Raw genomic sequence first — 112,372 nt, 5'->3', positions numbered from 1 at the left:
GGTCATCGACCAACCGTGGCTGGCGGTCAGCGACTGGCCGGTCAGCGCGTTGGTCGGAAAAGCGGCAAAGAACAGCGCGACTTCGGCAATGTCCTCGACCGTGGTGAATTCGCCGTCAACGGTCTGGCCGAGCATGACTTTCTTGACCACGTCCTCTTCGCTGATCCCCAATTCCTTCGCCTGTTCGGGAATCTGCTTGTCCACCAGCGGCGTGCGGACAAAACCGGGGCAGATGACATTGCTGCGCACGCCTTTGGCTCCGCCTTCCTTGGCAATCACGCGCGACAGCCCGAGCAATCCGTGCTTGGCCGTGACATAGGCGCTTTTCAGCGGGGAGGCTTCCTTCGAATGGACCGACCCCATGAACAGGATCGTGCCGCTGCCTTGCGCATACATGTGCGGCAGGACCGCCTTGCTGGTCAGAAATGCACCGTCGAGATGGATCGCGAGCATCTTTTTCCAGTCGGAAAAGGCAAATGATTCAACCGGGTTGACGATCTGAATCCCCGCATTGGATACCAGAATGTCGACCGTGCCCCAGGTTTCGACCACTTTGGCGACGCCGGTGTTGACGTCATCCTCGCTGCTGACATCCATCGCCACGGCGATCGCCGCGCCGGGATGGTCGGCATTGATCGCCGCCGCTGCCGCCTCGGCCGCGTCAAGCCGCAAGTCGGCGATCGCGACGCGCCCTCCGGCAGCCGCAAAGCGGCGGGCAATGCCAAAGCCGATGCCGCTGGCTGCCCCGGTGATGAGCGAAACCTTGTTGTCGAGAGTCATGGGGAGGGCTCCGTTTGGTTGGATGCGAATCATTCGAGATCGAGCGTGACAATACCATGGCCCGGCGGCACGCGGCGGCGCCAGCGCGGACTTGCCAGCGAACTGATGACGTCATCCTTGCCGGATTGCCAATGACCGGTCAGCGTCGTGTGCGAGAATTCGTAGTCCTTGCCCTGCGATTCATAGTCTTCGGGGCGATTGATGAGATGCATGATGGTCACCGGGCCGCCGCTGCGCCGCGTGATCAACGCGCGATAGTCGGGATCGTCCTTGACGCTGTCGGGCAGCTTTTCCAGCAGGTGGGCGACCGCTGCTTCCAATTCCGCGATATGCGTGTGGACATCGGTGTTGAGCCGGGTGCGGCTGGAAAAGCGGATGTCCTTTTCGCGCTGCGCCGCTTCGGCCAGGGTGCGCGGCATCATCCCGCGCGCGCTGAACAAGTCGACCTGAAATACCAGCAGCGGATGCTTGCCCCGTTCGTCGAGGACATATTGCAGCGGGGTGTTCGAGACGATGCCGCCGTCCCAATAAGGCTCGCCATCGATCATCACCGGGGCAAATCCGGGCGGCAGCGCGCCGCTGGCCATGATATGATCGGGCCCGATACGGCGGTCGCGATTATCGAAATAGACAAAATTGCCGCTCAGCACGTTGACCGCGCCAACGCTGAACCGCATCGGCCCGTCGTTGAGCAAGTCGAAATCGACAAGTTCGAGCAGCGTTTCGCGCAAAGGCGTGGTGTCGTAAAGGCTGATCGCTTGCGCAGAACCGGGCAGCGCCATCCACGGCATCTGCCAGCGCGGCGTGAAAAAGCCGGGCACCCCGGTCATCGCGACCGTCGCCGCCGCCGCCTCGTTGAACAGCTTTCGCCCCCAGCCGTCCTCGAACGGCGCCGCAAAGGGCACCCGGCCCGACGCATTCTCCCAGAACGCGCGCAGCGCCGACACCCGCCGTTCGGGCGGATTGCCCGCGATCAGCGCCGCATTGACGGCGCCGATCGAAATGCCCGCGACCCAGTCGGGGCAGAAATCGGCGGCTGCCAGTGCCTCGAACACGCCGCCCTGATAGGCGCCGAGCGCGCCGCCGCCCTGTAGCACGAGCACGCAGGATTCGCCGTGGTTGGTCTTGGTCATGTGGCTGAATGGTTCCTGTTTCATGGCGCGTGCTGCACTGCGAAGGATGAACGGGTGATGACGGCAATCAGATCATGTGGCAGATCATGTGGCAGATCATGTGGCCGGACCATGCGGCGCAATATCGCCTGCGCCTCTTTCTGCACCTTTGCATTTCCGCGCGCATCGCCCTACATGCCGTCGAACCATGGCGCGTCCCACTCCACCCGAATTCGACAAAAAGAAGATCGTCGCCGAAAACCGGCGCGCGCGCTTCGAGTATTTCATCGACGATGTCTATGAGGCGGGGATCGCGCTGACCGGGACCGAGGTCAAGTCGCTGCGCTTTGGCCAGGGTTCGATCGCGGAAAGCTATGCCGAAGTCAAAAACGGCGAAGTCTGGCTGATCAATTCCAACATTCCCGAATTCAGCCATGGCAACCGGTACAACCACGAACCCAAGCGGGTGCGCAAACTCTTGCTCAAAGAGCGCGAGATCAGCCGTTTTCACGGCGCGGTCGAGCGCAAGGGCATGACGCTCGTGCCGTTGTCGGTCTATTTCAACGGGCGCGGCCGGGCCAAAGTCGAACTGGCGCTCGCGCGCGGCAAAAACGCCGCCGACAAACGCGCCACGACCAAAGAACGCGAATGGCAGCGCGACAAGGCGCGCATCATGCGCGAACATAGCTGAATCGGGCATAGCTGAATCGGGCACAACTGACGCGGGTTACAGCTGAATTGGGTCACAGGCGTTTCATCAGGAAAAAGCGCCGCTGACCAACGGGATGGTCGGGCAATGTGCCAAACAGGGTGAAGCCCAGCCGTTCATAGAACCCGCGCGCCTGGAATTCGTACGTATCGAGCCAGATCCCGGCGCAGCCCGCCTCGCGCGCGATCGCTTCGGCCCGTTGCATCAGCGCGCGGCCCAGTCCTTGTCCGCGCGCGGCTTCGGGTACGGCAAGCAATTCGACGAACAGCCAGTCATAGCCGATCCGGCCCCATAGCCCGCCACCACATGACCCGCTTTCGCGCGTTCCGTCTTCGGCGGCGATCAGGATCGCGACCGGGCGGATACGCGGATCGCCGGCTTGCGCGATGTTATAGGCGCGCAAGGGGGCCAATACGGCTTCCCGGTCGGCGGGCGAGGGATCGTCGGGAATGGTCAGGCGAAAGGTCATGCCTTTCGCCCTAACGCCTTTTTGCCCGGAAGTCAGCTTTGGCCCGGGGGTCGGATTTGTCCGGTCAGCCCGTCATTCCGCGCGTCATCGTGCTGGAAATCAGGCGGGCGAGCAGTCCGCGCAAAGTCGGATAGTTCGCTTTGGCATACGTCGAATCCTGGCCCATTGCGCCTGCGATGCGGCGGTGCGCCTCGGTCAGCGAATGATAGGGCAGGCTCGGCAACAAGTGATGCAGCGCATGAAAGCGCAGGCCCACCGGCGCCCACAGCCGGGGCAGGATGCCATAAGGCACATTCGTGCTGTCCAGGAACTGCGCGGTTACGGTCAGCGGCTCGCCTTCGTTTTCCCAGCGATGCGCGACCAGCGTGCGCGCCTGATTGAGCAAGGCCACCCCGGCGATGATCGCCATATAGACGAGCAGCGCATGGAGCGGCAGCAGCCCGGTCACCGCCGTGGCGATGATCGTCATGGCCACCAGCGACGCGCCGAGCTCTTCCCAGAACCATTGCCGTGCAAATTCGCCTTCGGGCGGACGGCGGCGATAAGAGGGGTTCATCTGAAGCCCGGAAAGCCGCTCCATCACCACCCGGCGCAATGGCGGGATGATCATCGACAGCGGCCCCAGCACGCCAAACCGCAGGATCAGCCCGACCGGCATGAACACGGCAACGAGGAAAAAGAACGGCAGGCTCCACGGCTTCATCAGCGCCAGCGGCAAGTATTCGGGATCTTCGGCGGTGCCGTATTTGGTGCGCGTGTGATGCTGGGTATGGATGCCTTCGTACATGAACGAGGGCAGCATCGTCGGCACCCCGATCACCAGATTCCACACGAAGCGAAATCCGGGGAGCAGCGCGTGATTGAGATGGGTAATCTCGTGAATGAACAAGGTCGCGCGATAGAGCGCCAAAATGGCCAGCACGCCAAAGGCCAGCGCCACCCACGGCGAATGCGCCAGGATCGCGCCCGTCAGCGAGCCATAGCCGACTGCCGCCGAGCCGAGAAAATCGGGCCAATAGATCCACGCGCGCGGCTTTTGCAGATCGCGGGTCAATTCGGCGGCCGTGCGCAACAGTTCACGATCGTCCGCCATGCCGGACAGCGTGATGCGCGCGCCTTTGCGGGGCGTTTCGTCGTGATTTGACGAGGGGGCGAGGATGGGCGCTGGCTGCACTTTGGGGGGAACTCCGGATCAGGACTGCATCAGCAGGCGACTGACACTTTGCCGCAAAAACGGCAAGCGTGCAGCAGCCCGCAAGGTCACATGGCGTGCGGCGCGCGCTGCCGGGCTTTCCGCAGTATAGAGCCCGACAATCATCGCGGTCGCGTCGTAAAGCGGCCGGCATTGCAGCCGGTGCGCGGTTTCATAGCGCCGGAGTAGCAAGGGCGAGGCAATGTCGCGCCGCTTTGCCGCCGCTGCGGCAATCAGATCGGCCAGCCGTGTCGCGCCGGCGAGGCCCAGATTGAAGCCATGCGCCGTTACCGGATGCATCCCCACCGCCGCATCGCCTATCAGCGCGGCGCCATCGGCGGCAAAGTGATGCGACCAGGTCGTCGCCAAGGGGTAGACATGCGCCCGGTCGAGCACGCGCATCGCGCCAAGCCGACCGGAAAAGCGCCGGGTCAATTCCGCACCGAGCGCATCGGCATCGAGCGCGGCCAGCCGGTCGATCTCGGCACACGGCAGAGTCAGAACCGCCGACGAACGCCGCCCGCTGAGCGGCAACATCGCGATCGTCTGGCCATGGTCGAACCATTCGGTGGCGATCCCGTCATGATCGGCTTCGTGCATCACGCGGCATACCATCATCGATTTGCCGATACGGTTGATCCGCGCCGCAATCCCCAGTTGATCGCGAATGGCCGAAAAGCGCGAATCCGCTGCGACCAGCAGCCGCGCGGTCAACACGCGCCCGTCATCGAGAGTCACTGACGCGCCTGCGCGATTGGCCCGCGCGCCGGTCACGCCGACGCCGGTCATCAGGTCTAGCCCGTCCTGTCCCTCTGTCGCCGCAAACAGTGCGCGGCGTATCGCGTGATTGGGGACCATCGTGCCCAATGGACCGGCCCCCGCCTTGCTGCCCGCGGTATCGAACGACAGGGCAAAGGGCGATCCGCCATTGAAGACATGCGCCGCGCGCAAGGGGGCAATTTCGTCGGCGTGCAGCGCGTCCCACGCGCCCAGCTTGCGCAACGTGGCGACCGAATGGTGCGTCAGCGCGATTTCGCGCCCGTCGTCCGCCGGATCGGCCAATGCCGCGCGCGGGCTGCGTTCCACCACCGCGAGGCGCAGGCCCGAGCCCGCTAGTGCGCGCGCAAAGCCAAGCCCGGCAGGCCCGCCGCCGACCACGATCACGTCATAGGCTGTCATGCACATTGTCCAGTCCGGTGTTCTGCGTCAGACCCTTAAGGCCATTCGCCCTAAATCCCATTCACGGCAACAAAATGGCAGGCCTTCATTTTTCCATGCCCGCAACACCGCTGGGCCGGTCGCGACGATGGCGGGATAGGCGCCGCAACCGCAGGGCAAAATGATATTCGTCAAAACTGCGGGCGGCCGGCCGCGCCCCCGCCGTGATCGCGCGCGCGGCACGCTTCATCTTTGAACTATACCTTTGCCCATGGATTGGCCTAACCGGTTGTTCTGATGCTCGACCGATTCCTCGCCTGGGCCCATGGCCGCATGCCGACCCGTGAACGCCTGGCGCGCCATCGCCTGGTCGCGCCGCTGGCTGCGCGGCCGGAATTGTGGCGGTTTACCCGCCGCACGGTCCCGCGCGGGGTGGCGGTCGGGCTGTTCGTCGGAATTTTCCTGATGGTGCCGGGGTTGCAGGTGATCGGCGCCGCGCTGCTGTGCCTGCCGTTTCGCGCCAATGTGCCGATTGCGGCGCTCACCACATTCGTGTCGATCCCGCCGACCGTGGTTTTCGTGTTCCTTCCGGCGGCGGCCTCGATCGGCAATCGCTTTGGCTATCATGCCGACATCGCCGCGATAACCGCGATGGCGGAACGCGGCGCCTCCGGGGCGGAATGGCTCGCCTGGATCGGCAGCGATGCGGCCCCCGCGCTGGCGCTCGGCCTGACACTGCTGGCGGTGGCGGCGGCGATCATGGGCCATGTCGTCGCATCGCGGATCTGGCGCTGGCGCGTCATGGCGCGTCGGCGCCAACGGCTGCGGCCCCGGATCGACGCATGAGCGCACTCCCTGCAGAAGCACCGGCGGCACGGTCCTGGCGCGACGTGGCGTTGGTCGGCCTGGCGCTGGCGCTCAGCATCGCGGCGGTCGATGTGCTTGCCGGAAGCGTGGTGATTGCCGCGGTCTATGGCGGCGGAGTCGTGGTTCTCGGCCTTGTCCTGCGCGCGGCTCTCGCGCTGCGGCCTGCGCCGGTCGCGACCGACTTTTCCGCGCCCGACTGGTCGGTCACCCATGCCGCGATCGAACACCCGGCGCAGGCCGTGGCGATCACCGACCGCGCCGGGCGACTGGTCTGCGCCAACACGCGCTTTGCCGAATGGTTCGGCACGGTCGCGCCGCCGCGCCTGCCGCTGGCCGCCGCCGACCCGGCACGCGCCGAGGAAGCCGCCCGCGCCGCATGGCGCGACGGCCAGGCGCATGTCGGCGAAGTCACCGCCGCCAGCGGCACGTTTACCCTGTCGGTCGATCGCGCCGGGCGGGGGGAGGATCATCTGATCTGGCGTCTCGTTCCGGTCGTCCGGCACGATCCGGTGTCCGAAGCGATCGCTGCCATCGCCGGAAAGCCCGGCCGGGCGCTGGGCCGCGAAAGCATCCAGGCTGCCGTGGTCGCCCCCGACGGGCGCATGCTCGCCGCCAACGAGGCCTTTGTCCTGCGCGCGACAGGCTCTCAATCCGGCGACATCATCGGCAGCGATTTCGTCAGCCATTTCGAATCCGACGCCCAGCAGGACATCTATTTCACGCAGGAACGCGGGCGCGGCATGCCGGTGCGCTTTCTCCACGTTCCGATTGCCGATCCCGACGCGGGCGAGCCCGACGACCCGAGCCTTGTCCCCTCGCTGTTTCTGGTTGTCGACAGCCATGCGGGCGTCGGCGATGCCCGCGCCGGGCTGCCGCAGATCGAGGCCTTGCTCGCGCGCCTGCCGCTCGGGCTGGCCATGGTCGATCGCGACGGGCGCTTCCTGTTTGCCAATTCGGCCTTTCTGCGCGTCGCCGGGCATGACGGGACTGTCCCTCCGCCCTATCCGTCGGATCTCGTCATCCGCGAAGACAAAGGCGCGCTGTCCGACGCCATTCGCCGCCATACCCAGGGGGCAACGACATCGGGCGATGTCGCGGTGCGCCTGCGCGCCACGCCTGACGAGCCGGTTTTGCTGGGCCTTGCCGCGGTGCGCGGCCTTGGCGAATGCGCGGTCCTGCTCAGCCTCAAGGATTCGAGCGAGGAAACCCGGCTCAAACACCAGATCGCGCAAGGCTCGAAAATGCAGGCGATCGGTCAGCTTGCCGGCGGCGTGGCACACGATTTCAACAACGTGCTGACCGCGATCATCGGCTATTGCGACCTGATCCTGCTGCGCCATACCCCCGGCGACAGCGACTATGACGATATTCAGCAGATCAAGGCCAATTCCAATCGCGCGGCCAGCCTGACGCGCCAATTGCTCGCCTTTTCGCGCCAGCAGACGCTTCGCCCGCAAGTGTTGCAATTGCCCGACGTGGTGGCCGAAGTCTCGACTCTGCTCAAACGCCTGATCGGCGAACGCATCACGCTCGAAGTGACGCACGATCGCGGCCTCGGCGCGGTGCGTGCCGACCCGGTGCAGCTCGAACAGGTGCTGCTCAATCTCGCGGTCAACGCCCGCGATGCGATGGCGGACAACAAGGCGGCAGACAATCGGGCCCCCGGCGTGCTGAAGCTGATCACCCGCCGGATCACCGCCGAAATGGTCCGCGCGATGAAGACCGACATCCTGCCGATCGGCGATTATACCGCGCTGGTCGTCGAAGATAACGGCCACGGCATCCGCCCCGGCCAGATCGACAAGATCTTCGAGCCCTTTTTCACCACCAAGGATCGCGGCAAGGGGACCGGGCTCGGCCTGTCGACCGTCTATGGCATTGTTAAACAGTCGGGCGGGTTCATCTTCGCCGAAAGCGACTATGGCAAATGGACTCGCTTCACGATCTATTTCCCCGTCCATATCCCCGACCCGGCGGATCAGGCCGAAGCCCCGCGCGAACGGCAGATCGAAACGCGCCGCCGCCAGTGGACCGCCGGGGGCCGCGTCCTGCTGGTCGAGGACGAAGACACCGTGCGCGCCGTCGCAGAGCGTGCGCTGGTGCGTCAGGGCTATGAAGTGACCACCGCCAGCGACGGCGAAGAGGGCCTCGAAACGCTCGTGCGGACCTATGACGAAGGGGGCAAGTTCGATCTCGTCGTCTCCGACGTGGTCATGCCGACAATGGATGGACCGGCGATGGCCCGCGAAATCCGCGCACGCCGACCCGAACTGCCGTTCCTGTTCATGTCGGGCTATGCCGAGGAAACGCTGCGCCGCGAAATCGATATTCCCAACATGCATTTCCTGCCCAAGCCGTTTTCGGTGCAGCAGATCGTCAGCGCGGTCGAAGACGTCTTGCGCGGCGAAACATGATCGTCCGCGACAAACCCGGCCTGATCGAAGTCCTGTTTGCCCTGCGCGGCACGATGCTGCCCCGTATCGTCGGGCGGCTGGTGGTGATCGCGGCGGTCGGCGGGGCCGCCGTGTTTGCCGCCGATCTGCATCCGGGGATCTTTGCGCGGATCGGCGCCATCCCGTTCACGCTGATCGGCCTTGCGCTGTCGATCTTCATGAGCTTTCGCAACAACGCCTGCTATGACCGTTGGTGGGAAGGGCGAAAGTTGTGGGGCGCGCTGATCATCGCGGCGCGTTCGCTGGCGCGCCAGTCGCAAGTTTTCGATGATGAAACGCGTGCGGTTCTGCTCTCGGGTGTTGCCGCTTTCGCCGCGGGCCTCGCCGCGCGCCTGCGCGGGGGCGATGAAGCGGCAGCGATTGCCGCGCGGCTGCCGGACGGGCTCGTCGGTGATGGCCCAAACCCGACCGACGCCGTGCTGTCGGCGATGGGGCGCACGATCCAGCGCGCGCTGCGCGCGGGGCGGATCGATCCGCTGGTCTGGGCGCGGCTGGAGGATCAGCTTGTCGCGCTCAGTCAGGTTCAGGCCGGCTGTGAACGGATCGCGGCAACGCCCGTGCCGTTCGCCTATTCGCTGCTGCTGCACCGGACGGCGCATGTCTTTTGCCTGACGCTGCCGATGGCGCTGGCGGGGACGATGGGCTGGTGGGCGCTCGTCCCGTCACTGCTTGTCGGCTATACGTTTTTCGGGCTCGATGCGCTGGGCGATCAGCTTGAAGAACCCTTTGGTCTGGAACCCAATGACTTGCCGCTCGATGCCATGGTACGCATGATCGAGCGCGAAATGCTCGGCGCTGCGGGGGTGACGCTGTTGCCGCCGCTTTTGGCTCCGGTGGGCGGTGTTCTGCTTTGACCGGCACCGATTCGCGGCATCGCTGGATCGCGACCGCACGTTGACGCAGAAAATTTTCGGAACGCCGATGCGGGCAGGGGGCTGCGCGGCATAGCGCGCAGGCTGGTTCCGCGCTTTTCCCGACGTGAATTTGCTTTTGCTGCTAAGTGCTTGCGATCATTTGTCGCGAATTTGGCGAAAAATTAGTGTTCCCCTCTTGTTCCAATAGAACGAAATGGGTACAAAGGCGCTGTTGACGGTCCCTGTCGGCCATCTCTAGCAAAGGGGAGTGCAAAGCCATGGCGGCGCAGCTCAAGCTTATTCAGGAAGGCAAAGACAAGCAGATGGATCGTCAAAAAGCGCTCGACGCAGCGCTCGCGCAGATCGACCGGGCATTCGGCAAGGGCTCGGTGATGAAGCTCGGGCAGAAAGAGACGATGCAGATAGAGGCGGTCTCCACCGGCTCGCTCGGGCTCGACATCGCGCTCGGCGTTGGTGGCTTGCCACGCGGTCGCATCATCGAAATCTATGGGCCCGAAAGCTCGGGCAAGACCACGCTCGCGCTGCATTGCATTGCCGAGGCGCAAAAGATCGGCGGCACCGCCGCATTCGTCGACGCCGAACACGCGCTCGACCCGGCCTATGCCAAGAAACTGGGTGTCGACATCGACAATCTGATCGTCTCGCAGCCCGATACGGGCGAGCAGGCGCTGGAAATCGTCGACACGCTGGTCCGGTCCAACGCGATCGACGTGCTGGTGGTCGACTCGGTCGCCGCGCTCGTCCCCCGCGCCGAAATCGAAGGCGAAATGGGCGACAGCCACGTCGGCCTGCAGGCCCGCCTGATGAGCCAGGCGCTGCGCAAGCTGACCGGATCGATCAGCCGGTCGCGCTGCACGGTGATTTTCATCAACCAGGTGCGCATGAAGATCGGCGTGATGTACGGCAATCCGGAAACGACCACCGGCGGCAACGCGCTGAAATTCTATGCCTCGGTGCGTCTCGACATCCGTCGCACGGGTCAGATCAAGGACCGTGACGAAATCGTCGGCAACGCCACCCGCGTCAAAGTGGTCAAGAACAAGGTCGCCCCGCCGTTCAAGCAGGTCGAATTCGACATCATGTATGGCGAAGGCATTTCCAAGATCGGCGAAATTCTCGATCTGGGCGTCAAGGCCGGCATCGTCGAAAAGTCGGGCGCCTGGTTCAGCTATGATTCCACGCGCATCGGTCAGGGTCGTGAAAACGCCAAGACCTTCCTGCGCAACAACCCCGAAATGGCCAACCGTCTCGAAGCTGCCATCCGCAGCCGCACCGAGGTCGTGGCCGAAGGCATGATGGCCGGCCCGGACGCGGACGACGAATCATGACCTTCAGGTGAGCGCCCCTTCGCCCCGTGCCCCCACGGAGCGAAGGACCAGGCACGGGCAGCAGGTTCCCCCCGACCCGCCACCCAATCCCCTCGCCGACCCAAAACCGGCGCGTTCCCCGGTAGGAACGCGCCGGTTTTCCTTTGCCTGCATGGATCGTGCGGCGAATAGCAGCACGGATGGGCAGGCTGCTTTGTTGGCGCATGCGGTCAATGCCTGATCATAGTGCGCTGAGTTTCGGGGGCGTGGCCGCTTCTTTTTGCTATAGCGGCTCGGATGTCCGATGAAACGAATTCCACCAGTCTGCTGAGAACGAAGCGCTATGGCGCCTTCTGGTGTGGCAGCCTGCTCTCCAACATCGGGTCGTGGATGCAGTCGGTGGCCGAGCCGTGGCTGGTCATCACGACGAGTGGGTCTTCGTTTTTGCTGGGGCTCGATGCTTTCGCGATCAATGCGCCGTTCTGGATCCTGACTCTGCTGGGCGGGGCGCTGGCGGATCGGGCGGACAAGGGCAAAGTCATCTTTCTGTTTCAGGGCATTCAGATGCTGTGCCCGGCGTTGATCTTCGCGCTTTTGGCGGCGGGCTGGATCAATGTGTGGATCATCATCGCGCTGTCGCTGGTCGTCGGAATCACCGATGCGCTGTCGATGCCGGCCTTTTCCTCGCTGATCCCCTCGATCGTTTCGAAGAAGGAGCAGCGGCAGGCGATCGCGCTCAATTCCGCGCAGTTCAATCTGTCGCGGGTGCTCGGCCCGGCGATCGCGGGGGTGGTGATGGTTCGCTATGGCGCGTTGTGGTGCTTTGGCGCCAATGCCGCGTCCTATGTGCCGTTTTTTGCGACGATCTACTGGGTTTTGCCCTGGTCGAAAATGGCGCGCGAACGCAAGAAGATCGCCGCACCCACGACGCCGCCCATCCAGATCATCCGGCAGATCCTGCGCGATGGCTCCATTCGCTGGCATGTGATTTCGGTGCTGGTGACGTCGCTCTTTTGCGGCCCGATCATTACTTTCACGCCGGTTGTCGTGCGGTCGGTGTTTCACGGCGGGGCGGGGGATTTCGGCACGTTGATGGCGGCGTTCGGCATTGGCGGGCTGGCCGGGCCGGTGTTTATCATGGTCACCGCCAAAACGCTCAAATCGCGCTGGTTGTCGTTGATTTCTCCGCTGTTTTTCGGCCTGTTCGTCATGGCCGTGCCGTTGATTGCCAATGCCCATCAATTCCTGCTGGTGCTGGTGGCATGCGGTTTTCTTATGACGGTCGCCAACACGTCGGCCAACACGTTTCTGCAAGTGTCGATCGACGATGCCAATCGCGGCCAGATGACGAGCATCTATATGCTGGCCATGCGTGGCGGGCTGTCGATCGGAAATCTGCTTTGCGGGATGCTGACCGGCGCGATGGGGATCGGGACGACGTTTTTGCTGATCGGCGGCATCGCCGTCGCGTTGCAAGGCTTCATTCTGGCAAAATGCCTGCGGATCGATCCGATCGGGCCGGTGCAGGCGTAAGCCGCGATCATCGCTTGTCATTGGGGGCGATATATGACCAAGGGGTCGTGACAAGCGCTTGGTTGTTGCCAATCGGGCCAGCGGCGCAGCTGAATTTCAGCAGACAGGATTCCCCCATGCCCAATATCCGTACCGCCAACAAGAACCACAAGCGCATCATCGCGGCTGATATTGCGCGCCGCAAGCTGGCCGAAAAGACGCTGGCCGAGGCGGCCAAGCCCGCGAAGGTTGCGCTCTGATTTTGACTGTATCCGTACAGGAGGCCGATCAGACTGCGGCCGGCGAGCGCTACGAATATATCGACGCTGCATTCATCCCCGGCGGGGGGAAATTGCATCTGATCCGTCAGGGCGATTTCTACTCGATCCAGTTTGCCGATGACGAATTGATGGGCAGCCATGTCCGCCATTCCGAACAGGCGCTGGCCACGCTGACCTGCGAACGGCTGGGGCGTGGCGATGGCCGGGTGTTGATCGGCGGGCTGGGCATGGGCTTTACGCTCGGCGCGGCGCTGGCGGCCTGGGGGCCGGAGGCGGAAATCGTCGTTGCGGAACTGGTGCCCGAAGTGGTCACCTGGGCGCGCGGGCCTTTGGCGCACATCTTTGGCGATTCGCTGACCGATCCGCGCGTGGCGCTGGAAGTGGCCGATGTGCACGATGTGATCGTGCGCGCGCCGGGCAGCTTTGACGCGATTTTGCTCGATGTCGATAACGGGCCCGACGGGTTGGTACAGCTGGCCAACGAGCGGCTCTATTGCGATTGGGGTCTGCGCGCGAGCTATGCGGCCTTGCGCGCGGGCGGTGTGCTGGCGATCTGGTCGGCCTATAGCGATGCCGATTTCGTGCTGCGGCTTGAACGTGCGGGATTCGCGGTTGAAGAAATCACGATTGCGGCCGAAGAATACAACGACAACGTCAACCATACCATCTGGCTGGCCGCAAAACCCGCCTGAATGGTCGAAAGCAGCATTCAGCCCACCATGTCCGCGCCAAACGACCGTCTGACCGAGCTGGGCTGGACACCGTTTTTCAGCGCGCAAGTCTCGACCGGAGCCGACGCGGGGCTTTGCCCGGTGCGCGTCATGGCGGTGCATCGCGGCAAGATTGCGGTGGCCGGAGCTGCGGGCGATCGGTTGATCTCGCCGCATATCGCCGATGCGCCCGACGAGGAATCGCATGCGACGGTCGGCGACTGGCTGTTGATCGATGAGGCGACATCGCAGATCGCGCGCATCCTGCATCGCGCCAATGTGTTCAAGCGGCGCACGCCCGGCAATGTCCGCAAGACGCAGTTGATCGCCGCGAATGTCGATACGCTGTTTATCGTCGCCTCGTGCAATCAGGATTTCAATCTTGCCCGGCTCGAACGCTATCTGGTGCTGGCGCGCGAAGTCGGCGTGACGCCGGTGATCGTGCTGACCAAAGTGGACAAGACCGACACCGCCGAGACGTATGCCGAGGCGGCGCGCGGGTTGCAGCCGGGCCTGCACGTCGAAACCGTCAATGCCAAGGATGCGCAAAGCGTCGCCCGCCTTGCCGCATGGTGCGGCCCGGGCAAGACCGTCGCCTTGCTGGGATCATCGGGCGTCGGCAAGTCGACGCTGATCAAGACGCTGACCGGATTGGCCGCAATCGCGACGCAGGCGGTTCGCGAAGCCGACGGCAAAGGGCGGCACACGACCACCGTGCGCGAAATGCACCGGCTTGCCCAGGGCGGATGGCTGATGGACACCCCCGGCATGCGCGAACTGCATCTGTCGGATGCCGACGAGGGGCTGGCCGACGTGTTCGACGACATCGTCATGCTGGCGCAGCAATGCCGCTTTTCCAATTGCGGGCATGGCGCCGAGCCGGGGTGCGCCGTGCAGGCCGGTCTGGCCGATGGGACGCTTGATCCCGTGCGATTTGCGCGCTGGCAGAAATTGACGGCGGAAGAGGCGGCCAACGCGGCGCGGGGCAAGCGGCGAAGTCGCACTTGACGCTGTGATGCAACCGGGCTCTGCTGCGTTTGACAAAGGCGCGAGAGGATAGCCGGATCATGGGAATCGTCGTCCACCATCTGAACAACAGCCGATCGCAGCGGGTGCTGTGGCTGCTCGAAGAATTGGGCGTGCCCTATGAAATCCGGCATTATAGCCGCGATGCGGTCACCAATCTGGCCCCGCCCGAATTGAAGGCGGTACATCCGCTGGGCAAATCGCCGCTGCTCGAAATCGATGGCCGGGTGATCGAGGAATCGGGCGCGATCGTGCAGGTCTTGTGCGAGCGTTATGGCAAGGGCGCCTGGTTGCCGGCACCGGGCAGCGACGATGCGCTGCGCCATCTGGAGCTGATGCATTTTGCCGAAGGCTCGGCGATGACGCCGATCCTGCTGAACCTTTACGTCGGGCGGCTCGGCGAGGGTGGAGCGCCGCTCAAGCCGCGGATCGATGAACAGCTTGCGGCGCATTTCGGCTATCTCGAAGCGATCCTGCGGCCTTCGGGCCATTTCGTCGGCGACGACTGGACCGGGGCCGATGTCATGCTCAGCTTTCCGGCGGAAATCGCGGTGATGCAGGGCGGGGCGGACGCCTGGCCGAAGCTGGCCGCATTTGTCGAGAGCATTCATGCCCGCCCGGCGTGGCAGCGCGCGCGGGCCAAGGGCGGGGCCTATTTCGGATCATGACAACGGGCAGCGAATGGCAGGCGCGCGTCGGGCGCGCATGGGCGGATGAATGGCGGCGGACGGATCGCAGCTTCGCCGGGCTGACGCCGCATCTGTTGTCGGCGATTGCAGACGAGCCGGGCGAGCGCGTGCTCGATCTGGGGTGCGGGGCGGGCGAGCTGTCGCTGGCCGTCGCGGCGATGCGGCCCGGGGCGCGGGTCGTCGGTGTCGATGTATCGGGCGATCTGATCGCGGCGGCGCGGGCGCGTTCGGTCGGCGGGGCGGTGTTTCATCATGCCGATGCGGGGGCATTCGTCGATCCCGATGGGCAGCCCGATTTGCTGGTCAGCCGCCATGGCGTGATGTTCTTTGCCGATCCGCCCGCCGTGTTTCGCCATCTTGCCGCGATGGCCGCGCCGGCTGCGCGCATGGTGTTCAGCTGTTTCCGATCCCCTCGGGAAAACCTCTGGGCGCGGGTCTTTGCGGACCTGTTTCCGGCGCTTGAGCCCGAGCCGGTGATTCGCTTTCCCGCAGGGCCGTTTGCCTTTGCCGATCCGGCGCACGTCGAATGCTGCCTGTCGGGGTGGCGCGATGCGACTTTTACGCCGGTCGATTTCCAGTATGTTGCCGGGGGCGGGGACGATCCGGTGGCTGATGCGATCGGGTTCTTTTCGCGTATCGGACCGGTGGCGGCGCGATTGGCGGCGCTCGATAATCCGGCGCGCGCCGCCATGCAGGCGGCGATGGCGGGGGTGCTCGAACGGCATCTGCAGGGCGGCGTGGTGGCCTTTCCGGCGGCGGCGTGGATCGTTCGTGCAACTTCCGATCGCTCTGATCGCTGAAACCCGCTTGTTTGGGCGCGAATGCTCGCCTAATCGCAACTCCCATGACTTCGACGAACGAAATCCGCCGGTCCTTTCTCGACTATTTCGGCTCGCATGGGCACGAAGTGGTGCCTTCGGCGCCGCTTGTCCCTTATAACGACCCGACGCTGATGTTCACCAATGCGGGCATGGTCCCGTTCAAGAACGTCTTTACGGGTCTGGAAACGCGCGACACGCCGCGCGCGACGTCGTCGCAGAAATGCGTCCGAGCCGGGGGCAAGCACAACGATCTCGACAATGTCGGCTATACCGCGCGGCATCATACCTTCTTTGAAATGCTCGGGAATTTCTCGTTTGGCGACTATTTCAAGGAACAGGCGATCACCCATGCCTGGACCTTGCTGACGCGCGAATGGGGCCTGCCCAAGGACAAGCTGCTCGTCACAGTCTATCACACCGACGACGAAGCCTTTGGCCTGTGGCAAAAGATTGCGGGCCTGTCCGAAGACCGCATCATCCGCATCGCCACCAAGGACAATTTCTGGGCAATGGGCGATGACGGCCCATGCGGCCCGTGCTCGGAAATTTTCTATGACCATGGTCCCGACATCTGGGGCGGCCCTCCGGGATCGCCGGAGGAAGACGGCGACCGCTTCATCGAGATCTGGAATCTCGTGTTCATGCAGTTTGAACAGACTGCGGGCGAAATCACGGGCAATCTGCCGCATCCGAGCATCGATACCGGCATGGGGCTCGAACGCATCGCGGCGGTGATGCAGGGGCAGCACGACAATTATGACATCGACACGTTCCGTGCGCTGATTGCGGCGAGCGAAGCGCTGACCGGGGTCAAGGCCGAAGGCGCGCATCGCGCCAGCCATCGCGTCATTGCCGACCATCTGCGTTCGTCGAGCTTCCTTCTGGCCGATGGCGTGCTGCCGTCGAACGAAGGGCGCGGCTATGTCCTGCGCCGCATCATGCGCCGCGCCATGCGCCATGCACACTTGCTCGGCGCGAAAGAGCCGCTGATTCACCGCCTGGTCCCGGCGCTGATCACTGAGATGGGCGCCGCATACCCCGAATTGGGGCGCGCGCGCGCGCTGATCGAGGAAGTGCTTGAGCGCGAGGAAACCCGCTTTCGCCAGACTCTGGCCAACGGGCTCAAGCTGCTCGACGAAGCGACGCTGGGGCTGGGCGAGGGCGCCGCATTGCCCGGTGAAACGGCGTTCAAGCTCTATGACACGTTCGGCTTTCCCTATGACCTGACCGAAGACGCCTTGCGCGCACGCGGGATTTCCGTCGATCGCGACGGGTTTGACGCGGCCATGGCGCAGCAAAAGGCTGCCGCGCGCGCCGCGTGGAAGGGTTCGGGCCAGACTGCCGACGGCGAAGTGTGGTTTGACATTGCCGAACGCGTCGGCGCGACCGAATTTACCGGCTATACCGCCACCACGGGCGAGGCGCAGGTCGTCGCGCTGGTCATCGACGGCCGCGAAGCCATCGAGGCGCGTGCCGGTGAAGCGGTGACGGTGATCACCAACCAGACGCCGTTCTACGGCGAATCCGGCGGGCAGCAGGGCGATACCGGCACGATTGCAGCCGCCGGGCTGGCGATTGCCGTGAGCGATACCCAAAAGCCGCTGGGCAAGCTCCACGCCCATATCGGTGTGATCGAGGAGGGCACGATCCGCGTCGGGGATGTGGTGCGGCTTGCGATCGACCAAACCCGTCGCGACGCCTTGCGTGCCAACCATTCGGCGACGCATTTGCTGCACCAGGCGCTGCGCAACCGCTTGGGCGGGCATGTCACGCAAAAAGGGTCGCAAGTTGCCGCCGAACGGCTGCGCTTTGACTTTTCGCAGCCGGTCGCGTTGACGAACGAAGACATTGCGGTGGTCGAGGCCGAAGTAAACGCGCAAATTCGCGGCAACAGCCCGGTCACAACCCGGTTGATGACTCCCGATGAAGCGATCGAAGCCGGTGCGATGGCGCTGTTTGGCGAAAAGTACGGCGATGAAGTGCGCGTGTTGACCATGGGAACGACCGGGGCGGGCGGCACCGGGGCGGGCGCCTATTCGCTCGAATTGTGCGGGGGCACCCATGTCCGCGCGCTGGGCGATATCGGCGTGTTTCGCATCGTGTCCGAATCGGCGGTGTCATCGGGCGTGCGCCGGATCGAGGCGCTGACCGGCGAAGGCGCGCGCAGCTGGCTGGTCGCGCGCGAGGAAGCGTTGAAGCACACCGCCAGCCTGTTGCGCACCACGCCCGATGATGTCGAAGCGCGCGTCGCCGCGCTGCTCGATGAACGGCGCAAACTCGAACGCGAACTGGCCGAGGCCAAAAAGGCGCTCGCGCTCGGTGGCGGCACTGGCGGCGCGGTGAGCGCGGACGAGGACATCGGCGGCATCAAATTTGCCGGGCAAGTGCTCGATGGGCTCGATCCCAAGGAACTGCGCGGGCTGCTCGATCAGGCCAAGCAGAGGCTCGAATCCGGCGTGGCGGTGATCATCGCGGTCAATGACGGCAAGGCGAGCATCGCCGCCGCCGTGACCGACGACCTGACCGGCAAAGTCAGCGCGGTCGATCTCGTGCGGGCGGGCGTTGCGGCGCTTGGCGGCAAGGGCGGCGGCGGTCGACCCGACATGGCGCAAGGCGGCGGGCCTGATGGTGCCAGCGCGGCGGCTGCGCTTGACGCAGTGCGGGCGGTTATGGCCGGCTGATCATGCCCCGGTGAAAGCCGGGGGCATGGTTTTGCCACAAGCATCTGAAAAGGTGGATGTTCCCGCTGGATCAGTGGCATCTTGATTCAGCGCAATGCCGGTGTGCGGGCCTTTGGGCATTTTGCAGACGGGCGTTGATAGTGCGCGCCCGCTTGCAGGAGGTGGCGCATGGCCCAGACGATGAAAGCTGCCGTTGTTCGAGAATTCGGCAAGCCGCTGGTGATTGAGGACGTTGCGATCCCCACGCCCGGCCCCGGCCAGATTCAGGTCGCGATTCAGGCCTCTGGCGTATGCCATACCGACCTTCATGCCGCCTGCGGCGACTGGCCGGTCAAGCCGGTGCCGCCGTTCATTCCCGGCCATGAAGGCGTCGGCTTCGTTTCCGGTGTGGGCGCCGGGGTAAAGCATGTGAAAGAGGGGGACCGGGTCGGCGTGCCTTGGCTCTACACGGCCTGCGGTCATTGCCGCCATTGCCTCGGCGGGTGGGAAACGCTGTGCGAAAGCCAGCTCAACACCGGCTATTCGGTCAATGGCAGCTTCGCCGAATATGTCGTCGCCGATCCCGACTATGTCGGACATTTGCCGGCGAACATTTCGTTTCAGCAGATCGCGCCGATTCTCTGCGCCGGGGTGACTGTCTACAAGGGGCTGAAAGTCACCGATACCAAGCCGGGCGACTGGGTGGTCATTTCGGGGATCGGCGGGCTGGGCCACATGGCCGTGCAATATGCGCTGGCGATGGGGCTGAATGTCGCGGCGGTCGACATCGATGACGCCAAGCTCGCTCTGGCGCGCAAGCTGGGCGCGGTGGTCACCGTCAACGCGCTGCATGAAGATCCGGGCAAGGCCATTCGCCGCGCGACGGGCGGCGGGGCGCAGGGCGTGCTGGTTACGGCGGTCGGTACGACGGCCTTCCGTCAGGCGATCGACATGGTCGCGCGCGGCGGGACGGTGGCGCTCAACGGCTTGCCGCCGGGGGAATTCGGGCTGCCGATCTTTGATGTCGTGCTGGAAGGGATCACGGTGCGCGGTTCGATTGTCGGCACGCGGCTCGATTTGCAGGAATCGATCGATTTCGCCGCTGCCGGGAAAGTGCGTGCGACGATCGAGACAGCCCGGCTCGAAGACATCAACACGATTTTCGATCGCATGCACAAGGGCACGATCGAAGGGCGCGTCGTGCTCGATATGGCGGGATGACCTGCCGGACCTGACGAAAAAGGGGCCCCGGAATGCATCCGGGGCCCCCTTTTTTGACTGAAGATCAGAAGGCTTAGGCCCAGGTCTTCATTTCGGTTTCGAGGTTTTCGACGATCGCTTCGAAGAACTGCTCGGTCGTCATCCACGGCTGGTTGGGGCCGATGAGGATCGCGAGATCCTTGGTCATCTTGCCGCTTTCGACCGTGGCGATGCACACGCGTTCGAGCGTTTCGGCGAACTTCACCACTTCCGGGGTCTCGTCGAAACGACCGCGATAGATGAGCGCGCGGGTCCAGGCAAAGATCGACGCAATCGGGTTGGTCGAGGTCTGCTTGCCCTGCTGGTGCTGGCGATAGTGGCGGGTGACGGTGCCGTGGGCTGCTTCGGCTTCGATGGTCTTGCCATCGGGGCTCATCAGCACGGAGGTCATCAGGCCGAGCGAGCCAAAGCCCTGCGCCACAATGTCCGACTGCACGTCGCCGTCATAGTTCTTGCAAGCCCAGACGAACTTGCCAGACCACTTGAGCGCGGAAGCGACCATGTCGTCGATCAGGCGGTGCTGATAGATGATTCCGGCAGCTTCGAACTTTTCCTTGAAGCCTTCGGTGTCGAACACTTCCTGGAACAGATCCTTGAAGCGGCCGTCATAGGCCTTGAGGATCGTGTTCTTGGTCGACAGGTAGACCGGCCAGCCGAGGTCGAGGCCATAGTTGAAGCTGGCGCGGGCGAAATCGCGGATCGAATCGTCGAGGTTGTACATCGCCATGGCGACGCCCGCGCTCGGGAAATCGAACACGTCGAGATCGATCTTTTCGCCGTTTTCGCCGTCCCACACGAGGCGCAGCTTGCCCGGGCCCGGGATCAGCGTGTCGGTCGCCTTGTACTGGTCGCCAAAGGCATGGCGTCCGACCACGATCGGGTCGGTCCAGCCCGGAACCAGCCGGGGCACATTCTGGATCACGATCGGTTCGCGGAAGACGACGCCGCCCAGAATGTTGCGGATCGTGCCGTTGGGCGACTTCCACATTTTCTTGAGGTGGAATTCCTCGACGCGCGCTTCGTCAGGCGTGATCGTGGCGCATTTGACGCCGACGCCATACTTCTTGATCGCATTGGCCGAATCGATGGTGATCTGGTCGCTGGTCTCGTCGCGCTTCTCGACCGACAAGTCGTAGTACTTGAGATCGATGTCGAGGTAGGGGAGAATGAGCCGCTCGCGGATCCATTGCCAGATGATGCGGGTCATTTCGTCGCCGTCGAGTTCGACGACCGGGTTTTTCACCTTGATCTTCGCCATGAGGGTGCTTTGCCTTCCTGGGTAGGGGAGTTGGCCCTGGTTGGGGAGTAATCGGGGGCCCGCTGCGCCGGACGCCCAAGGGCGAAAAACGCAGGCAGACTCTGTGGAACGTCCCTTAGCAGGTGCGGCGTTGCGCGCAAGGCGGCGCGCGCGACGCTTTCTTGCGACCTTTTGCCTAGGCGCAAGGCGGCGATATGCAAGAAGGCTGGACAGGGGACGCCTGTCCTGCCTAGAACTTAATCAAGCGATTAAGCGTTTGGAGGATGCGATGAGTGAAACTGCCCCCGAAGTTCTGACAGAAGTTGACGGCAATGTCCTGATTGTCACGATCAACCGCCCCGAAGCCAAGAACGCGATGAACAAGGCCGCAGCCGAAGGCATCGCCGCCGCGATGGACCGGCTCGATGCCGAGGCCGATTTGCGCTGCGCGATCCTGACCGGGGCAGGCGGCACGTTCTGTTCGGGGATGGATCTCAAGGGCTTTCTGCGCGGCGAGTCGCCCTCGATTCCGGGGCGCGGCTTTGGCGGACTGTCGCAGTGGACGCCGAAAAAGCCGATCATTGCGGCAGTCGATGGCTATGCGCTGGCCGGCGGGATGGAACTGGCGCTGTCGTGCGACCTGATCGTGGCGAGTGCAGCCGCCCGGTTCGGCATTCCCGAAGCCAAGCGCGGGCTTGCCGCAGCCGCCGGCGGGTTGATCAAGCTGCCGCGCCAGATCCCGCCGCGCATTGCCATGGAACTGGCGCTGACCGGCGATTTCATCACGGCGCAGCGCGCCTATGAACTGGGCTTTGTCAACCAGATCAGCGAGGGCGCTTCGCTTGGCGCGGCCAAGGCCCTGGCCGCGCGCGTTGCCGAAAACGGCCCGCTTGCGCTGATCGCGTCAAAGGCGATCATCCGCGATTCGCACGAATGGACCGAGGCCGACATGTGGGACAAGCAGGCGTCCTATATCGCGCCGGTGTTCACCTCGTCCGACGCGCGCGAAGGCGCCGCCGCCTTTGCCGAAAAGCGCAAGCCCAACTGGCAGGGCAAGTAATCCGTCAGAAAAGGAAAGGGGCGGCGATGCAGGTGCATCGCCGCCCCTTTTTTTGGTGTTGCCCGATGAGGGCGATCAAAAGCCCAGCACGAGCGTTGCGATCACCGTGCGCGGGGCGCCGACTTGGGCATTGGTCAATGTGCCGGTCAGCGTCTGCGTGGTTGAGGTCGTCGCGCTGAAGCCGCCGACGTAATGTTCGTTGAACACGTTGGTGGCGTTGAGCTGGACATACGAGGCCTGGTTCAGGCCGATCGCGCTCAGCGCCATGCGGAGGTCGAGGTCGACCAGCGTATAGGCCGGGGTCTTGGCCGGGTAGACGACGGTGCCGTCGACAACGCCGGTATTGCCCGACGAGGTATAGGGCAGGTTTTCATCGTTCACGAAGCGCGGGCCGGTGTGCTTGGCCTGAATGCCGAAAGTGACCGGGCCGTAATTGCCCTGCAGCCGCCCGCCGAACGTATATTCGGGAACGCCCGATTCGAACTTTCCGGCGGTTGCGAGATAGGTGCCGACGCCCGAAATGACGTTGTCCTGGATCTTCGAATGCAGGCCGGAGCCAAACAGCATCGCCGTCGCGTGCTCGTTGATATGGTACGCGAGGTCGGCGTCGATGCCATAGCGATTGACCGTGCCGAGGTTCGAATAGATCGAGGTGCCTTCGGTCGGATTGTACGACTGGCCGAGCCGGTTGGTGAAATGGGTGTACCACAAATCGACTTGCGCGGTGATGGCATGGCCGTTGATGCGCCAGCCGAGATCGAAGTTGTCGGTCTTTTCCGGCCCCGGCTGCGCGCCCGCCGTCCCTTGCGGGAAATAGAACGATTGATACAGCGCGGTCGTCTGCGGCGCGGAAAACCCCTTGGAATAATTGAAGAACGTTTCGCCGACCGGCAGGATATAGGTCAGCCCCGCATTGGGCAGCACCGCGCTGTAGTTATACGTGCGGGTCTGCGGCAGGGCCGATCCGCTCGGCGTGCCCGATGTGCTCAATGCATAGGGGAAGGCTGCGGCATAGGCGGCCTGGCTGGCGCCGAAAACGCACGAGACGCTGCCGCCGGAATTGCGCGTAAAGCAATAGTTCTGCAACTCGCGGTGGAGGAACGGCACGCGCAGGCCGAGCGTGATGGTCAGGTGATTGTCGAGGAACTTGCCGCGATATTCGCCCGAGACCTGATTGAGCATCGCGATCGATTCGGTGTCGCGCTTCTGGATCGCGTTGCCCGAGGCATCGAGCAGCGGGGTCTCGGTCGGGAACGGCTGGATCGTGCCGCCATCGGTGCCGATGAAGGTCATTTCGCCCGACTGCGTGATGTCGGAGCGGGCAAAGGCATAAGCGAGGCGCATGGTCTGCGTCGGCGAGGCATCGTAGCGCAGCGAGGTCGTTGCCGCGACCCGGTGCGTCTTGGTCTCGCTGGGCACCAGCATGGTCACCCGGTCGATGGCATCGCCATCGTGGTTGAGATCGCTGCCGATGTAATAGCTGCCGTTGATATAGCCATAAAGCGGCGTTCCCGATGGCGTCGAAGTGGCCCCGGCGGTCTGGCACTTGCCCGCAATGAGGTAGCAGCCCGATTCATAGGCGCCGGTGGTGCCGCCGCCATTGGCTTTGGTGAACTGGTAGGACGGATCGAAGGTAAATGTCAGCTTGTCGCTGAGCGTCAGCTTCATCGCCGCGCGGATGTTCATCAGGTTGGCCGGGTTGTCGCGATAGTCAAAGGCCGTGCCGCACGCGTTCGGCTTCGTATCGGCCACGCCCTTGGTTCCGGTCGCGACCGAGCAGGGCTGATAGGTGTAAAAGCTGCCCGCGCCGGTCGAGGCGGGGAAATAAGTAAAGCCGGTGCCCGAATCGCTGGCCAATGGCACGTTCGACAGCGGATCGGAGCCCGAGAAATTGTTGCGCAGGACCACGTAGAACCCGGCGAGCGAGATGAAATCGCCCGCATGGGCCAGCGGCTGATAGATGCGGCCGTTGAATTCGTGTTTGCGGATATGGCCGTAGTTGTTGAACGGCGAATCGTTCTGGGTCTTGCTCGCCGAAAACCATGCCTTGGTGCCCGATGCGTTCAGCACGCCGGTGTCGACCATGCCGAATACGCGGTAATAGAGATCGGGGCCGAACGAGGCGACCAGTTTGGCATGTTTCTCGTCGGTCGGCATGTGCGACGTGAAATTGACCGTCGAGCCCGAAGCGGACGACGTCGGGCTGTCGACGTCGGTGGTGCCCAGGTTCACCGTGACCTTGTCGATCACTTCGGTATCGAGCAGTTCCTGCGCATAGAGCGCATAATTGCCGTCGTCGTTGAGCGTGACGCCGTCAAAGGTTTCGGAAATGCGCGATGCGTCAAAGCCGCGAATGGTCAGTGTGCCGCCGGCGCCGCCATAAGGATCGTTGTTCTGAAAGCTGACGCCGGGCAGATAGTTGATGATGTCGTTGATCGACTGGCCGGGCACCTGATGCTCTATGAATGCCTGGTTCAATTCGGCCTTGGCTTTCGACGTGTCGGGAATGACGAACCCGTCGATGCCTTTGGTCAGCTTGTCGTGAGTGCCGGTGACGACGATTTCCTTGTCGAAATCGAGCGTTCCGGTCGATTGGGCGAAAGCCTGACTGTTGGCGAGTGCCAGGCCCAGCGTGATCAGCCCCGCGCCGTAGCGGCGCGCACGATTGGATTTCATCATTATCAAGCCCCTGTTGTCGCAACATGTTGGCCAGGCGCGTTTCAAGACTGTGCAGGCCAACTCGGCGAAGCCCTTGCAGCTTGATGTTACAGAATGATGGTGGTTCGCAGCTGGTGCGCTGCAGCGCGGTGCACAAAGGCGATATGTGCCAATGACATGCGGGCAAGTCCCTAGGTCGAAGGACACCAGACGTGGGCGTTTGTGGTTTAGCTATTTTTTGACCAAAGAATGACTGATCAAAGAATGACTGACCAAAGAGTGACTGGCGAAAGAATGAGACAATGCAAAATGGCGGTGCGCCGGATAGCGCGAGCGTTGCAAAGGTGACCGGGACAATTCCGTTCGAGGAAACGTTCGTAGAGCTCGATGCCCGTAACGAGCGCGCGCTTCCCATGGCTGCGCGGATGATCCGACGGTTTGGCAGTCGTGCGCTCGATCGCCTTTACGCGCGCATCGCGGAGCACAGTGTGACGAGGCAATTGCTGCCGACGCGCGAAAAGCGTGAGGGCGCTGCAGCAGCCCAGCTGGCGCACTGGAAGGATCTGTTTCGCGGCCCGTTTGATGCCGCCGCCCGGCAAAGGTCCGAACGGATCGGCCGGGGCCACGCCGCCGTGGGCTTGACTCCCGATCTTTATGTCGGTGCCTATGCGCTGACGCTGGAAGAACTGATCCGTCAGGCTTTTGCCGCGCATCCCGCGATGCGCGTGTTTGGGCGCGGGCTGGGCGAGGGGACGGCCACGCTGGTCAAGGCCGCGCTGCTCGACATGGAAGCGGCGCTCGGCGCCTATTTCAAGGCCGATGCCGAAGGGCGCCAGGCGGTCATCGGCGTCGTCAGCGGGGCGCTGGCGGCAATGGCTACCGGCGATCTGCGCGCCGACCTGGCAGACCTGCCTCCGATCTACGAGCAGCTCTCCATCGATTTCCACGCGATGCGTCGGGACATCAGCGCGATGATCGTGTCGATGACGGTGGCCGCCGAAAGCATCAATATGGGCGCCTATGAGATCAGCTCTGCCGCCGGCGATCAGGCCGAACGGACCGAGCGCCAGGCCGCTGCGCTGGCGCGCACCGCCGAAGTGATGCGCGATGTCGCCAATGCCGTGGCCACCACGTCAAAGAGCGCCACGACGGTCGATCGCACGGTGGCCGATGTCGATCAGCGCGCATGCGAAGGCGGCACGATCATCGAAAGCGCGATGGCGGCGATGGACAAGATCAAGACGTCTTCCGAGGAGATATCCAAGATCATCGAGGTGATCGAAGGCATTGCGTTCCAGACCAACCTGCTCGCCCTGAATGCCGGAGTCGAGGCCGCCCGTGCGGGCGAGGCGGGCAAGGGCTTTGCCGTCGTTGCCAGCGAAGTGCGTGCGCTGGCCCATCGCACGACCGAATCCGCCAAATCGATCAAGGATCTGATCGGCAAATCGGGCGAAGACGTAAAGGCGGGGGTGGATCTCGTGGCGAGAAGCGGCAACGCGCTCGAAGCGATCATCGAGGGCGTCCGCGATGCCAGTACCCAGACTCGCGACATTGCAGCCTATGCCCACGATCAGACCCAAAGTCTGCAACGGGTAAGCAAGGAAATCGCCGACATGGACCTCGATACGCAGCAGAACGCGGCGATGGCGGAACAGACCAGCGCGGCTGCGCGCGGTCTGACCGAACAGGCCGATCGGCTCAACCGTCTGGTCGCCGGATTCAAGCTGGAGCGGCGCGACAAGGCGCGTCGGGACGATGAGGCCCGCGGCGGGAATGTGTTCGACGATGACATGCCGGAGCGGCTTCGCGCCTGAACTTCGACAAGCACAAGAAAAAACCCGCCTGCCCCTGGGGGCGGCGGGTTTATTTGGCGATGGTGGGCGTAGCAAGGATTGAACTTGCGACCCCTACGATGTCAACATAGTGCTCTACCACTGAGCTATACGCCCGGCACCATCGCATTCCCCGGCGCCTCTTCAGTGCCGGGAGCGGTCCTTTAGCCACGCTTATCCCGCCTTGCAAGCGGATTCGTGACCTTATCGTTCACATCGGCGGACGACTGTTTCCGGCAAGCGGATGATCGGAAAAGAGGCGCTCGACTTCGAGAACCAAGTCTTTGAGATGAAAGGGTTTTGACAGGACGCGGGCCTGTGGCGCCTCGCGGTTGGCCTTCAGCGTGACTGCGGCAAAGCCCGTGATGAACATGACTTTCGTGTTCGGGCTGATCTCGGCACAGCGCTGGGCGAGTTCGATGCCGTCCATTTCGGGCATGACGATGTCCGACAACAGCAAGTCAAAACGCTGACGTTCGAGCAGGGGCACGGCGGCAGTGCCGCGGTCGACCGCGGCGACGTCGAACCCGGCATTTTCCAACGCGCGGGACAAGTAGGCGCGCATGGCTTCGTCGTCTTCGGCCAGCAGGATGCGGATCATGATCACCTTCTGAAATTTGCGAACGGTTCTGATAGTCGTGCAGCCGGGGCGAGCGAGCCGACCCGAGACCGGTCGCGTCGCTTATAGACCTGCCCGGTTAAAAATGTGCCGCAAAAACGACGCAAGGTCACTTTGACACAAGCGCCATTCGGTTGCAGCCTTTGCCCAATGTCATGGACACGCAATCATGTCGGCGATTCGCGCCCACGCGCCACCGAAATCGGCGGCGGGGCGATTGCGGGGCTGCCGGGCGTGAGGGCATTTCGTTGTCTGGCGCACGAAGCGGCATCGGTTCCGATCGTTCTGGCTGCGCCGCATGGCGGGCGGTGCTATCCGGCGCATGTTCTGGCAGCCTTGCGCGCGCCCGATCACGTCCTGCTGCGGCTTGAAGATCGACTGGTCGATTGTCTTGCCGATGCAGTGGCGCGCGAAACCGGTGCGTGCCTTCTCGTGGCCGAAGCGCCGCGTGCGATGATCGATCTCAATCGCGCGGTCGACGATGTCGATTGGGATATGTTGGCCGACGCGCCGCGATCGGCAGCGCATCCGGGAGCGCCGGGATCCGGCCATTCCGGGCATCGCGCACGCAGCGGGCTGGGGCTGGTGCCGCGTCGCCTGCCGGGGGTCGGCGAATTGTGGAAGGGGCGGCTGCGCTATGCCGACCTTGTCGAACGGATCGCCTCGATTCATCAGCCCTACCATGCCGCGCTCGAATCGCTGGTCGAGCGCGTGCGCGAACAGTGGGGCGCGGTCTTGTTGATCGATCTCCATTCGATGCCGCCGCTGCCCGGCAATGGCGGCGCACCGGCGCAATTCGTCGTCGGCGACCGTTTCGGCACAGCCTGCGACGGGGAACTGGTCGCATCGATCTTTTCCTACCTTGCCGCAGAGCGCCGACCGGTCGCGCACAATCGCCCTTATGCCGGCGGTTTCGTGCTCGATCGTCATGCGCGGCGCAGCGCGGGCGTCTACGCGGTGCAGATCGAGATCGACCGCACGGCCTATCTCGACGCGGCGATGGCAGAACCGGGCGTCGGTTTCGAATCGGTCACCGCTCTGCTGGCCGGGATGGTTCGGCGGCTGGCAGTCGATGTTGCCGCGCTCGGGCGAGACCGGCTACGCTGGCGCGCCGCTGCCGAATGACGGCGCGAATGGCCCGTCGGGGCTCGTTATTGACCGTTGCCGTAGGGTAACAGGCCAACAAAAAACCACCTGGAGACATGCTCCAGGTGGCCAAGGTTCAGGGAGGAGGCGCGCTCGAAAGCGCGCCAGTCGAACCGGACCATGAGGGGAGCCCGGTGCAACACGCAAAGAATAGGCAAGGTGATGCGATGGCGCAAGAAATTTTGCGTGAACCTTGCAAAACCTTACGTTCAGAGTGGAGCAAGTTTTGTCGCAAGATGGTCGCCGCGCCGCCGCTTGCCCGCTCTAGTCCGGGTGGACGGCGCTTGCCGTCATGAAAAAGGGGGCCGCCGGACATGCCGACGACCCCCTTTTTTAGAAAGTGCGATGGGTTGGGATCAGAACGCCGGAACCGGCGCGACCGGCTGCGGACCCTTGCCCTGCTGAACCTGCATGGCAAAGACGGCGCTAATCAGTTCGAGCGAGAACATGTGTGCGTAGATCAGCGGCAGGAGGCCGCTCTGCGCCCAGCCGCGCAGCACGTCGCCGCGAACATTGCGCAGCTTTTCCTGGTCGATCATCTGAAAACCGCGATAGACGAAAGGCTGGCCGCCTTCCTGGCGCTGGATCGAGACCTCGCCTTCCATCAGCAACTGATGCTTCTTCAGTTCCTCGATGAACGCCTGCGTGCGTTGCCCTGCCTGTTCGAACTGTTCGCAGAACTGCAGCGCGGCGGTGGTCGTCGCAGAGGGCGCTTCGCCGTCGAACAGAGCCTGCCCGTCTTCGAATTCGCCGATCAGCCCCGATGTCGGGTCAAAGCACAGCGACAGCTCTTCCGATGTCGGCTGCAATTTGGCCAGCATGAACGGATAGCGGCGGGCATAGGCCGGAAGATAGATGTTGGGCGTAACCGTGCCGTCATCTTCGACAAACACGTTGGTGCCTTCGTTGAGGCCCATCAGTGCGAGCGGAACGGTGTTGTCGCCGCTGGCAAAGACGATCGGAAAATGACGCCCGGCCTGGGGGAATTCCTCGACGGTCAGCGGAACGGCATGCTGATGGGCGAGCCACGGCGCCTTGTCGACGCCGCGCGCGTGCCAGGTCGCATGGTCGCGCGTGTTGAGCGGAACGAGGTCATTGTAGAACAGGGGCAGGTTGGCAGGCGCGCTGGCCATCGGTCACTCTCCGTCAAGCACACGCGGGGCACCTGTGCCCCCCGGCAGATGCGCGGCGTTTAGGGGAGGCTGCGGGGCCGCGCAAGGTCACCTGCATCCATCTAGGTAGCTTTCCGTTCAAACCAGCTTGCCCGGGTTGAACAGGCCTTGCGGATCAAGCGCGGCCTTGATCGCGTGCAGCAGGTGAAGCGCCGCCGGATCGCCCAGCCGTTGCAATTCGTCGCGCTTGAGCTGACCGATACCGTGTTCGGCGGAAATCGATCCGCCCCACGCGGTAACGAGGTCGTGGACTTTGCGGCTGATCGCCTTGCCTTCGCCGGTTTCCCAGGCGAGGGCGTCGACTCCTGCGGGCGCCAGAACGTGAAAATGGATATTGCCGTCGCCCAGGTGCCCAAACCCGACCGCCGTCGTGCCTGGAAATTCGCGCTCGAGCAGCGGCGAGGCATAATCGATGAAATCGGCCATGCGTTCGACCGGAACGCTGATGTCGTGCTGCATCGCCGGGCCCTTGGCGCGCTCGGCCGGCGCAACCGAATCGCGCAGCCACCAGAACGCTTCGGCTTGCGCTTCGTTGGCGGCGATTGTCGCGTCGGCGACGAGGCCGGCTTCGAATGCGCTGACCAGCAGGCTTTCGGCCAGTTCCGGCAGGGCATCGGCGCCGGAGGCATCGGCGACGAGTTCGATCAAGACGTTCCAGGGATGATCGCCTTCGAGCGGCGCGCGTGCCGTCGGCAGATAGGCGAGCACGGCATCGAGCGACTGGCGCGGGACGACTTCAAAGCCTTCGAGCGCTCGATCCGCCTTGTCCTGGGCATGGAGCAGCAGCGCACGGGCGGCCTGAATCGATTCGACCCCCGCCCACAAGACCGCGCGCGCGGCAACGGCGGGTTCGAGCCGCAGCGTCGCCGCCGTGACCACGCCCAGCGTGCCTTCCGACCCGATCAGCAACTGTTTCAGGTCAAATCCGCGATTGTCCTTTTTCAACGGGACAAGCTGATTGAGCACCGACCCGTCGGGCAGCACCGCTTCGAGCCCCAGCACTTGCGCGCGCATGCAGCCGTGGCGCAGCACTTGTGTGCCGCCGGCATTGGTCGAGATCAGCCCGCCGACGGTCGCCGAGCCTTTCCCCCCGAGCGTGAGGGGGAAGCGCAAGCCTTCGCGCTCGACCGCCTCGTGCAGCGTCTGGAGGATGACGCCCGCCTCGCATTCGATCTGGCGTCCGGCGCGATCGATGCGCCGGATCGCGTCCATCCGTCGCATGTTGATCAGCACTGCGTGTCCGCTGGCATCGGGGGTTGCCCCGCCGCACATGCCGCTATTGCCGCCCTGCGGCACGATCGGCACGCCATGGCGCCCGCACAGTCTGACCAGCGCGGCGACTTGCGCGGTGTCAGCCGGAGTCGCGAGGCCGAGCGCGCGCCCGGTATAGCGGCCACGCCAATCGGTGAGCCAGGGGGCGAGGATGTCGGGATCGGTGGCAAAGCCCTTGGGGCCCAGCAAGGCGGATGCCGCGGCGAGGAACTCCGTCGTCCGGATTTCCGATGCCGTGTCGCTGGCTTGCGCGTGATCGCGTGCCGGGATCGTTTCGGTGGTCATGACATGATCGCTAATCCTGCGCTCGTGCGCGGGCAATTTATTTTTGCTTGAGGGCGGGTTAAGCGGTGGTTCAAGCAGTATGCGGCATGGCAAGGGGTGAAATCGGGACATGACGGCCGGCGGGGGGTCGGCGTCGGTCTCGGCGGGTTATGAACGGAAAAACCGGATGACGGGCGCAGCACGAGCGATTGAAAGCGAAGCGGTGAAGATTTTCGCCGCTCGACGTCTGGTTGCGGCGCGTCGGGCAGGGCGGTCGTTTGCCCGATGAAGAGCAGGTGGCGGTTCCTGATTGCGGTCGGGCTGGCGGCGTTGCTGTTGCCGGGCGGGGCCATTGCGCTGGGCGCGCTGTTCGTGCCGGAAGCCGCTGAGTCGCAGGCGCCGGTGGATGTCGCGCCGACACACGGCGGCGCGCAGTCACTGGCAGGCGCGCTGTCCGACGGCGACTGGCATCAGGTGCGTATCGAACAGCATCTGATCATCCGCATCACGCCCGGTGATCCCGCAGTCATGCGCGACGTGCCGCCGCCCGCGCCGGAGCCTTTGCCGGTGCGGTTGCGCGAGCGCCGCATTCCGCCTTGCGTCGCGGTGGCGGCGATTGCCGGGGTGCGCCCGCTGGCGGGGGACCGGCTGCTGCTGATCATGCGCGACCATCGCCTGGTCGGTGCCGACTTGTCGCGGACGTGCGCGGCGCGCGATTTCTATATGGGGTTCTATGTCACCCCGACCGCCGATGGTCAGCTTTGCGCCGGTCGCGACACGATTCATTCGCGCGCCGGGGCGACATGTACGATTGGGCAGATACGCGAATTGGTTCCGGTAAACTGAATGGCGCTTTGCGCGAGAAAAACCGTCCATGCCGGGTATTCGTTCTTCGGCATTTCTTGACTTTGCCGGGATTATCGGCATAGGGCGCGAAGGTTTCGGCAGGCTTGGAGCTTTGCCTTGCGCAACGCTGTTGCGCCGGGGCGGGTTTTGGGGGTGGCCGATGTCGCGTTACGGTTTGGTCTTTTCGGTCATGATCCGAAAAACAGGGCCGGACGCGCATTTTTAGCTGCCCCGTTTCCGGTCGTCTCACCGTCAGGAACTTGTCGCATCATGCGGCATGTCGACGTGAAGTTTGTTTCTCCAATCAGGAAAACCGCTGCGCATGAAGTTCGCCGATCTCGGCCTGTCTGACCAGTTGCTCCAGTCGGTTATCGATGCCGGCTATGACGAGCCGACGCCGATTCAGGCGCAGGCCATTCCTTCGGTACTGATGATGCGCGACATCATCGGTATCGCGCAGACCGGAACGGGCAAGACCGCCGGCTTTGTGCTGCCGATGATCGACATTCTGGCGCATGGCCGACGGCGCGCGCTGATGCCGCGTTCGCTGATTCTCGAACCGACACGCGAACTGGCGGCGCAAGTTGCCGAAAATTTCGAGAAATACGGCAAGAACCACGATCTGCGCATGGCGCTGCTGATCGGCGGCGTGCAGATGGGGGACCAGATCAAGGCGCTGTCCGACGGGGTCGACGTGCTGATCGCGACGCCGGGCCGGTTGATGGACTTGTTCGAGCGGGGCAAGATCCTGCTGACGGGCTGCGAACTGCTGGTCATCGACGAAGCCGATCGCATGCTCGACATGGGCTTCATTCCCGACATCGAAACGATCTGCAGCAAGCTGCCGACGACGCGCCAGACGCTGCTGTTTTCAGCGACGATGCCGCCGCCGATCAAGAAGCTGGCCGACCGGTTCTTGTCCAACCCGAAATATATCGAGGTGGCCCGGCCCGCCAGCGCCAACATCAATATCGCCCAGTACAAAATTCGCGTACCGGCGCGCGACAAGCGCAAGGCGCTGCGCCAGTTGCTGACGCAGGAAAAGGTGTCGACCGCGATCATCTTTGCCAATCGCAAAACCACTGTGCGAGATCTGGCCAAGAGCTTGAAGCAATATGGTTTTTCCGCAGGCGAAATCCATGGCGACATGGATCAGCCGGCGCGGGTCGCCGAATTGCAACGGTTCAAGGACGGCCATGTCAACATCCTGTGCGCGTCCGATGTGGCGGCGCGCGGGCTGGATGTCAAAGGTGTCAGCCATGTGTTCAATTTCGACACGCCCTGGCACCCCGATGACTATATTCACCGCATCGGTCGGACCGGGCGAGGCGGGGCCACAGGTCGCGCGATCACGCTGGTTTCCGACGAAGATGCCGAAGCGATCGCCAATGTCGAAAAGCTGACCGGCATGGTGATTCCCGAAATTACCATCGGGCTTGACCAGGCGGCGAGCCGGTCTTCGAGCGAAGATGAAGTGCAAGCGCCTCGCAAGCGGAGCAGCAGGAGCGCCGACCGGAGCGAGCCTCGCGCATCAGAGCACGCCGGGGCGGAGCGGAGTGGGGCGGAGCGCAGCCCGGCGCGCAAATCTTCACGCAAGGCCGGGCCGAAGCCCGAAGCCGTTGCGTCCGGGGACGTGGCGCCGATCGAAGCGGCACCGGTCGAGGTCGTCGCCGAGCGGCCGAAAAAATCGGATGCGCGGCCCGCAGAGCGTCGCGCCGCTGCTCCCGAGCCGCGCGCTCCCGCGCCGTCACCGGCTGCACCTGTGGGCGAAACAGGTGCCTGGAACGGTCCGATCCCGGGGTTCCTCCACGTTTCAGCGCTCTGATCCACGGCGCCGGCTGCGTGGGCTTCATGCACGCGCGTACCGCGATGATTTGGTCATGGCCAATTTGTAATCTTGTGCGAACCCGGGCATGGCTTTGGCCAGGGAGCCGTGGCGGGGGAGCGAAAGGTTATTGATTTGGTGTGTTTTTTGGAAAATGATGGCCGTTGCGGACTGTTTGAAACGGGCTTTGCTGCAGGTGATCACGGCGCGGGATCGACCATGGCGGTGTTGGCGTGGTGGGCCGTTAAACAGTTCTTCGCCCTATATACGTAACTCCTGCGGGCGATGTCCTTCTGCAAAGAGGCACCGGGGAGCACGACATGAACGCTATCACTATGTTTCTTGCAAAAATCGGGCGCGATGAAAGCGGTGCGACCGCGATCGAATACGGTTTGATGGCTGCCTTGATTTCGGTTGCGGCGATCACCGCGATGGGCGCGCTCGGCAATTCACTGACCAATACCTTTAACTATGTTTCGGGCCAGGTGCAGAATGCGCAGAGCGGTCAGTTGTAAGGCGGTGGCTCAGGCGGGCTTGACGAAGCTGTCGAGAACCCGCTTGTGCCCGGCATTGTCGAAATCGATCTCGAGCTTGTTGCCGTCCTGCCCGGTAATCACGCCATAGCCGAACTTGTCGTGGAACACGCGCGCGCCGATGCCAAGGTCGGCGCGCGGCTTTGCGGCAAAGCTGGCCGCGCTGCGAGATGGTTCGGCGACGCGGCGCGGAACGACGTCGATCGGTGCGGTCGCCGCACGTTGCCAGCCGGGGCCGCGGCTGGCGACACGCGACGGATTGGTACGCGCTGCATCGGCAAACGGATCGCTATGTTCCGACCAGTGCGCCCGCCACAGCGAAGCGCCGCCGGCCAGCGTGGTTTCCTCTTCGACATGGTCGCCGGGCAGCTCGCCGACGAAACGCGACGGGATCGAACTGGTCCACTGGCCATAGATGCGCCTGTTTGCGGCATGGAGAATGGTGCAGCGTTTGCGCGCGCGGGTAATCGCGACATAGGCCAGCCGCCGCTCTTCTTCGAGACTGGCAAGCCCGCCCTCGTCGAGCGAGCGCTGCGAGGGGAATACGCCTTCTTCCCATCCCGGCAGAAACACCTGGTCGAATTCGAGTCCTTTGGCCGCGTGCATGGTCATGATCGTGACCTTGGCCTCGTCGGCATTGGCGTCATTGTCCATGACCAGGCTGACATGTTCGAGGAAGTCGGACAGCGTCTCGTACTCTTCCATCGCACGCGCGAGTTCCGACAGGTTTTCCAGCCGCCCGTTCGCTTCGGTGGTGTGTTCGGCCTGAAGCGCGGCGCTATAGCCGCTTTCGTCGAGCATGGTGCGTGCCAGTTCCGCCGGGGTCAGCGTTGCCGCGCTGTCGCGCCAGCGCGCGAAATCGCGCACCAGTGCGATCAACGTGCCGCGCGCGCGCGCAGGTAATTCGTCGGTATCGGCAATGTCGTGCGCCGCGCGCAACATCGGCAGCGCCTGCGAGCGAGCAAAGCGATGCAGCTTTTCCAGCGTCTTGTCGCCCAGCCCACGCTTTGGCGTGTTCCAGATGCGTTCAAAGGCCAGATCGTCCGACGGCGAGGCGATCAGCCGCAGATAGGCCAGCGCATCGCGGATTTCGGCGCGTTCGTAAAAGCGGAACCCGCCGACAATGCGATAGGCGAGGCCGATCTGGAGAAAGCGGTCTTCGAATTCGCGAGTCTGGAACTGCGCGCGCACGAGGATGGCAATCGCATCGAGCGGACAGCCTTCGCGTTCGAGCCGTTCGATCTCGTCGCCGACGCGCCGGGCTTCCTCGGTCGCATCCCATACCCCGATCACGCGCAAGCGGTCGCCGCCGTCCCGCTCTGTCCACAACGTCTTGCCCAGGCGTTCGGAATTTTCCGCGATCAGGCCCGAGGCTGCGCCCAGGATATGCGGCGTGGAGCGATAATTCTGTTCCAGCCGGATCACCCGCGCGCCTGGAAAATCCTTTTCAAAGCGCAGGATATTGGCGACTTCCGCGCCGCGCCATGAATAGATCGACTGATCGTCGTCACCCACCACGCAAATGTTGCGCCGGTTTTGCGCAATCAGCCGCAGCCACAGATACTGGACTGCGTTGGTATCCTGATATTCGTCGACCATGACATAGCGAAACCGCTGCTGCCACGATTCCAGAACCTCGCGCTCGCGGCGAAAGATGTTGAGCATGTGCAGCAGAAGATCGCCGAAATCGCAGGCATTGAGCGCGCGCAGGCGGTCCTGATAGAGCGTGTAGAACCGTTGCCCTTTGCCATTGGCCCAGGATTCGTTTTCCAGCGTGTCGAGATCGGCGGGATTGAGGCCCCGGTTCTTCCACCGATCGATCAGCCCGGCCAATTGCCGCGCGGGCCAGCGCTTGTCGTCGATTCCTTCGGCCTGGATCAACTGCTTGAGCAGGCGCAACTGATCGTCGGTGTCGATGATCGTGAAATTGCTGGTCAGCCCGACCAGTTCGGCATGGCGGCGCAGCATCTTGGCCGCAATTGCATGGAACGTGCCGAGCCACGGCATGCCCTCGACCGCCGGGCCGATCAGATGCCCCACCCGTTCGCGCATTTCGCGCGCCGCACGGTTGGTAAACGTCACGCACAAGATCTCGCTCGGCCAGGCGAGCCGTCGCCGCAAGAGCCACGCCAGCCGTGCGGTCAGCGCGGCGGTCTTGCCGGTGCCGGCGCCTGCAAGCATCAGCACCGGCCCGTCGGTCGTCAACACCGCCTCGCGCTGAGGCGGATTGAGCCTGGCGAGCCAGTCAGGCAGGTCGGCAGAGGCGAGATTTTGGGGGATGGAAGTCTGCGTCACCGGGAACAAGTAGGGAACTTGCGCCGATCAGGCAACCTTTAGAATTCGCTCCAGTCGTCGGTCGGGTCCGCTTTGACCGCGAGGTTGCCATGGATTGCCGGCCTGGGGCTTGCGGTGGCGTGGCTTTTGGCAGGGGCAGGGGGGCGGGCTACAGCAACGGGGGCAGGCGGCGGGCTGTAGGATCTGGCCGATTGGGTGGAGCCACCGCCCGAAATGGTAAAGCGGCTGACATTGTTGGCCAACCGCCCGGCTTCGTCGGCCAGGCTCTGGGCGGCAGCGTTGCTTTGTTCGACCATGGCTGCGTTCTGCTGGGTCATCGTGTCCATCTGATTGACGGTGCTCGACACCCCGGACAGCATCTGCACTTGCTGTTGCGCGGATTCGGCGATGCTCTGCACGAGCACCGAGACTTCGCCGACGCGTGCCACGATCTGGCCGAGCGCTTTGCCGGTGGCACCGACGAGGTCGACGCCCTGGCTGACATGCTGGCTGCTCGCGTTGATCAGATCCTTGATTTCGCGCGCGGCGTCGGCGCTGCGCTGGGCCAGCGCGCGCACTTCGTTGGCGACCACGGCAAAGCCTTTGCCGGCATCGCCCGCGCGCGCCGCTTCGACCCCGGCATTGAGCGCCAGCAAGTTGGTCTGAAACGCGATGCCGTCGATCACGTTGATGATCTGGCCGATTTCCTGCGACGAGCTCTGGATCTTGGTCATCGCAGAGACCGCGTCCTCGACGATCCGGCCACCCTGGGTCGCTTCGCGATGGGCATCGGTGATCGACTGGTTGACTTCGAACACGCTCGACGTGTTGCGTTCGACCAGTTTGGTGACATCGTTCATCGCGCGGTTGGCGTCCTGGATCGAGGCGGCCTGTTGCTCGGTCCGGTTGGCGAGATCGTTGGATGCGGCGCGGATTTCGCTCGAGGCATTGGCGATCGTGTGCGACGACTGCGAAACGGTCGACAGCGTGTCTTGCAGAACCGTGACGGCCTGGTTGAATTGCTGACGCAGCGCTTCGCCTTTGCCGGGCAGCGCTTCGTTGACGCGGCTCGACAGGTCTGCATCCGACAGGCGCGACAGAGCGTTGCCCAGCGTCGTCACGATGCGTTCCTGGTCTTCCCCCGCCCTGCGCACGGCGAGAGCATTGGCGCGGAACACGTCCATCGCCTTGGTCATCCGGCCGACGCAGTCGCTATGATGGGTATAGTCGAGCGGGCTGTCGAGATCGCCCCGGGCCAGCCCCTCCATGCGCACGACCGTGGCGACATATGGGTCGCAGATCATTTTTCCGCTGATTATCACCGTTGCCAGCGTGGCGATCAGCGCAAAGCCGGCAAGCAACCCCGGATAGATCAGTCCGCCGCCGTTGCCCGCCCATAGCGCGGCGCCAAGCGCGACCATGGCCCAAAGGCCGTGTGCAAACAGCAGTGCCTTGAATTTCTCCCGGATCGGGGCGCGTTGTTCAAACCATTGGAGCATTGTTTGGGCCTCTTGCTGCGCTCGGCTCGTCCTTTGCAGTGCCGAGCGGTCTAGCTCGGCAGGTTTGTGATTCGTTAAAGCTGCTCTTGCGCAATTTTGCGGATGACCTAACGGAAAGTGTTACCGCGTGGATGGCGCTTGAGAACGATGAACAAGGGGAGGGCATGATCCCGTACCGGACCAACCCCGTGCGCCAGCACGCGCGAATTCTGACCGCGAGCCTTGTTGGCACGGCGGTCGAATTCTACGATTTCTATATTTATGCGACCGCGTCGGCGCTGGTCATCGGGCCGTTGTTCTTTCCGGCGCAATCCCCGGCGGCGCGCACATTGCTGGCGTTCATGACGTTCGGCCTGGCGTTTGTCGCGCGACCGGTCGGTGCGATTGCCTTTGGCCATTTCGGCGATCGGGTCGGGCGCAAATCGACGCTGGTCGCCTCGCTCATGCTGATGGGCGGGTCGACTTTGGCGATCGCGTTCCTGCCGACGTATGCCATGGCCGGGCCGATTGCGCCGACGCTGTTGTGCCTGATGCGTTTTGGCCAGGGGTTTGGTCTTGGCGGCGAATGGGGCGGGGCGAGCCTGCTGGCGGTGGAAAATGCGCCAAAGGGATGGGAAGCGCGCTTTGGCGCCGCGCCGCAGCTGGGGGCGCCGCTGGGTTTTCTGGTCGCCAACGGGCTGTTTCTGATCCTTTCCTTGACGCTGTCCCCCGCATCCTTTGCCGCGTGGGGCTGGCGCATCCCGTTCCTTGCCAGCTCGGTCTTGGTCGGGCTTGGGCTGTGGGTGCGGATGAAAATCGGCGAAACGGCGGCATTTCGCGCCGCGCTGGACCATGCGCCGCCGCCGCGCGTGCCGGTGGGGACGTTGTTTCGCCGCTATCCCGGTGCGGTCGTTGCGGGCACGGCGGGGGTGGTGGCATGCTTTGCCATTTTCTATCTGGCGACGACATTTGCGCTGTCGTTTGCGACGACAAAACTCGGCTATGCGATGCAGAGCTTTCTCGCGGTGCAGCTCGTTGCCAATTTTGCCCTGGCGGCGGGGATCATGCTGGCGGGATATTGGTCGGACCGCACCAATCCGGCGCGGGTTCTGGCGATTGGGGCCGCGCTGACGATGGTCGTCGGGCTGGTGTTCGGCACCGGGCTGGCCTCGGGATCGGTGCCGGTCGTGCTGGCAACGCTGATGGCTGCGCTTCTGGTCATGGGGCTGGCCTATGGACCGCTTGGCGCCTGGTTGCCCACGCTCTATCCGACCGGGGTGCGCTATACCGGCATTTCGATCGCGTTCAATTGCGGCGGCATCATCGGCGGCGCGCTGGCGCCGTTTGCCGCCAGTTGGCTCGCGCTGACCGGCGGGGTGGCCTATGTCGGCCTGTTTCTGACAGCGGCGGGCGCCGTCACTCTGGCGGGTGTGCGGTTCGCGCCGAAACGGCGTTAGGCCAAAACCGCGTTACGAAGGTTCGGGCCGGAGCAGGGTGATCCGGGCCTTGCCCACTTTGCGGTCGGTATCGACGACCATGCCGCGCACGTCGACCGTTTCGTCGTAGGCGGTTTCCAGACTGATCCAGGTGCCAGAGCCGATCCAGCCGAGCCGGGCCAGCCTGTCGAGCGCGACTGCGCCCGCCCCGGTGCGATAGGGCGGATCGAGCAGCACGAGATCGAGCGGCTCGCGCGCGATGCCCAGCGCCAGCACCGAACCGGCGCGCACCGTCGCACGCGCGCCCGCGTCGAGCGTGCGGATATTGGCGCGGATCGCGTCGAGTGCCTTGGCATCCTGTTCGACGAACAGCGCGCTCGCCGCCCCGCGCGACAGGGCCTCAAGCCCGAGCGCGCCCGATCCGGCAAACAAGTCGGCCACCGACAGCCCGTCAAAGCTGCCCAACCGGCTGGCGAGCATCGAAAACAGCGTTTCGCGGGTACGGTCGGCGGTCGGGCGCGTAGTATCGCCTGCCGGCGCGGTCAGCTTGCGCCCGCGCCATTCGCCAGCAATGATTCTCATGAGTTTGGTCTCAGATTTTCTGTTTTCAGATTTTCAGGGATTTACGGAATTTTTCGACATCGACCTGGCGCACTTCGTCGGCGGCCCCGCGCGGCAGGTCGGCCAGCAGGAACGGCCCATAGGCCACCCGGATCAAGCGCGAAACCTGAAGCCCGAGATGTTCGAGCACGCGGCGGACTTCGCGGTTCTTGCCTTCGGTCAGGGTCATTTCGACCCACTGGTTGCGGCCCGTGCGCCGTTCCATATTGGCATCGATCGAGCCATAGCGCACGCCTTCGATCTCGATCCCTTCGCTCAGTTCCTCGAGCTTTGCCTGGCTGATGTCGCCAAACGTGCGGGCGCGATAGGTGCGCGGGATGCCGGTCGCGGGCAATTCCAGTGCGCGTTTCAATTCGCCGTCGTTGGTCAGCAGCAGCAGCCCTTCGGTGCCGAGATCGAGCCGCCCGACCGGCATCATGCGCGGGCAGCCCTTGGGCAGCGCGTTGACCAGCGCGTTGTAGATCGTCGGGCGCCCGGCGGGGTCGCGCTCGGCGGTGATCAGGCCCTCGGGCTTGTGAAAGCGAAACAGGCGGGCGGGCGCTGCAGGCGCGACCGGCTTGCCATCGACAGTCACGCCCCTGAGGTTTTTCAGAACGGTCGCGGGTGTGGTGACGACTTCGCCGTTGAGGCTGATGCGTCCCTCGGCGATGATTCGTTCGACATCGCGGCGGCTGGCAATGCCGGCGCGCGCCAGCAGCTTGGCAATACGTTCGCCTTCACGCGGCGGCGCGTCGGGATCGGGTGCCGATTTTGGCGTTGCGGGTCGCGCAGGCGGGACAGGACGCGCCGGACGGCGCTGTGCGGGGGAAGCGGCGGGCCGTCGCGGGCGGCTGCTTCCGGGCTTTTCGGGGTGGGACATCGCATCGCCATAGCGGGCCGACGGCTCTGCGTCACCCCCCAAGCAGGATGGCTGTCGGCATGTGGAAAGGGCAAGGGAAGGGGCTGGCGCTGCACGGGATCGCCGCTAGGGTCGGGCGCGACGAAGCGGCAGGGCGGACAGGTCGGTATGGCGGGACAAGTGGGCGATCGGGCAGCGCGGCCAAAAGGTTGGCGGTTGCTGCGCATGGCGCTGGCCAGCCGCAAGGCCGGGACGATGCTTGCGCTCGGGTTTTCCTCGGGGCTGCCTTATGCGCTGTTGATCGGCACGCTCAACGCCTGGCTGGGCGAAGCGCATGTGGCGATGGCGACGATCGGCGTGCTGGCGTGGATTGGCCTGGCCTATTCGTTCAAGTTTCTGTGGTCGCCGCTGGTCGATCGACTGGCCTTGCCCGGAATCGGCCGGTTGGGGCGGCGCAAGGGGTGGATTCTTGCCTGCCAGATCACGCTGGTCGCGGCGCTGCTCGGACTGGCGATGACCGATCCGGTGGTGGCGCTGGGCCGGTTTGCGCTGATCGCGCTGATCGCCGCGCTGGCCTCGGCGACGCAGGACGTCGCGATCGATGCCTGGCGGATCGATGTCGCCGATGAAACCGTGCCGGTCGAATTGCTCTCGTCGCTCTATCAGTTCGGCTATCGGCTGGCGGCGCTGGTCGGTGGCGCCTTTGCGCTGTTCCTGGCGGCGCGGTTGCCCTGGCCGATGGTCTATGCGGTGATGGCAGCGCTGATCGCCGGGGTGGCGCTGGTCACACTGGGCGCGCCCGATACCCCGCGTCCGGCGGCCGATCAGGCAGGCGCCATGATCAACGAGCCCGCACCGTCGCTGCGCGGCCTCGCGTTGGTAGTGGTCGCGCTGGGCTGGGGCTGGGCGATCGGCAGCATAGGGCTGTTCATGGTGGCGATGCTCAGGCCTGCCGTGCCCGGCGTGGCGCGGCCCTCGGTGGCCGATTTCACGCGGGGCCATGCGCCGTTGATCGTGCTGGCCACCGTCGGCGTGCCGTTGCTGGTCGCCGCGCTGACCAATCGGGCGCGGCGTAGCGGGGGCGGGGGCGGGGGCGGGACGGGTAAAATCACCGCTGCCGACCATCTCTGGCTGGCCCTCGTCGCGCCTTTGGCGGAACTGTCGGGGCGGCTCGGCTGGCGCGTGCTGGTGATGATCGGGATGATCCTCAGCTATACGCTCTGCTACAACGTATGGGGCAGCTTTGCGCTGCCGTTCTATCTCGATTTCCTGCACTATACGAAGGACGAGGTGGCCTTTGCCTCAAAGATCTTCGGCATTTTGATGACGATGGCCGGGATTGCGCTGGGCGGGGTGCTGTTTGCGCGACTGGGCCGCATGCCGACGATCCTGATCGGCGCGGTGCTGCCGGTGCTGGGCAATTTCGTCTATGCCGACCTTGCCGAAGGCGCCGTGCATATCGATGCCATGGCGCGTGCGAGCGGCTTGTCGGCGCTGGGCGGTGTGTTTGGCGCCGATGCGCGGATGCTGCGCCTGCTGATCGCGATCAGTGTCGAAAACATGTCGACCGGCATCGCGGGGGCGGCGTTCGTCGCCTATCTGTCGGGGCAAGTCAGCCGCAGCCATACCGCCGTGCAATATGCGCTGCTGTCGTCGATGACGTTTCTCGTCGGATCGCTGGGCAAGGGCATTGCCGGGGATACCATCGACCATCTCGGCTATGCGACGATGTTCCGCTGGACCGCCGCCGCCGGGCTGGTCGCGGTCGGCTTCGTTCTGCTTGAATGGCTGACTGCGCGGCGGACGGAGCCGCAAAACGCGGCTTAATCGGGAATTTCGCCGTTGCGCCGGAGCACGTCGCCCGCAAGATAGAGCGATCCGGTGATCAGCACGTCGCCGGTCGGCGGCAGCGCGCAAAGCGCGGCGGCGACGTCGGGCGCGCTGCTGAGCGGGATGGCGCTGAACGGGGCGAACGCTTCGGGGGTGTGCGCGTCGTGGCCGGGCGCAGGGACGATCGTGACCGACAGCGCATGATGACCCAGCGGCACGAGGATGGCGCCCGGATCCTTGTTGGCCAGCATCCCGATCACGACATGGACTGGCGGCTGATCCGCCAGATGGCGCGCGATCGCCGCGCCCGCATCGGGGTTGTGCCCGCCGTCGAGCCAGATCGTGCGTTCACCGGCCAGCACAGTCAGCGGCCCGGCGTTCAGCCGTTGCAGCCGGGCGGGCCAGCGCGCCGCGACGATCCCGCGCGCCATCGCTTCGGGCGAGACCGTCACCGCGTCCTGATGGCGCAGCATGGCCACCGCGAGCGCGGCATTGTCCGCCTGATGCGCGCCGGGCAGGTGGGGCAGTGGCAGATCGAGCATGCCGTGCGCATCGCGATAGGCAATGGCATCGCCGATGTCGGCATGCCAGTCGCGCCCGCGCGCCAGAACCGGGGCGCCGATCGCAGCGGCTGTTGCGGCAACCGTGTCGGCGGCAAGATCGGGATAGACCTGCGTCACCAGCGGTACGCCGGGTTTGGCGATGGAGGCCTTTTCGAAGGCGATCCGTGCCAGCGGGTCTTGCGGCACGCCCTGCTCGGGGATCAGCAGAAAGGCCTCATGATCAAGGCCCAGCGTCGCAAGGCCGCAGATTGCCGGGCGATCCATGACATTGGTCGCGTCGAATCGTCCGCCCAGCCCGGTTTCGATCACGCAGGCATCGGCAGGGACGCGGGCAAAGGCCATGAACATCGCCGCCGTGGTCACTTCGAAAAAGCTCGGGGCCAGATCTTCGCCCAGATCGAGCGCCTCGGCCAGCAGCGCGGCGAGCAGAGCGTTGTCGATCAGCCGCCCGGCGAGCCGGATGCGCTCGTTATAGCGCACGAGATGCGGCTTGGTCGCGGTGTGGACCACCAGACCCTGTTCTTCGAGAATCGTGCGCAGATAGGTGCAGGTCGATCCCTTGCCGTTGGTGCCGGCGACGTGAAACACCGGGGGCAGATGCCGTTCGGGATTGCCCAGCCGGTCGAGCAGCGCGCGGATGGTTTCCAGCCCGAGCCGCCCCTGCGGCACCGACAGCCTGCCCAGGCGATCAAGCTGTGCCTGAACGCCGGGATCTTCGGAAATGGCAAAGTCCTTCATCGCGCCTGACAGACTTACGCGGCGCGCGCGCCGGTCAGATAATCGATCACGTTTGCCAGCGTCGCTTTCATCTCGCGCCGGTGTACCACCATGTCGATCATGCCGTGGGCATAAAGATATTCGGCGCGTTGAAACCCTTCGGGCAGCTTTTCGCGGATCGTGTCCTGAATCACCCGCTGTCCGGCAAAGCCGATCAGCGCGCCGGGCTCGGCAATCTGCACATCGCCGAGCATGGCATAGCTGGCCGTCACGCCGCCGGTGGTGGGGTCGGTCAGCAGCACGATATAGGGCAGGCCTGCGGCATGAAGGCGGCTGATCGCCACCGTCGTGCGCGGCATCTGCATCAGCGACAGGATGCCTTCCTGCATGCGCGCGCCGCCCGCGGCGGTGACCGCGACATAGGCGCACTTTTCGCGGATCGCGCGTTCGATTCCGGCAATGATGGCATTGCCCACCGCCATGCCCATCGATCCGCCCATGAATCCGAAATCCTGGACGCCGACGACGGCAGGCTTGCCCTCGATCGTGCCAAAGGCATTGGTATAGGCATCGGGATGCGGATTGGCGGCGCGCGCCGCTTTCATCCGGTCCGAATAGCGCTTGCTGTCGCGGAATTTGAGCGGGTCTTCGCGCACGACAGGCGCGGGCAGCAGCACGAATCCGGGATCCATCAGTTGCGCCAGCCGCGCGTCGGCGCCGATGCGGCCGTGGTGGCCGCAACGCGGACAGACCGACAGGTCGTCTTCGTATTCCTTGATGAACAGCATTTCGCTGCACCCGGGACACTTGATCCACAGGGTATCGGTCGTGTCGCGCTTTTGAATGAACGACAGCGAATTGCGAACCTTGTTCAGCCAGCTCATGCGGCAGGGCTCCCTGGAGTATGCACGGCTCGCGCCAGCTCTGCCACCAGCGCGCGCACCGGTTCGGCAGCGTCGGCGCCGTGGGCTGCGACCAGATCGACAATCGCCGAGCCGACCACGACGCCATCGGCGACGCGGGCAATCGGCCCGGCCTGTTCGGGGGTGCGCACGCCGAAACCGACCACGACCGGCAATTGCGCGGTCTGCTTGATCCGCGCGACGGCCTCTTCGATCGAGGTCAGCGCCGCCGATTGCTTGCCGGTGATCCCCGCGACGGAGACGTAATAGAGAAAGCCCGATGATCCGTCGAGCACGGCGGGAAGCCGTGCTGCGTCTGTCGTCGGCGTGGCGAGCCGGATCAGATCGAGCCCGCGCGAACGCAGCGCCGGGCCGATTTCGGCGTCTTCTTCGGGCGGAATGTCGACACAGATCACGCCGTCGACACCTGCGGCTGCGGCGGCATCGGCAAACCAGTCGACCCCGCGCGTGATCATCGGATTGGCATAGCCCATCAAGACCAGCGGCACATCGGCATGGCGCGCGCGAAAATCGGCGGCAATCGCCAGGATGTCGGCGGTCTTGGTCCCCGCGCCGAGCGCGCGCAGATTGGCCGCCTGAATCGCCGGGCCGTCGGCCATCGGATCGGTGAAGGGCATGCCCAGCTCGATCACATCGGCCCCGCCTGCGACAAGCGCGTCGAGGATGGCCGGTGTCGCGGCGGGAGTCGGATCGCCCGCCGTGACGAAACACACCAGCGCGGGATGGCCCTTGGCAAAGGCCGCAGAGAGACGGGCGCTCACAGCGTCACTCCCAGATGTCCGGCGACGGTAAAGATGTCCTTGTCACCGCGCCCGCACAAGTTGGCGAGGATGATCGTGTCCTTGGGCAATGTCGGGGCGATCTTCTTGACTGCGGCGATGGCGTGGCTGGGTTCGAGCGCGGGAATGATCCCCTCGGTCCGGCACAGGAGCTGAAACGCATCGAGCGCTTCGTCATCGGTGACAGAGGTGTAATCGACCCGGCCGTTTTCCTTCAGCCAGGCGTGTTCGGGGCCGATCCCCGGATAGTCTAGCCCTGCGCTGATCGAATGGCCTTCGAGAATCTGGCCGTCGTCGTCCTGCAACAGATAAGTCTTGTTGCCATGGAGAATGCCGGGGCGCCCGCCGGCAAGGCTGGCGGCGTGATCCTTGTCGAGGCCATAGCCCGCCGCCTCGACGCCGAGCATCCTGACCGTGGGATCGTCGAGAAAGGGATGAAACAGCCCGATGGCATTCGACCCGCCGCCGATCGCGGCGACCAGCAAGTCGGGCAGGCGGCCGGTGCGCGACAGCATCTGCGCGCGCGCCTCGCGCCCGATCACGCTTTGAAAATCGCGCACGAGCTCGGGATAGGGGTGCGGCCCGGCAGCGGTGCCGATGATGTAGAACGTGTCATGGACATTGGCGACCCAGTCGCGCATTGCCTCGTTCATCGCATCTTTCAGCGTCTTGGCCCCGGACTGGACCGGCACGACTTCGGCGCCGAGCAGCTTCATGCGGAATACGTTGGGCTGTTGCCGTTCGACATCGGTCGCGCCCATGTAGATCACGCAAGGCAGGCCAAACCGCGCGCAGACCGTCGCGGTCGCCACGCCATGCTGGCCCGCGCCGGTTTCCGCGATGATCCGCGTCTTGCCCATGCGCATCGCCAGCAGGATCTGTCCGACGCAATTGTTGATCTTGTGCGCGCCGGTGTGATTCAGCTCGTCGCGTTTGAACCAGACCTGGGCGCCGCCGAGCTCTTCGGTCAGCCGGGGCGCGAAATAGAGCGGGCTGGGCCGTCCGACGTAATGTTCGAGCAAATCGTCGAATTCGGCATGGAACGCGGGATCTTCTTTCGCGGCGCGATATTCGCGTTCCAGATCGAGGATCAGCGGCATCAGCGTTTCGGCGACATAGCGACCGCCGAACTGTCCGAAATGGCCGCGTTCGTCGGGCTGGGTGCGATAGCTGTTGGGGTTCTGCACGGTCATGAAATGGCCTTTAGACTGCGATGCGCAATTGTCCAGATGGCCGCGCGTCGCTTCGTTCAGGTGCCCGCAAGGGAAGGCTGCCTAGACGGGCCTTGCAACGTCGTGGAGGCGGTCCTGTTTCGGCGGGGCCGCCTTTTGCACCCCGGTCGCTCCTGTCGCGCAGGCGAGGGCGAACGGGCGGCAAAGCGGATCACCGGTCGGGTGGTCGGTTCATCCCCTGGCCTTGTCGGCACGGGATCGCGGCGCTGCGTGGGGCTGATGCAACCATCAGAATAAGGAACGAACCATGCGTCACACAGTTCTGGGCCCGATCATCGCGGCCCTTGGCTCTGCCCTGGCCCTGGCCACCCCGGCCCATGCCGATGAAAACCGGGTCGAAGTCCACACCACCGGGAATTTCTATGGCGGTGATTATCAGCAATCGATCGGGGTCGCCGCCGGTCATGATTTCACGCTGGCGCCGGGCTTTTTTGCCGGACCCGAAGTCTCGGTCGACAAACTGCTCGCGTCCAACACGTTGACCACGTTTGGCATCAGCGGTCGCGCCGGGGCCGATCTTGGCGCGGCGGGCAAGCTCTATGCGGTCGGCGGCTGGGCGACGACGCCCTATCACGGCGGCAATCCCGACTGGAACGTGGGCGCGGGCTATAGCCATGCGCTGTCACCGGGGACGTTCGGCAAAATCGAATATCGCCATTACACCTCGTCGGCGAACGGTATCACGCCATCGCGCGATGCGATCACGCTGGGTTTCGGCGCTCACTTCTGATGCGATCAGGCGGCAGCGCGCGGCTTGTTCAGCCGCGCGCTGCTTCGCAAAAGGCTGCGATCCGCGCGGGATCCTTGACGCCGGGCGCGCTTTCCACGCCTGACGAGACATCGACGGCGGGCGCGCCGGTCATGGCGATCGCTTCGGCGACATTGGCGGGATCGAGCCCGCCGGCCAGCATCCACGGCAGCGCGGGGCGCACGCCTTTCAGGACGGCCCAGTCGATGCGCAGCCCGTTGCCGCCGGGCAGGTCCGCGCCTTCGGGCGGCTTTGCATCGAACAGCACGCGTTCGGCCGCGCCCGCAAAACGGTCGGCCAAAGCGAGGTCTTCACGCTTTTTCACCCCCAGCGCTTTCCAAACCGGAACGGCGTGGCGCGCAGCGACTGCGGCGACCTGTTCGGGGGTTTCGCGGCCGTGCAGCTGGATCACATCGAGCCGCACCGTGGCGAGCGTGCTTGCCAGAAAATCGGGCGCGGGATCGACAAACAAGCCGACCAGCCGCGCGCGCCCCGCCGCACGGGCGGCAAGCATCGCGGCAACGTCTGCGTCGACATGGCGCGGGCTTTTGGCAAAGAACACCAGCCCGACAAAATCGGCGCGCGCGGCAATCGCCGCATCGAGCGCGTCGATCGTCCTGATGCCGCAGATCTTGATCAGGGGCGCCGCCATGCGTGTCAGCCCAGCCGGTGTTCGAGCACGACCATGGCAAAAGGGTGCTCGCCGGGAACGGGGAAGGGGCGCATTTCGCCGCGCATGACATAGCCGCGCCGCTCGTACCACGCGATCAGTTCGCTGCGGCAGTCGATGACGGTCATTTCCATGATCCGGGCGCCGAATTTGTCGCGGGCGGTGCGTTCTGCGGCCGCGATCAGTCGGCGTCCCAGCCCCGCGGCCTGATGCGCCGGGTCGACGCAGAGCATGCCGAGATAGCTGCGGCCGTCGCCCTGATCGGTGACGGTCACCGTGCCGACCAGCGCGCCGTCGGCTTCGGCAAGGACGACGACGCGCGCGTCGCGGTCTTCGATCGCCTCGGCAAGATCGGTATCGGTGGTGCGCTCGTCATCGAGCAAGTCGGCTTCGTGCGTCCAGCCCTGTTTGGCACTGTCGCCGCGATAGGCGCGCTCGACCAGCGCGCGCAGCGCGGGAAGGTCGGCCATCGTTGCCGTGCGCAGGATCGGTTCGATGGTCGTCATCGCCAGGGGGCTCAAAGCGTGCCTTCGATCGCGCGCGCGGCGGCGGCGGGATCTTCGGCGCGGCTGATCGGGCGACCGATGACCAGCACGCTGGCACCCGCATCGCGCGCCGCGCGCGGGGTCACCGTGCGCTTCTGGTCGCCGTTTGCGTCATGGCCGCCATTCGCTGTCGGACGCAGGCCGGGCACGACAAGATAGCCGTTTTTCCACCGCTTGTGCACCGCGCCGACTTCGTGGCCCGAACAGACGATGCCGTCGAGCCCGGCTTCCTGTGCCAGATCGGCCAGGCGCAAGGCCTGATCGTGGGCATTGCCGCCAACCCCGATGCGCGCAAGATCGGCGTCGTCGAGACTGGTCAGCACGGTCACCGCGACGACTTTGGTGTTTTCCCCGGCGGCAGCCTTGGCATCTTCCATCATCGCGCGCCCGCCGGCGGCGTGAACGGTCACGATCGCGGGTTCGAGCATGTGAATCGCCTGCATTGCAGCGGCGACCGTGTTGGGAATGTCGTGCAGTTTCAGGTCGAGAAAGATCGGCAGGCCGATTTTGGCGATTTCATGCACGCCATGGTGACCATGGGCGCAGAAAAATTCGAGGCCGAGTTTCAGCCCGCCGACATGCTGACGCACTTTCTGGGCAAGCGCGATGGCGCTGTCGAGCCGGGGCAGGTCCAGGGCGAGATAGATCGGGTTGCTCACGGTGTTGTTGGTGTCCTCAAGCTATCATCTGGTTTCGTCGGGATCGCCATCCGGCTCCCCTCCAGAATTCATTGTCACAGGGTTTGATGTCCCGGAATGTGATGTCGTTGCATTCAGCACGGCGTTCGCCGCCTGTGCTTGCGCGGCCAGCGTCGCCTCAAGCGTGGCGATGCGCCGCGACAGGCGCCAGCGCGTGGTGCGATGCATCAGCGAACTCGGCACAAAGCCAATGAGCAAAGCGCCGATCACCAGCGCCCACATCTTGGTGTCGACGGCCAGGCTGCCCAGGAAGTGCACCGTAACGCGATCATCATTGGCATACGCGAAGGCCAGAAGTGCCGCGACGACCAGCACCCAGAATCCGGTTTTCAGTGCGCGCATGATGATCCCTTTACGGCAGACATCCCCGTACCTGACCGTAGAACATCGCGCGCAAAAGAGGAAACCGGTTTTGCATGCTGTGCAAACCGGCCCGGATCCCGCAGGATTCGTGTCCCTCTCAGGCGCCGAACACCCGGTCGAAAATCGTGTCGATCGCCTTGAAATGATAGTCGAGGTTGAACTTGTCCTCGATCTGCTGCGCCGTCAGCGCGGCGCTGACTTCGGGGTCTGCCTTGAGCAGCTCGAGCAGCGACAATTGGCCGTCGGATTCCCACACTTTCATCGCGTTGCGCTGAACCAGACGATAGGAATCATCGCGCGTCAGACCCGCCTGGGTCAGCGCCAGCAGCACGCGCTGCGAATGGACCAGTCCGCCCATGCGATCGAGATTTTTCTGCATGCGCAGCGGATAGACGACCAGCTTTTCGACTACGGACGTCAGCCGGGCGAGTGCGAAATCAAGCGTGATCGTCGCATCGGGGCCGATGAAGCGTTCGACCGAGGAATGCGAGATGTCACGTTCGTGCCACAGCGCGACGTTTTCGAGCGCGGGGGTGACCGCGCCGCGCACGACGCGCGCCAGACCGGTCAGGTTTTCGGTCAGGACCGGGTTGCGCTTGTGCGGCATGGCCGACGAGCCCTTTTGTCCCGGCGAGAAATATTCCTCTGCCTCAAGCACTTCGGTGCGCTGAAGGTGCCGGATTTCGACCGCCAGCCGCTCGATCGAGCTGGCAATCACGCCGAGCGTGGCAAAAAACATCGCATGGCGGTCGCGCGGGATGACTTGCGTCGAAACCGGCTCGACGGCGAGGCCGAGCTTTTCCGCAACGTGCTCTTCGACCGCAGGGTCGATATTGGCAAACGTGCCGACCGCGCCCGAAATCGCGCAAGTCGCGATTTCGGCGCGCGCGGCGACGAGGCGGGCGCGGCCACGCGTGAATTCGGCATAGGCTTCGGCCAGCTTTTTGCCGAACGTGGTCGGTTCGGCATGGATGCCGTGGCTGCGGCCGATCGTCGGGGTGTATTTGTGCTCGAAGGCGCGGGTGCGGATCGCGGCGAGCAGCGCGTCGATGTCGGCGATCAGCAGGTCGGCGGCGCGCGCCAACTGCACGCTGAGCGTGGTGTCGAGCACGTCGGAGCTGGTCATGCCCTGATGCATGAAGCGGGCTTCGGGGCCGACCTGTTGTGCCACCCAGTCGAGAAACGCGATCACGTCATGCTTGGTCACGGCCTCGATCGCATCGATCGCGGCGACATCGATCGCCGGATGAGTCGCCCACCAATCCCACAGCGCCTTGGCCGCGCTGGCGGGAACGACGCCGAGATCGGCCAGCTTGTCGGTCGCGTGCGCTTCGATTTCGAACCAGATGCGATAGCGCGCTTCCGGTTCCCAGATCGCGGTCATCTGCGGGCGGGCATAACGGGGAACCATGGGTACTCTCCACCTTAAGCAATCTCTGGCGCCGCTAGGGGGTGGGGGCCGGAAAGGCAAGATGACTCTATATAAGACCCTTGGCCTTGAGCGAGACATGGCCTTCGCGTCCGATAATCACATGATCGTGGACCGTGATGTTGAGATGGCGGCAGGCATCGATGATCTTTTGCGTCACCTGAATGTCGGCGCGGCTCGGCTGCGGCGATCCCGAGGGGTGATTGTGTACCAGAATCAACGCCGCTGCGCCGATTGCCATCGCCTTGGAAATGATCTCGCGCGTGTAGATCGCGGATTCGTCGAGCGTGCCGTCGCTGACTACCTGATCGAGCAGCAGGCGATTTTGCAGATTGAGATAGAGCACGCGCACGCGTTCGTGAGTCAGATGCGCCATGTCGATATGCAGGTAATCGATCAGCGCCTGCCAGCTCGACAGTACCGATTCTTCGCGCAGCGCGCTTTGCGCCAGCCGCCGTGAGGCAATGCCGGCAATCTTGAGCGCGGCGGCGGCGGTTTCCTTGATTCCCGAAACCTGCATCAGCGCGCGCGGCTCGGCATTGAACACGCCCGCCAGCGAGCCGAATTTCTGGATCAGCACGCGCGCCAGCGGTTTGACATCCTTTTGGGGGATCGCGGTCATCAACAGGTATTCGACGACTTCATGATCGGCGAGCGAATCGTCGCCGCCTTCGAGCAGCCTTTGGCGCAGGCGGCTGCGATGGCCAGAGGGGTCATGCCCGGTCTCGCGCACGCGGCTATCGGCTTTCGGACGGCCGGATCGCCTGCCTGAATCGGGCCTGCCTGAATCGGGCCTGCCTGAATCGGGAATGCCTGATTTGGGAATGCCAGGTTGGGAAAACAGGCTGGGTTCATCGCTCATCGCGGTCTTTGCATTGCCCAAGCGCGCCAACTGCGCAAGAAGGGGGATGATGGCGGACGCTTCCAATTTGGCGAATGATGGGGATAGCGCGGGTGACGAAGGCTCTCCGCGCCGTCGCCGAGTGGCGCGGGTCGCGCTTGTCGGGGCCGGGATTGCCGCGCTTGCGCTGGGCGGGGCGTGGGGTTTGCGCGAACGGATCGCGACCGATCTGATCGATCGCGAACTGGCCGCGCTCAACTTGCCCGCGCGCTATCGCATCGAATCGGTCGGTGTGGGGCGCGAAGTGATCGGGGCCGTCACGGTGGGCGATCCGGCGCATCCCGATCTGGCGATCGATCGCGTCGAGATCGTCTTGCGCTATGGCCTGGCGGGCCCGGAAATCGATCGGATCACGCTCGTCCGGCCGCGCCTTTATGGGCGGCTGACGGGCGGGCGGATCAGTCTGGGGTCGCTCGATCGGCTGATCTATGGGCCGTCAACCGGCGCCGCCTTGCGCCTGCCCGACTGGTCGCTCGCGCTGGTCGATGCGCGGGGGCGAATCGACAGCGCCTATGGTGCGCTGGTCTTTTCCGCCGATGGCCATGGTCGCCTGTCCGACGGGTTTTCGGGCACGCTGGGCGCGATCGTGCCGCAGGCGCGGACGGCAGGTGGCTGCGAACTGGCCCGCACGACATTGTACGGCACGGTATCGACGCGCGCCGGACGGCCGCAGTTTGCCGGTCCCTTGCGGATCAGCGGCGCTCGGTGCGGCGATACGCGTCTCGCCTCGGGGCAATTCGATCTTGCGCTTGGCGGCGATGCCGCGCTTGCCGACTGGACTCTCGACGGCCGGTTGGCACTGGGGCGAATCGTCAGCGGCGCGACGGCGACGGCGGCAGGGATCGGCGGCGAGGCCGGGCTGCACTGGCGCGCCGGGCGGGGCGATCTGGCCGGGCGGATCACGCTCGATGCCAAAGGGATCGGCGCGCCGTCGCTGCGGCTGGGCAGCTTGCGCCTCGATGGCGTGGTCCATGCCCGTCAGGCCACTTCGGCACTGGATTTTCGCGGCGATCTCGAAGGCCGCTCGCTGACGCGCGGGCCGGCGGCGCTGGCCGCGCTCGATCGCGCCCGCGCGGGGGTGCGCGGGACGCCGCTGGGGCCGTTGCTCGACCGCGCCGCAGCGGCCCTGGCGCGCGAAGAGCCGGGCAGCAGGCTGGCCGGATCGCTCGGCGTGCATCGCGATGCGACCGGCTGGCGGATTGCCGTGCCCAGCCTCACTTTGCGCGGCGGACGCGGCGGGCAGACGCTGGCCAGCCTCGAACGCCTCGCCGTCACCGGCGGCGATGACCATATTCCGCGGCTGACCGGCAATTTTTCAACCGGCGGGGCCGACTTGCCCGCAATCACCGGGACGATGCGTTCCGGCGGGCCCGGGGGCGCACGTTTCCGCCTCGCCATGGCGCGCTATGGAGCCGCAGACGCACAACTGGCGATGCCGGGCATGGCGGTGACGCAGCTTGGCGACGGCACGCTCGGCTTTTCGGGCACTGTGGCGCTCAGCGGGCCGATCGGCGATGGCCGGGTCGACAATCTCGTGTTGCCGGTCGACGGCGGGGTGGCGAGCGACGGACACATCGCGCTGGCGCGCCATTGCGCGACGCCGTCCTTCGATCGGTTGCGCGTGGGCACGCTCGACCTGGCGCATGGGGCGGTCACGATGTGCCCGGTCGGCGGCGCGATCGTGCGCGTGAATGGCGGCGCTGCAAGTGTGGCCGCGATGCTGCCCGCGTTTGCGCTGTCGGGTCATGCCGGGGATGCGCCGATTGCGCTGCATGCCGGCGGAGGGCGCCTCGCCTGGCCGGGCGGCGGCGCGATGCAGGCGGTCGATGTCGTGTTGGGCAAGGGCGATGAAGCCAATCGCCTGCATCTGGCCGGGGTGACGATCGCGCCCGGCATGACCGGCGGCGCGCTGGGCGGTACATTCACCGGCGGCGAGGTGTCGATGGCCGCGTTACCGGCGACGGCGGGGGCGGCGGCGGGCGGTTGGCGGCTCGACGGCGGGCGGCTTGCGCTCACCGGCGGGACGTTCACGCTGAGCGACCGGGTCAGTCCGGCGCGCTTTGCTCCGGTCGCGGTGCGCAATGCGACGCTGGCGCTGGCCGACGGCGCGGTCGATGCCGATGCGCAACTGGTCGCGCCAACGGTCGGGGCCGAGCTCGCGAAAGTCACGCTGCGCCATGATCTCGGCAGCGGGAAGGGGCATGCCGATGTCACTTTGGCGGGGCTGACGTTTCGCGATTCCGCCAAAAAAGACAATGACGCAAAGGACACTGACGCAAAGGACAATGACGCAAAGGACAATAACGCAAAGGACAGGGGCCCCGCGCTGCAGCCGGGCGACCTGACCTATCTGGCCAAAGGGGTGATCGCCAATGCCAGCGGGACGATCCGGGGCAAGGCGCGTTTCGACTGGAACGCCAATGCCCCCGACGGAGGCCTCAGCGGCAGCGGTCGGTTCAGCAGCGACGATTTCGATTTTGCCGCTGCGGTCGGCCCGGTCGAAGGGCTGTCGGGCACGCTCGAATTCACCGACCTTGTCCATTTCGTCACTGCGCCGCATCAGATGCTCAAAATCGCGAGCATCAATCCGGGGATCGAAGTCGTCAACGGGACGATCGATCTGGAACTGCACGCGGGGCAGGTGGTGCAGCTCAATCATGCCGAATGGCCGTTCGAAGGCGGCACGCTCCGTCTCGAACCGACTGTGCTGCGCATGGGAATCGCCGAACCGCGACGGTTTACGCTTGCCATCGCCGGGCTCGAAGCGGGGCGGTTCCTGCAGCATATCAACATGTCGAACCTGTCGGCGACGGGGGTGTTCGACGGGCGTCTGCCGCTGGTGTTCGACGCCAATGGCGGGCGGATCACCGGGGGGCAGCTGATCAGCCGGGCGCCCGGCGGCAATGTCAGCTATGTCGGCGCGCTGAGCTATCGCGACCTTTCGCCGATGGCCAATTTTGCCTTTCACATGCTGCGCTCGGTCGATTATGCGCAGATGACGATCGGCATGGAAGGCGATCTGGCCGGCGAAGTCGTCACTCGCGTCAGCTTTGGCGGAATACGTCAGGGCAAAGGGGCGGAGCGCAATCTGATCACGCGCCAGCTAGCGTCCTTGCCGATCCGGTTCGACGTCAATGTTCGGGCCCAGTTCTATCAACTGATCAGCTCGCTGCGGTCGCTCTATGACCCGAGCATGGTGCGCGATCCGCGTACGCTCGGGCTGGTCGACGCACAGGGGCGCCCGCTCCATCATCATGGGCAAGTCAGCGTCGAGGCGAGCACGCTTTCCAGCCCCATTCAGCCTCAAGCAAGCGGAACCATGCCATGACCAGAGTGCGACCGACGTCCCGAACCTGCCTCATCCTTGCGGGCGCATGTCTGACACAGGGGCTTGGCGGATGTATTACGGTCAAGGCGCCGGAGAAACCGATCGTGATCGAGCTTAACGTCAATATCAAACAGGAAGTGGTCTATCGCCTGTCTGGCGACGCCGCCCAGACGATCGACAAGAACGCGGAGATTTTCTGATGCTGCTGCCTGTCCCATTCCGTTCTGCCGCCGCGCTCGCGCTGGCGACGCTCGTTGCAGTCCCCGCCGTGGCGCAAGTGCGCGACCCGGTCTATTCCGCCGCGCGATCCGAAGGGAAAGTCGGCGAAAAGGTCGACGGCTATCTCGGCTTTGTCACCCCCCCGGGCCCCGAGCTGAAGAAAACGATCGAAGACATCAATATTCGCCGCCGCGCGGTCTATGCCGAAAAGGCCAAGACCGCCAACGCGACGATCGAGGAATATGCGCTGACGTCGGGCTGCCTGCTGATTTCGCACACGACGCCGGGGGAAAAGTATCAGGCTCCCGACGGCACATGGCAGACGCGCGGGCCCAACCCGCCGCTGCGCGATCCGCGCTGCCCATAAGCTTTGGCAGGCATCATCCCGCATACGAATCGCCAACGCGATTCCGCCAGTCCCGAAGCTGGGACAGCGGTCTGTCAAATGCGCGAACGACGACTTCGGTAGCGGTTGACTCGTATGTTACCCCCGCCTAAGGGGCAGGCGCTCTCGGCGGACTTGTGTCGGTCGTGTGTCGCATCGACAAGGGTCGTGCCGGGTTTTTTGCCCGTCGATCTGCGGAAGGATTGCAGCGCATGAACGATGATCAGTCCGACATGACACCCATTGGCGAGGATGCGCGTACACGATCGCTCGATGCCCGGCTGAAAGCAGCCCGCGAGCGCGAGGAAGGCAAGTCTTCATCGCCGGATTCCGAAGGTTCCGACGCGAGCTATCGCGAAGGCAATCGGGTTTTGGCGGATCTTTTGGGCGGCATACTGGGGGGGCTGTTTCTCGGCTGGGTCATCGACCAGTTTGCCGGGACACGGCCATGGGGACTGTTGGTAATGATGTTCTTCGGAATTTTCGTTGCTTTCAGGAACATCGTCCGACGTTCGGGCCAGGGTGGGGGGTGATCGCTGGGCGATCGGCTTTTGCCATGGGCTGAATGCGGGCTTCATTCGATATGGAAAAGCAGACAGGGACTTGAGCGTGGCAGTCGAAGCGAAAGTCGATCCGATGCACCAGTTTGCCATCGAACCGCTGTTCGGTTCGAGCAACTGGGCGATTGCAGGCCATAATGTCGCTTTCACCAATTCCGCGTTGTGGATGGCGCTGGCGACTGTGGTGCTGGTGGTGTTCGTGCTTGGCGGGTTGAAGCGCGAAGTCGTTCCCGGCCGTTGGCAAATGGCAGTGGAAAGCTTTACCGGCTTCATCGATTCCATGCTGGCGACCAATGTCGGCCCCAATGGCAAGAAGTATGTGCCTTACATCTTCTCGCTGTTCATGTTCATTCTGTTTGCCAACTTCCTCGGTCTGATGCCGCTGGGCCTTTTCGGCATTCATCCGTTCACTTTCACCAGCCATTTCACGGCGACCGGCGTTTTGTCGATCATGTCGTTTGCGATCGTGCTGGTTGTCGGCTTTGCCAAGCACAAGCTGCACTTTTTCTCGCTGTTCGTGCCGCACGGTACGCCCGTGGCGATGGTCCCGCCGATCTTTTTCGTCGAACTGATCTCGTTTCTGGTGCGTCCGTTCTCGCTCGGCCTGCGACTGTTCGTGGCGATGATGGCCGGGCACGTGCTGCTCGAAGTGCTGTCGAGCTTTGTGATCAGCGGGGGCAATGCCGGACCGATCCTGTTCGCGGTTGCCGGTGTGCCCAGCTTTGTGCTGATGGTCGGGATCTGCGCGCTGGAAATCCTGGTCGCGGGCATTCAGGCCTACGTCTTTGCGTTGTTGACCTGCGTCTATCTCAATGACGCGGAAAACCTTCACTGAAACCTGTCACCCAGTTATCTTTAAGGGAGTTTTTGAAATGGACGCAGAAGCTGCAAAGCTGCTCGGTGCCGGCCTGGCCGCAATCGGTGCGGGTCTCGCCTCGATCGGTGTGGGCAACGTTTTTGCCAAGTTCCTCGAAGGCGCGCTGCGCAACCCCGGCGCCGCTGACAGCCAGCAGGGCCGCCTGTTCATCGGTTTCGCCGGTGCGGAACTTCTCGGCCTGCTTTCGTTCGTGATCGCGGCGCTGCTCATCTTCAAGTGAGCAGACGGAGCCGGGCCGACAAGGCCCGGTTCTTTGCCCGGGTAACCGGGGTGATGGGGTTGGCGGCCGGCACTTGGCCGGTCGCCGCCTGATCCATCAAGGCCCCCAAAGCCGGGAGCGCTGCTTTTTGCAAAGCGGCGCAATCACATATTGACGAACCCGCCCGAAAAGAACCCGTCATGCCCCAGATCAGCCAGCTAGCCGACACCTATTTCAGCCAGGTCTTCTGGATGCTGGTGTTTTTCGGCCTGACTTTTTTCATCGTCGGTCGGGGAATGGTGCCCAAGGTCATGGCCACCATGGCCGACCGCAACCAGCGCATCGCCGCCGATCTTGCCGCTGCCGAAGCCGGGCGCGCCGCCGCCGAGGCCGAACAGGAAGCCTGGTTCGAAACCGAGGCGCAGCAACGCGCCCGTGCCCACGAACTGGTCTCTGCCGCCAAGCATCAGGCCGCGCAGGCGACTTATACCAGCCTGGCCGACGCGTCGGCGCGTATCGATGCGCAAGTGAGCGCTGCCGAAACGCGCATCAACGACGCGCGCAAAGCCGCGCTGGGTGAATTCGAAGTGATCGCCGCCGATGTCACGCAAGACATCGCGCAGCGCGTCGCCGGACTTTCCGTCAGCGCCGATGACGCGCGTGGCGCCGTGAAGGGAGCTTTCGCTCATGGCTGAGCTGCACGAAGTCGCCGAACCGCTGTTGTTCGGAGCAATTCCCCCGGTCGCGATCGTCAGCGCCTCGATGGCGGTGCTGATCCTGATCATGCTGTGGAAAAAGGTTCCCGCACTGATCACGTCGGGGCTCGACAAGCAGATCAGCGCGATCCGCGATCAGCTTGAAGAAGCTCGCGTGCTGCGCGCCGAGGCTGAGAAGCTGCGCGCCGATTATGCCGCGCGCATCGCCAGCGCCGAAAAGGACGCCGAAGCGATGCTCGACCATGCCCGGCACGAAGCCGAAGCGATCGTCGCGCGCGCCGCCAAGGATACCGCAGCCGTGATCAGCCGCCGCGAAAAGATGGCGTCTGACAAGATCGCCGCCGCCGAACACGCAGCGGTCGACGAACTGCGCCAGCGCGCGGTCGACGCCGCCGCAGGCGCCGCCGCGCAATTGATTGCAGGCCGGCTTGGTTCGGATGCGGACCAGACGCTGGTCAACGGAGCGATCAACGGCCTGGTCAACTGATCGGTCCGCATCGTAGACCCGATAAAAAGAGGGCCCCCCGGTAACGGCGGGGCCCCTCTTTTTTGCTCAGAGCACGCGGTGCATGATCAGGGCGTCGACCGGGCCGAGGCGGGGGTGCGTGAAAGCGGCGGGTTGGCGCCCGATTATGGCAAAGCCCAGCGATTGCCACAGCGCGATCGCACGGGTGTTGCTTGCGATCACGAAATTGAACTGCATCGCGGTAAAGCCCTCGGCGCGGGCGCGGGCGAAGGAGTCTTCGGCCATGATGCGGCCCACACCGCGACGGGCGGCATGACCGGCAACCATATAGCCGCAATTGGCGACATGGGCCCCGCCGCCGGCCTGATTGGCGCGCAAGGTATACGTGCCGAGCACCAGTCCTGTGCCATCGACGGCGACCAGAGTTGTGCGATCCAGGCCCATCCAATAGGCCAGCGCCGCGTCGCGCGGCAGGGCGCGGTCGAACGCATAAGTCTCGCCCGCGCGGATCACCGGTTCGAGTATGGCCCAGATCGCGTCGGCATCGGTTGCCGTTGCGACCCGCGCCGTGATCATGGACGCGTCGACCCGCGCACCACGAGCCGCACCGGAACGCGGCGGGGAGAGGGGGCTTCGCCGCCGATCGTGGCGATCAGACGGTCGACCAGCAGCGACCCGGCGACTTCGAAATCGGATTCGACCGTGGTCAGTGGCGGCGCCGACCACGCGCCCGCGCGCACGCCGTCAAATCCGACCACGCCGACGTCTTCGGGAATGCGATACCCGCGCGAGGCCAGTTCCTTGAGCGCGCCGAGCGCGATTTCGTCGCTGACGCCAAAGATCCCGTCGAACGGGCGCCCGCTTTCAACGAGCGCGGCTGCGGCCAGTCGGCCCTGTTCCTCGCGTGGTTGTCCGCGTTCGATGCGTTGCAGAAAGGGTTCGAGCCCGGCATCGCGCATGGCGTCGGCATAGCCGTCATAGCGTTCCTTGAACTGACGCTGCGGCGATGTTTCCGAGCCGAGGCAGACGATATTCCTGTACCCGTGTACCAGCATGTGCCGCGTGGCGAGCATCGCGCCCGCATGATTGTCGCTGCGCACCCAGGGAAAATCATCGCTTGGCGCGCCCCAGCAGACCCAGTTGGTGCCTTCGCCGAGCGTGCCGAAATAGTCCCACGCCTCGGTATTTTCGCTCGTGCCGATGACGATCATGCCATCGGCCTTGCGCCGTTCCTGATAGCGGCCCCAGAAATTGGCAGGGCTGTCCTGAAACGCGACGAGCACTTCGTAGCCACGCGCGGCGGCAGCGGCGCACGTGCTGCCGAGCAGGGCGAAATAGAACGGATTGAGATCCTTGCGATCCTGTCCGTGGCGGCAGATCATCACCAGCGCCAGCGTGCCGGTGCGTCCGCGCCGCAGCCGGGCGGCATTTTCGTCGACCTGGTAATTGAGCCGCAGCGCGGCTTCGGTCACGCGTTTGCGCGTCGGCTCGCTGATCGAGGTATCGCCGGCGAGCGCGCGGCTGACCGTCGACTGGCTGACCCCGGCGGCTTCGGCGACGTCGAACGACGTGACGCGCACGATTCGGTTTTCAGGGCGTTTTTCAGGCATGGTCGTGTTGGCCCATCGGTTCAGCGAAAGCTGTCCTTGGCCGCGCGCAAGGCGGCAAAGGTTGCGACGGCATCGCCGCCGCCCCAGCGTTGTTGCATGGCGGGATCGTCGGCGCGAAGAAAGGGATTGGTGGCGAGTTCGCGTTCAAGACGTGTGGGAACGGTTGGTTCGCCGCGCGCCCGCTTGGCCTCGATCTCGGTGACATAGGCGGCCAGCTCGACATTGTCCGGGTCGGCATGGAGCGCAAAGCGCGCGTTGCCTGCCGTATATTCATGCGCGCAATAGATCAGCGTTTGCGGCGGCAGCGCCTTGATTCGCTTCAGGCTGTCCCAGAACTGCGCCGCAGTGCCTTCGAACATCCGCCCGCAGCCGAGCGCGAACAGGCTGTCGCCGACAAAGGCGATTTCCGCGCCGGGCAGGTAATAGGCGACATGGCCCAGGGTGTGCCCCCCGACATCGATAACCGTCGCTTCAAAGGCGCCCAGCGCAACAATGTCGCCCTGTTCGACGGTGCGGTCGATCGCGGCAATCCGCGCGGCATCGCCTTCGGGCGCGACTACCAGACAACCGGTCTGTGCCTTGATCGCCTCGTTGCCCCCGGCGTGGTCGGGGTGCCAGTGGGTGTTCCAGATCTGCGTGATCTGCCACCCCCGTTTTTCCGCCTCGGCAAGATAGGCATCGGCATCGGGCGTATCGATTGCCACGGTTTCCCCGCTTTGCGGATCATGCACGAGATAGCCGTAATTGTCGGACAGGCAGGGGAACTGGTGGACGATAAGCGACATGGTTGGCCGGGTCTTTGCACTGTTTCGCGGCCGACCCTAGCCGAGTGTGCGTGACAAAGCAAAAGCCCGCCCTTTGCGGGGGCGGGCTTTCGTCGATTTTTGCAGACGGCATGCCTGCCGGCCCATCACGGGAGCGAATCCCGTGATGGCGGCGGGTATTAGCGCTGCGCCTTGAGGGCTGCGCCGAGGATGTCGCCCAGCGAAGCGCCGGCATCCGACGAGCCGTACTGTTCCACGGCTTCCTTTTCTTCGGCGAGCTGGCGAGCCTTGACCGAGAAAGTCGGCTTCTTCGAGCGATCGAAGCCGGTGACCATCGCGTCGAGCTTCTGGCCGACCTGGAAACGGTCGGGGCGCTGTTCGTCGCGGTCGCGGCCAAGGTCGCTGCGCTTGATGAAGCCGGTCGCGCCGTCTTCGCCGGCCTGCACTTCGAGGCCGCCATCGCGGACTTCGAGCACGGTGACGGTGATGACTTCGCCGCGACGCAGGGCATTGCCGCCCGACGAAGCGGTGGTGCCGCCGGCCGCCGGAGCGCCCTTTTCAAGCTGCTTCATGCCAAGGCTGATGCGTTCCTTGTCGACATCGACGTCGAGAACCACGGCCTTGACCTGTTCGCCCTTGCGGTGAAGCGCCAGCGCGTCTTCGCCCGAAATGCCCCAGGCGATGTCCGACATGTGCACCATGCCGTCGACGTCGCCGTCGAGGCCGATGAACAGACCGAATTCGGTCGCGTTCTTGACTTCGCCTTCGACGACCGAGCCGACCGGGTGACGTTCGGCAAAGCCTTCCCAGGGGTTCTGCTGCGCCTGCTTGAGGCCCAGCGAGATGCGGCGCTTGTCGCTGTCGACTTCGAGCACCATGACGTCGACTTCCTGGCTCGTCGAAACGATCTTGCCGGGGTGGACGTTCTTCTTGGTCCAGCTCATTTCCGAAACGTGGACCAGGCCTTCGATGCCGGCTTCGAGTTCGACGAAGGCACCATATTCGGTGATGTTCGTGACCGTGCCCGACAGCTTGGCGCCGACCGGGTACTTGGCGGCAACGCCTTCCCACGGATCGCTTTCAAGCTGCTTCATGCCGAGGCTGATGCGCTGCGTGTCCTGGTTGATGCGGATGATCTGGACGCGCACGGTGTCGCCGATGGCGATCACTTCCGACGGGTGGTTGACGCGCTTGTAGCTCATGTCGGTGACATGGAGCAGGCCGTCGATGCCGCCGAGGTCGACGAACGCACCGTAATCGGTGATGTTCTTGACCACGCCTTCGATGATCTGGCCTTCCTTGAGGTTCTGGATCAGGCCCGAGCGCTGTTCGGCGCGGGTTTCTTCCAGCACCGCACGGCGCGAAACGACGATGTTGCCGCGGCGGCGATCCATCTTGAGAATCTGGAACGGCTGCGGGATGTCCATCAGCGGCTGCACGTCGCGCACCGGACGGATGTCGACCTGCGAGCCGGGCAGGAACGCCACGGCGCCGTCGAGGTCGACAGTGAAGCCGCCCTTGACGCGGCCAAAGATCACGCCTTCGACGCGCTTGCCTTCGCCGAATTCGTTTTCGAGCTTGTCCCAGGCGGCTTCGCGGCGGGCGCGGTCGCGGCTGAGCATTGCTTCGCCGTCAGCGTTTTCGACGCGGTCGACATAGACTTCGACTTCGTCGCCGACCTTGAGGCCGTGCGGCTGACCGGCGGGGGCGAATTCGCGCAGCGGCACGCGGCCTTCGCTCTTGAGGCCGACGTCGATCACGGCCTTGTCGTTTTCAATGGCGGTAACGGTGCCCTTGACGACGCGGCCTTCAAAGCCGCCATTGGCGGCCTGGCCGAGCGTTTCGTCGAGCAGCGCAGCGAAATCATCGCGCGTGGGGTTGGACGACATGAGTCTGTTCAAGTCCTGTTGGTCAAGTTTTTCCGGCCAGGCGGTTGTCTCCGCCGGTCTTTCGTCTGCGCTGGATCGAATAGCGATGAGGATCGATAATCGATGGCGACAATTTCGCCCGCAGGGTAAAAGGGCCGAACCACCCGCCGGGCCGGATGCCATGGCGGGTATTCCGCACTGTGCCGGGGCGTCTTGTATGACGGGCCGGCGGTGTGGAATGAGCGCGCCCCTAGTCCAATGCGGATGAAATGGCAAGCTGAACCGGGGCCTGCACTTGCAATTGCGCATTTTGCAATCAGGCCTTTGCTCTGGATCAAGGCCGATATACCGCAGTGCACCTAATTCGACGCCACCGGTCCACAAAAGGGGGCCGAAATGGGAGATCCCAGCATGACCACAAATCCCACGGACACCAACGCCACTTTGGCTGACCTCGCCGAGCCCACCGAGCACAAGACCCGCGACGGTATCATGTTGGTCGTGCGTCCGGCCTATGCCGAAGACGGCGCCAGGCTTGAGGCATTCTTTGACACGGTGAACGACGATGATCGCCGCTTTCGCTTTCTGACTGCCGTGCGCCATGTCGGCCCCGATCAGATCGAACCGCTGACTCATGTCGATCACTGGCGGACCGAAAGTTTTGTCGCGTTTGACAAGGCGACAGGCGAACTGGTCGCTTCGGCCATGCTGGCCTGCGATGCGCAGATGGACACGGGCGAAATTGCCGTCTCGATCCATCGCGATTATCGCGGCAAGGGTCTGGGCTGGACTCTGCTCGATATCCTGGCCGCCGAAGCGAAGCGGCGCGGGCTCAAGCGCGTGATCTCGATCGAGGACCGCGACAACCATGCGGCGATCGAACTCGAACGCGAAAAGGGCTTTGAAGCGCATGGCGTCGATGGCGATCCGCATCTGATTTTGCTGGAAAAGCATTTCGCCTGAAGCGATTGATCTTCTGGCCGACTCCATCTGATGGAGATGCCATCTGATGGAGTCGGGGCCTGATGGGGTGTGGAGGCCATGGCGGGAAGGCGCCGTGGCCGCACCATGTCGGGCGGGAGGAGATCGGGCGGATGATCACGCTATACCATTGCCCCGACGCGCGATCGTTTCGCGCGTTGTGGGCGTTGCATGAAATCGGGCTGGATTACGATCTGGTCCTTTTGCCGTTTCCGCCGCGCGTGCATGATCGCACCTATCTCGACATCAATCCCTTGGGGACGATTCCGTTCCTGATCGATGGCGAGACGGTCATGAGCGAAAGCGCAGCCATCGTCGAATACCTGATCGCGCGCCATGCGCAGAGCCGGTTGGGCGTCGCCATCGCCGATGCCGATTATGGCGCATACCTCAACTGGCTGCATTTCGGCGAAGCGACGCTGACTTTTCCGCAGGCGCTGGTGTTGCGCTATACGCGGCTCGAGCCCGATCGCGGGCTGGGCGCGGTTGCCGAGGACTATGTGCGCTGGTTCCACGGCCGGCTGCGCCATGTCGAACGCGCGCTTGCCGATGGGCGCCCTTATCTGCTGGGCGATCGTTTTACCGGCGCTGATATTTCCGTTGGTTATGCTCTATTGTTGGCAACCAGTCTGAAACTGGACGACGGGTTCGAGCCGCTGACTCGCGCGCTTTGGCTGCGCTTGGCGGAGCGCCCGGCCCATCGGGCCGCGCGCGCCGCGCAGAAGGCCTAGCCAAGCCGGCGCAAGAGGTCGCGGGCAAAGGTCGACAGCGTGTCGTCGCGCGCGCCCATGATCACGATGCGATCGCCGGGGCGGGCGATGGCCGCGATCGCATCGGCGGCGTCGGCGCGGGCGGCGATGTGTCGGGCATGGCCTCCGGCGGCGTTGATCAGCGCGACGATCCGTTCCGATCCCACCGAGCGGTCGACCGTGCCGCCGAAATAGACCGGGTCGGTCAGGATCACTTCGTCTGGCGGGTCGAGCCGGGTGGCGAGAACTTCGGCCAATTCGGCGCCCATCTGGCGCAAGGGGCCATAGCCGTGCGGCTGAAACAGCGCGATGACGCGGCCGGGGTGAGCGCGCAAGGTATCGAGCGTGGCTGCGACTTTTTCCGGATTGTGCCCGAAATCGTCGATCACCGTGATCCTGCCGGGCGACGTGCCGACGATGTCGAACCGGCGCGCCAGCCCGGCAAAGCGCCCGAGCGCAGCAATCGCGAGGGGGAGCGGAACGCCGGCGAGATCGGCCGCAGCGAGCGCGGCGAGCGAATTCATCAGATTGTGCCGCCCCGGCACTTGCAGCGCCAGCGTATGAGCGGCGCCGCTGCGGCGGTCGATCACCTGGGCGGCTATCCCGGTGGCGCCTTCGCGAATCGAGCCGGGGTCGGCCGCGATCATGGCCTCGGGGCCAAGCCCGAAGGTCAGCACGCGCGCCGCGCGCGGGGCCAGCGCCATGCTTTCGTCATCGTCGGCATTGATCGCGACTGCGCCGCAAGTGGCGCAGAAATTACCAAACAATTCGCGTAGTTCGTCAAGACTCTTGTGATCGAGGCTGACATTCCCAAGCACGCCGATGGTGGGGTGATAGAGCGCGATAGACCCGTCGCTTTCGTCGACTTCGGCCACGAAATCGCCGCCCGACCCGACTCGCGCCGAGGCAAAGGGAGCGTCGGGTGCGACGAAGTTCTTCATCACGGCGCCGTTCATGATCGTCGGATCGCGACCGGCTTCGGTCAGGATCCAGCCGACCATTCCGGTCACGGTCGATTTGCCGCTCGTCCCGGCAATCGCGATCGAGCGTCCGGCACGATTGAACAGCGCGGCAAGCAATTCGGCGCGCGACAGGCGCGCACAGCCGAGCGCGCGTGCCGCGACGATTTCGGGCACACTGTCCTCGATAGCTGCCGATGCCACGAGGATCTGATCGGACGAAACGATCCCGCTGCCGTTCTGGGGGTGGAGCGCAAGGCCCAGGCTTTCGAGCCAGGCGAATTTTTCCGGCGTGCGGCCCTGATCGCGGCCGCGGTCGGACCCGGCGACGCTCGCGCCGAGACCGCGCAGGATCAGCGCGAGCGGCAGCATGCCCGATCCGCCTATGCCGCAGAAAAACCAGGCGTGTGCGGCAGGATGGGCGGCGATGGTGTCTGCGGACAAAGTCATGGGTTCGGTTTCCTACAGCATGCGCCGCGCCAGTCCAGCGTGCGAACCGCTTGCAGGCTGCGGCCAATCGCCTATGGCCATGCATCATGCGTGTCCGCCTCTGCGCCCCGTCGACGCCGTTCACTCGCGACGATGCCTTGCGCGTCGTGGCGCTGGCCGGCGATTATCCGGAGATCTCGCTCGATTTTCATCCGCAATGCTTTGCCGTGCATGGGCATTTCGCCGGGCCCGACGATGCGCGGCAGAGCGCGTTTCTGGAATGCGCCAACGATCCCGATTGCGATGCGGTGTGGTTTGCGCGCGGCGGCTATGGTGCGGTGCGGATAGCCGAAGCGGCGGTCGCGGGGCTGACGGCGGCGGCGCGCGACAAGCTGTATCTGGGCTATTCCGACGCGGGGACGATGCTGGCGGGCCTTTATCGTGCCGGTGTCGGGCGCGCCGTCCATGCGCCGATGCCCGCCGATATTCGCCGCCGCGGGGGCGAAGCGGCGGTGCGGCGCGTGCTCGACTGGCTATCGGGCGATGCGTCGGGCGAAGAGCCGGGGCTTGATGCGCGGCCTGTCGCCGCGTTCAATCTGATGACGCTGGCCATGTTGGTGGGCACGCCGCTGATGCCGGACCTTGCAGGGCATGTCGTGCTGCTGGAAGAAGTTGCGGAACATCTCTATGCGGTCGACCGGCTGCTGTTTCACGTCACGATCGCACTGGCGGGCATGGGGGTAGCCGGAATCCGGATCGGGCGGGTCAGCGATGTGCCCGAAAACGATCGACCTTTCGGCATGAGCGTGGACCAGATGGTGCGCGATTGGTGCGACAGGCGCGGCATTGCCTTTCTGGGGACGGCGGACATCGGGCACGATGCGCAAAACCGGATCGTGCCGTTTGGGCCCAAAAACGCCTATCGGACTTGCCGTCGGGCGGCGGGGGCAATAGGGCGCGCCGGCGTATAAAGGGAACAGAGAGAGACACGATGCGAGCATTCGTTTTCCCGGGGCAGGGCAGCCAGAAAGTCGGCATGGGCGTGGAACTGGCTGCGGCCAGCACCGCCGCGCGCGAAGTGTTCGAGGAAGTCGATGACGCGCTGGGGCAAAAGCTGTTCCGGATCATGTCCGAAGGCCCCGATGATCAGCTGACCCTGACTGAAAACGCGCAACCGGCGATCATGGCCCATGCCATTGCCGTGCTGCGCGTGCTCGAAAAGGAAGCCGGGATCGCGATCGCCGACACATGTGATTTCGTCGCCGGGCACAGTCTGGGCGAATATACCGCGCTGTGTGCCGCCGGAGCTTTTTCGCTGGCCGATACCGCGCGCTTGCTGAAACTGCGCGGGCGTTCGATGCAGGCTGCGGTGCCCGTGGGCGTGGGCGCGATGGCCGCGCTGCTGGGCGCCGATATTGCCAAGGCGACGGCTCTGGCGGAAGCGGCGGCAGAAGGCGAAGTCTGCACCGTGGCCAACGATAACGATCCGACGCAAGTCGTCCTGTCGGGGCACAAGGGTGCGATCGAGCGCGCCGTTGCGCTGGTCAAGGAATACGGCATCAAGCGGGGCGTGCTGCTGCCGGTTTCGGCGCCGTTCCATTGCCCGCTGATGCAGCCTGCCGCCGATGCCATGGCCGAGGCGCTGGCCGCAACGGCGCCGCGTTCGCTGGCGGTGACGCTGTTCGCCAATGTCACCGCAGCGCCGGTGACCGATCCGGCCGAGATTGCCCGGCTGCTTGTCGAACAAGTGACCGGCCGGGTGCGCTGGCGCGAAAGCGCCCTTGCGATGGGCGCGGCGGGCGTCGATCAGTTCGTCGAATTGGGCGGCAAAGTGCTGGGGCCGATGATTGCGCGCACCCTGGCCGACGTTTCGATCACCAGCGTCGTGACGATGGCCGACATCGAAGCGCTCGTGAAGGAGCTTTAAGGACATGGAACACCGTCTTTTCGATCTGACCGGTCGGACCGCGCTGGTTACGGGGGCTGCGGGCGGCATCGGCTCGGCGATCTGTCACGCGCTGGCGCGGCAGGGGGCACGGCTGGCGCTGTCGGGGACCAATGCGGCAAAACTGCGCGCATTTCGCGAGGAATTGAACGAGACCTACGGTCACGATCATGTCGAGATCACGTGCGACCTGTCAAAGGCCGAATCGGTCGAACACCTTGTGCCCGCCGCGATCGATACGCTCGGCAAGATCGATATTCTGGTCAACAATGCCGGGATCACGCGCGACAATCTGATCATGCGGATGAAGGACGAGGATTGGGATCAGGTCATCCGCGTCAATCTCGAAGCCGCGTTTCGCCTGATGCGGGCCGCTGCAAGGCCGATGATGAAGGCGCGCCATGGCCGCATCATCTCCATCACCAGTGTCGTCGGCGCGACCGGCAATCCGGGGCAGGCCAACTATGCCGCAGCCAAGGCGGGCCTGGTCGGCATGTCGAAATCGCTGGGCCAGGAATTGGCCAGCCGGGGCATCACGGTCAATTGTGTCGCCCCAGGTTTCATCCGCACGGCGATGACCGACGTCCTGCCCGAGGCGCAGAAAGAGGCGCTCAACGCGCGCATTCCGATGGGCCGCATGGGCGAGGGCGAAGATATCGGCGCGGCAGTCGCCTATCTTGCCAGCCGCGAGGCGGGCTATGTCACCGGCCAGACGCTGCATGTGAATGGCGGCATGGCGATGTTGTCCTGATTGCGATGGTTCGGGCGGGACGGTTTGCGGCGGTGATGGGCGCGTTGCTGATCGCCGGGCAGGCTCAGGCCCGCCCGCCCGAAGCGCTGGCCTGTGCCTTGCAGGCGGCGCCCGCCGGGCTTGATGCGCGCGTCGCCGATGTCATTCTCAGCCGCGACGGCGAACGGGGCAAGCCCGCGCTCGATGAAGTGCGCGCGCTGACCGATGCTTGTGCCGAGGATCAGTTCCTGACCCCGCGTCAGCGCGATGCCTATTACATCTATGTCATCGGCCGGATGGGCCGCGATGTGCTCGATGCGCGGTTGACGGCGGCAGGGCTCCCCTCGGCGGTGATCGATCAGGCGCTCGACATCGGGCCGGGCAATGCCAACAACCCCGCCGAAAAGGTCACCCAGGGCGATCTGCGCCTCGTTGCGGCAGCGATGGGGTCCGCAGGGCACGATCCGGCGAAAATCACGTCTGACGGCTGGGGCCTGATCACGGCCTGGATCATCGCCACGGCAAACATGTTTGACGGGTTGCGCGACCTCGATTGACCGGATTCGGGCCGATCGAATCGGTTTTAGGGCAATTTATGCACAGCTTCGCAACGCGCGGCATTGTCGGCGCTTGCGAAGGCATTCCGCGCGGTTATGGAAGGTGGTCCGAAATCGCACCAACTCCTTGCGCGAGTCCGCGCGCAAGGGCTACCTGCAAGTCAGTCGGACAGGCTGGGCTGTGGCGCCCGGATTGCACCGACCCGGATGGCATGACCGAGGGATCGAGACGAGAATGAAGGCGACCATCGAACGCGCGACGCTGCTGCGCTGTCTGTCCCATGTTCAGTCGGTGGTAGAGCGGCGCAACACGATTCCGATTTTGTCGAACGTGTTGATCGACGCGGCGCTCGACGGCACGGTCAAGCTGATGGCGACCGACCTTGACCTGCAGATCATCGAATCGATGCCCGCGGTTTCGGTCGAAGTTCCCGGCGCGATCACCGTCTCGGCGCACCTCTTGTTCGACATCGCGCGCAAATTGCCCGACGGGTCGCAAGTCAGCCTCGAAACCGCCGACAACCGCATGGTGGTCAAGGCCGGGCGCAGCCGGTTCCAGTTGCCGACGCTGCCGCGCGACGATTTTCCGGTGATCGTCGAAGGCGATCTGCCGACCAGCTTCGAGATCCCGGCGCGCACGCTGGCCGAGATGATCGACCGCACGCGGTTTGCCATCTCGACCGAAGAAACCCGCTATTATCTCAACGGTATCTTCTTTCATGTCAGCGACGACGTGTTGAAGGCGGCGGCGACCGACGGTCACCGTCTGGCGCGCTATACGCTGGCACGGCCCGAAGGGTCGGAGGGCATGCCCGACGTGATCATCCCGCGCAAATGCGTGGGCGAATTGCGCAAACTGCTCGAAGACGTGCTCGACACCAATGTCCTCATCGACTTGTCGGCGAGCAAAGTGCGCTTTACCCTTGGCGGCGAATTCGGTGTGGTGCTGACGAGCAAGCTGATCGACGGCACGTTCCCCGATTACAACCGGGTCATCCCGACCGGCAATGACAAGCTGTTGCGGCTCGATCCGCGCGCCTTTTTCGAAGGTGTCGATCGCGTTGCGACGATCGCCACCGAAAAGACCCGTGCAGTCAAGATGGCGCTCGACAATGATCGCGTCACGCTGTCGGTGACCAGCCCTGACAACGGCACTGCGGCGGAAGAAGTCCCTGCCGATTACCGCTCGGCCGGTTTCGAGATCGGCTTCAATGCCAATTACCTGAAGGATATTCTCAGCCAGATCGATGGCGATATTGTCGAATTGCATCTCGCCGACGCCAGTGCGCCGACGTTGATCCGCAAGGATGACAAATCGGCCGCGCTCTATGTGCTGATGCCCATGCGGGTGTGATTTCAAGCCCTACGGAAGGATTACGTCACTCTGCGTAATGCGGTTTGTGACGATCTTTCCGATGGTTAGTATATTCAAGCGGCACCCCCCACCTTAGGATTGCCGCGAGATGACCTCTTTGAGTGTTGAAGCGAAACTCCATTTTTTCAGCTTGAATGCAGCCGATTTCGGTCGCTTTGGGCGTATTGGCCGGACGATGCGCCGCCATGGTGCAAAAGCGCTGGAACGGCTGTACCAGCGGATTTCAGCTACGCCGCGGACTGCGGGCTTTTTCGCTTCGCCGACTGCGATGGATCATGCCCGGACCAAACAGGTCGAACATTGGGCACACATGTTTTCGGGCCAGCCCGATCAGACTTATCTCAACTCCGCAACGCAGATCGGCCGCGTCCACGCGCGCATCGGGCTCGATCCGCAATGGTATATCGGCGCCTATGCATCGGTGCTTGACGATGTCGTGCAGGCCATGGCGCGCGATACGTTCGGTCCCTTGGGCAAAGGATTGGGCGAATCCATCGGCAGTCTGTTGAAGATGGCGCTGTTCGACATGGAAGTCGCGCTGTCGACCTATTTCGAAGTCGAGGCCGAACGTCGATCGGGCGTGATTGCCGCGCTGAGCGAGGCGCTGTCGGCGATGACGGACGGCGATTTCGCGAGCCGGCTCGCCAGCTTGCCGTCCGGTTTCGAGGATCTGCAGCGCGATTTTGAAGGCATGCGCGGCAAAGTCAGCGCGGCGCTCGCCAATGTCGCCGACAATGCCGCGCAGGTCGATGCCGGTGCGCGCGAAATCCGGCAGGCGTCGGACGATCTGGCCATGCGGACCGAGCATCAGGCGGCCAGCCTTGAAGAAGCCTCGGCGGCGATGACCGGGCTTGCCGCCAGCGTCGGGCAGACTGCATGCGATGCCTCGCACATGCACGAATCGGTACAGGAGGCGCACGGCGATGCGCAAACCGGCGGCCATGTCGTCGGTGAGGCGGTTGCGGCGATGAACGACATTCATCGGTCGGCGCAGGAAATCGGCAAGATCGTTGCGGTGATCGACGGCATCGCCTTTCAGACCAACCTTCTTGCGCTCAACGCCGGAGTTGAGGCGGCACGCGCGGGGGAGGCCGGGCGCGGCTTTGCCGTCGTCGCGACCGAAGTGCGGGCGCTGGCGCAGCGCAGCGCCGATGCCGCGCTCGACATCAAGAAGCTGATCGGCGCAAGCTCGATCCAGGTCGAACGTGGCGTTGACCTCGTTGGCCAAACGGGGGACACCTTCGCCCGGATCGTCGACAAAGTGGGCGAAATCGCCGATCTGGCCAGCACGATCGCATCCACGGCGCAAGGACAGGCCAGCCAGATCCGCGAAGTGCGCGAAACGGTCAGCGAACTCGACGTGATGACCCAGCATAACGCCGCCATGGTCGAACAGGCCAATGCCGCAGCGCGCAGCCTGGCCAGCGCGGCCGATCACCTGAAAGGCCAGGTCGGCATGTTCCGTATGGAACGACCCGGCGCGGAGTCCATTGCGCGCCGCGCTGCCTAGCTGCGCGCGGCGATCATATCGCCGATCACGACGAATTTTTCGCGCGGGGCATCGGCGCGGGCGCGGTCGGTTTCGGCAGATTCGATCCGTTTCCAATCGTCAAAGCCGATCACATCGAGCCCCCGTGCGCGGGCCAGCGCGTCGAATCCGGCGCGGCCCGATCGGGCGGGCAGTGCTCCGCGCGCTGCGGCATCCGACAAATCGGCGGCGATCCGTTCGACCACGGCATAGCCATCGGGCCGGTTGGTGCCGATCGTCCCCGAAGGGCCGCGCCGCGCCCAGCCGACACAGTAGAGCCCCGGACTGATAAAGCCGTCGACATTGGCAAAGCGCCCGGCGCGATCATCGAACGGGACATCGGGGATCGGCGTGGTGCGATACCCGATGCAACTGATCACGAGGCTTGCGGGAATGCGCCGGATGACGCCGGTGCCGATCGGGCGCCCCTGATCGATCCGGGTTTCCTCGACTTCCATGGCGGTGACTTTGCCATCGGGGCCGGGCTCGATCGCGTGTGGCGCTGCGCAAAACACGAAGTCGATCGGAATGCGGCCCGGCTCGTTGCGCCCGTGGTTTTCGGTAAAAGCGCGCAATTGGACGACCGATTTGCGCTGACCCGGCTCTAGCATGGCATCGTCGTCGGCAGGCGGCAGGTCGGCCGGATCGACGCGCGGGATGGCGCGCGTCAGGTGGGCCAGTTCGCCCAGTTCCTTGGGAGTCATCATGATCTGGTGCGGGCCGCGCCGACCGAGAATGACGATCCGGTCGAGACGTCCGGCATCGATCCGGTCGAGCGCATGGGCGACGATGTCGCTTCCGGCGAATTCGGCGCGTGTCTTGGCCAGGATTCGTGCGACGTCGAGCGCGACATTGCCCATCCCGATGACTACCGCCGTGCCGCCCGACAAGTCGGGATCGAGCGCGGCGAAATCGGGATGGCCATTGTACCAGCCGACAAAGGCGGCGCTGCCGAAGACATTGCCGGCCTGATCGCCGGGGATTGCCAGCGGCCGGTCGCCCGGCGCGCCGGTGGCGAGCACGACCGCATCATAGCATTGCGCCAGATCGCCGATCGCGATGTCGCGTCCGATGTCGACATGGCCGCAGAAGCGCACGTTGCCCGAAAGGGCAGTCGCTTCATAGCGGCGCGCGACGGCCTTGATCGACTGGTGATCAGGCGCAACCCCGCTGCGGATGAGGCCATAGGGCACTGGCAGACGATCGATGATGTCGATCCGGGCGGCATCTCCCCAGATCTTTTGCGCCGCCTCTGCGGCATAGTATCCCGCTGGTCCCGATCCGACGATGGCAATGTCCGGCATACGCTCTTCCCGCTTGATTGGGCCGGGCTCCGTCTGGCGCGAAGTCCCGGATGACGCATGCTAGCGCAGACACGATCCTAGTCGAGGAATTCTTCGACCAGTTCGGCAAACCGGTCGGGATGCGACAGCATGAACAAGTGCCCGCCGCCTTCGGACAGTTCGAGCCGGCTGTGAGGGATCGCGTTGTGCAGAAAATGGGCGTTGGAAACCGGGATCAGCTGATCTTCGTTATCGGCCATGACCATGACCGGCAGCGACAGCAGCGGCAGGAACGGCGCGCTGGTCCATCCGGCAAAGGCGGCAAGCTGGCACGCCCAGCCGGCCGGCGAGGGGGCCTTGGCCGCATTGAGCGAGACCCGCCCGGAGCCCCCACCGTTGTACAACGTGGCGAGATTGCGCCGCAGCGCCGCTTCGACGCTGTATTCCATGGGATCGAGCATATGGCCGACCATCGCCGGATTGCCCGGCACCATGATATTGCCGGGCGACGTTGCCGCCAGGACAAGCCGCCGGGTCCGTGCGCGGTGCTGAAACGCGAACTGCTGCGCCAGCGCGCCGCCCCAGCTGATTCCGAGCATGTCGACGGCATCGATTTTCAGCCGATCGAGCAGGGCTGCCAGCGTCAGCGCCATTTGCCCGATCGTATAGGGAAAGATCGGATCGGGCGAATGCCCGATGCCCGGCATGTCGACGCTGATCAGCCGACGATGCTTCAGTCGCCGCGCCACGGGTTCGAGCATTTCCATGTTCATGCCGATGCCGTTCAGCATGAACAAGGGGGTTCCGCCAGCTCCGACATGCCACTGCCCGACGCGCAAGCGCCGACCGGCGACCCCGATCATCGAGAAGCTGCCGGTCGAGCCCTTTTCGGCTGACTTTGCGGTATGGTTACTATCCATGATGCTTCCGGGAAATGCCTTTTGGTCGTGCCGGGCCCCATGGCCGTCGGGCGCCCCTTTACCTCGCCTCGATCGGCATTGCCACCGGCCTGTCGGTCGGCGGCCGATGGGGCGGCGCTGTATCGTTCCGGGACGTTTGCGAGCCGGCGATGATCCGCCTGCGCGAGGTTTGGTAAACAGGGCGTATAAACAAGGGCATCCGGAAAAATTTGTCGGTTACAACGGGGTGGGGCTTAACCCTTTGTCAAAGCCGCAGAGGGCATTCGCTGTCGTCATGACCGAGCCGAATGGACACGACAGCGTTAACCGGGCCCGTGGAGGGCCCCGAGCCGCTGTGCGTGAGCCCGGCCTGGATGAGGGCAATCGGAAGCAGGCGTCGCGGGCCTTTGCCCGCAGCCGGCCGCGGCGCGAACGCGGTGATAGTCTTGCCCTGGGCGCGGCGGGCGCCCGATTCCTGTTCGGTTCGTCGCATCATCGCAGTCTGATCGCAGCCGAATGGTGGCATATCGCGCTGCCGATGGGGCTGGGCGTGGCGATTCCGGCGCTGGCCGATCATGCCTTTGCCGACTGGCTCTCGCCGCTGGTCGCGCTGTTTGCGGCGTTGCTGACGCTGTCGGCGCAACTGGTCGGGAAAATGGATCATGCCATGCACGGCAAGGCCGAGCGCGCGACCATGGTGGCGGTGATGATTGTCGCACCGATGTTCGGCTATGGCTGGGGCATTGCGCACTGGGCGCAAGGGGGCGCGCTTCCCTGGCTTCAGGCCATGGCGGTACTGGTTAGCGTGGCGCTGATTGCCACGACGATCCAGTCGGGCCGGCTGGCCGGATTGCTGTGCGGGCAGGTGGCGATGTGGTCGGCGGTGACCTGGGTGGTTTCGCCCATGGGCGGCATCCTGGCGACGATCATCGGCGCCGCGATCGGCAGCATCGCCTTTGCGCGCCAGCACGAAATAGACCTTGCCGAGCACGAACGGCTGCAGGACGCCGCGCGCGAACAGACCCGCGCCCAGGAGATTCTCGCCGATTACGAAGAGACCGGACAGGGCTGGTTCTGGGAGACCGACCGACGCGGAAATATCCTGTATGTCTCCGCCCCGGTGGCCGATTTGCTGGGCCGCACGCCCGACGATCTGGAAGGCCGACCGCTGTCTGACCTGTTTCAGCTCGACGAACAGATTGCCGGCCAGTCGGGCAACCGGGGCGAACGCACGCTGACATTTCACCTTTCGGCGCGGTCGAGCTTCAGCGATCTGGTCGTGCGCGCGGCAACGAGGGACGAAGAACGCTGGTGGGCGATCACCGGGCGACCGATTTACGACACGTTCGACAATTTCCAGGGCTTTCGGGGATCGGGCGCAGACCTGACCGAGCGTCGCCGCACACAGGAGCATGTGTCGCGGCTGGCCCATTTCGATTCGCTGACCGGTCTGTCGAACCGGTTTTTCATGTCGCAATCGCTCGAAAAGATTCTGGTCGCGCCGCAAGTGCAGCAACGCGCCTGCGCGGTGTTCCTGATCGATCTCGATCGGTTCAAGCAAGTCAACGACACACTCGGCCACCCTGCGGGCGACCAGTTGCTCAAGAAAGTGGCGCAGCGTCTCGAACGCGGGGTTGGCTCGGCCGGGCGCGTCGGGCGGCTCGGCGGTGACGAATTTGAGATCATCCTGCCGGGTCGGATCGAGCGCACCATGCTGGCGCAGATCGCCGCGCATGTCATCGAAAGCCTGTCGCAGCCCTATAATCTCGACGGGGGGCGGGTGATGATCGGCGCCTCGGTCGGGATTGCGATCGCGCCCGATGACGGCGTGACGAGCGAGGCGCTGGTGCGCAATGCCGACCTTGCGCTTTATGCGGCCAAGGATGCCGGGCGTGGGCGGTTTCATTTCTATGCTGCCGATTTGCACAGCGATGCCGAGGAGCGGCGCCAGCTCGAAGAGGACTTGCGCGACGCGCTCGCGCTGGGCCAGCTTGAACTCTATTACCAACCGGTGGTGCAGACCACGACCGAGAAAATCACCGGGTTTGAGGCGCTGCTGCGCTGGAATCACCCCGATCAGGGCTTTGTTTCGCCCGCCAAGTTCATTCCCATCGCCGAAGATGCAGGGCTCATCGCGCAGATCGGCGAATGGGCGCTGCGCCAGGCATGCATGGATCTGGCGAAATGGCCGGAAAACGTGCGCGTCGCGGTCAATGTCTCGCCGCTGCAGTTTGCCAATCCGGCATTGCCGGGGATCGTCACCAGTGCGCTTGCCGCCGCGCAGGCCGATCCCGACCGGCTTGAGCTCGAAATCACCGAAAGCGTGTTCATCAACGACGATGACGGCACCGATGCGATGTTCCGCGCGTTGAAGCGGATCGGGGTGCGGCTCGCGCTTGATGATTTCGGAACCGGCTATTCCTCGCTTGGCTATCTGAAAAAGGCGCCGTTCGACAAGATCAAGATCGACCAGTCGTTTGTGCGCGGCGCGACCCAGCCCGGCAGCCGCAACGGGGCGATCATCGCCTCGATCGTCAGCCTGGCCGAGGCGCTCAACATGGAAACCACGGCCGAAGGCGTGGAAACACTCGACGAGCTGGATCTCGTCCGCCTGCTCGGGTGCAGCCATGTTCAGGGCTATATCTATGAACGCCCGCTGTCGGCACAGGCGGCGCTCGATCGGCTTGGCAGCGGGCTGGTGGCAATCGCGCGCGGCCCACGCGCGGCGCGAGCCCTGCGCCAATCGATTCTGCGCCGCGTCGTGCTCGAACACGGCGGGCACAGCTATGAAGCCAATGTCCGCAATATCAGCCAGACCGGCGCATTGGTCGAAGGGGTGCGCAATGTCCCCGGCGGCACGGTGTTTCGCATCCATCTGGCCGACGGGCATGTCGTCACCGCGACCGCGCGCTGGTCGGAGGAAGATCGCATGGGCATCGAGTTTTCGGTTCCGCTCGAACTCGACGAGACCGGGCGCATCGCCATCATCACCGCGCGCCGCAACCGGCGGGTGGCCCCGGCAACGCCCGGCGGGGCGACCGTCGAAGTGCCGAACCGCCGGGCGGGATGAAAACGGGTTTATCGTGCATGATGGATTTATCGTGCATGATGACAGTGGCCGGTCGCGCTGCTAACGCGCGCGGATGACCGAACTCGCGCTGATCCGTAACTTTTCCATCATTGCCCATATCGACCATGGCAAATCGACTCTGGCCGACCGCCTGATTCAGTTCACCGGCGGGCTGACCGAGCGCGAGATGTCCGCGCAAGTGCTCGACAACATGGACATTGAGCGCGAACGCGGCATCACCATCAAGGCGCAGACCGTGCGGCTCGATTATCCGGCCAAGGACGGCAAGACCTATCAGCTCAATCTGATGGATACGCCCGGCCACGTCGACTTTGCCTACGAAGTCAGCCGCAGCCTCGCCGCGTGCGAAGGCGCGCTGCTGGTGGTCGACGCGGCGCAAGGGGTCGAGGCGCAGACGCTGGCCAACGTCTATCAATCGATCGAGCATGATCACGAGATCGTGCCGGTGATCAACAAGATCGATCTGCCCGCCGCCGAGCCCGAAAAGGTCAAGGCACAGATCGAGGATGTGATCGGGCTCGACGCCAGCAACGCGGTGCTCGCCAGCGCCAAATCGGGCATCGGCATTTCCGAAGTGCTCGAAGCGATCGTCACGCGCATCCCGCCGCCCAAGGGCGATCGCAACGCGCCGCTGAAGGCGATGCTGGTCGATTCGTGGTACGACCCTTATCTGGGCGTCGTCATTCTCGTGCGGATCATCGACGGCGTGATCCGCAAGGGGCTGCAGATCCGCTTCATGGCCGGCGATACCGAACATCTGGTCGATCGGGTCGGCTGCATGCGGCCCAAGATCGAACAACTGGCCGAACTCGGGCCGGGCGAAGTCGGCTTTATCACCGCGCAGATCAAGGAAGTGGCGCAGGCGCGGGTCGGCGACACGATCACCACGGTCAAGGGCGGGGCGACCCAGGCGCTGCCCGGCTTCAAGGAAGTGCAGCCGGTCGTGTTCTGCGGGCTGTTTCCGACCGATGCCGCCGATTTCGAAAAGCTGCGCGATTCGATCGGCAAGCTGCGCCTGAACGACGCCAGCTTCAGCTTTGAAATGGAAACCAGCGCTGCGCTCGGCTTTGGCTTTCGCTGCGGTTTCCTCGGGCTGTTGCATCTGGAAATCATCCAGGAACGGCTGAGCCGCGAATACGACCTCGATCTGATCACCACCGCGCCGAGCGTGGTCTATCGCCTGAGCATGACCGACGGATCGACGCAGGAGCTGCACAACCCGTCCGACATGCCCGATCCGGCGCGGATCGCGACCATGGAAGAGCCGTGGATCAAGGCGACGATCTATACCCCCGACGAATATCTCGGCTCGATCCTGAAGCTGTGTCAGGATCGGCGCGGCATTCAGATCGGGCTGACGTATGTCGGTGGCCGGGCGCAAGTGAACTACGAATTGCCGCTCAACGAAGTGGTGTTCGATTTCTACGATCGGCTCAAATCGATCAGCCGGGGCTATGCCAGCTTTGACTACGAACAGATCGGCCTGCGCGAGGGTGATCTGGTCAAGATGAACATCCTCGTCAACAACGAACCGGTCGACGCGCTGAGCATGATCGTCCACCGTACCCAGGCAGACGCGCGCGGCCGCGGGCTGGTCGAACGGCTCAAGGATCTGATCCCGCGCCACATGTTCAAGATTCCGATCCAGGCCGCGATCGGCGCAAAAGTCATCGCCCGCGAAACCATTGCCGCCTTGCGCAAGGACGTCACCGCCAAATGCTATGGCGGTGACATCAGCCGCAAAAAGAAACTTCTGGAAAAACAGAAGGAAGGCAAAAAGCGCATGCGCGAATACGGCAGCGTCCAGATCCCGCAGGAAGCGTTTATCGCCGCGCTGCGGATGGGCGAGGAGTAAGCGCGCAGGGAAAACCCCCCAATCATGCGGAAGCGGGATTGGGGGCGCCTGCGGTCGGTATCAGGCCCCTCGGTATCAGGCCCCTCGGTATCAGGCCCCTCGGTATCAGGCCCCTCGGTATCAGGCCTCTGTGTCGCCGGCCAGCAGATGGCGCCAGATCAGGGCGCCGATCACTGCGCCTGCCAGCGGCGCGAGCCAGAACAGCCACAACTGGCCCAGCGCGGCGGTTTGCGCGATAAGCGCGACACCGGTCGAGCGGGCCGGGTTGACTGAAGTGTTTGTCACCGGAATCGAGATCAGGTGAATGAGCGTCAAGGCCAGTCCGATGGCGATCGGCGCAAATCCGGCAGGGACCGCCCGCGATGTCGCACCGAGAATGACGATCAGGAAACCCGCCGTCAGAATGACTTCGATCAGCAAGGCCGCAATCAGCGAATAGTGACCGGGCGAAAGATCGCCATAGCCGTTGGAGGCAAAGCCGCCGGGGGAAAAGCCGGGCTTGCCCGAAGCAATGGCATAGAGCGCGGCTGCGGCAATAACGGCGCCGAACACTTGTGCGATCCAGTAGGGAAAGAGATCCTTCCACGCGAAGCGATCGGCGACGGCCAGTCCCAACGAAATGGCGGGATTGAAATGTCCGCCGGAAATACCGCCCACGGCATAGGCCATGGTCATGACAGTCAGGCCAAAAGCCAATGCAACACCGGCAAAGCCGATCCCCAGTGCCGGAAATGCTGCCGCCAATACCGCTGATCCGCATCCGCCGAATACGAGCCAGAAGGTCCCGAAAAATTCAGCTGCCAGTTTACGACGCATGGCCTGCCTCCCCTTGAAGTAAGGACGAGTTTATCAATCATTAATCATGACGACAACCGGAATGGAGATGGGCAGTATGGAGATGGGCAAAGCGACGGCGGATCGCGGGGCCCGGCCCCCCACGGCGCGCGATCGCGCTTGACGCAGTCGTGCCTGACCGCAAAGCTCCGTGTGAACCTGAGGGGCTGTATCCTGTGCCAAGGACTTTACCGAAATCCTCTCAGCGGCCCGGCACTCATGCCGTCGATATGAGACAGGCGATGGTCCCGCCCGCGTCGATGGCCATCGCTGCCATTTCCACCGTGGTCGAATGGTATGATTTTACGCTCTATCTCTATTTCGTCACGGTCCTTGCCCGCGTGTTTTACGGCGGGGGCGAGCGTTCGCTGGCGCTTGCGCTGGCGGGGTTTGCGATTGCCTATCTGATGCGGCCGCTGGGCGCGTTGGTGCTGGGCGTCTATGGCGATCGGCATGGGCGGCGGCGGGCGATGATGGTGTCGATGGCGGTGATGACGCTGGCCATGGCGCTGACCGCATGTCTGCCGACGCGCGCAGTGGCGGGGCCATTGGCGGGGTGGTTGCTGCTTGCCTTGCGCTGCGTGATGGCTTTTGCGGTCGGCGGCGAATATACCGGGGTTGTCGCCTATCTTGTCGAAGGCGCGGTTCCCGGTCGGCGGGGTCTGGTCGCGTCGTTGGCTTCTGCGGCAAGCGAAGTCGGGGCCCTGGTTGCCGCAGCGGTGAGCGCGGCCACGGTCTTGTGGTTTTCGCCCGCTGCGCTTGAAACCTGGGGTTGGCGCGTGCCGTTTGCGATCGGCGCGGGGCTGGCGGGGATGATCTGGGTCGGGCGGTCGCGAATGGCGGAATCGCCCGAATTTCTGGCGCATGAGGCGCAGGGCGATCTGGCCGCGCATCCGCTGGGGCGCGCGGCGGGGGCAGAGCGGGCCGGGGTCTTGCGCGGGTTTGGCATCTCTGCGCTGGGATCGATCAGCTATTATGTCGGCATCTCCTATGTTCCGGCGTTTCTGGTTGCGACCGGGGCGATGGGCGAGGGGGCGGCGCTGGGGCTGTCGACGCTTGCTGCGCTGATGGTCATTGCGGTTACGCCGATCGCCGGCGCGCTGTCCGACCGCTATGGACGGCGGCCTTTGCTGATCGGGATTGCCATTGCCGCAGCGGTCATGCCGACGCTGCTGTTTCCGGTCATGGCGCATGGCGGGATCATGCTCGCGCTGGGCGGGGCGCTGGTGCTCGCGGCGATTGGCGGGGCGTGGAGCGCGGTTGCCGCCTCGGCCACGGCAGAACAGTTTTCAAGCCGTGTGCGGTTGTCGGGGCTGGCGCTGGGCGCGACCTCTGCCACGGCCCTGTTTGGCGGGGTTTCGCCCTGGCTCGCGCATGTCTCGATCGCGCTGACCGGCGGGGCCTGGGCGCCGGGGGCGATGATCGCGGCGGTCGCGGCGGCGGTGGTGCCGATCTTGTGGATGATGCCGGAGACGGCGCCGAGATTCGTAGAGCCGCTATGAAATGTGTCGCCTGATCGCGTCGGCCATGCGTTCCGCGCGTTCCTGCATCAACGCGGCGCTCGGCGGATCGAGCACGGCCATGGTGGTCTCGCGCCATAAACCCAGCCAGCGATCGAACATCTGCGGCGTGATCGCCTGCGCCGCGTGGATCGCCATCGGATCGCCGCGATAGCGCCCGGTGCCGTTGATCACCGAAGACCAGAATGCGACAAGGCGATGCAGATGACGGTTCCAGTCATGCACGCCATGATCGAACACCGGGCCGAGCAAGGCATCGCGGCGCACGCGGGCATAGAATCGTCCGACCATTTCGACGAGATCCTCTTCGGCGATCCGTTCGCTGCGCTGGTGATGGTCGTGCCCGGTCATGATTCGCGCGCTATGGCAGGCCAAGACCGGATCGCCAAACCCCGCGAGACGGAGCGCGCCTATGTGGCGATGAAGGCGCCCGGGCTATCCGGACACATGGGCAGATAGGTGGTTGACCCGAGCCGGGCTTCGCGACACTTCTGCGCCGATGATCGATCCTGCCCTTTTTCGCACCGTGCTTGGCGCCTATCCGACCGGCGTCGTCGTGATCACCGCAGTCGATGCCGAGGGGCAAAGGCGTGGACTGGTGATCGGCTCCTTCACGTCGATTTCGCTCGATCCGCCGTTGGTCGGCTTTTTTCCCGATCGGCGCTCGCGCTCGTGGGCGCAGATCGCGCCGATCGGGCGGTTCTGCGTCAATGTGCTGGGATCGGACCAATTGGACGTGTGCCGCCGATTCGCGGCGCGTGCCGAAGACAAGTTTGCCGACCTTGCCCATGGCCACACGCCGTCGGGTCAGCCATTGCTGGAAAACGCCATCGTGTGGATCGATTGCTCGATCGAACGCGTGGACGAAGTGGGCGATCATTACCTCGTCGTCGGTGCAGTCGAGGCGCTCGGCAGACGCGATGTCGGGACGCCGTTGTTGTTTTTTGGCGGGCAATATCACGACCTGGCCGAACTGCCCGCTTGATCGGTCAGAGGTTATTTTATCATCAGGTTATGGCTGATGCCCTGCGCGAATGCCGGTTGCCCTAACGGCGCGGGTGCAGGGCATTTTGCGTATGCAATATTTTTTGCTCCGCTTTTGACCTTGGTCAACGCCTGTTGCGGCCGCGTCTGCGAACTGTCTCTTCGACGGAAGGGAACTGATCACCACCCTCGATCGACTTCCCTTCCGCCGATTTCTCCCCAACTCGGGCGGTCGGTAACCCCGGCCGCCCCGTTTTTTTGGATCGCGCATGTTTGTGCACGATGTCGATCAAACGTATAATTGTCGGGGGGCTAAAGTTTTGGTACATCGGCGCGCATGTCAACTTGTGAAACCTGCGTCGTACGAAATCGAGCGATTTGCTCTGGACTCGACAATCGCGAGATTGGGGCGCTCAATACGATGGGGCGACGGCGCAGCGTCGCAGCCGGAGAGCCGTTGATCTGGGAAGACGATGATTCGCTGCTCGTCGCCAATGTGATCGAAGGTGTGCTCAAGCTGACCACTTCGACCGAAGATGGACGCGAACAGATCGTCGGTGTTGCCTATCCGGCGGATTTCATCGGTCGACCTTTTGGCCAGACCAGCCGGGCAAGTGTCGTCGCGCTGACCGATGCACGGGTCTGCGTATTTGCCCGCAACGATTTCGATCGTTTTGCCCGCGAACATCCCGAACTTGAACACAAGCTGCTCGAACGCACGCTGGCAGAACTCGATCGCACCCGGTCGTGGATGATGCTGCTTGGCCGCAAGACCGCATCGGAAAAGATCGCGACATTCCTGCTCGATATGTCCGACCGGTTTGGGGATGTGGGCTGTTCGCCGGTCCGCACACCGGCACGGCTGTTCACGCTGCCGTTTTCACGTCAGCAAGTTGCCGATTTGCTGGGTCTGACTATCGAGACGGTCAGCCGTCAGTTTACCAGGCTCAAGCAGGATGGGGTTATCGGCCTGCCTTCGCGGCGCGAAGTGGAAGTGATCGATCGCGGCGCGCTTGAGGCCTTGGCGGGCTGAAATCCGTGACCGGCGACTGCGGGTAAATGGTGCGGGCACGGTAACCTTGGCGCCAGCCTCAAAGTGCTGCCGCCGAACAGCAATTCGATTGTCGGAATGTCGCGTCGCGCGACTGGGCCCCTCGCATTCAATTTAGAACGCGGATTGGGTGCAGAAACGTGCACGACCAAGGCGCCGCACAAAAAGCGGCGGGCGGAACGCGGCCGGAGGATCCCAGACTCCAGCGCGTTCCGCCCGCCTTCCCCGGGGATGACACCGGGGATTTCGAAAGGGGGGGAAGGGGCGCCCCCGTCGATGACGGCTGCGATCCCCTTGCCCCTCTATCTCGAAGCCTGGATCAGAAGCGGTAGGCGACGCCCGCGCTCAGCACCCAGGGATTCAGCTTGTGCGTGGTGGTCAGCACATCGGTATCGCCGGCATAGAAATGCGCGGTGGTGCCGACCCAATACTTCTTCGCGTCAAAGCTCAGGCTATAGGGGGTCTTGCCGATCGGAACGTCGACACCGGCCTGAACCGCGACGCCGATCTGGCTCGACAGCGAGGTCTTGGTCACGCCCAGCGCAGCAGCCGTGTCGCCGGGACGTTCGCCCATGACGAGGAACCAGGTCGGGCCGACGCCGACATAGGGCTTGATCGGGCCGAGCGGCAGATGATACTTCGCGGTCAAGGTTGCCGGAATGATCATCACGTGGTTGACCAGATTGGTGCCGTCGAGCGAACCGCTGCCATTGACGTGGTGCGCAGTGATACCGGCAATGGTTTCAACCGAGATGTTCGGCGTGAAGAAGTATTCGACCGCGAGAGTCGGGGTGAAGGCGTTGTTGCTCGCATAAGTCTGCGGCGAGGCAAACGCGGCATTTTCGGCCAGACCCGAGTTGATCGACTTTACTTCGCTGATTTTGCCGTCGGCGAGGACGGCGGTGTACAGCAGCTTGACTTGCCACTTCCCGGCGGGCGCATCGTCGGCAAAGGCCGGAACGGCGGCGGCGAGAACGGGAGCGGCCAGGCAGAGGCCCAGTGTACGGCGAAGGATCTTTTTCATGTGACACTTCCTGCCGCCGCGGTTGGCCAACCCCTCGTTGGCGCGTTCTTTAGCCCGCGGCGTTGGCGTGCTGATGCGTCATCCCCGAATCGCCAGCATTGACGAAGCGCAAAATTCGTCCGCCCCCGTATTCGCCGGACAGGTAGTGTTGCGATTGTGCAACCCTTGATGGTACACCCCTTTATGGCGCCTCGTTGGAATTGACCGGTGTCAATGCGGGGTGGGGGCCCGGCGCGCAGGGCCGATCATCGAAAACTGCATGGAAGGGAAGGCTCCATGGAAATGGTAGTATTGCGAGCAGGCGCATTTTTCGCCGCGCTCGTCCTTGCCGTCGTGGCATGTGCATTGTCAGTGGACTGGGCTTTCGGGGTCCACATGGCAATTTGCGCATTGGCCGCCGGTATCGGCTTGATCGCCACATTGCGCGGGACGAATGTGGATGCCATCTCGCGTGGCATTCTGCGTTCGCCCGATCAGGGGAAATACGACGACGAAATCATCCGCTGGGGCGTCATTGCCACAGTGTTCTGGGGCATGGCCGGTTTTCTGGCCGGGCTTTACATCGCGCTTGAGCTGTCATTTCCGGCGCTCAATCTCGGATTTGAATATATCAACTTCGGTCGTTTGCGGCCGTTGCACACATCTGCGGTCATCTTCGCCTTCGGCGGCAATGCGCTGATCGCCACGTCGTTTTACGTGGTGCAACGCACGTGCCGGGCGAGGCTGGCCTTCCCTGGCCTCGCCCGTTTCGTGTTCTGGGGATATCAGCTGTTCATCGTGCTGGCCGCTACGGGCTATCTGATGGGCGTTACGCAGGGCAAGGAATACGCCGAGCCCGAATGGTACGTCGACTTGTGGCTGACGATCGTGTGGGTGTCCTACCTTGCGGTTTTTGTCGGTACGATCCTGAAGCGGTCCGAACCGCACATCTATGTCGCCAACTGGTTCTATCTGTCGTTCATCCTGACTGTGGCCATGCTTCACCTCGTGAACAATGCCGCCATTCCGGTCAGCTTTTTCGGCAGCCGGTCGATCCCGCTTGCCGGCGGGGTGCAGAGCGCGCTGATCCAGTGGTGGTATGGTCATAACGCGGTGGGCTTTTTCCTGACCGCCGGTTTCCTTGGCATGATGTATTATTTCGTGCCGAAGCAGGCCGAGCGTCCGGTCTATTCCTATCGCCTGTCGATCATTCACTTCTGGGCGCTGATCTTCCTCTATATCTGGGCAGGTCCGCACCACCTCCATTACACCGCTCTGCCCGACTGGGCGCAGACGCTGGGCATGGTTTTCTCGATCATGCTGTGGATGCCGAGCTGGGGGGGCATGATCAACGGTCTCATGACGCTCAACGGCGCCTGGGACAAGCTGCGCACCGATCCGATCATGCGCATGTTCGTGATGAGCCTCGCTTTTTACGGCATGAGCACGTTCGAAGGGCCGATGATGTCGATCAAGACGGTCAATTCGCTCTCGCACTATACCGACTGGACGATCGGTCACGTGCATTCGGGTGCGCTGGGCTGGAACGGCATGGTCACTTTCGGGTCGCTCTATTACCTGACGCCGCGCCTGTGGAACCGTCCGCGCCTCTATTCGCTGCGCATGGTCGGCTGGCACTTCTGGCTGGCGACGCTGGGGATCGTGTTCTACGCGGCCTCGATGTGGGTGGCAGGCGTTACCCAGGGCCTGATGTGGCGTGAATATGGCCCCGACGGCTACTTGGTGAACTCGTTCGCCGAAACCGTTGCGGCGGTCCATCCGATGTATGTGCTGCGCGCCTTTGGCGGGCTGCTCTACCTCTCGGGTGCGACGATCATGACCTACAACATCACCCGCACCATTCTTGGTCACGCGCTCCGCGATGAGACCCCGCTTGGTGAGACTCCCTTCAACCCCGCCAAGGACGTGCCGTTGAAGCCGGCCAGCGCCCTGTGATCCCGGGCACCAGGTGAAGGAGTAAAAAACAATGGCACTCAATTTCCTTCAGCGGCACAAGATGGTCGAGCGCAATATCACATTGCTCGCCGTCCTGGCCTTCGGCGCGGTGACCATCGGCGGCCTCGTCGAAATCGCCCCGCTGTTCTGGATCGATAACACGATCGAGAAAGTACAGGGCATGCGGCCCTACACCCCGCTCGAACAGGCAGGTCGCGACATCTATATCCGCGAAGGCTGCTATCTGTGTCACAGCCAGATGATCCGTCCGTTCCGTGACGAGGTCGAACGCTATGGCCACTACAGCCTTGCTGCGGAATCGATGTACGATCACCCGTTCCAGTGGGGATCGAAGCGCACCGGGCCCGATCTGGCGCGCGTCGGCGGCAAGTATTCGGATGCCTGGCATGTCCAGCATCTGAAGGATCCGCGTTCGGTCGTGCCGGAATCGATCATGCCGACGTATCAGTTCCTGGCAGAGCATGAACTGAATGCCGGCGACATGAAGGCCGAAACCAAGACGCTGTCGCTGGTCGGTGTCCCCTATACCAAGGAAGACATCGCCAAGGCCAACGACGACCTCAAGGCGCAGGCCGATCCCGACGCGGACGCTACCGATCTGAAAAAGCGCTATCCCAAGGCGCAGGCGCGTGATTTTGATGGCAACCCCAAGCGGTTGACCGAAATGGACGCGCTGATCGCCTATCTTCAGGTTCTGGGCACCATGGTCGACATCAATGCGCCGGCCGCTCAGGAACAGCTTGCGAGGGAGAAGGGCCGATGAACGCCGCATCGACCTACAACACGCTTCGCGCGCTGGCTGATAGCTGGGGTCTCGCTGTAATGGCGCTGGTGTTCCTGGTGCTGTGCCTCTGGCCGTTTCGGCCAGGCGCACGCGCCGAAGCCAGCGAGGCCGCCAACTCGATCTTCGAGGATGAGAACGATGGCGAATGATCATGGTGATGGCGGCACCCATTCCGCGCACAATTCCGGGCACGGGGCTCGTCTTGACGAGGCCACCGGGGTTCACACTGTCGGCCACGAATGGGACGGGATCGAGGAACTCGACAATCCGTTGCCGCGCTGGTGGCTGATCCTGTTCTATATCTGCATCCTCTTTGCGATCGGCTATGTCATCGCCTATCCGGCCATTCCCGGTCGCCATTCGGCGTCAGCGGGGATGCTCGGCTGGTCGAGCCGGGGATCGCTGGCTGCCGAGATGAAGGATGCCGATGCCGGTCGTGCAGCGATGCGCGCGGCGATTGCGGCGACCTCGATCGAGGATCTGGCCAAGGATCCCAAGCTGCAACGCGCCGCGATCGAAGGTGGTCGGGCCGCTTTCAAGCAGAACTGCGTACAGTGCCACGGCGCCGGTGCGGCTGGGGGCAAGGGCTTTCCCAACCTCAACGACGACGATTGGCTGTGGGGTGGTGACATCGGCGCGATCTATCAGACGCTGCAGCATGGCATCCGCTATCCGGGCGATGACGCCACGCGGTCGAGCCAGATGCCCGCATTTGGTCGCGACGGCATTCTTACCCCGGCGCAAGTGCAGGACGTGGTCAGCTTTGTCCGCGTGATCAGCAAGCAGGATCCGGCGTCCGCCGCTTCACAGCGCGGCTCGGCGATCTTTGCCCAGAACTGTGCCGTGTGCCACGGCGCCAACGGCGAAGGCGGTCGCGCCGTCGGGGCTCCGCGCCTCAGCGATGCGATCTGGCTCTATGGCGGCGACCGCGCCACGTTGACCGAAACGGTGACCAACGCCCGTTATGGCGTGATGCCGGCCTGGGGTCAGCGGCTTGATCCGGTCACGGTCAAGATGCTTGCCACGTATGTCCACTCGCTGGGTGGTGGTGAAGCCACGCCCGGTGCTGCGGCTCCTGCCGCTCCGACAGCCGCCAAATAACGGCTGAACAGGAAAGAAGTCCGTAATCATGAATGCGCCCGATCCCAAGCTCGCCGAACGGAAAGACGCGGACACGCAGCATCTCTATGCCAAGCGTGTCCCAGTCTTCCCTCGCAAGATCGATGGCCCCTTTCGTCGTTTCAAATGGGCGGTCATGGCATTTTGCCTGATCGTCTATTGGGGGACACCGTGGCTGCGCTGGGATCGGGGGCCCTATGCCCCCCATCAGGCTGTCCTGATCGATATGGCGCATAGGCGTTTCTACATGTTCGCCATCGAGATCTGGCCGCACGAATTCTATTTCGTGGCGGGCCTGTTGATCATGGCGGGGATCGGGCTGTTCCTGGTTACCACCGTCGTCGGGCGCGCATGGTGTGGCTATGCCTGCCCGCAGACGGTGTGGACCGACCTTTATCAGCATATCGACCGTTTCATCGACGGTGACCGCAATGCGCAGATGCGCCTGCAAAATGCGCCGTGGACCGCATCCAAGATCGCGCGGCGGCTGTTCAAATGGTCGGTCTATTTTCTGATCGCGTTCATGACCGGCGGCGCGTGGATCTTTTATTTTGCCGACGCGCCGACGCTGCATCACGAATTCTGGGCCGGCGCGGCCGATAACATCGCTTATGCGACAGTTGGCGTGTTGACGCTGACGACGTTCCTGCTTGGCGGTTTCATGCGCGAACAGGTGTGCATCTATATGTGCCCCTGGCCGCGTATCCAGTCGGCCATGCTCGATGAAAAGTCTTTGCTGGTCACTTACAAGCACTGGCGCGGTGAGCCGCGCGGCTCGCTCAAGGCGTCGCAGCGGCTCGTCGACCAGGGCTTGTCGCCGCTGGGCGATTGTATCGATTGCCATCAGTGCGAGGCGGTCTGCCCCACCGGGATCGATATTCGCCAAGGCGCGCAATTGGGCTGCATCACGTGCGGATTGTGCATCGATGCCTGCGACCGCGCGATGGCCCAGATCGGGCGCCCGCGCGGGCTGATCGACTATTGCACGCTCGAAGATTCGGAGCTTGAGGCCCATGGCCAGGCCGATACGCCTTTGCTCAAGACCATTCTGCGCCCGCGTACCCTGATCTATTTCACCGTCTGGGCGGCGATCGGTGTTGCGCTGCTGTTCATGCTCGGCGCGCGCACCCGGCTGTCGCTGTCGGTCGCCAAGGATCGCAATCCCGAGTTCGTCCAGCTTTCGGGCGGGGCTGTGCGCGACGGGTTTACAGTCAAAGTGCGCAACATGGAGGACCGTCCGCGTCCGGTGGTCCTGACCACCAGCGGCGTTCCCGGTGCGCTGATCTTTACCGACGACATGGAAGAACGCATGGCGCAGCAAAGCCTGTCGATGACCGTGCCGTCGGATACGACCATGCGGCTGCGTGTCTATGTGCAGGGCCCGCAGGGGGCAAAGCCGGGCCCGGTCTTGTTCCAGCTCAAGGCGACCGATCGCGAAGCAGGGCATGACCAGTCGCATTCGACATTCAGCACCCCGGAAGGAAACGGTCAATGACCAGGCAATCTGTGTCCCAGCAGATTTCGGCCCAGCAAAGCACTGCGCCTCTTTCTCCTTCGGACGAAACCCCGCAACGCCGGGTTCGCAAGTTCACCGGTTGGCACATGCTGACCATCCTTGTCGCCTTTTTCGGCGTGGTGATCGCCGTCAATGTCATGATGGCGCACTATGCGCTGTCGACGTTCAGCGGCGAAGTCGTTGAAAACTCCTATGTTGCCAGCCAGCGGTTCAACGGTTGGCTTGACGAGGCCAAGGCCGAGCGCGCGCTGGGCTGGAAAGTCGACGTGACCGAGACGGGCAACACCCTGAGCGTTGCCTTCAACGATCGGGACGGCAAGCCGATCACCGGGGCAAAGCTGACTGCCGATGCCACGCACCCGTTGGGCGATGAGACGGTCCACGGCTTGCGCTTCGTCGAGACGACGCCGGGCATCTATGTCGCGCCGTTGGCGTCGGGGCGCTGGCAAGTCCATCTCCTGGCCGAAGCCAACGGGCATCGTTTGCACAACGTGACCGAACTGGCCGGCGGAGGCTCGCAATGAGCAGCACTGCCGTGCCCGGCCAGGACGGCGGGGCACTGGCCGGGGGTGGGGTGCACGAAACGGCTGTTGCAGAACCGGTTCTTACTGTTCTGGTTGTCCCCGGCATGCATTGCGCCGGCTGCATGGCCAAAGTCGAGCGCACGCTTGGCGGGCTCGACGGCGTCGTCTCTGCACGGGTCAACCTGACTGCCCGGCAAGTCGCGGTGGCCCACCGGGCCGATGTCGCCATCCCCGATCTGGTTGCCAGTCTTGCCCACGTCGGGTTTGAGGCACAGCCGCGCCTGGAGATGGCCGAGCCGGTTTCGGCAGTGCGCCCTTTGCTCGCGCCGCTGGCGGTTGCGGCGTTTGCCTGCATGAATGTCATGCTGATGTCGGTCTCGGTGTGGTCCGGGGCCGATGGCAACACGCGTCTTTTGTTTCATTGGCTTTCGGCAGCGATCGGCGTGCCGGCGATTGCGTTTGCCGGGCGGCCGTTCTTTGCTTCGGCGTGGTCCGCGCTCAGGACGTTTTCGACCAACATGGACGTGCCGATCTCGATCGGGGTGATCCTGGCCACGGCGCTGTCATTCTATGAGACGATGACCGGCGGCAAGGAGGCGTGGTTCGACGGCACGCTGATGCTGTTGCTGTTCCTGCTGGCCGGGCGTGCGCTCGATGCGATGATGCGTGATCGCGCCCGCGCGGGTGTCGACGCGCTGTTGCGTCAGGCGCCGGGCGGGGCGCTCGTTGTCGATGACGATGGCGCAACGAACTGGACCGCTTCGGCAGACCTGGTTCCCGGCATGGTGATGCGTGTGGCTGCCGGCGAACGGCTGGCGGCCGACGGCGCCATCGTGCGCGGCGCCAGCCGGTTCGACCAGTCCTTGCTGACCGGCGAAAGCGCGCCTGTGCCGGGCGCTGTCGACAGCCTGGTACTGGCAGGAACGCTCAATCTGGAAAACCCGGTCGATGTGCGGGTGACGGCGACGGGCGAGGATACCTCGCTGGCCGAGATTGCGCGGTTGATGGAAGCGGCGGGGCAAGTGCGGTCGCATTATGTGCGGATCGCCGACCGTGCTTCGCGGCTCTATGCCCCGGCGGTGCATACGCTGGCGGCGCTGTCCTTCATCGGCTGGATGCTGGCGGGAGCGGGCGTCTATCACGCGCTCGTGATCGCGATTTCGGTGCTGATCATCACGTGTCCTTGCGCGCTGGGGCTTGCCGTGCCGGTGGCGCAAGTGGTTGCGGCGGGCGCGCTGATGCGGCGGGGGGTTCTGGTCAAGGACGGCTCGGCGCTCGAACGCATGGCCGAAGTCGATCACGCGCTGATCGACAAGACCGGCACGCTGACATTTGGTCGGCCGGTGGCCGATGCGGCCAGCCTCGATGCGCTGGACAACGACGAAGCTGCGGTTGCGCTGGCACTGGCCAGCCACAGCCGCCATCCTTTGTCGCTGGCGCTGTCGAAAGCGTTGGCATCGCGCGGTGTGCGCGCGGCGACGCTCGATGAGGTGAGCGAAGTCGCCGGGCGCGGCGTCGAAGCGCGCCGGGGTTTGCAGACGGTCTCGCTGGGGCGTCCGGGCGGGGCCGAGGGCATGGCGACCGCGTTGGTGATCGCCGATCGGCCCGTGCGGATCATCCGCTTTGCCGATGGCCTGCGCCCCGATTGCGATGAGGCGCTGGCGCGGCTGCGCGCGATGCGGATTGAATGTGCGATCCTGTCGGGCGACAATGCGGCGGCGGTAAGCGAAGCGACGCGCGCGACCGGGCTACCCGGGCGGGCGGGCGCCAGCCCGGCCGACAAGCTGGCGGCGATCACGGCCTTGCAGAAGGTCGGTGCCAAAGTGTTGATGGTTGGCGACGGGCTTAACGATGGGCCCGCGCTGGCGGCGGCGAATGCCTCGATGGCGCCGGGCACGGCAAGCGATGTCGGGCGTCAGGCGGCGGATATGGTGTTTACTGCCGATTCGCTGTTGGCGTTGCCGCGTGCAGTGGCCGTTTCGCGCGCGACGATGCGTGTGGTGCGGCAGAATTTTGGCATGGCGATCGCCTATAACCTGCTGGCGGTGCCGCTGGCCATGGCTGGCGTCGTGACGCCGCTGGTGGCGGCGGTGGCGATGAGCAGTTCGTCCTTGCTGGTTATCGGCAATTCCTTGCGCCTCGCGCGCGCTGCGCGGTGATTGGCGTGGGCCGGACAATTCGAGCAGAAGGTTTCGCGCGATGACCTCGCTTGCCATGTTGATACCGATCGCGCTGGGCATGGGGCTTTTTGGCCTTGCCGCGTTTTTTTGGGCGCTGCGGCGCGGGCAGTTCGCCGATCTCGATGGCGCGGCGGCGCGTATCCTGATCGATGATGATCCGTCCGGCCCCGATGTGGGCAAGAGCCTGGAGGATACCATTCCGGAGAACAAGGCGTGACGCGTTTGGCCATCGCGACGCCGGGCGGCAAGATTTGCCCTATCGCAATGTCTGCCGGTGCGATCGGCGATATGTGTCGCAGCGGTGAGGATGATGCCGATGCAACCTGAGCGTTTTGCCGATTGGACGTATTACCCCGAGTTGCTCGCGCAGCCGGTGCCGCGCTATACCAGCTATCCGACCGCTGCAGAATTCACCGACGACAATTTCGAGGCGAGCCAGCGCAAGGCGCTGGAAGACGTGCGCGGCGATGTCTCGCTCTATCTGCACATCCCGTTCTGCCATGAAATCTGCTGGTATTGTGGATGCAATACCGGCGCTGCCAACCGGACGCAGCGGCTGGCTTCGTATCTTGACGCGCTCCATGCCGAAATCGTCTCGGTTTCCCGGCTGCTTGACCGGTCGGTGCGGATCACGCGCATCGCCTTTGGCGGAGGCAGCCCCAATGCGATTTCGCCGACCGATTTCGTGCGTCTGATCGACGCGCTTCTGGTCAATTTCCGTGTGCCCTGGCCGGTTTTTTCGATCGAGCTTGATCCGCGCAGCCTGACTCCTGCCTGGCTGTTGGCCATTCGCGGCATTGGCGTGATCAAGACGAGCCTTGGCGTCCAGACGTTCGATCCGCGCGTGCAGGCGGCAATCGGGCGGGTTCAGCCGCGCGAGGATATTGCCCGCGCTGTCGAAGGATTGCGCAAGGCAGGGGTCGAATCGATCAATTTCGACCTGATGTACGGCTTGCCGTTTCAGGACGATGCGGTGCTTGCCGCCACGCTTGATGAAGCGACGGCGCTGGGCGCCGATCGCATCGCGCTGTTTGGCTATGCCCATGTCCCGCACATGATCGCGCGCCAGCGGCGGATCGATGCCAGCAGTCTGCCCGATCAGCGGCAGAGGTTTCGCATGGCCGCCGAGGGCTATGCGCGCCTTGTCGCCTCGGGGTATCAGCCGGTCGGCTTCGACCATTTTGCCCGGCCCGGTGACGGTCTGGCGCAGGCCGCGCTGAACGGGTCGCTGCGGCGCAATTTTCAGGGCTTTACCGATGATCCGGCGCCGGTGCTGATCGGGCTGGGCTCGACTTCGATCAATCAGTTCGAAACCGCGTTTATCCAGAACGAAAAGAACACCGGGCGCTATCGCATGCTTGCCGGTGCCGGGCATTTGACCGGGCGGCGCGGGGTCGTGCGCACGGCGGAGGATCGGCGGCGCGGCGCGGTGATCGAGGCGTTGCTGTGCCAGGGCGAGGTGCAACTCCCCAATGATCTCGCGGCTGCTGCTGCTGCGCGGTTGGCACCATTTGCAGAGCGCGGGCTGATTCGCTGGGATGCGGACACGCTGATTCTCGAACGTGGCAGCGAACCGTATGCCCGCTCGATTGCGGCTGTGTTCGATGCCTATCGCAGCGAGGAGCGCCGCTTCAGCTCTGCTGTCTGACTTGGTAATAAGTATGCGGTCATGGTGTTAGCGGCTGCGTCAGGCGCCGATGCAGGCTAGTTTCCCGCGTCCATAGATGCGTAGGAAACCCCATGAAACCGATTGAAACCATCATGCGCGCCGCGCCGGTCATTCCGGTGCTGGTGATCGAGGACGCAAGTCATGCGGTTCCGGTGGCCCGCGCGCTGGTCGCCGGGGGGCTGCGTGTGTTGGAAGTGACCTTGCGCACACCTGTCGCACTCGATGTCATCCGGGCAATGCGCACTGTCGAGGGCGCGATCGTCGGCGCCGGAACCGTGGTCAATCCCGACGATCTGAAGGCCGCGATCGATGCCGGCGCCGAATTCATCGTTTCGCCGGGGCTCACGCCGCGGCTCGGCGAGGCGGCGGCGACCTCGGGGATTCCGTTTCTGCCCGGCACGGCCAATGCCGCCGACATCATGCTCGGGCTCGATCTGGGCCTTGCGCATTTCAAGTTTTTTCCTGCCGCGACTTCCGGCGGCTTGCCCGCACTAAAGGCATTGGCGGCGCCGTTTCATCAGGTAAAGTTCTGCCCGACCGGCGGTATCAATCAGGGCAATGCGGCGGAATGGCTGGCGTTCGATCCGGTGCTTTGCGTCGGCGGCAGCTGGCTGGTAGCCAAAGGCGCACCGGATGAGGCGGCGATCGAGGCCGCTGCGCATGCGGCGATGGCGTTGCATCGCTAAAGTTCGATGGCAAAGAGTGGACAGCGCCGGGCGGGTTCCGGGCGGCGGGCAAAAGGGATGGTACGCACGATGACAACGGTCCAGTCCCTGCGCGACCAGTTGCAGAACCTGCACGAGCGCACCACACAAACCCCGTTGTTCAATCCGGTGTTTCAATTGAGCCACGACTTGTCGCGGGAATTGGAAGCCGGAGCGATCACGCTCGATGACATCGAGGCGCTGGTCGCGGAACTGGAATGCGAAGCCTTGCAGACGCGCGCAGGGCGGCTGCGCGGGCTGGTTGCGCCCACCGATCCCGAGACAAACCTGGCGCGGATCATCGCCCTGCTGCATGAAGAAGACGGCTTTTCGGAATTCTGCCGCCGCTGGCAACGGCCTTTGCTCCATGCCGTGTTTACCGCGCACCCGACCTTTTTGTTGACGCCCGGCGATGCCGATGCCGTGGCCGGCGCGGCGCTTGCCGACGATCCGCGTAGCGCAACGGTCTGTGCCGCGCCGGGGGCGGGGCCGCAGATCACGCTCGAATTCGAACATGCCGAGGCGCTTGCCGCGATCGAACGCGCTAGTATTGCACGCGATCGCATCAACACGCGCCTGCTGACGCATGCGCGCGCGCGCTGGCCGGGGCGTTGGCTCGATTTCCGCCCTTTGCCGTTCCGGTTTGCGAGCTGGGTCGGCTATGACATGGACGGGCGCACCGACATCGGCTGGAGCACGTCGATCCTGTTTCGCCTGCGCGAAAAGGTGCGCCGTCTGGCCAGCTATATCGATTGGCTGACCGCGATCGACCCGGCGCATCCGGCGCTGGGGACTCTGATCGCCGGGCGAGAGCAGGCGGCGGGCATGGCCGAGCTGTTTTCCCAGCCGCTGGCCGATCCGGCCGTTTTGTCAGACGTCGCCAACCGCATGACCGGCGACGATCCGGCGCGGCTCTTGTCGTTGCAGCCGATCATTGCGGGACTTGAAGCCGATGCGCGGGCCGCAGGCGATGACGCGGCGGTCGCCTATGCCGCGCTCGCGGCGGCGATGCGCGCCGATGGCCTTGGCATGGGCTGGATTCACTTTCGGGTCAATTCGTCGCAATTGCACAATGCCTTGCGTCGCCGGATCGATCCCGACGGCACGCTCGATCTGGGCAGCCGGGGTGCGTTGTCGCGCCTGCGCGAAGTTCTGGCGGCGGCGAAACCGCTGCGCGTCAATTTCGGCGCGCTGGCGATCGAGACGTCGACCGCGATGCGTCAATTCCTCGTCATGGCGCAGATCCTGCATCATATCGATGCCGATGCGCCGATCCGCATGCTGATCGCCGAATGCGAACAGCCGCAGACCGTGCTGGCCGCGCTCTATTTTGCGCGGCTGTTCGGGATCGAGGACAAAGTCGATGTCTCGCCGCTGTTCGAGACCGAGACGGCGCTCGAACATGGCGGTCGCTTCCTCGATGCACTTTTGGCCGAACCGGCCTATCGCGCTTATGCGCGGCTGCGCGGCCGGGTGTCGATCCAGACCGGCTTTTCCGATGCGGGTCGGTTTCTTGGCCAGATCCCGGCGGCGCTGGCGATCGAGCGGTTGCAGGGGCGGCTGGCCGAAGCGATGCGCGCGCACGAACTGGCCGATGTTTCGGCGCTGATTTTCAACACGCATGGCGAAAGCATGGGGCGCGGGGCGCATCCGACCGGCTTTGCCGACCGCCTGTCATGGCCGCTCAGCCGTTGGGCGCGCAGCCGTTTTGCCCGCGCCGGCGTGCCGATCGAGCCCGAAGTGAGCTTTCAGGGCGGCGACGGCTATCTGTTTTTTCGCAATGACGAGCTTGCTCTGGCAACGCTGACCCGCATTGCCGAAGCCGAAGTCGAATTGACGGGCGAATATAGCCGCGATGCCTTTTACGATCGCACCGATCTCAGCCTCGATTTCTATCGCTCGATCCGCCGGGTACAGCGCGAATATCTGGACAGCGCGACATATTCGCGCGCGGTCACCGCGTTTGGTCTGGGCATGCTCAAAGGCACCGGCAGCCGCGTCTCGCGCCGCCAGTCGGACATACTGTCCGACCGCACGATGAGCCTGCGTCAGATCCGCGCCATCCCGCATAACGCGATCCTGCAACAGATCGGCTATGCCGTGAACGTCATCGCGGGCGCGGGGACGGCAGCGGGCGAGGAAATCGAATCGATTGCCGAATTGCTGGGCAGCTCGGAACGGGGCAACCAACTGGTGCGGCTGTTGCGCGCGGCCAATGGGCTCGCCTCGATCAAGACGGTCGGCGCGTTCGGGGAATTGTTCAATTCGGCCTACTGGGCAAGCCGCCCTTATCGCGGAACCGAAACCGGACTGGAGCAGGGGTGCCTTGCGCTTGCCGAATATCTGACCAAGGATGACCGCGCCGGGGTGTTCCGCCGCATGGTGTCGCGCTTGCGCGTCGATTGGATGAAGCTGCACCGGTTGTTGTCGCTGGTGCCGGGGGCGCCGGTCGGTCGCGATGCCGCCTTCGATGAGGCGCGGCGCACGATCGGATTGCTCCAGGCCGTGCGGTTGACGCTGTTGATGCACATGTTCCTGCGCGCGGTGCAGGTGCCGCAATTTTCGCGCGCCAACGACATCAGCCGCGAAGACGTGCTGGAAATGGTGCTTTCGCTGCGCGTCGATGATGCCCTGGCGCAGTTGCGCCGGGCCTATCCGGTGATCGAGCCGCGCATCGGCGATTTCACGCTGAACGAGCCGTCGGATTACCCCGATCACGAAGCGGAAGATTACAGCGCGATCCGCAACCGTTTCATCGATCCGATCGACCGCGCCCAGGCACTCAATTTGCGCATCGCGGTGGCCATCGCGAATTATTTCGGCGCGCACGGGTAAGGGTGGCGGTCAGCCGATGAACAGGCGCCCGTGGCGCGGCCGCTGCGGGGCGTTGAAAATGGCCCCGGCAGACAGGCGGCTGCCGCGCACGACGAGCAGGATCAGGTCGCCCGGTTCGATGCGCACGTCTTCGCCGGGGTGCTGGATCGACTGGCCGCCGGTGCGGTCGATCTGGACGATGAAGAAGGCGCCGTTGCCGCGCCGTTCCGCCTCGCCCACCGACAGCCCGGTCAAGGCGCCGCGATCCCCCGCTGTAACGACTTCAAGATCGAGCCCGAAGTCATTGAGATTACGCTTGATTGTGCCGACTTCAGAAATGTCGCCGAGCATGCTTTCGGTGGCGGGAAACAGGATCAGTTCGGTGATCCGTTCGGCGCCGATATGGGTGGGCAAAACGACTTTGTCGGCGCCGGCGTGGAACAGCTTGCTTTCGGTCGACGGCGCTTCGCCACGCGCGATGATCTGCACTGTGGGATTGAGGCTGCGCGCCGAGAGCGTGATGAACACGTTGGCGGCGTCGTCGGGCAGCACACAGGCGAGCACGCGGGCGCGGGAAATCCCGGCCTGGCGCAGTGTCTCTTCGTGCGTCGCCTCGCCGGGCAGTGTCAGATAGCCCGCAGCCCGCGCTTCTTCGGCCTTGGCCGCGTCGCGCTCGATGATCAGAAAGGGGTGCCGCGCCTCGGTCAGGGCCTTGGCCAGCTGCACGCCGATGCGGCCATAGCCGCAGACGATCGCGTGCGAGTCGAGCCGGTCGATTTCAGTCTGCATGCGGTCGAGCCCCAATAATCGGCGGAACTGATAGAGATTGAACACCTGGATCAGCGCGCCGGTCAGCACGATCATGCCGGTGCAGCCGAGCACGATGGTCATGATCGTCCACATCCGCAGGAACGTGGTATCGATCGGCCTGACTTCGCCATAGCCCACCGAATAGATGGTCAACAGCACCATATAGGCGGCGTCGCCCAGCGGCCAGCCGGCCATCGCATAGCCGATCGTCGACACCACGAAAACGCAGCCCACCCAAACGATCGTGCCGGACAGCAGCTTGAGCGGCGAATCGAGCAATCCGCCCGCGCCATGGCTCGGCCCATACGGGGGCCCGCTATGTGGTGTTTCGCCCGCCATCGAAGTGCTTGCCGGTTTGGCGCATCAGACCCCGGTTTGTCCAGCATGGCGCGCCGGAGACCGAAAATCGGCGCGACAAGCAAAAGGGCGCAACCATCCGGTTACGCCCCAAAGCCATGCGCTCCTGCGGCAAATGCTTACTTCGGTGCGAGCACCATCAGCATCTGGCGGCCTTCCATGCGCGGAAAGGCTTCGACTTTGGCCAATTCGGCAACATCGTCCTGCACCTTGCGCAGGAGATTCATCCCCAGTTGCTGGTGCGAGAGTTCGCGACCGCGAAAGCGCAGGGTGATCTTCACCTTGTCGCCGTCTTCGATGAAGCGCTGCACATTGCGCATCTTCACGTCATAGTCGTGATCGTCGATGTTCGGACGCATCTTGATCTCTTTGATCTCCTGCGTCTTCTGGCTCTTGCGGGCGAGGTTGGCCTTTTTCTGCGCCTCGTAGCGGAACTTGCCGACATCGAGGTACTTGCACACCGGCGGATCGGCGTTGGGCGACACTTCCACGAGGTCGAGCCCGACTTCCGCAGCCTGGTCGATCGCTTCGCGCGTGTACATGATTCCCAGGTTTTCGCCGTTCTCGTCGATCACGCGCACTTTGGGCACGTTGATCATCTGATTGAAGCGAGGCCCGCTCTTGACGGGGGGCGCCATCATGCGCCGGGGAGGGGGAGCTATGTTCGGTTCTCCATTTGTTGCTGTCGATGGGCGGAAATTCAGTTAGCGCTCATAACACATCGCGCCAACAGATAAAGGGCCAAGCGTGCCTTGTGCGAATTCGCGCGTGCCATTGTGAAAAACCATTGTGAAAATGGGCATCAGGACATGCAAATTCAAGCGGCCGCAGCGCGCCACAAGGCAAAGTGCGCGATGCGGCCGGCGGCGGGCACCAGCGCATCGGCGGCTTGCGCAGGCTGGAGCGCGGCGCGGATCGCCGGGGCGGCGGCATCGAGTCCCCCGGTCAATGCGCCGAAGGCGGGCAGGACCATGCGGCTTTCGCTGGCCACCACGCAGGGCCGGACGATCGCGCGGCCGCGCTGCACCACGCGCAGGCGCGGGTGAAAATGGCCCGACAGTTCGGGGCGAATCTCGCCGGGGCGTGCCTCGTGCCGCAGCACGATTCCCGCGATGGTGGTTTCCGCAAGGTGCGTTCCCGGTGGAAGAGCGTGCTCCGACGGGCCCTTTTTGTCGTGATTCCCGGTGATCCATACCCAGTCTGTCGCGCGGGTCAGCGCTGCCAGCATCCCGGCGGCGTGCGGATCGAGCCGTTCGGGCCCGGCGGCATCGTGAAAATTGTCGCCCAGGCAAAAGACCCGTCGCGCAGCCGTCAGGCGCAGCGCATGGGCCAGCCGTTCGAGCGTTTCGCGGCTGTCATACGGCGGCAGCATCTGCCCTGTTTTTGCGAAATAGCTTGCCTTTTCAAGGTGTAGATCGGCAACCAGCAAGGCGCGCTGCTCGGCCCAATAAAGCGCCCGCAAGACATCTCCCCCGGTGCCGAGGCAGAACTCCTGATCCTGAAAGGTAAATGGCGCGAACGAAACGTGAACCATGATGGCCCCTTGCCGGATCGTTCCGGGATTGGCAAGGCCTCGGCTTGCGATGAGAGGCCTTGCATGACCGAGACGATCCCCACCGACTGGACGCCATCCACCGAGCGCGCCCGCGCCTGGTTTGAAAGCCTGCGCACGCGCATCTGTGACGCGTTCGAAGCGATCGAGCGCGAGGCGGGCAGCGACGCCGCCTTTGCCTTTACCCCCTGGCAGCGCGAACACGCCGGAGAGCCGGTAGCCAATGGTGCGGCCAGTGGTGGGGCCAGTGGCGGGGGCGGCGTGCAGGGGCTGATGAAGGGCAAAGTGTTCGAAAAAGTCGGGGTCAATGTCTCGACAGTCGGCGGCGCCTTCAGCCCGGAATTCGCATCGACCATCAACGGCGCCGATCCGCAAAACCCCGCCTTTACCGCGACCGGGATCAGCCTGGTGGCGCACATGGCCAATCCGCATGTCCCGGCGGTACACATGAACACCCGCTTTCTGACCACGCGCAAGGCATGGTTTGGCGGCGGCGGCGATCTCAATCCGCCGATTCCCTATGACGAGGACACCGCCGAATTCCATGCCGCGTTCCAGGCCGCCTGCGACGCGCACGATCCGGCCTATTACCCGCGTTTCAAGGCCTGGGCCGACGAATACTTCTATATCCCCCATCGCAAGGTCCATCGCGGCGTCGGCGGGATTTTCTACGATCATCTCGAATGTGGCGACGCCGACGCGTTCGAGGCGAATTTCGCGTTTACCCGGGCCGTGGGCGAGGCTTTTCTCGACGTCTTTCCCCGGATCGTGCGCCGCCGCATGGGGCTGGGGTGGAGCGCCGAGGACAAGCAGCAACAGCTCGTCTGGCGCGGGCGCTATGCCGAATTCAATCTGGTCTATGACCGGGGCACGTTGTTCGGGCTCAAGACCGGCGGCAATATCGATGCCATCTTGATGAGCCTGCCGCCCGAAGCGGTCTGGGCCTGATGGCTATTGCGCACGATCCGGCCGAGGCACCGCTCGCGCCGGGGTTCCACGGCATTGCGCCGGGCGATCTGGCGGCGGTGGTCACCGCGCTCGAAATGCGCGCGCCGCCGAAGACGCTGCGCCGACCGGGGATAGAGCCCGAGGTGCCGTTGCAGCTCGTGCGCTGGAGTGAATGCGCGCCCGACCGCTATCGCCAGCTCTATCGGCGGATCGGCGCGCCGTGGCTGTGGTGGTCGCGGCTCGCGCTTGACGATGCGGCGCTGACGGCGATCATTCATCATCCGGCGGTCGAACTTTATGCCGTGACCGATCGCGCGCGGGTCGAGATCGGCATGCTGGAGCTGGATTTTCGTCAGCCGGGCGCCTGCGAAATTGCCTTTTTCGGCTTCGTGCCCAAGGCGACCGGCAACGGCTTTGGCAAATGGCTGATGCGGCGCGCGCTGCAACGAGCCTGGTTCGGCAAGGCAGACAGCGGCGTGGAGCGGGTCTGGGTGCACACGTGTACGCTCGATGATCCGCGCGCCGTGGCGTTTTACATGCGGCAAGGTTTCGTGGCCCAAGCCCGCTTTGTCGAAGTGTTTCGCGATCCGCGCGCCGCCGGGCTGCTGCCTGCCGACGTCGGCGCGCTTCACCCGCTGATCGTCGACTGATCCGCGCGCAAACGCCCGACGATCATCCAGACCAGCCCAATGCCTGCCAGCGGCATCAGGTTGGCATGAAGCGGCAGCGCCGCCGCGCGCGTCGCCAGGGGGGCGAGCCAGAGCGCGATCACACAGATCTTTTCCCATGGCCGCCAACCATTCGTGCGCGCCATGCCGACCAGCCACAGCAGCGGCTGGACAAGAAACGGAAAGTCATAGCTGAACAGGTAGGGAGAGGCGATCGCCGTCGCGGCGAGCATCAGCGCACCCGTTCCCGCATTCGCGCCCAGCCGCCGCGTCTCGCCCCAGACGAGCACCACCATGGCCAAAGTGATCACGATTTGCGCGGCGATCGCCACGTTCGCTCCGGCAAGAACCCGGATCAGCGCATAGGGCGTTGCCATGCGCAGAAAGAATGGGCCTGCGTTCTGTTCCATCAGCACCGCGCTGACCTGAAAGCTTTTCGGCCAGGCCGCCCAGGTTTCGGGGCCGAACACCATGAGCGAAAGAAGGCAAAGCGCCAGCGCCGAAGCCGCGGCCGCGGCCAATGCGCGCCACCGTCGCCCGGCGATCAGCCATAGCGGAATGAGCAGCGCAAGATGCGGCTTTATCACCAGCGCGCCGAACAGCGCCCCGGCGATGAGCTCGGCGCGCGCGCCCTTGCGCGACAGCGCCAAGACCCCGGCGACGAGCAGCGCGCCCGTCACAAACCCGTTCTGCGCGTGGCACGCGGCGAGATAGGCCGCCGGGTATGACAGCAAGACCACCGGTTCGCCTGGCAGGAGACGGCGGCAGGCGAGGAACCAGGCCACCCAACTGCCCAGCGCCCAGGTCAGCCACGCCGCCCCATAGGGCATGAGCGCCAGTGGCCCGGTCAGGAACAGATAGGGCGGCGGATTGACATAGGCGACCATCTGCCCGGTGTGGCTGGCGGCTTGTGCGCCCTGTTCGGCAACAAGGTCGAAGGCCTGCCAGGGCGTGCCGGCCATCACCAGCCGGCCGGCGCCCCAAAAGGCAAGGAAATCGCTGCCGACATGGCCCGTGGCCTCGGCAAAGACATGCATCAGCATCGGCACATAGGCGATCAGCATGTAGATCGCCCCCGCACGCACCAAGGCGCGATCGGGCCAGCGATTGGCGCCCAGCGACGTCAGCCAACGCGTCATATGAGGCGGGGTGATCGTGGTCATGGTCGGTGACTTGCCCATTGCGCGACAGGTTAACCAAGAAATCCTGAACGAATCGTATTCGCGCGAAGCCCTTTTTCCTTGCCCTTTGGCCTCCCAAGCCCCCATCTTGGGAAAACCATGTTGCGTCAGTACGAACTTGTCGAGCGTGTGCTCGCTTATGCCCCGGATGCGGACGAGGCGATGCTCAACCGCGCCTATGTCTATACCGTTCAGAAACACGGCACGCAAAAACGCGCGAGCGGCGACCCCTATTTTTCGCATCCGGTAGAAGTCGCCGGGCTGATGACCGAGCTCAAGCTCGATCAGGAAACCATCATGACCGCGCTGTTGCACGACACGGTCGAGGACACGCTGGCCACGACCGAAGAGATCGAGCGGCTGTTTGGCGCCAATGTCGCGCGCATGGTCGACGGCGTGACCAAGCTTTCCAAGATCGAGACGATGACGGAAAGCGAGCGCGCGGCGGAAAACCTGCGCAAGTTCCTGCTCGCGATGAGCGAGGATTTGCGCGTGCTGCTGGTCAAGCTGGCCGACCGGCTGCACAACATGCGCACGCTGCATTTCATCCGCAGCGAGGAAAAGCGCCGCCGCATCGCGCGCGAAACGATGGAGATCTATGCCCCGCTGGCGCAGCGCGTGGGCATGTACGAATATATGCGCGAGATGCAGTTGCTGGCCTTTCAGCAGCTTGAGCCCGATGCCTATGCCACGATCACCGGTCGGCTGGAGGCCATCCGTGCCGCCGGCGAAGGACAGGTCGATGCGATCGCGCTGCAGATCAAGCAGGCACTGTCGGGGGCGGGGATGCGGGTCGAAGTGGCCGGGCGCGAAAAACACCCTTATTCGATCTGGAAGAAGATGGCCGAGCGCCATGTCTCGTTTGAACAGATCACCGACATCATGGCGTTTCGCGTGCTCACCGACGGCGAGGACGAATGCTATACCGCGCTCGGCGTGCTGCACCGCACGTGGCAGATGATTCCGGGCCGGTTCAAGGACTATATCTCGACGCCCAAGCTCAACGGATACAAGAGCCTGCACACCACGCTGATCTACAACAACGCGATGCGCGTCGAAGTGCAGATCAAGACGCAGGACATGCACCGCACCAACGAATACGGGCTTGCGGCGCACTGGGCGTACAAGCAGGGCGGAGGACAGCCCGATGGGCAAGTCGGCTGGCTGCGCGATCTGGTCGAAATTCTCGATGCCAGCAGCGATGCCGAGGAACTGCTCGAAAACACCAAGATGGCGATGTACCAGGATCGCATCTTCGCCTTTACGCCCAAGGGCGCGCTGTTTCAGCTGCCCAAGGGCGCGACGCCGGTCGACTTTGCCTTTGCGGTCCATACCAATCTGGGCGCGGCAGCCGTCGGCGCCAAGATCAACGGTCGCCATGTGCCCTTGCGCACCGCGCTGAACAATGGCGATGTGGTCGAGATCATCCGCAGCCGCACGTCCGAGCCGCAATTGTCCTGGCTGTCGTTTGCGGTGACCGGCAAGGCGCGTGCGGCAATCCGCCGCGCCGTGCGGCAAAAGGAACGCGCCGACATCGCCGTGATCGGGCGCAAGCTCTATGAGGAAATCATCGAGCGACTGCCCACCAAGATCGGCAAGAAGGCGCTGGCCGAAGCCATCCGGCGGCTGAAATTCACCAGCGAAGAAGACCTGATGGTGGCCATCGGCCAGGCGCGGGTGAGTGACCGACAGGTGATGGAAGCGCTTGTCCCCGGCAGCGCCGCGCAATTGCCGCAAGGCGAGGAATGGCCGCAAAATGCCTGGCCGCGCCAGCAACGCGCGATTGCGGTGCGCGGGCTCAGCCCCGGTGCGGCGTTTCAACTGGCGACCTGTTGTCACCCGGTGCCGGGCGATCGCATCATCGGGCTGCGCCGTCCGGGCGCGGGGGTCGAAGTCCATTCGATCGATTGCCTGCAACTGGCCAATGGCGTCGATGCCGACTGGATCGATCTGTCATGGGATACGCGCACCGACGGCGCGGTCGGTCGGCTGCGCGCCGAATTGTACAACCGACCCGGGACATTGGCGGAAATGGCCGGGATTTTTGCAAAAAACCACGCCAATGTCGTCAATCTGGAAATGACCCAGCGCGAAAACCCGTTTCACACTTATCTCGTCGACCTCGAAGTGCGCGATCTGGCGCATTTGACCCGGATCATCAGCGCCTTGCGGGCGAGCGACGCGGTGGCGCAGGCCGAACGGATCTGACAAGGTCATCCCTCGCTTACGCCAAGCGCGGCATTGTCCTGCCCGATGGTCGGCGCGGGGCCGGTTTCGCATGCGCCGACCGAAAAATGCACAGGCGCCTTCAGATGCAGGTATTCGCCCTCGCTGGGGTGCAGGCGATGCTGGAACATGCCGACTTCGATCAGATGGGGATCGGCGGTTACATCGGCCAGATCGCGCACCGGCATCGCCGGGATCTGGTTTTCGGCAAACAGGCGCATCCATTCGGCATTGGTCTTTGCCGGAGTGCGCCGCGCGATTTCGACATAGGCCTGGCTGATATGGGCCATGCGGTCGCGCGTCGTGGCAAAGCGTGGCTCTTGCAGCAGGTCGTCGGCACCGATCAGCGCAAAGACTTTCTGCAGCGCGGCGTCGGTATAGGGCACGATGCTGATATGGCCGTCGGCGGTCGGAAAGGGCTGGCGATGCGGGTCGATCTGGCGCGGATAGCCGGCGGGCTCCAGCGGGGGCACCAGCGTTGCGCCAAACAGATGTTCCTGCATCATGAAATGGGTAAAGGCTTCGAACATCGGCACTTCGACGAATTGCCCTTCGCCAAAGCGCAGCTTGTGCACGATCGCGGCAAGGATCGCATAAGCGCCGTGAAGCCCCGCGACTTTGTCGGCGATCAGCGAGGGGACAAAGCGCGGCGCCGGATTGCCGTCGGCGCGCGGCAAAAGCGTGGTCGTGCCGGTCGCCGCCTGGATCACGTCATCGTATGCCTGAAGATCGGCATAGGGCCCGTCGGAGCCGAACCCGACGCAATGCACATAGACGATGCCGGGCCGGATCGCGCGAACCGCATCATAGCCAAAGCCCAGCCGTTCGATCGCCCGCCCGCGCACATTGTGGATAAACACGTCGGCTTCGGCCAATTGGCGTTCGAGCGCGGCCTTGCCCTCCGGGGTCTTGAGATCGACCGCCAACGACCGTTTGCCCTTGTTGAGATTGAGCGTGCAGGGGCCCATGCCCGGCGTCGTGCGGAATTGGCCGGCATGGCGGAACTGATCTCCGGTCGGGCCTTCGACCTTGATCACATCGGCGCCAAGGTCGGCCATGATCTCTGTGGCATAGGGCCCGAAGACGACGCTGGTCAGATCGACAATGCGAATGCCTTCAAGCAGTTTGCGCGCCGTCACATTCGTTCTCCTGCATACCGGCGTTCTCCTGCATACCGGGACAGCCTCCTTAATTGAACGATTAAGAAGGCGCAACCAGCGCCGGATTCAAACCCGCAGCGTGGCCTCGATCGTGTCGCCCGCAATCAGTCCTTCGGCCTTGCGCACTTTGGCCGAGACCGGGATCGACCAGCCTTTTTCGTGCAGCGGAAAGGCCGACGTGCGCCATTCGCTGTCGCCGATGCGGATAGTCAGCTTGAGCGAGCCAAACCCGCTGCGTCGCCCGGTTTCGAGCCGGTGCATCAGCGCGGCGGCATCGAGCGCCTCTGCCACCGGCGCGGGCACGCCGATAAAATGCCAGGTGCCATGGCTTTCGCTGTGCCACTGCACCAGCGTGGTCGTGAAGGAATGGCTTTCCGCGCCGCCGGTGATCTCGCTTTCGTCGATCATGGCACGCGGCGCACCGGCACCGGCACATTGCACGCATCGACCCCGCCTGCCGGCTGGATGAAGAAACGGTCGCGGCGATTGGCCCGCGCGGCGGCATAGCGGACAAAGGTGCCGCCATGGGTCGACAGCATCTGATAGGTCGGCAACCCTTGCACATCGGGCCCGTTGCGGATCGCGACAATCGGTACGCGCTCGGCCGCCTTGGTATAAAATCCGATCGGCCCTGTCCCGCGCGGCAGGCTCGAGAGGATTTCGATCCCTTCGATGACGCGGCCGACCAGCGCGATATTGCGATCAAGCTGGCGCGGCGCCTGTCCGATCACCGCGTAAAGCTCTGCGCCGCTGCCGGTATCGGGCGGATTGTCGCGCCCGACGCCGACCATGCCATAACAATGCAACGGCCAGGCATGGTCCTTGTCGAGCCCGACCGGCCATCCGTCGATGATTCGCGTTTCGCCCGCATAAGCATCCCCGCCCAGCGAGAGCGCGCTTTCCGCCGCTGCGGGCAGGGCAAAGCGGGGCGCCAGATAGGCGCTTTCGCTGTTGTCGACGAGGCCGGGGGGCAGAGGCTTTGCCTTCGCCTTGTCATCGCCATCGGGATCGCCCCATTGCACGACATAGTTGTCCTGCAGGCGGTTGACGCTCGTCCCGTCCCACCAGTGCGCCGCCGCCAGCTTGCGGATATTGCCGATCCACCCTTGGGAAAATGGCGCGGGCAGCAACTGGATCACCACCCGGCGCGCATGCCCCGTCGCATCGGGCGCAAGGTCCATGACCAGAAGATCGCTCGGCGCAATCGTCACCCATTCTCCTGCCGGTGCCCCGGCCACGATCTCGGGCGGTGTCGGCACATCCTGTGCACAGGCCGGGCACCCCGATGCCGCCGAGGCGAGCACGGCGAGCGAGCGCAGCGAAAAACCGGAATGGGCGAAGCGGATGGGCAAAAGCGACATAAACCTGTCATGCCACTGCCTGCGCCCTTGCGAAACCCCCGGCATGCGGCTAGGCGCACCACCTGTCCAGTGCATGCGGAGCGGTGGCCGAGTGGTCGAAGGCGCTCGCCTGGAAAGTGAGTATACGCCAAAAGCGTATCGAGGGTTCGAATCCCTCCCGCTCCGCCATCCTGCCCTGTCATTCGGTCTCTGACTGCGCTGTATTGGCGTGGTTTGCGCGGAGTTAGCCGCAGATAAACCGTCGTCAGGACGCGGTAAATGCGGCCTGATTTGTACCGGTTTTGACGCAGATGTCTCCGCCGTGACGGGCCGGGCTGCGGTTTGGCGGCGGGTTTCCGCCGATCGGTTTCCTGCCTGCCTTCTGCGAGCCGGGCAAAGCCTGAACACGACAAAGTCCGCGCTTGGGTCAAGGGCTTCTGGTCCGGCAGTGCCGAGGACGAGCGCACCGCCACTTTCCACGCGCTCGTTCTCCACCATCACGAAACAGCGCAGCGATCTGAGATTCAGTTTCATACCTTCAGGGTATGGGAACCAGACCGCAACGATCTTTGCCATCGGGCGGCAAAGAAGGCTAGCCACGAAACACCAATCATACCTGGAAAGAACGGCTGGAATGGCGCTGCTCGCTAAAATCGATACGTTCATCATCGATCTGCCGACCATTCGTCCGCATGTTCTCGCGATGGCGACGATGCACCGCCAGTCGATGGTGCTGGTGCGGATCACCGATTCCGATGGCATCGAGGGGATCGGTGAAGGGACGACGATCGGCGGGCTGAGCTATGGTGATGAAAGCCCTGAAGGTATCAAGCTGGCCATCGATACCTATATCGCGCCACTGCTCGAACAGGTTGACCTGTCGCGGGTCGGGTCGGTCATGGCGACCATCGGCAAATACGTCGTGAGCAATCACATCGCCAAATGCGCGGTTGAATCCGCGCTACTGGATATCGCGGGCAAACGCCTTGGTGTGCCGGCCAGCGAACTGATCGCGGGCGGGCGCCGCCGCGACAGCATGCCGGTAGCCTGGACTTTGGCCAGCGGTGAGACCGGCACCGATATTGCCGAGGCCGAGGCAATGCTCGAAGCGCGCCGCCACAACATCTTCAAGTTGAAGATCGGCAAGCGCCCGGTCGCCGCCGATGTCGCGCATGTCGGTGCGATCAAGGCGGCGCTGGGCGACCGCGCCAGCGTCCGGGTCGATGTCAACCAGGGCTGGGACGAAGTGCAGGCCGATCGCGGCATGGCCATGCTGGCCGATGTCGGCTGCGACCTGGTGGAGCAGCCGATTGCCCGCCATGCCGTGGCAGCGATGGCGCGGCTGTCGGCCCGGCACGCCATTCCGATTATGGCCGATGAAGCGCTGCATGGCCCGATCGACGCCTTTGCCATTGCTGCCAATGCCGGTGCGCGGATCTATGCGATCAAGATCGCCCAGTCCGGAGGGGTATTTCCGGCGCATGCCGTCGGCATGATCGCCGATGCAGCGGGGATCGGGCTCTATGGCGGCACCATGCTGGAAGGCACAGTCGGCACGGCGGCTTCTGCGCACTTGTTTGCAACGTTTGCGCAGTTGCAGTGGGGCACCGAACTGTTCGGCCCGCTGCTGCTGACCGAAGATGTCGTTACCGAACCGCTGACATATGCTGATTTCGAATTGCGCGTTCCGACGAGCCCCGGCCTTGGCGTCGCGTTCGACGAAGACAAGCTCGCGCATTTTCGCCGCGACCGCACCACAAGCCACCACACTCTTCAGGGAGCCTGAGCCATGCTGTTTCAGGTTGAAATGACTGTCACCATCCCGCTCGATTTCGACAAGGTCGAGGCCGACCGGATCAAGGCGGTGGAGCTTGCCTATTCGCAAAAACTGCAGGAAACCGGCGAATGGCGCCACATCTGGCGGGTGGTGGGCCAATACGCGAACGTGAGCATTTTTGACGTTGAGAGCAACCAGCGGCTGCACGAGATCCTGATCGGCCTGCCGCTCTATCCGTTCATGACCATCAAGGTCACGCCGCTGTGTCGGCACCCTTCATCCATTCGCGACGACGACCGCTGAGCTTTCTTGGTGCTAATGCTTTCTTGGGAGAGAAACCATGCTTCAGAATTTTGTCCAGACCCCAGCCATCCAGACCCTGCTTGACCGCGCCAGCGGCAAGGATGTCGAAGGCGGCAACGACCGCCTGAAGGTCATCCTGCGTGACCTGCTCGAAGCGGCGATGACCATCATCGTGCGCCATGACGTGTCGGAAAGCGAGTTCTGGCAGGCGGCGAAGTATCTGGCCGATGGCGCCGGTGAAATCGGCCTGATCGTGCCGGGCGTGGGCCTTGAACACTTCATGGACTTGTACCTCGATGCCAAGGATGCCGAAGCCGGGCTGACCGGCGGCACGCCGCGCACTATCGAAGGCCCGCTTTATGTTGCGGGCGCGCCGCTGGTCGACGGGACCAGGGACGTCAATCTGACCAGCGACGAGGACGACACGACCTCCCTGTTCATGAACGGCAGCGTGACCGGCCCCGATGGCGAGCCGGTCAAGGATGCCATCCTGCATGTCTGGCACGCCAATTCACAGGGCTGGTATTCGCACTTCGATCCGACCGGCGAACAGACCCCGTTCAACAACCGTCGCCGCATCAAGCTTGGTGCCGATGGCCGTTATGCGTTCCGTTCGAAAATGCCCAATGGCTACTCGGTGCCGCCTGCCGGCGCGACCGACCTGTTGATGCAGGCGCTCGGGCGTCACGGCAATCGCCCGGCGCATGTGCATTTCTTTGTCGAAGCGCCCGGCTATCGCACGCTGACCACGCAGATCAATTTCGGTGATGATCCGTTTGCTGCCGACGACTTTGCGTTCGGCACCCGCGAGGGCTTGCTGCCAGTGCCCAACCGCCAGGGCGACAGCGCACACATCGCGTTCGATTTCGTGCTGCAACGTGCCGACAGCCAGGATGCGCAAGGCTTTTCGGCGCGCGCCCGCGCTGCCGCCTGAACCCTGGCCGGAGGAAGCGGCCATGACATCGTTGCGCGAACGCATCGAAACAGCGGTGGTTGATGATCCGGAAAACGGCGTTTTCCACTTGGGCAGGCCGGGCGCGCGCACCGGCGGGCGCTATGCGCCGGCGTTCATGTGCGTAGGCGTTGGCTAGTGGTCCGATTCTGACATTTGCACCCGCTCTCGGCCAGGTGGTGCGCAAATGTCAGAATCTTTTCGGACCACTATAAACTTTTGATTCTAGTGGATTTTCCGTTTTTGACATTTGCGACCGTGCTATCCGGATGGCGGGATGCAAATGTCAAAAACAATCCACTAGGGCATTGGCCTGATTGTGGAGCGGGTATGACAGACGGATCGATCACTACCGGCGATGGCTGCGCCATCGCGTATCGTTTTGATGGGCCGGCAGAGGCGCCGGTCCTGCTGCTGTCCAACTCGTTGGGCACCACGATCGACATGTGGGCGCCGCAAATGGCGGCGTTCACCGCGAAATTCCGCGTGCTGCGTTATGACAGCCGGGGCCATGGACAATCCGGCGTACCCGCTGGCGGCTATTCGCTCGATCGGCTTGGGCGCGATGTCATCGAATTGCTCGATGCCTTGCAGATCGAACAGGTCGATTTCTGCGGGTTGTCGCTCGGCGGCATGATCGGCCAGTGGCTTGGCAT

103 protein-coding genes, 2 tRNA genes and 1 pseudogene (2 of these 106 running past the window's edge) are annotated in these 112,372 nt (G+C 64.1%); 63 read left to right on the top strand and 43 right to left on the bottom strand.

Features of this window, described 5'->3' with window-relative positions; translation table 11 throughout:
- Nucleotides 1-780: the 5' portion of a 3-hydroxybutyrate dehydrogenase gene (locus AQZ50_RS07990; RefSeq protein WP_067745134.1), read on the bottom strand. The gene continues 3 nt to the left of window position 1, outside the view; the window shows 780 of its 783 coding nt (coding positions 1-780); its start codon is at nt 778-780; its stop codon lies off the left edge, out of view.
- 29 nt (nt 781-809) lie between these two features.
- Nucleotides 810-1,937, bottom strand: a complete 1,128-nt coding sequence (locus tag AQZ50_RS07985; protein ID WP_082703493.1) for a patatin-like phospholipase family protein — start codon at nt 1,935-1,937, stop codon at nt 810-812.
- A gap of 163 nt (nt 1,938-2,100) precedes the next feature.
- Between AQZ50_RS07985 and smpB the strand changes: the two genes are divergently transcribed.
- Entirely contained in the window at nt 2,101-2,583 is a 483-nt protein-coding gene (gene smpB, locus AQZ50_RS07980; RefSeq protein WP_067745131.1) for an SsrA-binding protein SmpB, read from the top strand.
- Between the two features lie 52 nt (nt 2,584-2,635).
- On the opposite strand, the gene AQZ50_RS07975 is transcribed toward smpB, so the two are convergent.
- The 4 genes from AQZ50_RS07975 to AQZ50_RS20925 all read right to left on the bottom strand — a co-directional run bounded on the left by AQZ50_RS07975 (nt 2,636) and on the right by AQZ50_RS20925 (nt 5,670).
- Nucleotides 2,636-3,070, bottom strand: a complete 435-nt coding sequence (locus AQZ50_RS07975) for a GNAT family N-acetyltransferase (protein ID WP_067745128.1) — start codon at nt 3,068-3,070, stop codon at nt 2,636-2,638.
- Between the two features lie 64 nt (nt 3,071-3,134).
- On the bottom strand, nt 3,135-4,163 hold the full coding sequence (locus AQZ50_RS07970; protein ID WP_082703511.1) for a fatty acid desaturase family protein: 1,029 nt from the start codon (nt 4,161-4,163) through the stop codon (nt 3,135-3,137).
- Nucleotides 4,164-4,262: 99 nt separating this feature from the next.
- Nucleotides 4,263-5,441: a 5-demethoxyubiquinol-8 5-hydroxylase UbiM gene (gene ubiM / locus AQZ50_RS07965; RefSeq protein WP_067745413.1), complete on the bottom strand. Its 1,179-nt coding sequence runs from the start codon at nt 5,439-5,441 to the stop codon at nt 4,263-4,265.
- 85 nt (nt 5,442-5,526) lie between these two features.
- A complete protein-coding gene (locus AQZ50_RS20925) occupies nt 5,527-5,670 on the bottom strand; it encodes a hypothetical protein (RefSeq protein ID WP_231730166.1) in 144 nt (47 codons plus the stop codon).
- Between the two features lie 47 nt (nt 5,671-5,717).
- Here AQZ50_RS20925 and AQZ50_RS07960 point away from each other — a divergent pair, with 47 nt between their 5' ends.
- The 12 genes from AQZ50_RS07960 (at nt 5,718) to adhP (ending at nt 19,842) form a co-directional block, all read left to right on the top strand.
- Nucleotides 5,718-6,266, top strand: a complete 549-nt coding sequence (locus AQZ50_RS07960; protein WP_067745122.1) for a DUF2062 domain-containing protein — start codon at nt 5,718-5,720, stop codon at nt 6,264-6,266.
- Entirely contained in the window at nt 6,263-8,701 is a 2,439-nt protein-coding gene (locus AQZ50_RS07955; RefSeq protein WP_067745119.1) for a response regulator, read from the top strand. The genes AQZ50_RS07960 and AQZ50_RS07955 overlap by 4 nt, the downstream gene beginning before the upstream one ends.
- The gene (locus tag AQZ50_RS07950) at nt 8,698-9,594 is read left to right on the top strand and encodes a bestrophin family protein (protein ID WP_067745116.1); all 897 of its coding nucleotides are present in this window, start codon (nt 8,698-8,700) and stop codon (nt 9,592-9,594) included. Before AQZ50_RS07955 ends, AQZ50_RS07950 begins: the two co-directional genes overlap by 4 nt.
- A gap of 278 nt (nt 9,595-9,872) precedes the next feature.
- Nucleotides 9,873-10,943 carry a recombinase RecA gene (recA, locus tag AQZ50_RS07945; protein ID WP_067745113.1) on the top strand — a complete coding sequence of 357 codons (1,071 nt, stop codon included), beginning with the start codon at nt 9,873-9,875 and terminating at the stop codon, nt 10,941-10,943.
- A gap of 276 nt (nt 10,944-11,219) precedes the next feature.
- Nucleotides 11,220-12,455, top strand: coding sequence for an MFS transporter (locus tag AQZ50_RS07940; protein WP_067745110.1), 1,236 nt, complete (start codon nt 11,220-11,222; stop codon nt 12,453-12,455).
- A 116-nt stretch (nt 12,456-12,571) separates the two neighbouring features.
- Nucleotides 12,572-12,694 (top strand): hypothetical protein, encoded by a 123-nt coding sequence (locus tag AQZ50_RS21145; RefSeq protein WP_255354601.1) that lies wholly within the window; start codon nt 12,572-12,574, stop codon nt 12,692-12,694.
- Nucleotides 12,695-12,696: 2 nt separating this feature from the next.
- Nucleotides 12,697-13,407 carry a polyamine aminopropyltransferase gene (locus AQZ50_RS07935; RefSeq protein WP_067745108.1) on the top strand — a complete coding sequence of 237 codons (711 nt, stop codon included), beginning with the start codon at nt 12,697-12,699 and terminating at the stop codon, nt 13,405-13,407.
- Between the two features lie 27 nt (nt 13,408-13,434).
- Nucleotides 13,435-14,433, top strand: coding sequence for a ribosome small subunit-dependent GTPase A (gene rsgA / locus AQZ50_RS07930; RefSeq protein WP_067745411.1), 999 nt, complete (start codon nt 13,435-13,437; stop codon nt 14,431-14,433).
- Nucleotides 14,434-14,492: 59 nt separating this feature from the next.
- Complete coding sequence (locus AQZ50_RS07925) at nt 14,493-15,119, top strand: glutathione S-transferase family protein (protein WP_067745105.1); 627 nt, start codon at nt 14,493-14,495, stop codon at nt 15,117-15,119.
- Nucleotides 15,116-15,940 (top strand): class I SAM-dependent methyltransferase, encoded by an 825-nt coding sequence (locus tag AQZ50_RS07920; RefSeq protein ID WP_067745102.1) that lies wholly within the window; start codon nt 15,116-15,118, stop codon nt 15,938-15,940. The genes AQZ50_RS07925 and AQZ50_RS07920 overlap by 4 nt, the downstream gene beginning before the upstream one ends.
- 44 nt (nt 15,941-15,984) lie before the next feature.
- A complete protein-coding gene (gene alaS, locus AQZ50_RS07915) occupies nt 15,985-18,642 on the top strand; it encodes an alanine--tRNA ligase (protein ID WP_067745099.1) in 2,658 nt (885 codons plus the stop codon).
- A 168-nt stretch (nt 18,643-18,810) separates the two neighbouring features.
- Nucleotides 18,811-19,842: an alcohol dehydrogenase AdhP gene (adhP, locus tag AQZ50_RS07910; RefSeq protein ID WP_067745098.1), complete on the top strand. Its 1,032-nt coding sequence runs from the start codon at nt 18,811-18,813 to the stop codon at nt 19,840-19,842.
- Nucleotides 19,843-19,915: 73 nt separating this feature from the next.
- Here the strand turns inward: adhP and AQZ50_RS07905 are convergent, their stop codons facing one another.
- Nucleotides 19,916-21,139 carry an NADP-dependent isocitrate dehydrogenase gene (locus tag AQZ50_RS07905; protein WP_067745095.1) on the bottom strand — a complete coding sequence of 408 codons (1,224 nt, stop codon included), beginning with the start codon at nt 21,137-21,139 and terminating at the stop codon, nt 19,916-19,918.
- 268 nt (nt 21,140-21,407) lie between these two features.
- On the opposite strand from AQZ50_RS07905, the gene AQZ50_RS07900 reads away from it, so the two are divergent.
- Nucleotides 21,408-22,178, top strand: a complete 771-nt coding sequence (locus AQZ50_RS07900; protein WP_067745092.1) for a crotonase/enoyl-CoA hydratase family protein — start codon at nt 21,408-21,410, stop codon at nt 22,176-22,178.
- A gap of 75 nt (nt 22,179-22,253) precedes the next feature.
- Here AQZ50_RS07900 and AQZ50_RS07895 read toward each other — a convergent pair whose 3' ends face one another.
- Nucleotides 22,254-24,854: a TonB-dependent receptor gene (locus AQZ50_RS07895; protein ID WP_067745408.1), complete on the bottom strand. Its 2,601-nt coding sequence runs from the start codon at nt 24,852-24,854 to the stop codon at nt 22,254-22,256.
- A 326-nt stretch (nt 24,855-25,180) separates the two neighbouring features.
- Between AQZ50_RS07895 and AQZ50_RS07890 the strand changes: the two genes are divergently transcribed.
- Complete coding sequence (locus tag AQZ50_RS07890; RefSeq protein WP_231730165.1) at nt 25,181-26,650, top strand: globin-coupled sensor protein; 1,470 nt, start codon at nt 25,181-25,183, stop codon at nt 26,648-26,650.
- A 60-nt stretch (nt 26,651-26,710) separates the two neighbouring features.
- Here AQZ50_RS07890 and AQZ50_RS07885 read toward each other — a convergent pair.
- Nucleotides 26,711-26,785, bottom strand: a tRNA-Val gene (locus AQZ50_RS07885).
- A 94-nt stretch (nt 26,786-26,879) separates the two neighbouring features.
- Nucleotides 26,880-27,269 carry a cell cycle two-component system response regulator CpdR gene (cpdR, locus tag AQZ50_RS07880; protein ID WP_067745086.1) on the bottom strand — a complete coding sequence of 130 codons (390 nt, stop codon included), beginning with the start codon at nt 27,267-27,269 and terminating at the stop codon, nt 26,880-26,882.
- Between the two features lie 168 nt (nt 27,270-27,437).
- On the opposite strand from cpdR, the gene AQZ50_RS07875 reads away from it, so the two are divergent.
- Entirely contained in the window at nt 27,438-28,412 is a 975-nt protein-coding gene (locus AQZ50_RS07875) for an N-formylglutamate amidohydrolase (RefSeq protein WP_067745083.1), read from the top strand.
- A 377-nt stretch (nt 28,413-28,789) separates the two neighbouring features.
- Here the strand turns inward: AQZ50_RS07875 and AQZ50_RS07870 are convergent, their stop codons facing one another.
- Nucleotides 28,790-29,566: a SapC family protein gene (locus AQZ50_RS07870; protein ID WP_067745080.1), complete on the bottom strand. Its 777-nt coding sequence runs from the start codon at nt 29,564-29,566 to the stop codon at nt 28,790-28,792.
- Between the two features lie 117 nt (nt 29,567-29,683).
- Nucleotides 29,684-31,162, bottom strand: a complete 1,479-nt coding sequence (locus AQZ50_RS07865; RefSeq protein WP_067745077.1) for an FAD-binding oxidoreductase — start codon at nt 31,160-31,162, stop codon at nt 29,684-29,686.
- Nucleotides 31,163-31,426: 264 nt separating this feature from the next.
- On the opposite strand from AQZ50_RS07865, the gene AQZ50_RS07860 reads away from it, so the two are divergent.
- From AQZ50_RS07860 to AQZ50_RS07850, 3 genes are all read left to right on the top strand, one after another.
- Nucleotides 31,427-31,987, top strand: coding sequence for a hypothetical protein (locus AQZ50_RS07860; RefSeq protein ID WP_067745075.1), 561 nt, complete (start codon nt 31,427-31,429; stop codon nt 31,985-31,987).
- Nucleotides 31,988-32,309: 322 nt separating this feature from the next.
- Nucleotides 32,310-33,812 (top strand): DEAD/DEAH box helicase, encoded by a 1,503-nt coding sequence (locus AQZ50_RS07855; RefSeq protein WP_067745072.1) that lies wholly within the window; start codon nt 32,310-32,312, stop codon nt 33,810-33,812.
- A 320-nt stretch (nt 33,813-34,132) separates the two neighbouring features.
- Nucleotides 34,133-34,327: a Flp family type IVb pilin gene (locus AQZ50_RS07850; protein ID WP_067745070.1), complete on the top strand. Its 195-nt coding sequence runs from the start codon at nt 34,133-34,135 to the stop codon at nt 34,325-34,327.
- Nucleotides 34,328-34,336: 9 nt separating this feature from the next.
- Here the strand turns inward: AQZ50_RS07850 and AQZ50_RS07845 are convergent, their stop codons facing one another.
- Nucleotides 34,337-36,625, bottom strand: a complete 2,289-nt coding sequence (locus AQZ50_RS07845) for an ATP-dependent helicase (RefSeq protein WP_067745405.1) — start codon at nt 36,623-36,625, stop codon at nt 34,337-34,339.
- A gap of 53 nt (nt 36,626-36,678) precedes the next feature.
- Entirely contained in the window at nt 36,679-38,118 is a 1,440-nt protein-coding gene (locus tag AQZ50_RS07840) for a methyl-accepting chemotaxis protein (protein WP_067745067.1), read from the bottom strand.
- 164 nt (nt 38,119-38,282) lie between these two features.
- Here AQZ50_RS07840 and AQZ50_RS07835 point away from each other — a divergent pair, with 164 nt between their 5' ends.
- The gene (locus tag AQZ50_RS07835) at nt 38,283-39,554 is read left to right on the top strand and encodes an MFS transporter (RefSeq protein WP_067745403.1); all 1,272 of its coding nucleotides are present in this window, start codon (nt 38,283-38,285) and stop codon (nt 39,552-39,554) included.
- 12 nt (nt 39,555-39,566) lie between these two features.
- On the opposite strand, the pseudogene rsmD reads toward AQZ50_RS07835, so the two are convergent.
- Nucleotides 39,567-40,118 (bottom strand): annotated as a pseudogene (rsmD, locus tag AQZ50_RS07830) (16S rRNA (guanine(966)-N(2))-methyltransferase RsmD); the annotation flags it as partial.
- Nucleotides 40,119-40,140: 22 nt separating this feature from the next.
- Nucleotides 40,141-41,013, bottom strand: coding sequence for a pseudouridine synthase (locus AQZ50_RS07825; RefSeq protein WP_067745397.1), 873 nt, complete (start codon nt 41,011-41,013; stop codon nt 40,141-40,143).
- 147 nt (nt 41,014-41,160) lie between these two features.
- Between AQZ50_RS07825 and AQZ50_RS07820 the strand changes: the two genes are divergently transcribed.
- Nucleotides 41,161-42,819 (top strand): AmpG family muropeptide MFS transporter, encoded by a 1,659-nt coding sequence (locus tag AQZ50_RS07820; protein ID WP_231730164.1) that lies wholly within the window; start codon nt 41,161-41,163, stop codon nt 42,817-42,819.
- On the opposite strand, the gene AQZ50_RS07815 is transcribed toward AQZ50_RS07820, so the two are convergent.
- The 4 genes from AQZ50_RS07815 to trpB are packed head-to-tail and all read right to left on the bottom strand — an operon-like array spanning nt 42,816 to nt 46,997.
- The gene (locus AQZ50_RS07815) at nt 42,816-44,123 is read right to left on the bottom strand and encodes a bifunctional folylpolyglutamate synthase/dihydrofolate synthase (RefSeq protein WP_067745061.1); all 1,308 of its coding nucleotides are present in this window, start codon (nt 44,121-44,123) and stop codon (nt 42,816-42,818) included. The genes AQZ50_RS07820 and AQZ50_RS07815 overlap by 4 nt on opposite strands.
- A 14-nt stretch (nt 44,124-44,137) precedes the next feature.
- Nucleotides 44,138-44,986: an acetyl-CoA carboxylase, carboxyltransferase subunit beta gene (accD, locus tag AQZ50_RS07810; protein WP_067745058.1), complete on the bottom strand. Its 849-nt coding sequence runs from the start codon at nt 44,984-44,986 to the stop codon at nt 44,138-44,140.
- Nucleotides 44,983-45,786 (bottom strand): tryptophan synthase subunit alpha, encoded by an 804-nt coding sequence (gene trpA, locus AQZ50_RS07805; protein ID WP_067745055.1) that lies wholly within the window; start codon nt 45,784-45,786, stop codon nt 44,983-44,985. The genes accD and trpA overlap by 4 nt, the downstream gene beginning before the upstream one ends.
- Nucleotides 45,783-46,997, bottom strand: coding sequence for a tryptophan synthase subunit beta (gene trpB / locus AQZ50_RS07800; RefSeq protein WP_067745052.1), 1,215 nt, complete (start codon nt 46,995-46,997; stop codon nt 45,783-45,785). The genes trpA and trpB overlap by 4 nt, the downstream gene beginning before the upstream one ends.
- 286 nt (nt 46,998-47,283) lie before the next feature.
- Here trpB and AQZ50_RS07795 point away from each other — a divergent pair, with 286 nt between their 5' ends.
- On the top strand, nt 47,284-47,766 hold the full coding sequence (locus AQZ50_RS07795) for an outer membrane protein (protein WP_067745049.1): 483 nt from the start codon (nt 47,284-47,286) through the stop codon (nt 47,764-47,766).
- A 28-nt stretch (nt 47,767-47,794) separates the two neighbouring features.
- Here AQZ50_RS07795 and AQZ50_RS07790 read toward each other — a convergent pair whose 3' ends face one another.
- From AQZ50_RS07790 to radC, 6 genes are all read right to left on the bottom strand, one after another.
- Nucleotides 47,795-48,436: a phosphoribosylanthranilate isomerase gene (locus AQZ50_RS07790; RefSeq protein WP_067745046.1), complete on the bottom strand. Its 642-nt coding sequence runs from the start codon at nt 48,434-48,436 to the stop codon at nt 47,795-47,797.
- A gap of 5 nt (nt 48,437-48,441) precedes the next feature.
- Nucleotides 48,442-48,960 (bottom strand): GNAT family N-acetyltransferase, encoded by a 519-nt coding sequence (locus AQZ50_RS07785; protein WP_067745043.1) that lies wholly within the window; start codon nt 48,958-48,960, stop codon nt 48,442-48,444.
- Nucleotides 48,961-48,971: 11 nt separating this feature from the next.
- Nucleotides 48,972-49,658 (bottom strand): orotidine-5'-phosphate decarboxylase, encoded by a 687-nt coding sequence (gene pyrF, locus AQZ50_RS07780; protein ID WP_067745040.1) that lies wholly within the window; start codon nt 49,656-49,658, stop codon nt 48,972-48,974.
- A gap of 24 nt (nt 49,659-49,682) precedes the next feature.
- Nucleotides 49,683-50,039, bottom strand: a complete 357-nt coding sequence (locus tag AQZ50_RS07775) for a LapA family protein (RefSeq protein ID WP_197412414.1) — start codon at nt 50,037-50,039, stop codon at nt 49,683-49,685.
- A 118-nt stretch (nt 50,040-50,157) separates the two neighbouring features.
- Complete coding sequence (gene purB / locus AQZ50_RS07770; RefSeq protein ID WP_067745037.1) at nt 50,158-51,471, bottom strand: adenylosuccinate lyase; 1,314 nt, start codon at nt 51,469-51,471, stop codon at nt 50,158-50,160.
- A gap of 67 nt (nt 51,472-51,538) precedes the next feature.
- The gene (gene radC, locus AQZ50_RS07765) at nt 51,539-52,351 is read right to left on the bottom strand and encodes a RadC family protein (protein WP_082703510.1); all 813 of its coding nucleotides are present in this window, start codon (nt 52,349-52,351) and stop codon (nt 51,539-51,541) included.
- 49 nt (nt 52,352-52,400) lie between these two features.
- Here radC and AQZ50_RS07760 point away from each other — a divergent pair, with 49 nt between their 5' ends.
- The 8 genes from AQZ50_RS07760 to AQZ50_RS07725 all read left to right on the top strand — a co-directional run bounded on the left by AQZ50_RS07760 (nt 52,401) and on the right by AQZ50_RS07725 (nt 59,161).
- Nucleotides 52,401-55,718, top strand: coding sequence for an intermembrane phospholipid transport YdbH family protein (locus AQZ50_RS07760; RefSeq protein ID WP_067745034.1), 3,318 nt, complete (start codon nt 52,401-52,403; stop codon nt 55,716-55,718).
- Nucleotides 55,715-55,918, top strand: a complete 204-nt coding sequence (locus tag AQZ50_RS21140; RefSeq protein ID WP_067745031.1) for a YnbE family lipoprotein — start codon at nt 55,715-55,717, stop codon at nt 55,916-55,918. The genes AQZ50_RS07760 and AQZ50_RS21140 overlap by 4 nt, the downstream gene beginning before the upstream one ends.
- Nucleotides 55,918-56,304, top strand: a complete 387-nt coding sequence (locus AQZ50_RS07750; protein ID WP_067745028.1) for a YdbL family probable chaperone protein — start codon at nt 55,918-55,920, stop codon at nt 56,302-56,304. Before AQZ50_RS21140 ends, AQZ50_RS07750 begins: the two co-directional genes overlap by 1 nt.
- Nucleotides 56,305-56,534: 230 nt before the next feature.
- A complete protein-coding gene (locus AQZ50_RS07745; protein WP_067745025.1) occupies nt 56,535-56,855 on the top strand; it encodes an AtpZ/AtpI family protein in 321 nt (106 codons plus the stop codon).
- Between the two features lie 76 nt (nt 56,856-56,931).
- The gene (locus AQZ50_RS07740; protein ID WP_067745390.1) at nt 56,932-57,717 is read left to right on the top strand and encodes a F0F1 ATP synthase subunit A; all 786 of its coding nucleotides are present in this window, start codon (nt 56,932-56,934) and stop codon (nt 57,715-57,717) included.
- 37 nt (nt 57,718-57,754) lie between these two features.
- Nucleotides 57,755-57,979, top strand: a complete 225-nt coding sequence (locus AQZ50_RS07735) for a F0F1 ATP synthase subunit C (protein ID WP_067745022.1) — start codon at nt 57,755-57,757, stop codon at nt 57,977-57,979.
- Nucleotides 57,980-58,158: 179 nt separating this feature from the next.
- On the top strand, nt 58,159-58,653 hold the full coding sequence (locus tag AQZ50_RS07730) for a F0F1 ATP synthase subunit B family protein (RefSeq protein WP_067745019.1): 495 nt from the start codon (nt 58,159-58,161) through the stop codon (nt 58,651-58,653).
- Nucleotides 58,646-59,161, top strand: coding sequence for a F0F1 ATP synthase subunit B family protein (locus AQZ50_RS07725; RefSeq protein WP_067745017.1), 516 nt, complete (start codon nt 58,646-58,648; stop codon nt 59,159-59,161). Before AQZ50_RS07730 ends, AQZ50_RS07725 begins: the two co-directional genes overlap by 8 nt.
- A 66-nt stretch (nt 59,162-59,227) precedes the next feature.
- Here the strand turns inward: AQZ50_RS07725 and AQZ50_RS07720 are convergent, their stop codons facing one another.
- From AQZ50_RS07720 to rpsA, 4 genes are all read right to left on the bottom strand, one after another.
- Complete coding sequence (locus AQZ50_RS07720) at nt 59,228-59,716, bottom strand: GNAT family N-acetyltransferase (protein ID WP_067745014.1); 489 nt, start codon at nt 59,714-59,716, stop codon at nt 59,228-59,230.
- Nucleotides 59,713-60,750: a LacI family DNA-binding transcriptional regulator gene (locus AQZ50_RS07715; RefSeq protein ID WP_067745011.1), complete on the bottom strand. Its 1,038-nt coding sequence runs from the start codon at nt 60,748-60,750 to the stop codon at nt 59,713-59,715. Before AQZ50_RS07715 ends, AQZ50_RS07720 begins: the two co-directional genes overlap by 4 nt.
- Nucleotides 60,751-60,770: 20 nt before the next feature.
- Nucleotides 60,771-61,535: a hydroxyacylglutathione hydrolase gene (gene gloB / locus AQZ50_RS07710; RefSeq protein WP_067745009.1), complete on the bottom strand. Its 765-nt coding sequence runs from the start codon at nt 61,533-61,535 to the stop codon at nt 60,771-60,773.
- Nucleotides 61,536-61,693: 158 nt separating this feature from the next.
- Nucleotides 61,694-63,403, bottom strand: coding sequence for a 30S ribosomal protein S1 (gene rpsA, locus AQZ50_RS07705; protein ID WP_067745007.1), 1,710 nt, complete (start codon nt 63,401-63,403; stop codon nt 61,694-61,696).
- A gap of 390 nt (nt 63,404-63,793) precedes the next feature.
- Between rpsA and AQZ50_RS07700 the strand changes: the two genes are divergently transcribed.
- Both AQZ50_RS07700 and AQZ50_RS07695 read left to right on the top strand, forming a co-directional pair.
- Complete coding sequence (locus tag AQZ50_RS07700; RefSeq protein WP_067745387.1) at nt 63,794-64,345, top strand: GNAT family N-acetyltransferase; 552 nt, start codon at nt 63,794-63,796, stop codon at nt 64,343-64,345.
- A gap of 131 nt (nt 64,346-64,476) precedes the next feature.
- Nucleotides 64,477-65,094, top strand: a complete 618-nt coding sequence (locus AQZ50_RS07695) for a glutathione S-transferase family protein (protein ID WP_067745004.1) — start codon at nt 64,477-64,479, stop codon at nt 65,092-65,094.
- Here AQZ50_RS07695 and AQZ50_RS07690 read toward each other — a convergent pair.
- Entirely contained in the window at nt 65,091-66,521 is a 1,431-nt protein-coding gene (locus AQZ50_RS07690; RefSeq protein WP_067745001.1) for a glutamate ligase domain-containing protein, read from the bottom strand. The two genes, AQZ50_RS07695 and AQZ50_RS07690, sit on opposite strands and share 4 nt — an antisense overlap.
- 83 nt (nt 66,522-66,604) lie before the next feature.
- Between AQZ50_RS07690 and AQZ50_RS07685 the strand changes: the two genes are divergently transcribed.
- The 6 genes from AQZ50_RS07685 (at nt 66,605) to AQZ50_RS07660 (ending at nt 72,617) form a co-directional block, all read left to right on the top strand.
- Entirely contained in the window at nt 66,605-67,471 is an 867-nt protein-coding gene (locus AQZ50_RS07685) for an LD-carboxypeptidase (protein WP_082703509.1), read from the top strand.
- A 20-nt stretch (nt 67,472-67,491) separates the two neighbouring features.
- On the top strand, nt 67,492-68,427 hold the full coding sequence (gene fabD, locus AQZ50_RS07680; RefSeq protein ID WP_067744998.1) for an ACP S-malonyltransferase: 936 nt from the start codon (nt 67,492-67,494) through the stop codon (nt 68,425-68,427).
- A gap of 4 nt (nt 68,428-68,431) precedes the next feature.
- A complete protein-coding gene (gene fabG, locus AQZ50_RS07675; protein WP_067744995.1) occupies nt 68,432-69,196 on the top strand; it encodes a 3-oxoacyl-ACP reductase FabG in 765 nt (254 codons plus the stop codon).
- Nucleotides 69,197-69,201: 5 nt separating this feature from the next.
- Nucleotides 69,202-69,732 carry a hypothetical protein gene (locus tag AQZ50_RS07670; protein WP_231730162.1) on the top strand — a complete coding sequence of 177 codons (531 nt, stop codon included), beginning with the start codon at nt 69,202-69,204 and terminating at the stop codon, nt 69,730-69,732.
- A gap of 235 nt (nt 69,733-69,967) precedes the next feature.
- Entirely contained in the window at nt 69,968-71,086 is a 1,119-nt protein-coding gene (dnaN, locus tag AQZ50_RS07665) for a DNA polymerase III subunit beta (RefSeq protein ID WP_067744992.1), read from the top strand.
- Between the two features lie 109 nt (nt 71,087-71,195).
- Complete coding sequence (locus AQZ50_RS07660) at nt 71,196-72,617, top strand: globin-coupled sensor protein (RefSeq protein ID WP_067744989.1); 1,422 nt, start codon at nt 71,196-71,198, stop codon at nt 72,615-72,617.
- Here the strand turns inward: AQZ50_RS07660 and AQZ50_RS07655 are convergent.
- Together AQZ50_RS07655 and AQZ50_RS07650 are read right to left on the bottom strand one after the other, a co-directional pair.
- Nucleotides 72,614-73,939: an FAD-dependent oxidoreductase gene (locus AQZ50_RS07655; protein ID WP_067744987.1), complete on the bottom strand. Its 1,326-nt coding sequence runs from the start codon at nt 73,937-73,939 to the stop codon at nt 72,614-72,616. The two genes, AQZ50_RS07660 and AQZ50_RS07655, sit on opposite strands and share 4 nt — an antisense overlap.
- 77 nt (nt 73,940-74,016) lie before the next feature.
- Nucleotides 74,017-74,838, bottom strand: coding sequence for an alpha/beta fold hydrolase (locus tag AQZ50_RS07650; protein ID WP_067744986.1), 822 nt, complete (start codon nt 74,836-74,838; stop codon nt 74,017-74,019).
- Between the two features lie 274 nt (nt 74,839-75,112).
- Here AQZ50_RS07650 and AQZ50_RS07645 point away from each other — a divergent pair, with 274 nt between their 5' ends.
- Together AQZ50_RS07645 and lepA are read left to right on the top strand one after the other, a co-directional pair.
- A complete protein-coding gene (locus AQZ50_RS07645; RefSeq protein ID WP_082703492.1) occupies nt 75,113-77,887 on the top strand; it encodes an EAL domain-containing protein in 2,775 nt (924 codons plus the stop codon).
- Nucleotides 77,888-77,960: 73 nt separating this feature from the next.
- On the top strand, nt 77,961-79,763 hold the full coding sequence (lepA, locus tag AQZ50_RS07640; RefSeq protein WP_067744984.1) for a translation elongation factor 4: 1,803 nt from the start codon (nt 77,961-77,963) through the stop codon (nt 79,761-79,763).
- Nucleotides 79,764-79,883: 120 nt separating this feature from the next.
- Here lepA and aqpZ read toward each other — a convergent pair whose 3' ends face one another.
- The gene (gene aqpZ, locus AQZ50_RS07635; RefSeq protein WP_067744982.1) at nt 79,884-80,579 is read right to left on the bottom strand and encodes an aquaporin Z; all 696 of its coding nucleotides are present in this window, start codon (nt 80,577-80,579) and stop codon (nt 79,884-79,886) included.
- A 260-nt stretch (nt 80,580-80,839) separates the two neighbouring features.
- Between aqpZ and AQZ50_RS07630 the strand changes: the two genes are divergently transcribed.
- Nucleotides 80,840-82,099 carry an MFS transporter gene (locus AQZ50_RS07630; RefSeq protein WP_231730161.1) on the top strand — a complete coding sequence of 420 codons (1,260 nt, stop codon included), beginning with the start codon at nt 80,840-80,842 and terminating at the stop codon, nt 82,097-82,099.
- On the opposite strand, the gene AQZ50_RS07625 is transcribed toward AQZ50_RS07630, so the two are convergent.
- Nucleotides 82,094-82,468 (bottom strand): group III truncated hemoglobin, encoded by a 375-nt coding sequence (locus AQZ50_RS07625; RefSeq protein ID WP_067744980.1) that lies wholly within the window; start codon nt 82,466-82,468, stop codon nt 82,094-82,096. The two genes, AQZ50_RS07630 and AQZ50_RS07625, sit on opposite strands and share 6 nt — an antisense overlap.
- A gap of 148 nt (nt 82,469-82,616) precedes the next feature.
- Here AQZ50_RS07625 and AQZ50_RS07620 point away from each other — a divergent pair, with 148 nt between their 5' ends.
- A complete protein-coding gene (locus tag AQZ50_RS07620; protein ID WP_067744976.1) occupies nt 82,617-83,102 on the top strand; it encodes a flavin reductase family protein in 486 nt (161 codons plus the stop codon).
- 336 nt (nt 83,103-83,438) lie between these two features.
- Nucleotides 83,439-84,134, top strand: coding sequence for a Crp/Fnr family transcriptional regulator (locus tag AQZ50_RS07615; protein WP_067744973.1), 696 nt, complete (start codon nt 83,439-83,441; stop codon nt 84,132-84,134).
- A 337-nt stretch (nt 84,135-84,471) separates the two neighbouring features.
- On the opposite strand, the gene AQZ50_RS07610 is transcribed toward AQZ50_RS07615, so the two are convergent.
- Nucleotides 84,472-85,176 (bottom strand): OmpW/AlkL family protein, encoded by a 705-nt coding sequence (locus AQZ50_RS07610; protein WP_067744970.1) that lies wholly within the window; start codon nt 85,174-85,176, stop codon nt 84,472-84,474.
- Between the two features lie 276 nt (nt 85,177-85,452).
- Here AQZ50_RS07610 and ccoN point away from each other — a divergent pair, with 276 nt between their 5' ends.
- The 11 genes from ccoN (at nt 85,453) to AQZ50_RS07555 (ending at nt 98,463) form a co-directional block, all read left to right on the top strand.
- On the top strand, nt 85,453-87,111 hold the full coding sequence (gene ccoN, locus AQZ50_RS07605; protein ID WP_067744967.1) for a cytochrome-c oxidase, cbb3-type subunit I: 1,659 nt from the start codon (nt 85,453-85,455) through the stop codon (nt 87,109-87,111).
- Between the two features lie 31 nt (nt 87,112-87,142).
- Nucleotides 87,143-87,895, top strand: coding sequence for a cytochrome-c oxidase, cbb3-type subunit II (ccoO, locus tag AQZ50_RS07600; protein ID WP_067744964.1), 753 nt, complete (start codon nt 87,143-87,145; stop codon nt 87,893-87,895).
- Complete coding sequence (locus AQZ50_RS07595) at nt 87,892-88,065, top strand: CcoQ/FixQ family Cbb3-type cytochrome c oxidase assembly chaperone (RefSeq protein WP_067744962.1); 174 nt, start codon at nt 87,892-87,894, stop codon at nt 88,063-88,065. The genes ccoO and AQZ50_RS07595 overlap by 4 nt, the downstream gene beginning before the upstream one ends.
- Nucleotides 88,055-89,017 carry a cytochrome-c oxidase, cbb3-type subunit III gene (gene ccoP, locus AQZ50_RS07590; protein ID WP_067744960.1) on the top strand — a complete coding sequence of 321 codons (963 nt, stop codon included), beginning with the start codon at nt 88,055-88,057 and terminating at the stop codon, nt 89,015-89,017. The genes AQZ50_RS07595 and ccoP overlap by 11 nt, the downstream gene beginning before the upstream one ends.
- A 28-nt stretch (nt 89,018-89,045) precedes the next feature.
- Complete coding sequence (gene ccoG, locus AQZ50_RS07585) at nt 89,046-90,530, top strand: cytochrome c oxidase accessory protein CcoG (RefSeq protein WP_067744958.1); 1,485 nt, start codon at nt 89,046-89,048, stop codon at nt 90,528-90,530.
- The gene (locus AQZ50_RS07580; protein WP_067744956.1) at nt 90,527-91,075 is read left to right on the top strand and encodes a FixH family protein; all 549 of its coding nucleotides are present in this window, start codon (nt 90,527-90,529) and stop codon (nt 91,073-91,075) included. The genes ccoG and AQZ50_RS07580 overlap by 4 nt, the downstream gene beginning before the upstream one ends.
- A gap of 104 nt (nt 91,076-91,179) precedes the next feature.
- A complete protein-coding gene (locus AQZ50_RS07575) occupies nt 91,180-93,234 on the top strand; it encodes a heavy metal translocating P-type ATPase (RefSeq protein ID WP_369801399.1) in 2,055 nt (684 codons plus the stop codon).
- Between the two features lie 40 nt (nt 93,235-93,274).
- Entirely contained in the window at nt 93,275-93,472 is a 198-nt protein-coding gene (gene ccoS / locus AQZ50_RS07570) for a cbb3-type cytochrome oxidase assembly protein CcoS (protein ID WP_067744951.1), read from the top strand.
- A 99-nt stretch (nt 93,473-93,571) separates the two neighbouring features.
- Entirely contained in the window at nt 93,572-94,903 is a 1,332-nt protein-coding gene (gene hemN / locus AQZ50_RS07565; RefSeq protein WP_067745378.1) for an oxygen-independent coproporphyrinogen III oxidase, read from the top strand.
- Nucleotides 94,904-94,995: 92 nt separating this feature from the next.
- Nucleotides 94,996-95,610: a bifunctional 4-hydroxy-2-oxoglutarate aldolase/2-dehydro-3-deoxy-phosphogluconate aldolase gene (eda, locus tag AQZ50_RS07560; protein ID WP_067744949.1), complete on the top strand. Its 615-nt coding sequence runs from the start codon at nt 94,996-94,998 to the stop codon at nt 95,608-95,610.
- Between the two features lie 69 nt (nt 95,611-95,679).
- Nucleotides 95,680-98,463, top strand: a complete 2,784-nt coding sequence (locus tag AQZ50_RS07555; RefSeq protein ID WP_067745375.1) for a phosphoenolpyruvate carboxylase — start codon at nt 95,680-95,682, stop codon at nt 98,461-98,463.
- 9 nt (nt 98,464-98,472) lie between these two features.
- On the opposite strand, the gene AQZ50_RS07550 is transcribed toward AQZ50_RS07555, so the two are convergent.
- From AQZ50_RS07550 to pdeM, 3 genes are all read right to left on the bottom strand, one after another.
- Complete coding sequence (locus AQZ50_RS07550; protein ID WP_067744946.1) at nt 98,473-99,591, bottom strand: potassium channel family protein; 1,119 nt, start codon at nt 99,589-99,591, stop codon at nt 98,473-98,475.
- Nucleotides 99,592-99,728: 137 nt separating this feature from the next.
- On the bottom strand, nt 99,729-100,250 hold the full coding sequence (infC, locus tag AQZ50_RS07545; RefSeq protein WP_067744942.1) for a translation initiation factor IF-3: 522 nt from the start codon (nt 100,248-100,250) through the stop codon (nt 99,729-99,731).
- Nucleotides 100,251-100,426: 176 nt separating this feature from the next.
- Entirely contained in the window at nt 100,427-101,143 is a 717-nt protein-coding gene (gene pdeM / locus AQZ50_RS07540; RefSeq protein ID WP_067744939.1) for a ligase-associated DNA damage response endonuclease PdeM, read from the bottom strand.
- 63 nt (nt 101,144-101,206) lie between these two features.
- Between pdeM and hemF the strand changes: the two genes are divergently transcribed.
- Nucleotides 101,207-102,109: an oxygen-dependent coproporphyrinogen oxidase gene (hemF, locus tag AQZ50_RS07535; RefSeq protein ID WP_067744936.1), complete on the top strand. Its 903-nt coding sequence runs from the start codon at nt 101,207-101,209 to the stop codon at nt 102,107-102,109.
- Entirely contained in the window at nt 102,109-102,759 is a 651-nt protein-coding gene (locus AQZ50_RS07530) for a GNAT family N-acetyltransferase (protein ID WP_067744933.1), read from the top strand. The genes hemF and AQZ50_RS07530 overlap by 1 nt, the downstream gene beginning before the upstream one ends.
- Here the strand turns inward: AQZ50_RS07530 and AQZ50_RS07525 are convergent.
- Nucleotides 102,738-103,940, bottom strand: a complete 1,203-nt coding sequence (locus AQZ50_RS07525; RefSeq protein WP_231730160.1) for a glycosyltransferase family 87 protein — start codon at nt 103,938-103,940, stop codon at nt 102,738-102,740. The genes AQZ50_RS07530 and AQZ50_RS07525 overlap by 22 nt on opposite strands.
- A 117-nt stretch (nt 103,941-104,057) precedes the next feature.
- Here AQZ50_RS07525 and AQZ50_RS07520 point away from each other — a divergent pair, with 117 nt between their 5' ends.
- Complete coding sequence (locus AQZ50_RS07520) at nt 104,058-106,166, top strand: RelA/SpoT family protein (RefSeq protein WP_067744928.1); 2,109 nt, start codon at nt 104,058-104,060, stop codon at nt 106,164-106,166.
- A 5-nt stretch (nt 106,167-106,171) separates the two neighbouring features.
- On the opposite strand, the gene AQZ50_RS07515 is transcribed toward AQZ50_RS07520, so the two are convergent.
- The 3 genes from AQZ50_RS07515 to AQZ50_RS07505 all read right to left on the bottom strand — a co-directional run bounded on the left by AQZ50_RS07515 (nt 106,172) and on the right by AQZ50_RS07505 (nt 108,705).
- The gene (locus AQZ50_RS07515) at nt 106,172-107,323 is read right to left on the bottom strand and encodes a CaiB/BaiF CoA transferase family protein (protein WP_067744926.1); all 1,152 of its coding nucleotides are present in this window, start codon (nt 107,321-107,323) and stop codon (nt 106,172-106,174) included.
- An 87-nt stretch (nt 107,324-107,410) separates the two neighbouring features.
- The gene (locus AQZ50_RS07510; protein WP_231730159.1) at nt 107,411-107,752 is read right to left on the bottom strand and encodes a DUF1905 domain-containing protein; all 342 of its coding nucleotides are present in this window, start codon (nt 107,750-107,752) and stop codon (nt 107,411-107,413) included.
- On the bottom strand, nt 107,749-108,705 hold the full coding sequence (locus AQZ50_RS07505; RefSeq protein ID WP_067744924.1) for a peptidylprolyl isomerase: 957 nt from the start codon (nt 108,703-108,705) through the stop codon (nt 107,749-107,751). Before AQZ50_RS07505 ends, AQZ50_RS07510 begins: the two co-directional genes overlap by 4 nt.
- A 77-nt stretch (nt 108,706-108,782) precedes the next feature.
- On the opposite strand from AQZ50_RS07505, the gene AQZ50_RS07500 reads away from it, so the two are divergent.
- The 6 genes from AQZ50_RS07500 to pcaD all read left to right on the top strand — a co-directional run.
- Nucleotides 108,783-108,873, top strand: a tRNA-Ser gene (locus tag AQZ50_RS07500).
- A gap of 445 nt (nt 108,874-109,318) precedes the next feature.
- Nucleotides 109,319-110,470 (top strand): muconate cycloisomerase family protein, encoded by a 1,152-nt coding sequence (locus AQZ50_RS07495; protein ID WP_067744922.1) that lies wholly within the window; start codon nt 109,319-109,321, stop codon nt 110,468-110,470.
- A 3-nt stretch (nt 110,471-110,473) separates the two neighbouring features.
- Nucleotides 110,474-110,764 (top strand): muconolactone Delta-isomerase, encoded by a 291-nt coding sequence (catC, locus tag AQZ50_RS07490; protein ID WP_067744916.1) that lies wholly within the window; start codon nt 110,474-110,476, stop codon nt 110,762-110,764.
- A gap of 37 nt (nt 110,765-110,801) precedes the next feature.
- Complete coding sequence (locus AQZ50_RS07485; protein ID WP_067744912.1) at nt 110,802-111,698, top strand: dioxygenase family protein; 897 nt, start codon at nt 110,802-110,804, stop codon at nt 111,696-111,698.
- A 22-nt stretch (nt 111,699-111,720) separates the two neighbouring features.
- Nucleotides 111,721-111,855, top strand: coding sequence for a hypothetical protein (locus AQZ50_RS21135; protein WP_255354600.1), 135 nt, complete (start codon nt 111,721-111,723; stop codon nt 111,853-111,855).
- 191 nt (nt 111,856-112,046) lie between these two features.
- Nucleotides 112,047-112,372 carry the beginning of a 3-oxoadipate enol-lactonase gene (gene pcaD, locus AQZ50_RS07475; RefSeq protein ID WP_067744906.1) on the top strand. It continues 463 nt past the right edge of the window, so 326 of the gene's 789 nt are visible here — the first part of the coding sequence; it begins with the start codon at nt 112,047-112,049; the stop codon falls past the right edge of the window.

The organism is Novosphingobium sp. Fuku2-ISO-50, from assembly GCF_001519055.1.
Lineage (GTDB): Bacteria > Pseudomonadota > Alphaproteobacteria > Sphingomonadales > Sphingomonadaceae > Novosphingobium.
Note: the sequence above shows the minus strand (reverse complement) of the source record. Positions and strands in the feature narration are given on the sequence as shown.

Excerpts from the sequence above, each read along its gene's own strand:
- AQZ50_RS07985 (WP_082703493.1), bottom strand. The coding sequence starts at position 1,937 with ATGAAACAGGAACCATTCAGCCACATGACCAAGACCAACCACGGCGAA.
- smpB (WP_067745131.1), top strand. The coding sequence starts at position 2,101 with ATGGCGCGTCCCACTCCACCCGAATTCGACAAAAAGAAGATCGTCGCC.
- AQZ50_RS07975 (WP_067745128.1), bottom strand. The coding sequence starts at position 3,070 with ATGACCTTTCGCCTGACCATTCCCGACGATCCCTCGCCCGCCGACCGG.
- AQZ50_RS07970 (WP_082703511.1), bottom strand. The coding sequence starts at position 4,163 with ATGGCGGACGATCGTGAACTGTTGCGCACGGCCGCCGAATTGACCCGC.
- ubiM (WP_067745413.1), bottom strand. The coding sequence starts at position 5,441 with ATGACAGCCTATGACGTGATCGTGGTCGGCGGCGGGCCTGCCGGGCTT.
- AQZ50_RS20925 (WP_231730166.1), bottom strand. The coding sequence starts at position 5,670 with ATGAAGCGTGCCGCGCGCGCGATCACGGCGGGGGCGCGGCCGGCCGCC.
- AQZ50_RS07960 (WP_067745122.1), top strand. The coding sequence starts at position 5,718 with ATGCTCGACCGATTCCTCGCCTGGGCCCATGGCCGCATGCCGACCCGT.
- AQZ50_RS07955 (WP_067745119.1), top strand. The coding sequence starts at position 6,263 with ATGAGCGCACTCCCTGCAGAAGCACCGGCGGCACGGTCCTGGCGCGAC.
- AQZ50_RS07950 (WP_067745116.1), top strand. The coding sequence starts at position 8,698 with ATGATCGTCCGCGACAAACCCGGCCTGATCGAAGTCCTGTTTGCCCTG.
- recA (WP_067745113.1), top strand. The coding sequence starts at position 9,873 with ATGGCGGCGCAGCTCAAGCTTATTCAGGAAGGCAAAGACAAGCAGATG.
- AQZ50_RS07940 (WP_067745110.1), top strand. The coding sequence starts at position 11,220 with ATGTCCGATGAAACGAATTCCACCAGTCTGCTGAGAACGAAGCGCTAT.
- AQZ50_RS21145 (WP_255354601.1), top strand. The coding sequence starts at position 12,572 with ATGCCCAATATCCGTACCGCCAACAAGAACCACAAGCGCATCATCGCG.
- rsgA (WP_067745411.1), top strand. The coding sequence starts at position 13,435 with ATGTCCGCGCCAAACGACCGTCTGACCGAGCTGGGCTGGACACCGTTT.
- AQZ50_RS07925 (WP_067745105.1), top strand. The coding sequence starts at position 14,493 with ATGGGAATCGTCGTCCACCATCTGAACAACAGCCGATCGCAGCGGGTG.
- AQZ50_RS07920 (WP_067745102.1), top strand. The coding sequence starts at position 15,116 with ATGACAACGGGCAGCGAATGGCAGGCGCGCGTCGGGCGCGCATGGGCG.
- alaS (WP_067745099.1), top strand. The coding sequence starts at position 15,985 with ATGACTTCGACGAACGAAATCCGCCGGTCCTTTCTCGACTATTTCGGC.
- adhP (WP_067745098.1), top strand. The coding sequence starts at position 18,811 with ATGGCCCAGACGATGAAAGCTGCCGTTGTTCGAGAATTCGGCAAGCCG.
- AQZ50_RS07905 (WP_067745095.1), bottom strand. The coding sequence starts at position 21,139 with ATGGCGAAGATCAAGGTGAAAAACCCGGTCGTCGAACTCGACGGCGAC.
- AQZ50_RS07900 (WP_067745092.1), top strand. The coding sequence starts at position 21,408 with ATGAGTGAAACTGCCCCCGAAGTTCTGACAGAAGTTGACGGCAATGTC.
- AQZ50_RS07895 (WP_067745408.1), bottom strand. The coding sequence starts at position 24,854 with ATGAAATCCAATCGTGCGCGCCGCTACGGCGCGGGGCTGATCACGCTG.
- cpdR (WP_067745086.1), bottom strand. The coding sequence starts at position 27,269 with ATGATCCGCATCCTGCTGGCCGAAGACGACGAAGCCATGCGCGCCTAC.
- AQZ50_RS07875 (WP_067745083.1), top strand. The coding sequence starts at position 27,438 with ATGTCATGGACACGCAATCATGTCGGCGATTCGCGCCCACGCGCCACC.
- AQZ50_RS07870 (WP_067745080.1), bottom strand. The coding sequence starts at position 29,566 with ATGGCCAGCGCGCCTGCCAACCTGCCCCTGTTCTACAATGACCTCGTT.
- AQZ50_RS07865 (WP_067745077.1), bottom strand. The coding sequence starts at position 31,162 with ATGACCACCGAAACGATCCCGGCACGCGATCACGCGCAAGCCAGCGAC.
- AQZ50_RS07860 (WP_067745075.1), top strand. The coding sequence starts at position 31,427 with ATGAAGAGCAGGTGGCGGTTCCTGATTGCGGTCGGGCTGGCGGCGTTG.
- AQZ50_RS07855 (WP_067745072.1), top strand. The coding sequence starts at position 32,310 with ATGAAGTTCGCCGATCTCGGCCTGTCTGACCAGTTGCTCCAGTCGGTT.
- AQZ50_RS07850 (WP_067745070.1), top strand. The coding sequence starts at position 34,133 with ATGAACGCTATCACTATGTTTCTTGCAAAAATCGGGCGCGATGAAAGC.
- AQZ50_RS07840 (WP_067745067.1), bottom strand. The coding sequence starts at position 38,118 with ATGCTCCAATGGTTTGAACAACGCGCCCCGATCCGGGAGAAATTCAAG.
- AQZ50_RS07835 (WP_067745403.1), top strand. The coding sequence starts at position 38,283 with ATGATCCCGTACCGGACCAACCCCGTGCGCCAGCACGCGCGAATTCTG.
- AQZ50_RS07825 (WP_067745397.1), bottom strand. The coding sequence starts at position 41,013 with ATGTCCCACCCCGAAAAGCCCGGAAGCAGCCGCCCGCGACGGCCCGCC.
- AQZ50_RS07820 (WP_231730164.1), top strand. The coding sequence starts at position 41,161 with ATGGCGGGACAAGTGGGCGATCGGGCAGCGCGGCCAAAAGGTTGGCGG.
- AQZ50_RS07815 (WP_067745061.1), bottom strand. The coding sequence starts at position 44,123 with ATGAAGGACTTTGCCATTTCCGAAGATCCCGGCGTTCAGGCACAGCTT.
- accD (WP_067745058.1), bottom strand. The coding sequence starts at position 44,986 with ATGAGCTGGCTGAACAAGGTTCGCAATTCGCTGTCGTTCATTCAAAAG.
- trpB (WP_067745052.1), bottom strand. The coding sequence starts at position 46,997 with ATGACCGTGCAGAACCCCAACAGCTATCGCACCCAGCCCGACGAACGC.
- AQZ50_RS07795 (WP_067745049.1), top strand. The coding sequence starts at position 47,284 with ATGCGTCACACAGTTCTGGGCCCGATCATCGCGGCCCTTGGCTCTGCC.
- AQZ50_RS07790 (WP_067745046.1), bottom strand. The coding sequence starts at position 48,436 with ATGGCGGCGCCCCTGATCAAGATCTGCGGCATCAGGACGATCGACGCG.
- AQZ50_RS07785 (WP_067745043.1), bottom strand. The coding sequence starts at position 48,960 with ATGACGACCATCGAACCGATCCTGCGCACGGCAACGATGGCCGACCTT.
- AQZ50_RS07775 (WP_197412414.1), bottom strand. The coding sequence starts at position 50,039 with ATGCGCGCACTGAAAACCGGATTCTGGGTGCTGGTCGTCGCGGCACTT.
- purB (WP_067745037.1), bottom strand. The coding sequence starts at position 51,471 with ATGGTTCCCCGTTATGCCCGCCCGCAGATGACCGCGATCTGGGAACCG.
- radC (WP_082703510.1), bottom strand. The coding sequence starts at position 52,351 with ATGAGCGATGAACCCAGCCTGTTTTCCCAACCTGGCATTCCCAAATCA.
- AQZ50_RS07760 (WP_067745034.1), top strand. The coding sequence starts at position 52,401 with ATGGCGGACGCTTCCAATTTGGCGAATGATGGGGATAGCGCGGGTGAC.
- AQZ50_RS21140 (WP_067745031.1), top strand. The coding sequence starts at position 55,715 with ATGACCAGAGTGCGACCGACGTCCCGAACCTGCCTCATCCTTGCGGGC.
- AQZ50_RS07750 (WP_067745028.1), top strand. The coding sequence starts at position 55,918 with ATGCTGCTGCCTGTCCCATTCCGTTCTGCCGCCGCGCTCGCGCTGGCG.
- AQZ50_RS07745 (WP_067745025.1), top strand. The coding sequence starts at position 56,535 with ATGAACGATGATCAGTCCGACATGACACCCATTGGCGAGGATGCGCGT.
- AQZ50_RS07735 (WP_067745022.1), top strand. The coding sequence starts at position 57,755 with ATGGACGCAGAAGCTGCAAAGCTGCTCGGTGCCGGCCTGGCCGCAATC.
- AQZ50_RS07730 (WP_067745019.1), top strand. The coding sequence starts at position 58,159 with ATGCCCCAGATCAGCCAGCTAGCCGACACCTATTTCAGCCAGGTCTTC.
- AQZ50_RS07725 (WP_067745017.1), top strand. The coding sequence starts at position 58,646 with ATGGCTGAGCTGCACGAAGTCGCCGAACCGCTGTTGTTCGGAGCAATT.
- AQZ50_RS07720 (WP_067745014.1), bottom strand. The coding sequence starts at position 59,716 with ATGATCACGGCGCGGGTCGCAACGGCAACCGATGCCGACGCGATCTGG.
- AQZ50_RS07715 (WP_067745011.1), bottom strand. The coding sequence starts at position 60,750 with ATGCCTGAAAAACGCCCTGAAAACCGAATCGTGCGCGTCACGTCGTTC.
- gloB (WP_067745009.1), bottom strand. The coding sequence starts at position 61,535 with ATGTCGCTTATCGTCCACCAGTTCCCCTGCCTGTCCGACAATTACGGC.
- rpsA (WP_067745007.1), bottom strand. The coding sequence starts at position 63,403 with ATGTCGTCCAACCCCACGCGCGATGATTTCGCTGCGCTGCTCGACGAA.
- AQZ50_RS07700 (WP_067745387.1), top strand. The coding sequence starts at position 63,794 with ATGACCACAAATCCCACGGACACCAACGCCACTTTGGCTGACCTCGCC.
- AQZ50_RS07695 (WP_067745004.1), top strand. The coding sequence starts at position 64,477 with ATGATCACGCTATACCATTGCCCCGACGCGCGATCGTTTCGCGCGTTG.
- AQZ50_RS07690 (WP_067745001.1), bottom strand. The coding sequence starts at position 66,521 with ATGACTTTGTCCGCAGACACCATCGCCGCCCATCCTGCCGCACACGCC.
- fabD (WP_067744998.1), top strand. The coding sequence starts at position 67,492 with ATGCGAGCATTCGTTTTCCCGGGGCAGGGCAGCCAGAAAGTCGGCATG.
- fabG (WP_067744995.1), top strand. The coding sequence starts at position 68,432 with ATGGAACACCGTCTTTTCGATCTGACCGGTCGGACCGCGCTGGTTACG.
- AQZ50_RS07670 (WP_231730162.1), top strand. The coding sequence starts at position 69,202 with ATGGTTCGGGCGGGACGGTTTGCGGCGGTGATGGGCGCGTTGCTGATC.
- dnaN (WP_067744992.1), top strand. The coding sequence starts at position 69,968 with ATGAAGGCGACCATCGAACGCGCGACGCTGCTGCGCTGTCTGTCCCAT.
- AQZ50_RS07660 (WP_067744989.1), top strand. The coding sequence starts at position 71,196 with ATGACCTCTTTGAGTGTTGAAGCGAAACTCCATTTTTTCAGCTTGAAT.
- AQZ50_RS07655 (WP_067744987.1), bottom strand. The coding sequence starts at position 73,939 with ATGCCGGACATTGCCATCGTCGGATCGGGACCAGCGGGATACTATGCC.
- AQZ50_RS07650 (WP_067744986.1), bottom strand. The coding sequence starts at position 74,838 with ATGGATAGTAACCATACCGCAAAGTCAGCCGAAAAGGGCTCGACCGGC.
- AQZ50_RS07645 (WP_082703492.1), top strand. The coding sequence starts at position 75,113 with ATGACCGAGCCGAATGGACACGACAGCGTTAACCGGGCCCGTGGAGGG.
- lepA (WP_067744984.1), top strand. The coding sequence starts at position 77,961 with ATGACCGAACTCGCGCTGATCCGTAACTTTTCCATCATTGCCCATATC.
- aqpZ (WP_067744982.1), bottom strand. The coding sequence starts at position 80,579 with ATGCGTCGTAAACTGGCAGCTGAATTTTTCGGGACCTTCTGGCTCGTA.
- AQZ50_RS07630 (WP_231730161.1), top strand. The coding sequence starts at position 80,840 with ATGGTCCCGCCCGCGTCGATGGCCATCGCTGCCATTTCCACCGTGGTC.
- AQZ50_RS07625 (WP_067744980.1), bottom strand. The coding sequence starts at position 82,468 with ATGACCGGGCACGACCATCACCAGCGCAGCGAACGGATCGCCGAAGAG.
- AQZ50_RS07620 (WP_067744976.1), top strand. The coding sequence starts at position 82,617 with ATGATCGATCCTGCCCTTTTTCGCACCGTGCTTGGCGCCTATCCGACC.
- AQZ50_RS07615 (WP_067744973.1), top strand. The coding sequence starts at position 83,439 with ATGTCAACTTGTGAAACCTGCGTCGTACGAAATCGAGCGATTTGCTCT.
- AQZ50_RS07610 (WP_067744970.1), bottom strand. The coding sequence starts at position 85,176 with ATGAAAAAGATCCTTCGCCGTACACTGGGCCTCTGCCTGGCCGCTCCC.
- ccoN (WP_067744967.1), top strand. The coding sequence starts at position 85,453 with ATGGAAATGGTAGTATTGCGAGCAGGCGCATTTTTCGCCGCGCTCGTC.
- ccoO (WP_067744964.1), top strand. The coding sequence starts at position 87,143 with ATGGCACTCAATTTCCTTCAGCGGCACAAGATGGTCGAGCGCAATATC.
- AQZ50_RS07595 (WP_067744962.1), top strand. The coding sequence starts at position 87,892 with ATGAACGCCGCATCGACCTACAACACGCTTCGCGCGCTGGCTGATAGC.
- ccoP (WP_067744960.1), top strand. The coding sequence starts at position 88,055 with ATGGCGAATGATCATGGTGATGGCGGCACCCATTCCGCGCACAATTCC.
- ccoG (WP_067744958.1), top strand. The coding sequence starts at position 89,046 with ATGAATGCGCCCGATCCCAAGCTCGCCGAACGGAAAGACGCGGACACG.
- AQZ50_RS07580 (WP_067744956.1), top strand. The coding sequence starts at position 90,527 with ATGACCAGGCAATCTGTGTCCCAGCAGATTTCGGCCCAGCAAAGCACT.
- AQZ50_RS07575 (WP_369801399.1), top strand. The coding sequence starts at position 91,180 with ATGCATTGCGCCGGCTGCATGGCCAAAGTCGAGCGCACGCTTGGCGGG.
- ccoS (WP_067744951.1), top strand. The coding sequence starts at position 93,275 with ATGACCTCGCTTGCCATGTTGATACCGATCGCGCTGGGCATGGGGCTT.
- hemN (WP_067745378.1), top strand. The coding sequence starts at position 93,572 with ATGCAACCTGAGCGTTTTGCCGATTGGACGTATTACCCCGAGTTGCTC.
- eda (WP_067744949.1), top strand. The coding sequence starts at position 94,996 with ATGAAACCGATTGAAACCATCATGCGCGCCGCGCCGGTCATTCCGGTG.
- AQZ50_RS07555 (WP_067745375.1), top strand. The coding sequence starts at position 95,680 with ATGACAACGGTCCAGTCCCTGCGCGACCAGTTGCAGAACCTGCACGAG.
- AQZ50_RS07550 (WP_067744946.1), bottom strand. The coding sequence starts at position 99,591 with ATGGCGGGCGAAACACCACATAGCGGGCCCCCGTATGGGCCGAGCCAT.
- infC (WP_067744942.1), bottom strand. The coding sequence starts at position 100,250 with ATGATGGCGCCCCCCGTCAAGAGCGGGCCTCGCTTCAATCAGATGATC.
- pdeM (WP_067744939.1), bottom strand. The coding sequence starts at position 101,143 with ATGGTTCACGTTTCGTTCGCGCCATTTACCTTTCAGGATCAGGAGTTC.
- hemF (WP_067744936.1), top strand. The coding sequence starts at position 101,207 with ATGACCGAGACGATCCCCACCGACTGGACGCCATCCACCGAGCGCGCC.
- AQZ50_RS07530 (WP_067744933.1), top strand. The coding sequence starts at position 102,109 with ATGGCTATTGCGCACGATCCGGCCGAGGCACCGCTCGCGCCGGGGTTC.
- AQZ50_RS07525 (WP_231730160.1), bottom strand. The coding sequence starts at position 103,940 with ATGACCACGATCACCCCGCCTCATATGACGCGTTGGCTGACGTCGCTG.
- AQZ50_RS07520 (WP_067744928.1), top strand. The coding sequence starts at position 104,058 with ATGTTGCGTCAGTACGAACTTGTCGAGCGTGTGCTCGCTTATGCCCCG.
- AQZ50_RS07510 (WP_231730159.1), bottom strand. The coding sequence starts at position 107,752 with ATGATCGACGAAAGCGAGATCACCGGCGGCGCGGAAAGCCATTCCTTC.
- AQZ50_RS07505 (WP_067744924.1), bottom strand. The coding sequence starts at position 108,705 with ATGTCGCTTTTGCCCATCCGCTTCGCCCATTCCGGTTTTTCGCTGCGC.
- AQZ50_RS07495 (WP_067744922.1), top strand. The coding sequence starts at position 109,319 with ATGGCGCTGCTCGCTAAAATCGATACGTTCATCATCGATCTGCCGACC.
- catC (WP_067744916.1), top strand. The coding sequence starts at position 110,474 with ATGCTGTTTCAGGTTGAAATGACTGTCACCATCCCGCTCGATTTCGAC.
- AQZ50_RS07485 (WP_067744912.1), top strand. The coding sequence starts at position 110,802 with ATGCTTCAGAATTTTGTCCAGACCCCAGCCATCCAGACCCTGCTTGAC.
- AQZ50_RS21135 (WP_255354600.1), top strand. The coding sequence starts at position 111,721 with ATGACATCGTTGCGCGAACGCATCGAAACAGCGGTGGTTGATGATCCG.